The 115343-nt window shown below is 45.0% G+C and carries 107 protein-coding genes, 5 tRNA genes and 1 pseudogene (2 of these 113 running past the window's edge); 63 read left to right on the forward strand and 50 right to left on the reverse strand.

Features of this window, described 5'->3' with window-relative positions; genetic code table 11:
• The 9 genes from rnd to ACXAGP_RS06855 all read left to right on the forward strand — a co-directional run.
• Nucleotides 1–150, forward strand: partial view of a ribonuclease D gene (gene rnd, locus ACXAGP_RS06815; protein WP_475260378.1) — the final stretch only. It extends 978 nt beyond the left edge of the window; only the last 150 of its 1128 coding nucleotides appear in the window; the start codon falls outside the window, past its left edge; it ends in the stop codon at nucleotides 148–150.
• A gap of 40 nt (nucleotides 151–190) precedes the next feature.
• Nucleotides 191–475 (forward strand): YcgL domain-containing protein, encoded by a 285-nt coding sequence (locus ACXAGP_RS06820; protein ID WP_475260379.1) that lies wholly within the window; start codon nucleotides 191–193, stop codon nucleotides 473–475.
• Nucleotides 468–1451, forward strand: a complete 984-nt coding sequence (locus tag ACXAGP_RS06825; RefSeq protein ID WP_475260381.1) for a lytic murein transglycosylase — start codon at nucleotides 468–470, stop codon at nucleotides 1449–1451. The genes ACXAGP_RS06820 and ACXAGP_RS06825 overlap by 8 nt, the downstream gene beginning before the upstream one ends.
• Before the next feature lie 3 nt (nucleotides 1452–1454).
• Nucleotides 1455–2126, forward strand: coding sequence for a fumarylacetoacetate hydrolase family protein (locus ACXAGP_RS06830; protein WP_475260382.1), 672 nt, complete (start codon nucleotides 1455–1457; stop codon nucleotides 2124–2126).
• A complete protein-coding gene (locus tag ACXAGP_RS06835; protein ID WP_475260384.1) occupies nucleotides 2127–2618 on the forward strand; it encodes a YcgN family cysteine cluster protein in 492 nt (163 codons plus the stop codon). It abuts the gene before it with no gap.
• A gap of 461 nt (nucleotides 2619–3079) precedes the next feature.
• On the forward strand, nucleotides 3080–5722 hold the full coding sequence (locus tag ACXAGP_RS06840) for a TonB-dependent receptor plug domain-containing protein (protein WP_475260385.1): 2643 nt from the start codon (nucleotides 3080–3082) through the stop codon (nucleotides 5720–5722).
• Between the two features lie 138 nt (nucleotides 5723–5860).
• A complete protein-coding gene (locus ACXAGP_RS06845; RefSeq protein WP_475260386.1) occupies nucleotides 5861–6457 on the forward strand; it encodes an RNA polymerase sigma factor in 597 nt (198 codons plus the stop codon).
• A gap of 3 nt (nucleotides 6458–6460) precedes the next feature.
• Complete coding sequence (locus tag ACXAGP_RS06850) at nucleotides 6461–7534, forward strand: FecR family protein (protein WP_475260388.1); 1074 nt, start codon at nucleotides 6461–6463, stop codon at nucleotides 7532–7534.
• A 210-nt stretch (nucleotides 7535–7744) separates the two neighbouring features.
• Nucleotides 7745–10648 carry a TonB-dependent receptor domain-containing protein gene (locus ACXAGP_RS06855; protein WP_475260389.1) on the forward strand — a complete coding sequence of 968 codons (2904 nt, stop codon included), beginning with the start codon at nucleotides 7745–7747 and terminating at the stop codon, nucleotides 10646–10648.
• A 143-nt stretch (nucleotides 10649–10791) separates the two neighbouring features.
• Here the strand turns inward: ACXAGP_RS06855 and dsbB are convergent, their stop codons facing one another.
• Together dsbB and nhaB are read right to left on the reverse strand one after the other, a co-directional pair.
• Entirely contained in the window at nucleotides 10792–11307 is a 516-nt protein-coding gene (gene dsbB, locus ACXAGP_RS06860) for a disulfide bond formation protein DsbB (RefSeq protein ID WP_475260946.1), read from the reverse strand.
• A gap of 103 nt (nucleotides 11308–11410) precedes the next feature.
• Nucleotides 11411–12988 carry a sodium/proton antiporter NhaB gene (gene nhaB / locus ACXAGP_RS06865; RefSeq protein WP_475260390.1) on the reverse strand — a complete coding sequence of 526 codons (1578 nt, stop codon included), beginning with the start codon at nucleotides 12986–12988 and terminating at the stop codon, nucleotides 11411–11413.
• Nucleotides 12989–13407: 419 nt separating this feature from the next.
• Here nhaB and fadR point away from each other — a divergent pair, with 419 nt between their 5' ends.
• From fadR to ACXAGP_RS06880, 3 genes are all read left to right on the forward strand, one after another.
• Nucleotides 13408–14133, forward strand: coding sequence for a fatty acid metabolism transcriptional regulator FadR (gene fadR / locus ACXAGP_RS06870; RefSeq protein WP_475260391.1), 726 nt, complete (start codon nucleotides 13408–13410; stop codon nucleotides 14131–14133).
• Nucleotides 14134–14356: 223 nt separating this feature from the next.
• Nucleotides 14357–14710: a phasin-related domain-containing protein gene (locus tag ACXAGP_RS06875; RefSeq protein ID WP_475260393.1), complete on the forward strand. Its 354-nt coding sequence runs from the start codon at nucleotides 14357–14359 to the stop codon at nucleotides 14708–14710.
• Nucleotides 14711–14780: 70 nt separating this feature from the next.
• On the forward strand, nucleotides 14781–15329 hold the full coding sequence (locus ACXAGP_RS06880) for a hypothetical protein (protein WP_475260394.1): 549 nt from the start codon (nucleotides 14781–14783) through the stop codon (nucleotides 15327–15329).
• Between the two features lie 73 nt (nucleotides 15330–15402).
• Here the strand turns inward: ACXAGP_RS06880 and ACXAGP_RS06885 are convergent, their stop codons facing one another.
• From ACXAGP_RS06885 to ACXAGP_RS06900, 4 genes are all read right to left on the reverse strand, one after another.
• Nucleotides 15403–16509 carry a GGDEF domain-containing protein gene (locus ACXAGP_RS06885; protein WP_475260395.1) on the reverse strand — a complete coding sequence of 369 codons (1107 nt, stop codon included), beginning with the start codon at nucleotides 16507–16509 and terminating at the stop codon, nucleotides 15403–15405.
• A gap of 90 nt (nucleotides 16510–16599) precedes the next feature.
• Nucleotides 16600–17313 carry a substrate-binding periplasmic protein gene (locus tag ACXAGP_RS06890; protein ID WP_475260397.1) on the reverse strand — a complete coding sequence of 238 codons (714 nt, stop codon included), beginning with the start codon at nucleotides 17311–17313 and terminating at the stop codon, nucleotides 16600–16602.
• A gap of 285 nt (nucleotides 17314–17598) precedes the next feature.
• Nucleotides 17599–20775 carry an efflux RND transporter permease subunit gene (locus ACXAGP_RS06895; RefSeq protein ID WP_475260398.1) on the reverse strand — a complete coding sequence of 1059 codons (3177 nt, stop codon included), beginning with the start codon at nucleotides 20773–20775 and terminating at the stop codon, nucleotides 17599–17601.
• A 1-nt stretch (nucleotide 20776) separates the two neighbouring features.
• A complete protein-coding gene (locus ACXAGP_RS06900; RefSeq protein WP_475260400.1) occupies nucleotides 20777–22015 on the reverse strand; it encodes an efflux RND transporter periplasmic adaptor subunit in 1239 nt (412 codons plus the stop codon).
• Nucleotides 22016–22141: 126 nt separating this feature from the next.
• Between ACXAGP_RS06900 and ACXAGP_RS06905 the strand changes: the two genes are divergently transcribed.
• Nucleotides 22142–23095 carry a LysR family transcriptional regulator gene (locus ACXAGP_RS06905; RefSeq protein ID WP_475260402.1) on the forward strand — a complete coding sequence of 318 codons (954 nt, stop codon included), beginning with the start codon at nucleotides 22142–22144 and terminating at the stop codon, nucleotides 23093–23095.
• A gap of 4 nt (nucleotides 23096–23099) precedes the next feature.
• On the opposite strand, the gene ACXAGP_RS06910 is transcribed toward ACXAGP_RS06905, so the two are convergent.
• The gene (locus ACXAGP_RS06910) at nucleotides 23100–24578 is read right to left on the reverse strand and encodes a DUF3336 domain-containing protein (RefSeq protein ID WP_475260403.1); all 1479 of its coding nucleotides are present in this window, start codon (nucleotides 24576–24578) and stop codon (nucleotides 23100–23102) included.
• A gap of 295 nt (nucleotides 24579–24873) precedes the next feature.
• Between ACXAGP_RS06910 and ACXAGP_RS06915 the strand changes: the two genes are divergently transcribed.
• Nucleotides 24874–26058 (forward strand): DUF445 domain-containing protein, encoded by a 1185-nt coding sequence (locus ACXAGP_RS06915; protein WP_475260405.1) that lies wholly within the window; start codon nucleotides 24874–24876, stop codon nucleotides 26056–26058.
• Between the two features lie 14 nt (nucleotides 26059–26072).
• Here ACXAGP_RS06915 and ACXAGP_RS06920 read toward each other — a convergent pair whose 3' ends face one another.
• From ACXAGP_RS06920 to ACXAGP_RS06930, 3 genes are read right to left on the reverse strand one after another with little or no spacing between them, the layout of a single operon-like run.
• Nucleotides 26073–26681, reverse strand: coding sequence for an FAD-binding domain-containing protein (locus ACXAGP_RS06920; protein WP_475260947.1), 609 nt, complete (start codon nucleotides 26679–26681; stop codon nucleotides 26073–26075).
• Nucleotides 26682–26687: 6 nt separating this feature from the next.
• Entirely contained in the window at nucleotides 26688–27602 is a 915-nt protein-coding gene (locus tag ACXAGP_RS06925) for a deoxyribodipyrimidine photo-lyase (RefSeq protein WP_475260407.1), read from the reverse strand.
• Nucleotides 27590–28924 carry a DASH family cryptochrome gene (locus ACXAGP_RS06930; protein WP_475260408.1) on the reverse strand — a complete coding sequence of 445 codons (1335 nt, stop codon included), beginning with the start codon at nucleotides 28922–28924 and terminating at the stop codon, nucleotides 27590–27592. Before ACXAGP_RS06930 ends, ACXAGP_RS06925 begins: the two co-directional genes overlap by 13 nt.
• Nucleotides 28925–29064: 140 nt before the next feature.
• On the opposite strand from ACXAGP_RS06930, the gene ACXAGP_RS06935 reads away from it, so the two are divergent.
• The 5 genes from ACXAGP_RS06935 (at nucleotide 29065) to ACXAGP_RS06955 (ending at nucleotide 37126) form a co-directional block, all read left to right on the forward strand.
• Nucleotides 29065–30495 carry a cryptochrome/photolyase family protein gene (locus ACXAGP_RS06935; protein ID WP_475260409.1) on the forward strand — a complete coding sequence of 477 codons (1431 nt, stop codon included), beginning with the start codon at nucleotides 29065–29067 and terminating at the stop codon, nucleotides 30493–30495.
• An 11-nt stretch (nucleotides 30496–30506) separates the two neighbouring features.
• The gene (locus tag ACXAGP_RS06940; protein WP_475260410.1) at nucleotides 30507–32036 is read left to right on the forward strand and encodes a cryptochrome/photolyase family protein; all 1530 of its coding nucleotides are present in this window, start codon (nucleotides 30507–30509) and stop codon (nucleotides 32034–32036) included.
• A 29-nt stretch (nucleotides 32037–32065) separates the two neighbouring features.
• Nucleotides 32066–32233: a DUF2256 domain-containing protein gene (locus ACXAGP_RS06945; RefSeq protein ID WP_475260412.1), complete on the forward strand. Its 168-nt coding sequence runs from the start codon at nucleotides 32066–32068 to the stop codon at nucleotides 32231–32233.
• Between the two features lie 60 nt (nucleotides 32234–32293).
• The gene (locus tag ACXAGP_RS06950) at nucleotides 32294–33832 is read left to right on the forward strand and encodes a methyl-accepting chemotaxis protein (RefSeq protein ID WP_475260413.1); all 1539 of its coding nucleotides are present in this window, start codon (nucleotides 32294–32296) and stop codon (nucleotides 33830–33832) included.
• Nucleotides 33833–34033: 201 nt separating this feature from the next.
• Entirely contained in the window at nucleotides 34034–37126 is a 3093-nt protein-coding gene (locus ACXAGP_RS06955; protein ID WP_475260414.1) for an FG-GAP repeat domain-containing protein, read from the forward strand.
• Between the two features lie 58 nt (nucleotides 37127–37184).
• Here ACXAGP_RS06955 and ACXAGP_RS06960 read toward each other — a convergent pair whose 3' ends face one another.
• Entirely contained in the window at nucleotides 37185–37949 is a 765-nt protein-coding gene (locus ACXAGP_RS06960; RefSeq protein WP_475260415.1) for a ParA family protein, read from the reverse strand.
• Between the two features lie 219 nt (nucleotides 37950–38168).
• Between ACXAGP_RS06960 and ACXAGP_RS06965 the strand changes: the two genes are divergently transcribed.
• The 5 genes from ACXAGP_RS06965 (at nucleotide 38169) to ACXAGP_RS06985 (ending at nucleotide 41794) form a co-directional block, all read left to right on the forward strand.
• Nucleotides 38169–38798 carry a TetR/AcrR family transcriptional regulator gene (locus ACXAGP_RS06965; RefSeq protein ID WP_475260417.1) on the forward strand — a complete coding sequence of 210 codons (630 nt, stop codon included), beginning with the start codon at nucleotides 38169–38171 and terminating at the stop codon, nucleotides 38796–38798.
• A 110-nt stretch (nucleotides 38799–38908) separates the two neighbouring features.
• On the forward strand, nucleotides 38909–40405 hold the full coding sequence (locus ACXAGP_RS06970; RefSeq protein ID WP_475260419.1) for a wax ester/triacylglycerol synthase domain-containing protein: 1497 nt from the start codon (nucleotides 38909–38911) through the stop codon (nucleotides 40403–40405).
• A 293-nt stretch (nucleotides 40406–40698) separates the two neighbouring features.
• Entirely contained in the window at nucleotides 40699–40965 is a 267-nt protein-coding gene (locus tag ACXAGP_RS06975; protein ID WP_475260420.1) for a hypothetical protein, read from the forward strand.
• A gap of 212 nt (nucleotides 40966–41177) precedes the next feature.
• Nucleotides 41178–41600 (forward strand): hypothetical protein, encoded by a 423-nt coding sequence (locus tag ACXAGP_RS06980; RefSeq protein WP_475260421.1) that lies wholly within the window; start codon nucleotides 41178–41180, stop codon nucleotides 41598–41600.
• The gene (locus ACXAGP_RS06985; RefSeq protein WP_475260422.1) at nucleotides 41597–41794 is read left to right on the forward strand and encodes a helix-turn-helix transcriptional regulator; all 198 of its coding nucleotides are present in this window, start codon (nucleotides 41597–41599) and stop codon (nucleotides 41792–41794) included. Before ACXAGP_RS06980 ends, ACXAGP_RS06985 begins: the two co-directional genes overlap by 4 nt.
• Here ACXAGP_RS06985 and ACXAGP_RS06990 read toward each other — a convergent pair.
• From ACXAGP_RS06990 to ACXAGP_RS07000, 3 genes are all read right to left on the reverse strand, one after another.
• Nucleotides 41791–42699 (reverse strand): hypothetical protein, encoded by a 909-nt coding sequence (locus ACXAGP_RS06990; RefSeq protein ID WP_475260423.1) that lies wholly within the window; start codon nucleotides 42697–42699, stop codon nucleotides 41791–41793. The genes ACXAGP_RS06985 and ACXAGP_RS06990 overlap by 4 nt on opposite strands.
• A gap of 39 nt (nucleotides 42700–42738) precedes the next feature.
• On the reverse strand, nucleotides 42739–43167 hold the full coding sequence (locus tag ACXAGP_RS06995; protein ID WP_475260425.1) for a hypothetical protein: 429 nt from the start codon (nucleotides 43165–43167) through the stop codon (nucleotides 42739–42741).
• Between the two features lie 197 nt (nucleotides 43168–43364).
• Entirely contained in the window at nucleotides 43365–44087 is a 723-nt protein-coding gene (locus tag ACXAGP_RS07000; protein WP_475260426.1) for a hypothetical protein, read from the reverse strand.
• A 96-nt stretch (nucleotides 44088–44183) separates the two neighbouring features.
• Here ACXAGP_RS07000 and ACXAGP_RS07005 point away from each other — a divergent pair, with 96 nt between their 5' ends.
• From ACXAGP_RS07005 to ACXAGP_RS07025, 5 genes are all read left to right on the forward strand, one after another.
• Entirely contained in the window at nucleotides 44184–45737 is a 1554-nt protein-coding gene (locus ACXAGP_RS07005; protein ID WP_475260427.1) for a hydroxymethylglutaryl-CoA reductase, read from the forward strand.
• Between the two features lie 13 nt (nucleotides 45738–45750).
• Nucleotides 45751–46278 carry a GNAT family N-acetyltransferase gene (locus ACXAGP_RS07010; protein WP_475260428.1) on the forward strand — a complete coding sequence of 176 codons (528 nt, stop codon included), beginning with the start codon at nucleotides 45751–45753 and terminating at the stop codon, nucleotides 46276–46278.
• A 293-nt stretch (nucleotides 46279–46571) separates the two neighbouring features.
• Complete coding sequence (locus tag ACXAGP_RS07015; protein ID WP_475260430.1) at nucleotides 46572–47417, forward strand: M23 family metallopeptidase; 846 nt, start codon at nucleotides 46572–46574, stop codon at nucleotides 47415–47417.
• A gap of 43 nt (nucleotides 47418–47460) precedes the next feature.
• The gene (locus ACXAGP_RS07020; RefSeq protein ID WP_475260432.1) at nucleotides 47461–48798 is read left to right on the forward strand and encodes a M20/M25/M40 family metallo-hydrolase; all 1338 of its coding nucleotides are present in this window, start codon (nucleotides 47461–47463) and stop codon (nucleotides 48796–48798) included.
• A gap of 123 nt (nucleotides 48799–48921) precedes the next feature.
• Nucleotides 48922–49893 (forward strand): sulfotransferase, encoded by a 972-nt coding sequence (locus ACXAGP_RS07025; protein WP_475260433.1) that lies wholly within the window; start codon nucleotides 48922–48924, stop codon nucleotides 49891–49893.
• On the opposite strand, the gene ACXAGP_RS07030 is transcribed toward ACXAGP_RS07025, so the two are convergent.
• Both ACXAGP_RS07030 and ACXAGP_RS07035 read right to left on the reverse strand, forming a co-directional pair.
• Complete coding sequence (locus ACXAGP_RS07030) at nucleotides 49894–50727, reverse strand: MOSC domain-containing protein (protein WP_475260434.1); 834 nt, start codon at nucleotides 50725–50727, stop codon at nucleotides 49894–49896.
• 16 nt (nucleotides 50728–50743) lie between these two features.
• Nucleotides 50744–51685, reverse strand: coding sequence for a GlxA family transcriptional regulator (locus tag ACXAGP_RS07035; RefSeq protein WP_475260435.1), 942 nt, complete (start codon nucleotides 51683–51685; stop codon nucleotides 50744–50746).
• Nucleotides 51686–51885: 200 nt separating this feature from the next.
• On the opposite strand from ACXAGP_RS07035, the gene ACXAGP_RS07040 reads away from it, so the two are divergent.
• The 4 genes from ACXAGP_RS07040 to def all read left to right on the forward strand — a co-directional run bounded on the left by ACXAGP_RS07040 (nucleotide 51886) and on the right by def (nucleotide 57164).
• Nucleotides 51886–52815 carry a homoserine O-succinyltransferase gene (locus ACXAGP_RS07040; RefSeq protein ID WP_475260437.1) on the forward strand — a complete coding sequence of 310 codons (930 nt, stop codon included), beginning with the start codon at nucleotides 51886–51888 and terminating at the stop codon, nucleotides 52813–52815.
• 85 nt (nucleotides 52816–52900) lie between these two features.
• Nucleotides 52901–53953, forward strand: a complete 1053-nt coding sequence (locus tag ACXAGP_RS07045; protein WP_475260439.1) for a homocysteine S-methyltransferase family protein — start codon at nucleotides 52901–52903, stop codon at nucleotides 53951–53953.
• Between the two features lie 26 nt (nucleotides 53954–53979).
• Complete coding sequence (gene metH / locus ACXAGP_RS07050) at nucleotides 53980–56601, forward strand: methionine synthase (protein ID WP_475260441.1); 2622 nt, start codon at nucleotides 53980–53982, stop codon at nucleotides 56599–56601.
• Between the two features lie 17 nt (nucleotides 56602–56618).
• Nucleotides 56619–57164 carry a peptide deformylase gene (def, locus tag ACXAGP_RS07055; RefSeq protein WP_475260442.1) on the forward strand — a complete coding sequence of 182 codons (546 nt, stop codon included), beginning with the start codon at nucleotides 56619–56621 and terminating at the stop codon, nucleotides 57162–57164.
• 14 nt (nucleotides 57165–57178) lie between these two features.
• On the opposite strand, the gene ACXAGP_RS07060 is transcribed toward def, so the two are convergent.
• Nucleotides 57179–58342 carry a bile acid:sodium symporter family protein gene (locus ACXAGP_RS07060; protein WP_475260444.1) on the reverse strand — a complete coding sequence of 388 codons (1164 nt, stop codon included), beginning with the start codon at nucleotides 58340–58342 and terminating at the stop codon, nucleotides 57179–57181.
• Between ACXAGP_RS07060 and ACXAGP_RS07065 the strand changes: the two genes are divergently transcribed.
• The gene (locus ACXAGP_RS07065; protein WP_475260446.1) at nucleotides 58335–58835 is read left to right on the forward strand and encodes a WbuC family cupin fold metalloprotein; all 501 of its coding nucleotides are present in this window, start codon (nucleotides 58335–58337) and stop codon (nucleotides 58833–58835) included. The genes ACXAGP_RS07060 and ACXAGP_RS07065 overlap by 8 nt on opposite strands.
• Here ACXAGP_RS07065 and ctlX read toward each other — a convergent pair.
• The 5 genes from ctlX to ACXAGP_RS07090 all read right to left on the reverse strand — a co-directional run bounded on the left by ctlX (nucleotide 58832) and on the right by ACXAGP_RS07090 (nucleotide 63217).
• Nucleotides 58832–59755 (reverse strand): citrulline utilization hydrolase CtlX, encoded by a 924-nt coding sequence (gene ctlX, locus ACXAGP_RS07070; protein WP_475260447.1) that lies wholly within the window; start codon nucleotides 59753–59755, stop codon nucleotides 58832–58834. The two genes, ACXAGP_RS07065 and ctlX, sit on opposite strands and share 4 nt — an antisense overlap.
• Nucleotides 59756–59998: 243 nt before the next feature.
• Nucleotides 59999–60892: a methyl-accepting chemotaxis protein gene (locus ACXAGP_RS07075; protein ID WP_475260448.1), complete on the reverse strand. Its 894-nt coding sequence runs from the start codon at nucleotides 60890–60892 to the stop codon at nucleotides 59999–60001.
• Nucleotides 60893–61037: 145 nt separating this feature from the next.
• Nucleotides 61038–61448 (reverse strand): hypothetical protein, encoded by a 411-nt coding sequence (locus tag ACXAGP_RS07080; protein ID WP_475260449.1) that lies wholly within the window; start codon nucleotides 61446–61448, stop codon nucleotides 61038–61040.
• 79 nt (nucleotides 61449–61527) lie between these two features.
• Nucleotides 61528–62586, reverse strand: a complete 1059-nt coding sequence (locus ACXAGP_RS07085) for an acyltransferase family protein (RefSeq protein ID WP_475260450.1) — start codon at nucleotides 62584–62586, stop codon at nucleotides 61528–61530.
• Nucleotides 62587–62743: 157 nt separating this feature from the next.
• Nucleotides 62744–63217 (reverse strand): hypothetical protein, encoded by a 474-nt coding sequence (locus ACXAGP_RS07090; RefSeq protein WP_475260451.1) that lies wholly within the window; start codon nucleotides 63215–63217, stop codon nucleotides 62744–62746.
• Between ACXAGP_RS07090 and ACXAGP_RS07095 the strand changes: the two genes are divergently transcribed.
• Nucleotides 63180–63947, forward strand: a complete 768-nt coding sequence (locus tag ACXAGP_RS07095) for a BLUF domain-containing protein (RefSeq protein WP_475260452.1) — start codon at nucleotides 63180–63182, stop codon at nucleotides 63945–63947. The genes ACXAGP_RS07090 and ACXAGP_RS07095 overlap by 38 nt on opposite strands.
• A gap of 15 nt (nucleotides 63948–63962) precedes the next feature.
• Entirely contained in the window at nucleotides 63963–65660 is a 1698-nt protein-coding gene (locus ACXAGP_RS07100) for a methyl-accepting chemotaxis protein (RefSeq protein WP_475260453.1), read from the forward strand.
• 67 nt (nucleotides 65661–65727) lie between these two features.
• On the opposite strand, the gene ACXAGP_RS07105 is transcribed toward ACXAGP_RS07100, so the two are convergent.
• From ACXAGP_RS07105 to ACXAGP_RS07130, 6 genes are all read right to left on the reverse strand, one after another.
• Nucleotides 65728–66675, reverse strand: coding sequence for an SdiA-regulated/phytase-like domain-containing protein (locus ACXAGP_RS07105; protein ID WP_475260454.1), 948 nt, complete (start codon nucleotides 66673–66675; stop codon nucleotides 65728–65730).
• 145 nt (nucleotides 66676–66820) lie between these two features.
• Nucleotides 66821–66896 (reverse strand) — tRNA-Val (locus tag ACXAGP_RS07110).
• 63 nt (nucleotides 66897–66959) lie between these two features.
• Nucleotides 66960–67035: transfer RNA gene (locus ACXAGP_RS07115), tRNA-Val, on the reverse strand.
• A gap of 173 nt (nucleotides 67036–67208) precedes the next feature.
• Complete coding sequence (locus ACXAGP_RS07120; RefSeq protein ID WP_475260455.1) at nucleotides 67209–67526, reverse strand: AzlD domain-containing protein; 318 nt, start codon at nucleotides 67524–67526, stop codon at nucleotides 67209–67211.
• Nucleotides 67519–68283, reverse strand: a complete 765-nt coding sequence (locus tag ACXAGP_RS07125) for an AzlC family ABC transporter permease (RefSeq protein WP_475260457.1) — start codon at nucleotides 68281–68283, stop codon at nucleotides 67519–67521. The genes ACXAGP_RS07120 and ACXAGP_RS07125 overlap by 8 nt, the downstream gene beginning before the upstream one ends.
• A 93-nt stretch (nucleotides 68284–68376) precedes the next feature.
• A complete protein-coding gene (locus ACXAGP_RS07130) occupies nucleotides 68377–69234 on the reverse strand; it encodes an AraC family ligand binding domain-containing protein (RefSeq protein ID WP_475260458.1) in 858 nt (285 codons plus the stop codon).
• A gap of 151 nt (nucleotides 69235–69385) precedes the next feature.
• Here ACXAGP_RS07130 and gltX point away from each other — a divergent pair, with 151 nt between their 5' ends.
• From gltX to ACXAGP_RS07150, 4 genes are all read left to right on the forward strand, one after another.
• Nucleotides 69386–70795: a glutamate--tRNA ligase gene (gene gltX, locus ACXAGP_RS07135; protein ID WP_475260459.1), complete on the forward strand. Its 1410-nt coding sequence runs from the start codon at nucleotides 69386–69388 to the stop codon at nucleotides 70793–70795.
• A 124-nt stretch (nucleotides 70796–70919) separates the two neighbouring features.
• Nucleotides 70920–70995, forward strand: a tRNA-Ala gene (locus ACXAGP_RS07140).
• 11 nt (nucleotides 70996–71006) lie between these two features.
• A tRNA-Glu gene (locus tag ACXAGP_RS07145) sits at nucleotides 71007–71082 on the forward strand.
• 142 nt (nucleotides 71083–71224) lie between these two features.
• Nucleotides 71225–71300: transfer RNA gene (locus ACXAGP_RS07150), tRNA-Glu, on the forward strand.
• Between the two features lie 422 nt (nucleotides 71301–71722).
• On the opposite strand, the gene ACXAGP_RS07155 is transcribed toward ACXAGP_RS07150, so the two are convergent.
• Nucleotides 71723–72154 carry a hypothetical protein gene (locus ACXAGP_RS07155; protein ID WP_475260460.1) on the reverse strand — a complete coding sequence of 144 codons (432 nt, stop codon included), beginning with the start codon at nucleotides 72152–72154 and terminating at the stop codon, nucleotides 71723–71725.
• 223 nt (nucleotides 72155–72377) lie between these two features.
• Between ACXAGP_RS07155 and ACXAGP_RS07160 the strand changes: the two genes are divergently transcribed.
• From ACXAGP_RS07160 to ACXAGP_RS07170, 3 genes and pseudogenes are all read left to right on the forward strand, one after another.
• Nucleotides 72378–72758, forward strand: coding sequence for a VOC family protein (locus ACXAGP_RS07160; protein WP_475260461.1), 381 nt, complete (start codon nucleotides 72378–72380; stop codon nucleotides 72756–72758).
• A 107-nt stretch (nucleotides 72759–72865) separates the two neighbouring features.
• Nucleotides 72866–73864: pseudogene (locus ACXAGP_RS07165) on the forward strand (agmatine deiminase family protein).
• 59 nt (nucleotides 73865–73923) lie between these two features.
• Nucleotides 73924–74340: a hypothetical protein gene (locus tag ACXAGP_RS07170; protein WP_475260462.1), complete on the forward strand. Its 417-nt coding sequence runs from the start codon at nucleotides 73924–73926 to the stop codon at nucleotides 74338–74340.
• On the opposite strand, the gene ACXAGP_RS07175 is transcribed toward ACXAGP_RS07170, so the two are convergent.
• Nucleotides 74337–75557, reverse strand: coding sequence for a serine hydrolase domain-containing protein (locus ACXAGP_RS07175; RefSeq protein ID WP_475260463.1), 1221 nt, complete (start codon nucleotides 75555–75557; stop codon nucleotides 74337–74339). The genes ACXAGP_RS07170 and ACXAGP_RS07175 overlap by 4 nt on opposite strands.
• A gap of 168 nt (nucleotides 75558–75725) precedes the next feature.
• Here ACXAGP_RS07175 and ACXAGP_RS07180 point away from each other — a divergent pair, with 168 nt between their 5' ends.
• The 7 genes from ACXAGP_RS07180 to ACXAGP_RS07210 all read left to right on the forward strand — a co-directional run bounded on the left by ACXAGP_RS07180 (nucleotide 75726) and on the right by ACXAGP_RS07210 (nucleotide 79420).
• Nucleotides 75726–75986: a DUF5062 family protein gene (locus ACXAGP_RS07180; protein WP_338292166.1), complete on the forward strand. Its 261-nt coding sequence runs from the start codon at nucleotides 75726–75728 to the stop codon at nucleotides 75984–75986.
• Nucleotides 75987–75989: 3 nt separating this feature from the next.
• Nucleotides 75990–76481, forward strand: a complete 492-nt coding sequence (locus ACXAGP_RS07185; protein ID WP_475260465.1) for a LabA-like NYN domain-containing protein — start codon at nucleotides 75990–75992, stop codon at nucleotides 76479–76481.
• 102 nt (nucleotides 76482–76583) lie between these two features.
• Nucleotides 76584–77042: a pirin family protein gene (locus tag ACXAGP_RS07190; protein WP_475260466.1), complete on the forward strand. Its 459-nt coding sequence runs from the start codon at nucleotides 76584–76586 to the stop codon at nucleotides 77040–77042.
• A 51-nt stretch (nucleotides 77043–77093) separates the two neighbouring features.
• Nucleotides 77094–77435 (forward strand): pirin-like C-terminal cupin domain-containing protein, encoded by a 342-nt coding sequence (locus ACXAGP_RS07195; protein WP_475260468.1) that lies wholly within the window; start codon nucleotides 77094–77096, stop codon nucleotides 77433–77435.
• A 173-nt stretch (nucleotides 77436–77608) separates the two neighbouring features.
• On the forward strand, nucleotides 77609–78370 hold the full coding sequence (locus ACXAGP_RS07200; protein WP_475260469.1) for a hypothetical protein: 762 nt from the start codon (nucleotides 77609–77611) through the stop codon (nucleotides 78368–78370).
• A gap of 12 nt (nucleotides 78371–78382) precedes the next feature.
• Nucleotides 78383–78814: an alternative ribosome rescue aminoacyl-tRNA hydrolase ArfB gene (gene arfB / locus ACXAGP_RS07205; protein WP_475260471.1), complete on the forward strand. Its 432-nt coding sequence runs from the start codon at nucleotides 78383–78385 to the stop codon at nucleotides 78812–78814.
• Nucleotides 78815–78817: 3 nt separating this feature from the next.
• Nucleotides 78818–79420 (forward strand): hypothetical protein, encoded by a 603-nt coding sequence (locus ACXAGP_RS07210; RefSeq protein ID WP_475260472.1) that lies wholly within the window; start codon nucleotides 78818–78820, stop codon nucleotides 79418–79420.
• Nucleotides 79421–79450: 30 nt separating this feature from the next.
• Here the strand turns inward: ACXAGP_RS07210 and ACXAGP_RS07215 are convergent, their stop codons facing one another.
• Nucleotides 79451–79789 (reverse strand): hypothetical protein, encoded by a 339-nt coding sequence (locus tag ACXAGP_RS07215; protein WP_475260473.1) that lies wholly within the window; start codon nucleotides 79787–79789, stop codon nucleotides 79451–79453.
• A 114-nt stretch (nucleotides 79790–79903) separates the two neighbouring features.
• Between ACXAGP_RS07215 and ACXAGP_RS07220 the strand changes: the two genes are divergently transcribed.
• The 4 genes from ACXAGP_RS07220 to ACXAGP_RS07235 all read left to right on the forward strand — a co-directional run bounded on the left by ACXAGP_RS07220 (nucleotide 79904) and on the right by ACXAGP_RS07235 (nucleotide 84129).
• Nucleotides 79904–80086, forward strand: a complete 183-nt coding sequence (locus ACXAGP_RS07220; RefSeq protein WP_475260475.1) for a DUF1289 domain-containing protein — start codon at nucleotides 79904–79906, stop codon at nucleotides 80084–80086.
• Nucleotides 80087–80218: 132 nt separating this feature from the next.
• Nucleotides 80219–81172: a tRNA-dihydrouridine synthase gene (locus ACXAGP_RS07225; protein WP_475260948.1), complete on the forward strand. Its 954-nt coding sequence runs from the start codon at nucleotides 80219–80221 to the stop codon at nucleotides 81170–81172.
• A gap of 228 nt (nucleotides 81173–81400) precedes the next feature.
• The gene (locus tag ACXAGP_RS07230; RefSeq protein ID WP_475260476.1) at nucleotides 81401–82840 is read left to right on the forward strand and encodes an amidohydrolase; all 1440 of its coding nucleotides are present in this window, start codon (nucleotides 81401–81403) and stop codon (nucleotides 82838–82840) included.
• Nucleotides 82840–84129 carry an amidohydrolase family protein gene (locus tag ACXAGP_RS07235; protein WP_475260478.1) on the forward strand — a complete coding sequence of 430 codons (1290 nt, stop codon included), beginning with the start codon at nucleotides 82840–82842 and terminating at the stop codon, nucleotides 84127–84129. Before ACXAGP_RS07230 ends, ACXAGP_RS07235 begins: the two co-directional genes overlap by 1 nt.
• Before the next feature lie 152 nt (nucleotides 84130–84281).
• On the opposite strand, the gene ACXAGP_RS07240 is transcribed toward ACXAGP_RS07235, so the two are convergent.
• Both ACXAGP_RS07240 and ACXAGP_RS07245 read right to left on the reverse strand, forming a co-directional pair.
• Nucleotides 84282–84533 carry a hypothetical protein gene (locus ACXAGP_RS07240; protein ID WP_475260479.1) on the reverse strand — a complete coding sequence of 84 codons (252 nt, stop codon included), beginning with the start codon at nucleotides 84531–84533 and terminating at the stop codon, nucleotides 84282–84284.
• A gap of 118 nt (nucleotides 84534–84651) precedes the next feature.
• Nucleotides 84652–85275 (reverse strand): arylesterase, encoded by a 624-nt coding sequence (locus ACXAGP_RS07245; protein WP_475260480.1) that lies wholly within the window; start codon nucleotides 85273–85275, stop codon nucleotides 84652–84654.
• 22 nt (nucleotides 85276–85297) lie between these two features.
• Between ACXAGP_RS07245 and ACXAGP_RS07250 the strand changes: the two genes are divergently transcribed.
• A complete protein-coding gene (locus tag ACXAGP_RS07250) occupies nucleotides 85298–86014 on the forward strand; it encodes an ABC transporter ATP-binding protein (RefSeq protein ID WP_475260949.1) in 717 nt (238 codons plus the stop codon).
• 12 nt (nucleotides 86015–86026) lie between these two features.
• The gene (locus ACXAGP_RS07255; protein WP_475260481.1) at nucleotides 86027–88543 is read left to right on the forward strand and encodes an ABC transporter permease; all 2517 of its coding nucleotides are present in this window, start codon (nucleotides 86027–86029) and stop codon (nucleotides 88541–88543) included.
• A 133-nt stretch (nucleotides 88544–88676) separates the two neighbouring features.
• On the opposite strand, the gene ACXAGP_RS07260 is transcribed toward ACXAGP_RS07255, so the two are convergent.
• The 5 genes from ACXAGP_RS07260 to ppsR all read right to left on the reverse strand — a co-directional run bounded on the left by ACXAGP_RS07260 (nucleotide 88677) and on the right by ppsR (nucleotide 93016).
• Nucleotides 88677–89093, reverse strand: coding sequence for a hypothetical protein (locus ACXAGP_RS07260; protein ID WP_475260483.1), 417 nt, complete (start codon nucleotides 89091–89093; stop codon nucleotides 88677–88679).
• Nucleotides 89094–89214: 121 nt separating this feature from the next.
• Nucleotides 89215–90342, reverse strand: coding sequence for a helix-turn-helix domain-containing protein (locus ACXAGP_RS07265; RefSeq protein WP_475260485.1), 1128 nt, complete (start codon nucleotides 90340–90342; stop codon nucleotides 89215–89217).
• 145 nt (nucleotides 90343–90487) lie between these two features.
• Entirely contained in the window at nucleotides 90488–91273 is a 786-nt protein-coding gene (locus tag ACXAGP_RS07270) for a hypothetical protein (protein WP_475260486.1), read from the reverse strand.
• 215 nt (nucleotides 91274–91488) lie between these two features.
• Nucleotides 91489–92175, reverse strand: coding sequence for a DUF2461 domain-containing protein (locus tag ACXAGP_RS07275; protein WP_475260487.1), 687 nt, complete (start codon nucleotides 92173–92175; stop codon nucleotides 91489–91491).
• Between the two features lie 28 nt (nucleotides 92176–92203).
• Nucleotides 92204–93016 (reverse strand): posphoenolpyruvate synthetase regulatory kinase/phosphorylase PpsR, encoded by an 813-nt coding sequence (gene ppsR, locus ACXAGP_RS07280; protein ID WP_475260488.1) that lies wholly within the window; start codon nucleotides 93014–93016, stop codon nucleotides 92204–92206.
• A gap of 238 nt (nucleotides 93017–93254) precedes the next feature.
• On the opposite strand from ppsR, the gene ppsA reads away from it, so the two are divergent.
• On the forward strand, nucleotides 93255–95627 hold the full coding sequence (gene ppsA / locus ACXAGP_RS07285; RefSeq protein WP_475260489.1) for a phosphoenolpyruvate synthase: 2373 nt from the start codon (nucleotides 93255–93257) through the stop codon (nucleotides 95625–95627).
• 72 nt (nucleotides 95628–95699) lie between these two features.
• Here ppsA and ACXAGP_RS07290 read toward each other — a convergent pair whose 3' ends face one another.
• Nucleotides 95700–95924, reverse strand: coding sequence for a PGPGW domain-containing protein (locus ACXAGP_RS07290; RefSeq protein ID WP_475260490.1), 225 nt, complete (start codon nucleotides 95922–95924; stop codon nucleotides 95700–95702).
• A 178-nt stretch (nucleotides 95925–96102) separates the two neighbouring features.
• Here ACXAGP_RS07290 and ydiJ point away from each other — a divergent pair, with 178 nt between their 5' ends.
• Together ydiJ and ACXAGP_RS07300 are read left to right on the forward strand one after the other, a co-directional pair.
• Entirely contained in the window at nucleotides 96103–99114 is a 3012-nt protein-coding gene (gene ydiJ / locus ACXAGP_RS07295; RefSeq protein ID WP_475260491.1) for a D-2-hydroxyglutarate dehydrogenase YdiJ, read from the forward strand.
• A gap of 73 nt (nucleotides 99115–99187) precedes the next feature.
• Entirely contained in the window at nucleotides 99188–99475 is a 288-nt protein-coding gene (locus ACXAGP_RS07300) for a hypothetical protein (protein ID WP_475260492.1), read from the forward strand.
• Nucleotides 99476–99714: 239 nt separating this feature from the next.
• On the opposite strand, the gene ACXAGP_RS07305 is transcribed toward ACXAGP_RS07300, so the two are convergent.
• From ACXAGP_RS07305 to mnmA, 6 genes are all read right to left on the reverse strand, one after another.
• Nucleotides 99715–100176 carry a GNAT family N-acetyltransferase gene (locus tag ACXAGP_RS07305; RefSeq protein ID WP_338292186.1) on the reverse strand — a complete coding sequence of 154 codons (462 nt, stop codon included), beginning with the start codon at nucleotides 100174–100176 and terminating at the stop codon, nucleotides 99715–99717.
• Nucleotides 100177–100333: 157 nt separating this feature from the next.
• Complete coding sequence (locus tag ACXAGP_RS07310) at nucleotides 100334–101476, reverse strand: cupin domain-containing protein (protein ID WP_475260493.1); 1143 nt, start codon at nucleotides 101474–101476, stop codon at nucleotides 100334–100336.
• Nucleotides 101477–101492: 16 nt separating this feature from the next.
• Nucleotides 101493–102722, reverse strand: coding sequence for an adenylate/guanylate cyclase domain-containing protein (locus tag ACXAGP_RS07315; protein WP_475260494.1), 1230 nt, complete (start codon nucleotides 102720–102722; stop codon nucleotides 101493–101495).
• Between the two features lie 149 nt (nucleotides 102723–102871).
• Nucleotides 102872–104239 (reverse strand): adenylosuccinate lyase, encoded by a 1368-nt coding sequence (purB, locus tag ACXAGP_RS07320; RefSeq protein WP_475260495.1) that lies wholly within the window; start codon nucleotides 104237–104239, stop codon nucleotides 102872–102874.
• Nucleotides 104240–104254: 15 nt separating this feature from the next.
• Nucleotides 104255–104884 (reverse strand): high frequency lysogenization protein HflD, encoded by a 630-nt coding sequence (hflD, locus tag ACXAGP_RS07325; RefSeq protein ID WP_475260497.1) that lies wholly within the window; start codon nucleotides 104882–104884, stop codon nucleotides 104255–104257.
• Entirely contained in the window at nucleotides 104884–106035 is a 1152-nt protein-coding gene (gene mnmA, locus ACXAGP_RS07330) for a tRNA 2-thiouridine(34) synthase MnmA (RefSeq protein ID WP_475260498.1), read from the reverse strand. Before mnmA ends, hflD begins: the two co-directional genes overlap by 1 nt.
• Before the next feature lie 282 nt (nucleotides 106036–106317).
• Here mnmA and ACXAGP_RS07335 point away from each other — a divergent pair, with 282 nt between their 5' ends.
• Entirely contained in the window at nucleotides 106318–108120 is a 1803-nt protein-coding gene (locus tag ACXAGP_RS07335) for an Ig-like domain-containing protein (protein ID WP_475260499.1), read from the forward strand.
• A 115-nt stretch (nucleotides 108121–108235) separates the two neighbouring features.
• On the opposite strand, the gene ACXAGP_RS07340 is transcribed toward ACXAGP_RS07335, so the two are convergent.
• From ACXAGP_RS07340 to ACXAGP_RS07355, 4 genes are all read right to left on the reverse strand, one after another.
• Nucleotides 108236–108481, reverse strand: a complete 246-nt coding sequence (locus ACXAGP_RS07340; protein ID WP_475260500.1) for a hypothetical protein — start codon at nucleotides 108479–108481, stop codon at nucleotides 108236–108238.
• A 117-nt stretch (nucleotides 108482–108598) separates the two neighbouring features.
• Entirely contained in the window at nucleotides 108599–110071 is a 1473-nt protein-coding gene (locus tag ACXAGP_RS07345; protein ID WP_475260502.1) for a S41 family peptidase, read from the reverse strand.
• Between the two features lie 131 nt (nucleotides 110072–110202).
• The gene (locus ACXAGP_RS07350) at nucleotides 110203–110766 is read right to left on the reverse strand and encodes a hypothetical protein (RefSeq protein WP_475260503.1); all 564 of its coding nucleotides are present in this window, start codon (nucleotides 110764–110766) and stop codon (nucleotides 110203–110205) included.
• Between the two features lie 95 nt (nucleotides 110767–110861).
• A complete protein-coding gene (locus tag ACXAGP_RS07355) occupies nucleotides 110862–111464 on the reverse strand; it encodes a pseudouridine synthase (RefSeq protein WP_475260504.1) in 603 nt (200 codons plus the stop codon).
• A gap of 306 nt (nucleotides 111465–111770) precedes the next feature.
• Here ACXAGP_RS07355 and ACXAGP_RS07360 point away from each other — a divergent pair, with 306 nt between their 5' ends.
• Nucleotides 111771–113999, forward strand: coding sequence for an NADP-dependent isocitrate dehydrogenase (locus tag ACXAGP_RS07360; RefSeq protein ID WP_475260506.1), 2229 nt, complete (start codon nucleotides 111771–111773; stop codon nucleotides 113997–113999).
• Nucleotides 114000–114152: 153 nt separating this feature from the next.
• On the opposite strand, the gene cspD is transcribed toward ACXAGP_RS07360, so the two are convergent.
• Nucleotides 114153–114371 carry a cold shock domain-containing protein CspD gene (gene cspD, locus ACXAGP_RS07365; protein WP_229527792.1) on the reverse strand — a complete coding sequence of 73 codons (219 nt, stop codon included), beginning with the start codon at nucleotides 114369–114371 and terminating at the stop codon, nucleotides 114153–114155.
• 187 nt (nucleotides 114372–114558) lie between these two features.
• Here cspD and clpS point away from each other — a divergent pair, with 187 nt between their 5' ends.
• Together clpS and clpA are read left to right on the forward strand one after the other, a co-directional pair.
• Complete coding sequence (clpS, locus tag ACXAGP_RS07370) at nucleotides 114559–114879, forward strand: ATP-dependent Clp protease adapter ClpS (RefSeq protein WP_338292196.1); 321 nt, start codon at nucleotides 114559–114561, stop codon at nucleotides 114877–114879.
• A gap of 17 nt (nucleotides 114880–114896) precedes the next feature.
• Nucleotides 114897–115343: the 5' portion of an ATP-dependent Clp protease ATP-binding subunit ClpA gene (gene clpA / locus ACXAGP_RS07375; protein WP_475260507.1), read on the forward strand. Its footprint extends 1827 nt past the window's final position; only the first 447 of its 2274 coding nucleotides appear in the window; the start codon lies at nucleotides 114897–114899; its stop codon lies beyond the right edge, outside the window.

Here is a 115343-nt window from a genome sequence, read left to right on the forward strand (position 1 = left end):
GAAGTATTGGCTTCTAAAAAACAAATTAATCAGTTTCTGAAGTATTTATGGTTCGATACCGAAGAATGTAAACTGCAGGGTACTAAACCCGACCTGTGCTGTGGCTGGCGTTACGAGCTGCTGGCTGACGTACTGAGTGAATATCAATAATTTCTAAGAACCGTCGGAAATATAGTGAGTTGTTTAAACGATGCTTTGTGCAATATATAAAAGTAGTAAAAAAGCCGAAACATACCTGTATGTGGAAAAACGCGATGATTTTAGTCGGGTGCCAGAGCCATTATTAACCACGTTTGGTAAGCCGCAATTTGTCATGCTGTTTAATCTTGCGGGCGAAAAGCAACTGGTCAGAATAGGCAATGAGAAAGTTAAAAACGCTTTGACAGAACAAGGCTTTTATTTGCAGTTACCGCCCAAAACAGAGAGTTTGCTGGAACAGCATCGCGCCATACAAAAAGGAGTTGGTGATGCGTAAGGCCAATTGTAGGAGAATTCTAACTGCTTTGTTATTCCTGTCGTTTTTTAGTCAGGCGCAGGACAAGCCGTCTTTTGAGCAATATATCGCTGATTTTAAAACCGAAGCGTCTGAGCGCGGGTTTAATCGAAGCTTTTTAGATTCGGCCTTTAAAGACATCAAGTTTTATCAAAGAGCGGTGACGTCCGATAAAAACCAACCTGAATTTAAGCAAACTCTGGACACCTATCTCCCCAAACGCTTACCCGACTGGAAGGTGAAGCGCGCGATAGCGCTCTACAATGAACACGCTGAAGTGTTAAACAAAGTTGCTCAAAAGTACGGAGTGCAACCTCGGTTTATCGTCGCTCTGTGGGGCGTAGAGAGTAACTTTGGTAAGTTGACAGGTGGCTACCCAGTGCTTTCGGCGCTGGCTACACTGGCCTATGAAGGTCGCCGGGAAGCGCTATTTAGAAAGCAGCTTTATGCGGCACTGACTATTTTAAATGAAGGGCATATCACTAAGGCTGATTTTAAAGGCTCATGGGCTGGGGCGATGGGACAAAGCCAATTTATGCCGACATCTTTTCTGAATTACGCACAGGATTTTGATGGTGACGGTAAAAAAGACATCTGGACAAATCACGAGGATGTTTTTGCTTCTATTGCCAACTTTCTTGCAACGGAAGGCTGGGATGATTCTGCCACCTGGGGCCGACAGGTAAAATTACCCGAAAACTTTGATTACAAGCTGACTGGACTGGCCAGAGATAAAATGAAGTCACTTGCTGACTGGCAAAGCCTTGGGGTAAGACGAATGGACGGGCGGGATCTGCCAGAGCGTGAACTTCAGGCTTCTTTAATCATGCCCGACGATGAAAAAGGGCGGATATACCTTGTATACGATAATTTTCACACTTTGATGGGATGGAACCGCTCCACCTATTTTGGTGCTTCCGTGGGGCACTTATCAGATCGCATAAAATTGGGGCGCTAAACTATGTATCGTCATTTATTTGAACAGGGTGGTTATGCTGAACTACCAGCGGGGAAAATTGTTTGTGTGGGGCGAAACTACGCTGAACATATTGCAGAGCTGAATAACGAAACACCTGATGAACCTTTATTGTTTATGAAAGGCAGTAATGCCCTTGTGTCCTTTAGTGATACGCTATTTATTCCACCGAACGCATTGTGCCATAACGAGATAGAGTTGGCCTTTTTAATTGCTCAGCCACTCACTCGCGCCAGCGCAGAACAAGCTCATGCGGCTATCGCGGGAGTTGGGCTGGCACTTGATCTAACGCTTCGGGATAAACAGTCAGAATTGCGAGCTAAAGGACTACCTTGGGAGCGGGCCAAAGCGTTTGATGGTAGCTGTCCTGTAAGTGCTTTTATTCCTGCGGGGCAATTGGATTTACAGCGAGAACTGAACTTTACTTTTTGGGTCAATGATGAATTACGTCAGCAAGGGTGTTCGACACAAATGATTTGGTCATGGCCAGCCTTAATCGCTCATGTTTCAAATGTTTTTAGTCTTTGCCCCGGAGATGTTGTTTTAACGGGAACCCCTAAAGGTGTCGGTCCGTTAAATCACGGCGACAAGCTCAAAGCATCGTTAAACGACACATTATTTTGTACGGCGCAGGTGCAGCAGGAAGAGAGTCGCTAAATGAGCGCTTTTTGGGAAGAAAAATCACTGGCAGAGATGTCCCAGCAGGAATGGGAGGCCATTTGTGATGGTTGTGGCAAATGCTGCTTGCACAAGTTTATCGATGATGAAAACGCTGACGTGCCTGAAACCACAGATGTTATCGCAGAACACGAAACCGTTGAATTTACCAACGTGGTTTGTGATTACCTCAATACTAAAACCTGCTCCTGCACTCAATATGAGCAACGCACCGTTCTGGTTCCCGATTGTGTGCAGCTCACCAAAGAAAATTTAAAAGATATTTTTTATATGCCGCCTAGTTGCAGTTACCGTCGTTTGGAGGAGGGCAAAGGCTTACCTTCCTGGCATCCTCTGTTAAATCGCAATAAAAAAACGGCGATGCACAGAGCCGAAATGTCGGTGCGAGGGAAAACGGTGTTTGAGCATCAGGTAGACCCTGAAAAATACGAAGATTACATCGTTACCTGGCCACTAAATGACATTGATTAGTGACAATGCCAATTGCCATTAATAAAACTGTTCCCTACATAATAAGCGATGTTACCAGGTGCGAAATCAACATGAATGTCGATTGACAGCAGTTCTAATCTAAATACCTGAAAAATGTTACCAAAGATTGCGTTTGAGGGTTCTTCGTTGCATTTTAATAAAATGCAAGGTCACTCCTAAAGGAAGAGTGGGGTCATCCATAACCCCCATAACAAGCGTGTTTTAAGGTTGTTTTTAGTGTGTTCCATAGTGTCTAGACAAATCAAAATTACAGATCCTCCATCAAAAAAAATATATTTTTGTTTTTACTAAAAAGTGTTTGTTTTAGCGGGTTTATGTGGCTATAACTAGTCTGCTACTTGGTGTTTTTCCCGGTGGCAGGAAAATAAAATCGTGCAAATCAAAAACACACATGTGCCTTCACAAGGTGCATAAACACTTAGAAAATTTGGAACACAGCTATGAACAGTCAACTATCAAAACTAAGCAAATGCATTCGTTTTGTGACAATGTCTTCATTGGCAGCGTCAATCACTGCAGTGCCAGCAGTAATGGCACAAGAAGCAAGCGAAAACGCAGATAACGTAGAAAAAATCGCCGTTGTAGGTACGCGTTCAGCACCACGTTCAGTGGGCGAGTCAGCGGTACCAGTAGACATTATTTCTGAAGAAGAATTCCGCAATCAGGGCTCTACCGATATGGTATCCATGATGCAAGCGGCAGTGCCTTCTTTTAACGTAAACGAGCAGCCAATCAACGATGCGTCTACTTTGGTGCGTCCTGCGAACTTACGTGGTATGGCTTCGGACCATACATTAGTACTGATGAATGGTAAGCGTCGTCACCGCTCTTCTGTAATCACTTTCCTGGGCGGCGGTTTATCAGATGGTGCTCAAGGCCCGGATATCTCAGTAATTCCTTCAATTGCATTAAAGCAAGTTGAAGTTCTACGTGACGGTGCGGCTGCACAGTACGGTTCGGATGCGATTGCCGGGGTTATCAACTTTGCCTTAAAAGACGACTCTGAAGGCGGAAGTATGGAAGCGCGCTATGGCTCCTATTATGAGGGTGATGGTGACATGATGATGATTTCTGGTAACGTCGGTTTGCCGTTCACCAGTGATGGTTTCTTAAACCTGAGTTACGAATATCGCGAATCTGATGATACCTCTCGTAGTGTCCAGCGTGATGATGCGGCAGCACTCATTGCCGGTGGTAATACTAATGTTGCTAATCCAGCGCAAATTTGGGGTAACCCGGAAGTTAGTGGCGACATCAAGTTTGTATTCAATGGTGGCCTTGAGCTAAACAATACTGACTCCGCTTATTTCTTCGGTAACTACGCCGAGCGTGAAGTAGACGGTGGTTTCTACTTCCGTAATCCACACACTCGTGGTGGTGTTTATGACGGCGGTACCGATGCCGATGGTAATCAGCTTCTGTTAGTCGCAGATGTTACTGGTGACATGTCTGGTAACTGTCCGACAGATATCATCGTTGGTGCAAACGTGCTTGATAACCCACGTTATCAATCTGAAGTGGCTAACAACCCTGATTGTTTTGCTTTTAACGAATTGTTCCCAGGCGGTTTTACCCCGCGCTTCGGTGGTAAAATTCAAGACGCTTCAATTGTCGTGGGCACAAAAGGCGAGTTCGGTGATGAAATTAACTACGATATCAGCGCCTATGTTGGTATGAACGAAGTGGACTTCGCCATCCGCAACACGATTAACCCTTCATTGGGCCCAGATACCCCGACGTCCTTTAAACCAGGTCGTTACATCCAGTCAGAGCAAAGCTTTAACATCGATTTGAACAAGTCTTTCGACGTTGGATTAGAAGAGCCTCTGTTCTTAGCGGGTGGTATTGAATACCGCAATGAGTCTTATGAATCCATCGCAGGTGATGCTAAGTCTTATGAAGTTGGGCCTTATGCGGCACAAGGTTTCGGTATCGGCTCAAATGGTTTCCCTGGCTTAAACGCAAAATTCCAGGGTAAAGAAAGCCGTAACAGCGTGGCTTTATACCTGGATTCAGAAACCTATCTGACCGAAGATTTCATGGTTGGCGCGGCCATCCGTTTTGAAGACTTCTCTGATTTTGGTAACACCACTAAAGGTAAATTGTCAGCGCGCTGGCAGATGACTGAAGATTGGGCATTGCGTGGTGCAGTTGCCACAGGCTTTAAAGCACCTACCATTGGCCAAAGTAATGTACGTAACGTAACCACAGCATTTGCACCAGGTGGCTTGCAAGATCAGGCGACATTACCGCCAACTGATCCAATTGCGCAGCAAAAAGGCGCCACACCTCTAACGCCAGAAGAAAGCACCAGCTTTAGCTTTGGTTTAGTAGGACAGTTGGATAATGGTCTGTTTATTACTATGGATTATTACAACATTGAGCTGGAAGACCGTTTAACCACAACGTCTGCGTTGGCGTTATCCGATGCCGATATCGCAGCACTTGTAGCTAACGGCGTGACTGATGCCAGCAGCTTCAGCTCAGTTAAGTTCTTCACCAATGACTTTACCACTACGACACAAGGTGTTGACCTTGTCGCTAACTACACCATGGAAATGCTGGGTGGCGATACGGTGTTCTCATTGGCTTACAACTGGACGGAAACGGAAGTTGACTCAGTTAAAGCGACGAATGTAAATACTGGTGCGGTAAGAGAAATCAGCCCGGATCAGATTGACAACATCGCTGCTGATGAACGTGTGAACATTAATGCCGCGCGTATCGAGATGATCGAAGACAACTTGCCTGGTACTCGTTACAGCCTGACCGCTAACCACACAAATGGTGATTGGCGTGTAATGGCTCGTATGAACTACTTCGGCAGTATCTATGAGGATCACCTGGACTCAGGCGGTGACCTGGACATTTATTTAGGTTCAGAAATCACAGTTGATTTGGAATTGGGTTACACAGTGAACGATTCTTTAAGCTTTGTATTAGGCGCGAAGAATGCATTTGATGAGTACCCTGATGAGAATACTCAATGGGATACTGAAGTAGCAGGTGCACAATACCCTGTAACTTCACCTATTGGTATCAACGGTGGTTTCTACTATGTAAGAGCCATGTATAATTTCTAAAAAAGTGTTTTCCCTGACACTGATGTAAATGGGGGCTTATGCCCCCATTTTACCCAAGTAGTCACTTCTTATTGCCATACCGAGAAAATGCAAAGCAGCCCTCGTTATCGCAATAAGTGGTACGTGAAAAGAAGAGCAATGGCAAAAACGTCAAACATTACCCAGGTATACTTAAAATATCGCTCGCAGTTGCGGCGTGCGGTGAGTGGTATTGTCAGCTCAGAGGAAGTGGATGATATCGTCCAGGAAACCTGGTTAAAGAGTTACGAAGCCGAACTAAAACAAGAAATTCAGTTTGAAAAAACCTACATGTTAAAAACCGCAAGGAACCTTGCATTGAATCATGTGTCAAAAGCTGCTGAAAAATACAATCTTTCAATGGAAGAACTCGACGAGCAAGATGGCATATTTGCAGGAACACAGCTGGAAAAGCAAGTGGAAAGCAAAGAGCGTTTTTTGCATTTTTGTCGGGCAACTGATCACTTATCACCGGAAGTGAAACGGGTTTTTTTATTAAAGAAAGTCTATGAATTAAGTCAGCGGGAAATCGCTGAACATTTACAGATAAGCGAAAGCACGGTTGAGAAACACGTGGCCAAAGGGTTACATCTCTGCGCCAGGTATTTAGCTAACCATCAAACCGCCCAAGATGGTGGGCAACAAACAAAGTCTGGTAAGCGTCGAGTGACTGACTCCAAAACGTCACTGTCTGCATTTTTTGGGCGTGGTAAATAAGTTATGAATAATGTGACCCCACTTGTTTCCAAAGACAAGATTCAGGAACAAGCTTGTGAATGGATAAGCCGTATTGACAGAGGCTTGAGTGAGCAAGAACGGATTAAATTGACTCAATGGGCAGCGCAGAGTGCACAATATCAAACTGCATTGTTTGAGATGGCATCGCTTTGGGACGATTTGAGTGTCATGCACGAATTAAGTGGTTTGTTTCCACTGGCTGAGAAATTATCAGCGGAGCGTCACGGCAATGGTTATGGTGCTTATGCTAAAAAGCCTTGGTTTGCCACGGCAGCGAGTCTCTTTTTACTTTGTGCTCTCTTCTTAGTTTGGATGCAAGTAGACCCTTCTCATGTATCTCAACAGCAGCAATTACAGGCTAAGATGGTATATGTTACATCTGTGGGGGAGCAAAAAACCATTCCATTGTCCGACGGTTCGTTTGTGGCATTAAATACGAATAGCGCTATTGAAGTGCAGATGACGGACACATTGCGTCACATAGAAGTGACAAAAGGTGAAGCCCATTTTGAAGTGGCCTCTGATGCTGAGCGTCCTTTTGTGGTCTCTGCTGGCCAAAATAAGGTAACAGCAATTGGTACCGCGTTTAACGTGCAGCTACTGGAGGATAAACGTTTTGAGTTACTAGTGACTGAGGGCAAAGTACTGGTATCTGAAAAAAATCAATCCATGCCTGAAAATATTCAAAAACTTAAATCTGACGACTTTACGGCTTTGGGAACCATCATGGTTTCGGGAGATACAGCGGTGTTTGACGGACAGTTTGCACAGCCACTGATGCGTTTGTCGTTGGACCAGGTACAAAGGAATTTATCATGGCAGCAGGGAATGTTAGTTTTCCAGGGCGAAACGCTGGAAAATGCCATTAAAGAGATGAACCGTTACTCAGCGAATCAATTTGTATTGCGCGATGAAAGTATTAAATCTCGTCGTGTTGCTGGCTATTTTAAAGTAGGCGATACCGATGGTTTATTGCATGCATTGAAAAATAACTTTTCGATCGAATATGAAAAACAAGGCGATGCGATCTTTTTACAGGCTGCAGAAACACGGTAAAAAGTTGCGGTTGCTATTATAAATTAGCAAGCGTTTTCTAAGTTTTTTTGCTAATGTTCCAGCCACAAAAAAAGAAAAAAACTATCAGAATTGCTGGGATACGAGAAAGCACAAATGCAACTGGAAGGGGGAACGAGTTCACTGTCCGTTAGAGAATGGTGCTCAAGTGCTCTCCGTGGCTTTTTGTGTCTGTCCTTTATCTGTCTGAGCATGTGTTTTAGCGCTCTGGCCAGTGCCTCCGAAAAAATTCACTTCGATATTCCCGCGTTACCCGCAAATAAAGCGCTTACCGAATTCGCCTTGCAAGCAAACATTACTTTGCTATTTCCTTATGACCTGGCTGAGCAGGAAAGCTCAAATGCACTGCAGGGTGAGTACAGTATTGAGTTAGGCATTGTTAAATTGTTAGAAGGAACCGGCCTTTATCCCGTTACAGGAGATGACGGACAATTGAGCGTTCGCCCCATTCGGCATGTTGCAGCCAAATACACCACTGCAACACCGGTTAGAACGGAATATGATATCGAAGGCGATGAGCGTTCCAGTTATAAGATTGAATTACAGGAAACTTATATTGAGAAAATCGCAATTGTAGGAACCCGCACTACACCGCGCAATGCTATTGAGTCTTCTGTACCGCTAGATGTGATTTCCGCTGCAGACATGCGCAGACAGGGGAATACTGACATGCTATCGATGCTGTCAAAGCTGATCCCTTCATTTAATGTTAATGATCAACCCATCAACGACGCATCAACTCTCATCAGGCCAGCAAACTTGCGAGGAATGGCGTCTGACCATACATTGGTGCTGATCAATGGCAAGCGCCGCCATCGCTCTGCTGTGATCACATTTCTTGGTGGCGGTCTGTCTGACGGTGCACAAGGACCAGACATTGCAGCGATTCCCATTTCCGGTATCAAACAAGTTGGGGTACTGCGCGATGGGGCTTCGGCGCAGTATGGTTCGGATGCGATTGCGGGCGTGTTAAATTTTGCTTTAAAGGATGACGACGTTGGCGGAATGTTTGAAGCCCGAATAGCCCAGTACTATGAAAATGATGGGGAAGCGGTGCAACTGCTCGCCAATCGCGGCTTTAGTTTAGGAGATAACGGTTTTCTTAACTTGAGCGCAGAGTCTATTCACAAAGAGCCTACCAGTCGATCAGTGCAAAGAGATGATGCTGAATTGTTGGCAAATAATGGCTTACAAGTCAGAGACCCGGCACAAATTTGGGGCACGCCGAAAACTCATTATGATGCCAAGCTGATGGCAAATATGGGCTATGAGCTGACAACTGATCAGCAACTCTATGGTTTTTTGAACATGGCTCAGAGGAAAGTGGAAGGTGGTTTCTTCTATCGCAACCCACAAACTCGTGCAGGAGTGAACACCATTCCCATTTTTGACGGCATGTCAATTCCCGGTAACGATTTTAATGAATTCGTGATGCCTGCTGCATATCAGTGGATTGTACTGGATCTGACTCCAGAAGATGGGGTTGGCTGCCCTCAATTAACTTATCAGCATGACACATTGTTGCACCTGACCCCTGAATATCAGCAGGTATTTTCCGATCCCAACTGCTTTGCTTTTAACGAAGTTTATCCCGCGGGTTTCACTCCACAGTTTGGCGGTGTGGTAAAAGATGCCTTTGTGGTGGCAGGTATATCCGGCGAGTTTAACGGCGGCTGGGAATATGATGCTAGTTTGTCCTTGGGCTATTCCTCTGTTGACTACTTTTTGAATGACTCGCTTAATCCTTCATTGGGACCGGCGTCCCCTACGTCATTTCGGCCAGGGGGAGCGCGTCAAATTGAAAAGGGATTTAATTTTGATTTAAAGAAATCCCTTGATGTTGGTTTTTACGATGAAGTTAGCCTCGCCGCTGGGATTGAATGGCGTAGAGAAAATTACCAACAAGTGGCTGGAGATACGGCTTCCTGGATTACTGGTCCTTATGCGCTTACCGCGGAATCAAGACAAACCACCGGTTTAACGATTGGCTCAAACGGCTTTCCCGGATATCGACCCGAATCGGCAGGTGATTGGGGCAGAGGTAATTGGGCTACCTATATCGAATTGGAAAGTTGGGTGACGGAAAACTTGCTGTTAAACGGCTCTTTGCGTTTCGAAGATTACACAGATTTTGGTACAACGCTTGATGGGAAAGTGTCATTTTTAGCGCAAGCCAATAAGCATCTCGCATTACGTGGTTCAATCAACAGTGGCTTCAAAGCGCCAACTGTGGGGCAAAGTAATGTGATAAACGTTACCACCGCATTTTATGAGAATCAGCTACAAGATCAGGCCACTTTACCGCCCACACACCCGATTAGTATTCAGGTGGGAGCTACACCCCTGGAGCCTGAAGAATCCATTAATCTTAGTTTTGGTATTGTTGGCCAGATTGCAAAACAGTTTTATTTTACTGTTGATTATTTTCAGATTGATTTAAAGGATCGCATCAGCACCACTTCGGGCATTGCCTTAACCGATGCCGATTTAACTGAGTTGGTGGCACAAGGTATCTCCGATGCGGACCGATTTGCCTCCATCAAATATTTCACCAATGATTTCGACACTCAGACTCAGGGCATTGACTGGGTGATGAATTATGTGACCCAAATTAAAGGCGTGCAGACCCAGTTTTCATTTAACTATAACTGGACCAAAACCGCTGTTGAAAGGGTGTCACTGTATACTCGCAGAGATGTTAACGGCGAGCTAGTTACTGAATCTAATCTGACGCCGCAGCGTATCCGCATGATAGAACAAAATATTCCTCGCCATCGGGCTTCTTTGGCACTCAGCCAAACCTGGGATGACTTTGATTCTCTGCTCAGGTTTAACTATTACTCGGGATATTATGAAGATCACCTGGATGCCTCTTCAGGCTTTGATATTTACGCCGGCGAAGAAGTGACTATTGATATTGAGTTAGGATATCAGTTTGCACCTGACTGGTCTTTTATCCTTGGTGCAAATAACTTGTTGGATAACCGTCCAGACGACAACCCTTGGGCCGGAAGGGCGGGGGCGTTATACCCGTCAACTTCGCCTATGGGTATTAACGGCGGTTTATGGTACGCCCGCCTTTTACATCAATTCTAGGCTTCTAAAAATAAGCTTCCGCCGCAAAATTTTGGGGGATTAGGTCTTTGCTAGCTCGAGCTTATTGGCTTAATCGAAGGTTACCAAATAGCTATCTATACACGCATGCACCACAACAACAAATGGTTATGGTGTAGTTGCTTCTAAAAGCGTCTTTGAACTAGCAATCTTGGTACCAGCATGGCCACAAAAAGCAGACTGTAAATACCAAATAGAATGATCATCCATTGTGGCATTGAAAAGTGCAAAAACTGCCAGTCAATATTGCCACAGTCGCCTGTAGCCGCAAAAAAGGCGGGTATCCAATCGTGTAGAGGTAAAAACGAAGGAAAATTAGGGACTATCTCACAAGAGGCAAAAAACGGATTGGGGTCCATTTGAATGTCCACATGTTCAATTGCGATCAAAAGCCCCCATATGGATGACAATCCCCATAACATAAAAGCCAACAACCGGGTGCCAAAATGGTTGTAGAAAAACGGAATCAGACCGGCAAACAGGATCCCAAGCATAGCCGTGCGCTGGTAAATACACATGATACAAGGGGCAAGTCCCATACTATATTGGAAGAATAAGGCCGTAATCTCAAAGCCAAGGGCACTCAACCAAAGGGCACCCCAAGCACTTTTTTCATCAGGGAATTTGCTTAATAGTTCCAGCACTGTCTGTTCTCATTATTTTTTGCGAATTATAAACTGGTATGCATAAAAAAAGCACCTGCAATGAGGTGCTTTACGTAATAATTTGTGTCTTTAAGTTGGTCTAGTGTCCACCAACTTCTCCTAATGTACCACTGTGGTGATTAATCCAATGCATTTCGTAGAACCATTCAGTCATGTCATACAGATTAAAGTAAACAGCCAGTAATCCCACTATTGTCAGTACGATGGTGTAGGGCAGTGCCATGTACACCATTTTGCCGTAAGACAATCTCAATAGCGGAGCCAGCGCTGAAGTTAACAAAAACAGGAAGGCTGCTTGCCCATTTGGTGTCGCCACGCTGGGCAGGTTCGTACCAGTATTAATCGCCACCGCTAGCATGTCATATTGGTCACGTGTGATTTCACCAGCTTTCAACGCATTACCTACTTCAGTAATATAAACGGAGCCAACAAATACATTGTCACTCACCATGGATAACACTCCATTGGCCATGTAAAACACCAATAATTGTGTTTTACCTTCAAATGTAAGTACCCATTGGATTACCGGGATAAAGAGTTTTTGATCAATGATTACTGCAACTACGCCAAAGAATACGCAAAGCAGCGCAGTAAAAGGCAGCGCTTCTTCGAATGCGTGGCCAATTTGATGCTCTTCAATAACGCCGCAAAATGCGGTAGCGAGTACGATGATGGACAATCCGATTAAGCCTACAGCAGCCAGGTGCATACCCAAGCCAATAACCAACCAAATTGCGATGAGAGATTGAATAAACAGTTTGGCTCTGTCTTTATCAGTTCTTTGTTCGTCCAGGTGTTCGCTATAGTTTACCAGGATTTCTCTTACTGAAGCCGGAAGCTGAGCGCCATAACTGAACATTTTTGTTTTTTCTAGCACGGCAGTTGTAATTAATCCGGCGATAAATACAGGGATGGTAATCGGGCTCATGCGAATGAAAAATTCTATAAAGCCCCAGCTTGCCTGTTGTGCAATAATCAGGTTTTGTGGTTCGCCCACCATGGTCATCACTCCACCGAGCGCGGTGCCAATAGCTGCGTGCATCATCAGGTTACGCAAAAAGGCGCGAAAGCTTTCAAGGTCGTCTCGCGTGGGGTGGTGCAATACATCATCATCGGTATGGTCGTGATCGCTGTGGAAAGATTTGCCGGAAGCCACTTTGTGATAAATGGAATAAAAACCGGTAGCAACAGCAATAATGACAGCAACAACAGTCAAGGCATCGAGAAACGCCGAGAGTATCGCAGATGAAGCACAAAAGGCGATGGACAATGCAACTTTACTTTTAACCTTTATAACCAACTTGGTAAATACATGCAGTAGCAGGTCCTTCATAAAATAGATGCCTGCCACCATAAAAACCAAAAGTAGCAACACTTCGATATTGACAATGATTTCGTGGCGCATCATCTCAGGAGACGTCATGCCAATGGCGAGTGCCTCGATAAGTAACAAGCCTCCCGGCTGTAACGGGTAGCACTTAAGTGCCATGGCGAGAGTAAAAATAAACTCCATCACCAGGGCCCAGCCCGCGATGTAGGGATTTAGGGCAAAAAGAAAGGGGTTGATGATCAGAAACGCAATAATCGCCTTTTTGTACCAGCCAGGGGCATTCCCTAAGAAATTTTTGTATAAAGACCGGGATAGATTTTGGGTCATTGAAACCGTTCCTTTGTTGTTTCCGGAAAATTGTTCACTGTTTTAGAATGTGAGCCGCTAAAAAGCAAGGTCTAATCGCCCTACATTTGAGTTTAGTCATAAAAACGCTATTTTTTGCACAAACTACAACCTGTAAGCCTGTTACTTGCTGGAATTTTGTTAGACAAGTGAGCATTTAAAATCCGCTATAGGAGATATTAACTTTTGCTCTGGCTTTAATAAAAAACGCTTTGTGCAAATTGTTTATTGATTCACTCAGCATTCATTGTTAGCTTTAACATTGGAACTGGTATAACCTGTATGAGGAACCAGTTAAATTAATGCTTTCCGGTGAATTTAAGTAAAAAATGAGCATGACTGTTTTGCCCAAATACCGGAACAGACAGTAACGCCATAATAATAATTAGTGAGCGAGCTAAATGATTTATAAAGCGCAAAGCCCAGCGGGATTCGCAGAAGAATATATTGTAGAGTCCATCTGGAGTGGTCGATTCCCCCCTGGCACCATTTTACCTGCTGAACGTGAATTGTCTGAACTCATTGGAGTAACCCGCACGACATTGCGGGAGGTTTTACAGAGATTGGCACGGGATGGTTGGCTAACCATTCAGCATGGTAAACCCACCCGAGTTAATGATTTTTGGGAAACTTGTGGTCTTAATATTCTTGAAGCATTGGCGAGGCTTAACGAGGATGGTATTCCAAAACTCGTTGATGACCTGTTAGCTGCTCGCACCAATGTGAGCATGTTGTTTATTAGAGCTGCCATTAAGAATGCCAATGAAAAGGTAGTAGAACTGCTGGAGCCCGAGCTGGAAAAGTCTAGTGAGTGGTTAGCCGGTGATGGCCGAACTTTTGCTAACCTTGATTATCAGTTAACTCATGATCTTGCTTTGGCATCTGATAATAAAGTTTATGTCTTAATGATGAACGGCTTCAAAAATCTGTATTCCAGGATCGGTGGATTCTATTTTGAGCGCCTTAAGACCCGTGAGATTACACTGGGGTATTATCAGGAGCTTTTAAATCTTGCCAAAGACGGAAACTTTGATGGTGTTCCTGCCGTTGTGCGTCAATACGGTATCGATAGCGGTAAGTTATGGGCAGAAATCCGCAATGATTTACCCGCTGGACTGGTGGACTAAACCTGCAAAACTGCCTGAAACCCCACCTTGTTTTAGGCAGTACTTTCTAATTCTCTTCTTTAAATTCTCTCATATCAATTCTGAGCTGCAGTAAAACCGTTATAAAACAAATGTTTGTAAAATTTGTTGGGGTAAATCTGGGTTTAGTATGCGAATTCTAAAATATGTTCGTAAACTGTGCAGCATCAAATAACGAATCAACCACAAACTGAGGATTCAGAAAATGACTAAACTTGAAAACATTAAATCAAAAGTAAACGACGCTGAAGAATTTGCACGTAAAATCTGGTTAGCAGGTCTTGGTGCTTACGGTAAGAGCCTTGACGAAGTACAAAGCAACTTCGAAAAAATGAATACTGAAGCAACTAAAGTATTCGACGAGTTAGTAAACAAAGGTGAAGCTTTAGAAACTGAAGCAAAAGGCAAGTTCAAAGAAAAAGCAAACATCGAAGCGCGTGTTGCTGAAGTTCGCAAAAAGTTAGGTTTGGACAAGCAGTCTGACGAAGACAAAATTGCTGAGCTTTCTGCAAAAATCGACGCATTGACTGACGTTGTTGCTAAGCTGTCTGCTAAGTAATTAAATTTGTGATAGAGAGCCCGGCTCTCTATCACTCTGGTTTTGCTTACCCAATAGACGGGAGTGTTTCATGAGTACTGTAAAGAACGTAGAGAAGGCTGGCCGTCAGTTTTGGTTAGCAGGGTTAGGAGCGTGTTTGCTTGGTAAAGAATACGCAGTCAAAAAAATGGATGAACTGTTTGAAGGAACTAACTCACTGGTAAATGGTGTGCTTTCAAAAGGCGCAACAATGGAAGGTGAATTGAAAACCAAACTTCAATCTGGCTTTGCTCAAGACGAAAAGATTCTTGAGTTGCGCGAGAAGCTTGGTCTCAACAAAGAAAGCAAACAGGACAAAATTGCACGTTTGGCCGCAAAGGTTGACGCGTTAACTGAGATTGTTGCCACTCTCACAGTTAAAACTGAAGAGACAAAAGCCAAAACATCGGCTGCGTCTAAAACTCAGGAAGCGGCTGCACCTGCACCAAAACCGGCTGCTAAGCGTACCACGGCACGCAAGCCTCGCGCTGCTGCGTCTAAGACAACGTCTTCTGCTGCTGCACCTAAGCCTGCAGCACGTCGCACGACTACCAGAAAGACGACGTCTCAGACCAAACAGAGCAAAACAGATTCAGAGTAGTAGATTATCCATTTGCTCATTGTGGATAATTCCTGCAACCCTCCCATGTGGAGGGTTTTTTATTTTCTGCGATTTACGATGCCATTGTTGCGTCATAAATTACCACCTGGTTGCGGCCATGGTGTTTAGCACAATACAAAGCTTTGTCAGCCTGACAAATCGCTTCATCAATTGACACCTCGCTTGTAAGCATTGTAATTCCAAAGCTCATTGTTATCTGTTGCTCTGTTGGTAACATTGGAAACTTGTGTTGGCTCAACTTTGTTCGAATCAGGTTGCCAAGTATCTCAGCTTGCTCGAGTCCGGTTTCAGGTAAAACAAACAAAAATTCTTCTCCTCCCCAACGAGCTACCAGGTCCTGTTTTCGGATGGCATTTAAAATGAGTTGCGCCGTTTCAATTAATACTCTATCACCACAATCGTGGCCGTATTCGTCGTTAACTCGCTTAAACTTATCAATATCACAAAGCATTATGGCTAATAATTGGTGATGTCGTTCGGCCCTGGCGATTTCGCGAGCAAGATAATTTTGTAGATAACGCCGATTAGGTAATCCCGTAAGTTGGTCATGCAACGCCAGATAGTTGTTTTTTTGATTGAGCTCCTGAATGGTATTAAAGTTTTGTTGGCGGGTGTATTCATAGACAGCTGAAAACAAGATAGTAGTCACAAATGACAATACCAGACGCAGCTTATATTCAAAACTGTAGCTGGTGGCTAGCAATTGTTCATCGGGAAAAAACAGCAGCACGCACATGAAAATTACAAAAAGCCCCATTAATACTAAGCCATGTTGATGCCCGGCAAAGAATAGTGCCAGTGGCGGTAATATAAATATCCACAGTGGCCCGGTGTTGTCTATTCCACCGGTGATGATCAATATCGACATTAATATTGTTAATGAAATGATGAGCAGACAGGCTGGTATTATTTGGCTTTGGACCCTTTTTTCTGGAATCAAGGATGCTCTGGCTGCGATAAGTAAGATGCAAACACCCAAAATACACATACCCATCCAAAGACTGTGTTTATCTAATGCGTTAATGGCGAAACTCAAGGTAAGAACAACACCGAACAAGGTGAACAAATTGATCACGCAGATGCGGCGGTTAGCGTCCTCGTTCAAACGCTCCGAGCAACCTATCCTGAAAAGACCGGTGAGGTTTTTAACCCAATTCAAAGTGTAGTCTCTTAGTCGTAATTAAGTGGATTAGAACTAATTTCAATGAGTATGGTTCAGCACGCTGTTTTTCGCTAATTTGTTAACACTTTAGTGCCGTTGCCGGGTCTCTGGCCAGTCAGGAATACTGGCGTACTTCTGCAGTATTGATTGATATTGGTGTCCTTGTACTTGTCCCGATATTGACCAGATATGTTCAACTGTATCTGGGTATAATTGATAAAATTGATGAGAAAATACCAAAAAATAGGGTTTTTCCTGAACCGGTATTTCCAATCGCTTAATATTTTTGTTCATATATTTAAGCCCGTTGTATTGGTTGGTTACAACGGCAGAAACACGTCCTTTTTCCAGCATTTTAAATGCGTTTCCCACATGAGGATGTTCCAATAGACTTATCCCCATTCCATAAAGTTTGGAAGTGACAGAAGCTCCAATTTCCACTACTACGGGACGACCATCTAATTGACTGAAGGCCCTTCCGTCAAAGCCTGTTGATGCGTTTTTGTGAGTGAAAGCGTAATAGACATCGTATTTGAATCGTCTGGAGACGTCTATTTTATCGCCTCTTTTCGGATAAGCCCCATACTTTTCTCTCTCCGGTGAGTAACTGGCAACATTGAGAACGTCTACTAAGCCTGAGCCCAGTGAATGTAGGCAACGAGCGAAAGGTTGGCGTATCCAAACTATAGAGATATCCTGTGATTGTAGCACTTCATTCATTAACTCTACATTGATGCCCGGCAAAGGTTGATGCTCGTCACCAGGCTTTCGCCATAGGGGGAAGAGATTGGTATCCATCATGCATACTCGAAGTTCATGAGGGGACGAAGCAGCCAGAAGCGGTTTAACAAATAATAAGGGGCTTAGCCAAACCAGGACGGCTAGAAAGAGTTTGCTCTTGAAAAAAACGGTTTCTCCACTCATCTCGGGGAATGCCTCACAAGAATTCACGCTATCTTTTTAATTGTAGCAGCCAAATAATTAATGATGAGAAAATAGCCGGTATATTGCTCAGTGCGAATGGAACCACCTGCCGCCGTCGTTGAGGAGATTGTTGCTGACAACAGGGGTTCCGAAAAGTAGGAGTTAAGCTGCTTTTGCTAGCTGGTCTTGGGGGGCAGTGTCTAAATTGGCTTTTTCAGGCGATGGGCGACGTACAAGTTTATAGAACACCGGAGTGAGTATTAAACCAAACACCGTCACGCCTATCATGCCTGAAAATACCGCGACCCCCATAGCTTGACGCATTTCTGCCCCCGCTCCGGTGGAGAGCACCATGGGTAAAACACCCATAATAAAGGCAATGGATGTCATTAGAATGGGACGCAAGCGCAATCTACCCGCTTCTTTTATAGCCGCCATTGTGGACAAACCTTTGTCCTCCAACTCTTTAGCGAACTCCACAATCAAGATCGCGTTTTTAGTGGCCAGGCCCACCAAAACGATAAAACCAATCTGGGTAAAGATGTTGTTATCACCACCTGAAATAATGACACCTGTCATGGCCGACAAGAGCGTCATAGGCACAATCAAAATGATGGCCATTGGCAGACTAAAGCTTTCATATTGGGCAGCTAACACTAAAAATACCAACAATACTACGAGAGGGAATACTAACAATGCCGTATCGCCTGCCAAAATTTGCTGATAGGTTAAGTCCGTCCATTCGTAGTCCATACCCAGCGGCAATGTTTCCTGTAGAATTTGCTCGATTTTCGCTTGTGCTTGTCCCGAAGAATAACCCGGTGCTGGGGCACCATTGATTTCTGCGGATGTAAAGCCGTTATAGCGCATCACTCGGTCGGGCCCGGCACTTTGTGATACATTCACGAAAGAACCTAAAGGGATCATTTCACCATAAGCATTTCTGACTTTAATCTGACCAATTTGCTCCGGCTCCTGACGAAAGCTTTCATCGGCTTGCACGTTTACCTGGTAAGTGCGGCCAAACTGGTTGAAATCATTGACGTAAATAGAGCCCAGGTAGGCTTGCATAGTGGTGAATACCTCGTCGATATTAACCCCCTGGCTTTTCGCTTTTGTGCGATCTAAGTCCACATCCAGTTGCGGTACATTCACTTGATAACTGCTGAATACACCTGTGAGTTCCGGTGCTGCCCAAGCTTTTTGCATCACCTGCTGGGTCACTTTGTACAACTCTTCGTATCCCAAGTTCGCTCTATCTTCAACTTGCAGTTTAAAGCCACCAATAGTACCCAGTCCTTGTACTGGTGGTGGTGGGAAAATCGCGATAAAGGCTTCCTGAATGGCACCAAACTTTTGGTTTAGCGAGCCGGCGATAGCATGAGCAGACAGCTCGGGTGACTGGCGGTTTTCGAATTCGTCTAAAGTGACAAAGACAATACCGCTACTGGAGCTATTGGTAAAACCGTTAATATTCAGACCGGGAAAAGCAACAGCAGATACTACACCAGGGTGTTGTAGGGCAATGTCAGACATCTCTCGGATCACCGCCTCGGTGCGCTCCAATGATGACGCGTCTGGCAATTGTGCAAAAGATACCAGGTACATCTTGTCCTGTCCCGGCACATATCCTGTGGGGGTGTTTTCAAATTGTTGCCAGGTCAAACCCAACAAGCCAACGTAAAGCACCACAATGATGCCACTCATGCGGATGAGTTTACTGATGCCATTGGTGTAGGCTGTTGAGCCACGGTTGAAAAGGCGGTTAAAAGGGGCAAATACAAAGCGCTGTAGACCTTTATCCATTACCCGGGTTAACCAGTCTTTTGGGGCGGAGTGAGGTTTAAGTAATAACGCCGACAGGGCAGGGCTTAATGTTAAAGAGTTTATCGCTGAGATAATGGTAGAAATGGAAATGGTTAAGGCAAATTGCTTGTAAAACTGCCCGGTTAAGCCCGACATAAATGCTGTAGGGATGAAAACCGCCATCAAAACCAGTGTTGTGGCCACAATCGGTCCGGTCACTTCTTTCATGGCTTGTTTCGTTGCATCGACGGGCGATAAGCCCTCTTCAATGTTACGTTCAACGTTTTCCACCACGACGATAGCATCGTCCACAACAATACCAATTGCCAATACCAGGCCGAATAGCGACAGGGCATTTAGGGAAAACCCTAGCATTTGCATAATGGCAAAAGTACCCACTAATGAAACAGGCACTGCGGCGAGTGGAATGATGGAGGCGCGCCAGGTTTGCAGAAACAGCACCACCACTAAGACAACGAGTAACACTGCCTCTAATAGTGTGTTGACAACGGCTTTGATGGAGCCTCTTACAAATACAGTTGGGTCATAAACTATGCTGTAATCAACCCCTGCAGGAAATAGTTGCTTTAACTCAGCCATACGAGCCCGGACATCATCAGATATCTGGATAGCGTTAGAGCCAGGAGCCTGAAATATCGGTAGAGCTACTGCAGGCTTATTGTTCAATAGTGAACGCAATGAATAGCTGTTGGCGCCTAATTCAATGCGTGCCACATCACCCAAACGAGAAATCGCTCCATTGGCATCAGTTTTAATGATGATTTCGGCAAACTCTTGTTCGTTAGCTAAGCGACCTTTCATGTTGATCAACAATTGAAAGTCATTTTCACCCGTGGGCTGAGAGCCCAAGATACCGGCAGCAGCTTGCTGATTTTGCTCTCTGATGGCTGCCACAATATCGCTTGGATTCAGATTTAGCGCCGCCACTTTATCTGGGTCTAACCAGATGCGCATACTGAACTCACCAGCGCCAAAAAGTCGTACACTACCCACGCCGTCAATGCGTGCCAGTTCATCCTTAACTCGCAATCGCGCAAAGTTACTCAGGTACAGCATGTCGTATCTGTCATCGGGAGAGGTCAGGTGCACAACCATGGTTAAATCTGGCGATGACTTTTCGGTTACCACCCCTAAGCGCTGAACTTCTTGTGGCAATCTAGGTAGCGCGCGATCTACCCGGTTTTGCACAAGTGTCGTCGCTCGGTCTGGATCGGTGCCGATGGCGAATGTTACCGTCAGCGTCATGCGACCGTCAGAGGTAGCTTGAGAGGATAAATACAACATATCCTCAACGCCATTAATCTCTTGCTCTAATGGTGAGGCAACTGTTTCAGCTATTACTTTGGGGTTGGCACCAGGGTAATTTGCCGTTACTACCACTGTTGGTGGCACGACGTCTGGGTATTCCGTAATGGGCAGTTGCCAGACAGCCAAGGCACCAGCAATAAATATAAGTAGTGATAATACGCCACTAAAAATGGGGCGATGAATAAAAAATTGAGAAAAGTTCATATTAACCTCCCACTACTGCCGGGCTATTGGATTTTTGAGCCAGACTTGGGCGGTTGTAGTTTGCGTCTATAGCAGCCTGAATTTGAAGCAGCGCTTGTAATTGGGCTGATCCAGCCATAGAAATCATTTGTGGATTAACGGTGGTGCCGGGACGAACTCGTTGCAGGCCATTGACCACAATTTTTTCTCCGGCTTTTAAACCAGACTTAATGATCCTCAAGCCATTTAACTTTTCCCCCAAGGTGACTGCGCGGTATTGCACCTGATTGTTGTCATCCAGTACCAATACGAATTTGTTGCTTAAATCTGTACCTATGGCCTTGTCATCAATAAGAATACCGTCGTAGCTGGCACTACCTACTAATTTGATTCTGGCGAATAAGCCGGGAATGAATTGTCCGTCGTTGTCAAATACGGCGCGACCACGGATGGTGCCGCTGGTGGGATTGATTCGGTTATCGACAAAATCAATATAACCCTGGTGGGGATAGTCTTTATCAGATGCAAGGCCCATCAGTACGAGGTTTTCATGTTCACGAGAACTGGGACGACTGCCTTCACGGGCTAGTTTTACATAGTGCAAATAGGTCTGTTCATCCGCCTCAAAATAAGCATACACTTTATCGGTAGATACCAGATTGGTGAGTACAGACTGCCCGGCAGTAACATAGTTACCTTTGGTAAAATCGGCGCGGGAAACACGTCCAGCAATCGGTGCTGCCACACGGGTATAACTCAGATTTAAGCGGGCCAATTCAAGCGCGGCTGCAACGGATTGTACTCTTGCTTTTGCCTGTTTTAGCTGTGCCCTGCGGCTGTCAGCGAGTTCCTGCGAGATGGCATTTTTCACTAACAGGTTTTCAGCACGCTGCGCCTCAGAAATGGCCAATTCATGCTGAGCTTCCGCGTTCATCAAGTCGGCTTCGAGGCGACGTACTTCTGCTTTAAAAGGTTTGTTGTCGATAAAGAATAACGGATCACCCACATTAACCACGTCACCTTCTTCAAAAGCGACAATATCGATATAGCCTGAGACCCGCGGTCTTAATTCGACACTTTGTGGCGCCTCCAGTCGACCGGTAAATTCATCCCACTCGGTGAGACGTTGCTCAATTACCTGTGCTACAGAGACTTGTGGAGCCGGTGGGGTAGTATTTTCTTGTGCATGGGTACCGCATGCACTTATCACTAAAGCGCTTAAAGCGAGCAGGGAACTTCTTAAACTATTTTTCACTGACATGATAATGCTCCTCAACATTGGTATTCAGACGAGAGGCATTATGCGGGCTTGCAATAAATAAAAATAATTATATGATTGTATGAGATACATCATTTTAAATGATGTTTAACTTGCAGGAAGATGAATATGCGCAATCAAGAACTCAATTTATTAATGGTATTTGACGCTATCATGACCGAAGGTTCCATCACGCGAGCCGCAGAGCGACTCTCTATGACACAGCCGGCGGTGTCCAATGCCGTTTCTCGCATGCGTCATGTTTGGAAAGATGAGTTATTTATTAAAGAAGGTCGCTCAATTCATCCCACGTTATATGCCCGCAATTTGTGGGCCCAAATTCGAGAGCCTCTGCAGGAATTGAGCAGTGCGGTGGCTCCGGAGAGTTTTGACCCTGCGACGTCTAAGCGTACTTTCAGATTGGCAGTGGCGGATGCTGTGGTTGATATTGTCTGGTTGCCACTGCGCAAGATCATTGAACAAGAAGCCCCCGGCATCAATATTCACGCAATCCCTTATACCATCATCAATGGTGAACAAGTGTTGATTGACGCGGAAGTGGATCTGGTGATCGGTGCGAATAATATTGAAGATCCCTCCGTAATAAGATCAGAGTATCTGTATACACCGAAGTATGTGTGCATTATGCGTCCGGGTCATCCCTTGGCAAAAGCGAACTTAAGCCTGGAAGAATTCGCAGAGGCGGAACATTTATTGGTTTCGCTATCAGGCGATATTACGGGGTATACCGATCAGGTTTTGGCCCAACACGGTCTTAAGCGGCGCATTGCTATGACGGTGAATCACTTTTCTGCGGTCGCCGATCTCATTGCAGAAAGTGATTTAATTTCGGTAGTGCCACCGACCACGCTTGAAAAAGCGATTTTCAGTGGCAAATTGGCTGTCACTAAACCACCGGTAGAAATACAGGGGGCGCAACTTTGCAGCCACTGGCATAAACGTCAGGAAAAAGATGGGGGATTATGCTGGTTGCGCAAACATGTGAGCAGCATGATCAAAGATCATGCTGAACGCCATTTTGAAGAGCTGAAAAAGCGCTTTTGCGGGGCAAAAGCGGCTTAGGGTATTAACCCGCTTTAACCAGGCGCAACCCTGATTGCCCTGAGAGTAACTGCTGCTCGCGCTTTTTGAGCAACTTGTTGTACTTTCTGAAAGCCTTGCTGATTTGTGTATTACGTCGGATGTTATCCATTTGTGGCCAGGTAGCACGCTCGGCACTGTCAATTAGATCCTGAATCGCACCACGTGTAGGATTGGAAAATATTTTGGAAATATTGCGCACGCTGCGCTGTGGAAGAATATTGATGTCGCCCACATACTGCTGTTCCACAATTGAGCGGACCTTGTGAATACCCAATTTTAGCGCGCGATTGTCAATGGCATTTTCAACCAAATCAAAAGCATAGATACTGTTCATTTTTGCCAGATTAAACAAATGACGTTTAGTGATAGAGGCAAAATCATGCACGTGCTTTTTATTACGCGACAAAAAGGGCACGGCAATCGGGTTGGTTTGGCTCACGATGCTATGATTCACACCATACAATCTGGCCAGTCGCTGAAATGGCATATCGGCCATAATGGAGCCATCGCAGAATTTTCGATTGGGAATGTAGGGCACTATTTGGCCGCTGGCATTCTTGGCTCTCAGTTGTACTGGTGAGTACACCATAGGGATGGCGGTAGAAGCTCTCACCGCCATAGTGATAATAGCGTTAGGAGAGGTTTTCTGGTTTAACAACCTAGAATACTGATGCAAATCGGCCGGTGACACTGTAATAGTGATCTTGCGGCCAGTCTTTTTAAAGGCCTCTTCAAACGTCATATCACCGAAAAGTTCAATTAAGGCATTTTCAAGGTTGGTGCTGTCTAATAACCCGTCTTTACCAAATCCTTGCCACACCGACCATTGTCGAAATCGTTCGTAGATAGACTCTGCAGTGAGTACATCTTTTAGTTCGTCATCGGTTCTTGTTCCTACAAGGCCAGTTATGATGGAACCGGCACTGGCACCGCTAATGATATTGGGCATTAAATCTTCTTCAACCAGCGCCTTAACTACGCCACAGTGGAAAAAGCCCAAGCCTGCGCCGCCACTTAGCATGAGGCAGGATTTGCCGTAGGCGTAATAGGTTTCTTCAAAGAATGAGAGTTTTTCGTAAAAGTCGATATCGTTTTCATCGGCATGGTAAATCATGCTCAAGGCTTCGCACACCTCATCCATAAACTCCTGGATGAGGTTTTTTGTACCGATTTTGCAGTAGTTATTCAGCTCCGGGTTGGAAATGTTTCCCAAGTTGCCGTGGATCCCCTCGTGTAGAATGGACATCAATCCAGCGGGGTCCCCGTGTAATCGAGCGAATTTCAGGCGCTCCACGCGCTTGCGGATAAGTCGATAATCATAACCCCTGTCACGGTCTTTCTCCTTCCACTCATCTGCACCAGACAAGGCATCGTGAGCTTCACAGGCTTCGCGATACTCTTGATAGGATGAAGCGTTGTTTATAGCTTCTTCAATTTTTCCCAGGGTCAGTGGTCTTTGCATAGTCTCGATCTACAACTTCGATAATGACACAATATAAACCGATCGAATTAGAATTGGCTACCAAATCCTGAAATTTAGCCGAAAATCCGTGAACGTGTATCAAACTTCGGTTAAAATCGGGTAAGTTTGTTAACCCTTATCGATTGCTTTTTGAACTTCTATATCTCAATACGGCAAATTTTGGTTTTTAGATTGACCATTCTAATCCCAGTGGTTAGCCTGTCTTTCAATTTCGAATAAAAATAATAGTTAACAGTCACACAAACTTATGATGGAACTCGTCCAGGAACACTACATGCTGCTGCTGATACCGATGATCAGCGCCGTTGTTGGATGGTTTACTAATTTCCTCGCCGTTAAAATGATGTTTTACCCCATCGAATTTATTGGCATTAAACCAATTTTTGGTTGGCAGGGCCTGATCCCAATGAAACGTCGCGAAATGGCGGAAATTGAGGTGGAGCTGGTGCTGGGGAAGTTGCTCAGCGTGCAAGAAATTGCAGGCCGTCTTGATGCCGATGAAATCAGTAAAAATATCCATCGCCGACTTAAACAAGTTATTCGCAAGGTCGTCAACGATGTAATGCAAGAAGCCGCTCCAACGGCTTGGGCAAGTTTACCTGCACAGGGTAAAAATTTGGTTTATGCCCGCATTGAAATGGACATTCCTAATGTAGTGCGCAAAATTATTAGCGACTTCAAGCACAATGTTTCTGAGATTTTGGATATTAAAGAGCTTGTTGTTACTCAACTTGTCAATAATCCTAAACTCATCAACGAAATCTTTCTGAGTGCTGGCGCCAAAGAGTTTCCCTTTATCGAAAAGTCAGGCCTTTACTTTGGCTTCCTGTTGGGTATTCCCACTATGATAACCTGGTACTACTATCCGGTTTGGTGGGTGCTACCTTTAGGCGGGCTGATTGTGGGGTATCTCACCAATTGGATCGCCATCAAGATTATTTTTGAGCCTAAAAATCCCATTAAAGTTGGGCCCTTTACCTTTCAGGGCATGTTTTTAAAACGCCAGGAAGAAGTCGCACGAGTTTATGCGGAAATCGTCGATAAGAAGGTGATGAATTCAGAGAATATCACCGATATCGTGTTACATGGCTCAGGCTCCGATAATCTATTGGAATTAATTGAGTTGCACGTCAATGACGCTATAGAGCGTTATGTGTCTATCACTCAACCTTATTTTGCTTTGGGTGTAGGGTCGAAAAATTACTACCGCATGAAACAGTTGGCCGCCCAACGTTTATTTGAAAATACCGGTAAATATATGCTTTATGCCTACGAATACGCCCACGGCGCTTTGCGAATCGGAGACGATTTGTGTGAAAAAATGCAAGCGTTGTCTCCCGAAGAGTTTGAAGGGGTACTGCGACCCGCCTATCAGGCCGATGAATGGAAGCTTATTGTTACCGGTGCCGTACTAGGCATGGCGGCAGGTTTCTTTCAGATCTATTTTATCTTTAATTAAATCTGATTTTGCAACTAGCCACGTTTGTATTTGTGGCGGGTGGAGGGCACGGTGTGTCTTGCCAGTATGCGTTTACCTTCTTGTTTTACATCATCCCGTTTGCGAAAACTCCAATGTTTCTGCTGGGCTTGCTTATAACTCTCTTCTGGTAGAACTATGGGTAACGGATAGGTTTTACCTGGTTCAAAGTCAAACATTTGGGCTTCGATTGGAGAGATTTGCCATGGGGTGTGGATTAAAGGCGCATCGAGTACCCGTAATTCTGGTACCCACTTTTTGATAAATTCACCGTCGGGATCATGTTCTTGCCCCTGTTTAACAGGGTTATAAATACGGATCATATTGGCACCCGTTACGCCCGCCTGCATCTGAAACTGGGGGTAATGAATGCCGGGTTCAAAATCCAGAAATAATCTGCCAAGATGGCTAACACCACTACGCCAATCAATGTCCAAATGGTGCACCAGATAACTCACCAGCATAGCGCGCATGCGAAAATTGATGTAACCCGTTTGCTGTAAACAGCGCATACAGGCGTCTACTAACGGGATGCCGGTATTACCTGTTTGCCAGGCTCGCTGTTTTACTTTGCTCTGCGGTGAGTCGTCGTATTGAAAATGCAGATAGGCTTAGTTAACCGGGCGAGCTTCCATGGCGCACTCAGATTCAAACTTCTGGATAAAATGGCAATGCCAATGCAGGCGGGAAACGAATGCCACTAGCGCACGACGCCAGCCTTTTTTATCCCAATGTTTTAAGGTGAATTGATAAACCTGACGCAAACTTATATTTCCCCAGGCCAAATAGGGGGAGAGGCGAGAGCAGGCCCGGCGTGATGCGTCTGGTTTGGAAATTGACCGCGTGTAATTTTTACCTCGCTCCTTAAAGAAGTCGTGTAGCGTATACCAGGCGCGCATTTCCCCGCCCGGTTGGAAAGTTTCCGGGGTTGCCAACCAACTTTCGGGGGGGACAAATGTCGGGATTTCTGCTCGTTCTTTGTTAATCCAGTTGACGTCTTCAAGCACCACATCTGCTGTGGCGCTACGCATGGTTTTTTGCCAGTGCTTGTCCCAATGTTCTCTGTTGCTTAACCCTCGTATTACGGCACTGCAGGGTGTTTCCTGCCAAAAAATATCATTTTTCTCGCACCAGGCTGCCACTTCCCGGTCGCGTTTGAAGGTATTTGCCAGCCCAATTTCCTGTTGGCTGAAAAGATTGAAATTTTTAAATTGATTTTTAAAAAGTGACAGTAGTTGAAGAAAATCTCCTGACGTAACTAATAACGGAGTGGCAATTGGCGCTAGTTGTTGTTCGATATCTTGCAATGATTGCCAGACAAAGCGCCAATGTCGAATGTCCAGATGGGGGTCTTGTTGCAGGATATCTTCAACCACATAAAGTAGTAGGATCGGGTGTCCGTTTTGATGTGCAAGATACAGCGGTTCATGGTCTCGCAAGCGCAGGTCGCGCTTAAGCCAGACTATATTGATAGGCTCTGGAGTCAGTTTTGCGGGTGCGTTATCGGGCATTGTTAACAAGGCCAATCCACCATATCCGTAGAGTCAATTTTGGATGCAGTCATTTGCTCTATTTCCTGTTGGGTTAGCCAGGCTTTGACAAAGGCACCATCAGGGTCATACTGCTTCGCTTGTTTTTCCAGATCAAAGCGACGGTGGCCTCTCGGATCTGCACCGACGCCAGCCAGGTATTGCCAGTTACCCCAGTTTACTGCGACATCAAAATCCACGAGCTGTTGTTCGAACCACGCAGCACCATAGCGCCAGTCGAGATTGAGCTCGTGTACCAGGCAACTAGCGACCAGTTGCCTCGCTCTGTTTGACATGTAGCCTGTACTGTTGAGTTGTCGCATGGAGGCGTTGACTATGGGCCAGGGTGTATTGCCAGTGCGCCACTTTTCATAACGCTCTGGCCAAAAAGAGGTGAGGGGAGAGGTGTCTTTAACCCCGGAAAACTGGAAAATACGAGCCCCGTATTTGTACAAATACCATTGAAAATACTCCCGCCATAGCAACTCGAAATAGAGCCACCAGGTAGACTCATTTGCTTGTATATCTCTTTCGAAGTGCTTTATATGATGGTAAACCTCTTTGGCTGAGATGTTACCATTGGCCAGCCAAGGGGAAAGTTTGGAAGAATCATCAAAAGCCAACATGCCATTTCGGGTTTGTTTGTAACTGAGTAATTTTTGGCTTTGGTAGCTGTAATAGTGTAAACGTTTTTTGGCCTCTACAGCTCCACCTTTAAATAATTTGGGTATTGTGTTGTCAGCGCTGATAGAGGTAAAACTATTACAAGCGCTTTGTGGTGGTGAAGGCAACCAATCGGGTGCCTTTAACGGCGCATCAATACTCAGTGCCTCCACTTTTTTGCGAAAGGGCGTGAAGTGTTTAGGCAACTCATGAACTTCAAAGGGTAAGTCAAATTGATTGAACAACGTGTCCGTGTTTTCTTGCAAAATGGTCAGATGTGGGGCCGCTTCTCTCACTTTATTTAGTTGTTGCTTTTCATGAGTGCCGGGACACTCAGAGCAAGCCAGGTAAGATATTCTGTGCTGTTTAATGAGTTTTGTTATTTCAACTTCTGCGGCGCCTGCAACTATCAGCAAGTGAGAGCCGAGTTTTTGCAGTTCGGTTTGCAACCAAGCCAGAGACTGTTGCAAAAAATGTTGTCGATGTTTGCCCAGAGGTTTGGCCATGAACTGTCTGGCTTCAAACCAGTGAGGCTCAAATACAAACACGCAAAGCAAATTATCAACTTCGCGACTAATGCGATGCAGTGCCAGATTATCTGACACCCGCAGATCATGCCTGAACCAGAATAAACCATTGCGGATATTAGTTTTCATATAGCTTATTACCTGGCTCACACGCGAACAGATCATCTGGCAATGTTGAGTGATTAAAATGACAGCACATGAGCGTGGATTACTGATCTCATCAATAGGGACTTCGTAATGACCTTTATAGAAATCAAAAAAGATTAGCCATGGTTACGATTTATTGGATGCGCAATGATTTGCGCCTTACCGACAACCCAGCGTTGTGCTTTGCAGCAGAACAAGGTTCTGTGCTGTCAATTTACATTCATGATACGCATGTGGAAAAAGCCTCAGGTGCTGCAACCAGACGCTGGTTGCACGATTCATTGCGCTCTGTTGATGATGCTCTAAAAGGCAATTTGAAGGTATTTAAAGGCGAACCACTGGAAGTATTAAACAAGCTTGTCGCAGATCTAAAGCCAGACGCCGTCGTATGGAACAGAGGATATGAACCTGAAACAATAGCACGGGACACTAAAATCAAGTCAGGTTTGCAAGAGCAAGGTCTGAAGGTAAAAAGTTTTAATGCGGGACATTTATGGGCGCCCACAGATATCCTTAAAAAAGACGGAACACCTTATAAAGTCTTCACGCCCTATTATCGCAAAGGTTGTTTAGCTGCTTCTGCCCCCAGATTCCCCTTGGAAAGGCCCGCTAAAATTGACTTTGTTGAGACTGCGATATCCGACACGGTAGACATTGAAGACCTGAATTTTATTCCCAAGATTAACTGGGACGAGCAGATGATGCGTCACTGGAGTCCCGGAGAGCAGGGCGCTAAAGACAGGCTGCAAACATTTTTGGATGGTCCTTTATTCAACTACAAAGAAGAGCGCAATATTCCTGCTGTTGCAGCAACGTCCAGATTATCACCGCATTTACATTTTGGCGAAATCTCTCCTAATCAAGTCTGGTATGCAGTGTTAGATAAATGTGAGCAACAGGGGGTATCGCTTGAGCACCCCGATGTGGATTGTTACCTTTCAGAGCTGGGCTGGCGGGAATTTTCTACATATTTACTGTATCACTTTTCAGATATGGTAACGGAAAACTTTAATGCGAAGTTCAACAAGTTTGCCTGGCGTTCTGATAATAAGCAACTGCAAGCCTGGCAAAAAGGTAAAACCGGGGTCCCAATCGTAGATGCTGGATTGCGGGAGCTTTGGGCTACTGGCTACATGCACAATCGGGTACGTATGATCGTCGGCTCTTTTCTGGTTAAGAATCTTTTGCTGGATTGGCGGGAGGGCGAGGCATGGTTTTGGGACTGCCTGGTGGATGCCGACCTTGCCAGTAACGTCGCCAGTTGGCAATGGGTCGCCGGTTCTGGCGCGGATGCGGCGCCCTATTTCCGCATTTTTAATCCCGTGACTCAAGGGGAAAAGTTTGATCCACAAGGGGAATACGTCAAAACCTGGTGTCCTGAGCTCAAAAAAGTGCCTGCGAAACTCATTCACAAACCTTGGGAAGCTAAAACGGATATTTTGCGCGCATGTGGGGTGGTGTTAGGCAGTGATTATCCCGAACCGCTGGTGGATCTTAAAGCTTCGAGGCAGCGCGCTTTAGATGCCTTTGCAGAACTAAAAAATGTTTCTTAGAGCCCGCTGACATGAGCAAACAAATGTGCCTGATTTTGGGCGACCAATTAAGCCATAACCTTTCCAGTCTTGCCTGCTTAGACAAGGAAAACGGGGTGGTGCTAATGGCCGAAGTAAAAAACGAAGCCACCTATGTGAAACACCACAAGAAGAAGATTGCCTTCATATTCTCTGCTATGCGCCACTTTGCTTATGAATTAAGTGCCCAAGGCTATAAGGTTTTGTATCGCAAGTATGACGATCCGAAAAATAAAGGTAGCCTCTTTGAAGAAGTGAAAAACCTTTGCAGTAAAGACAGTTACTCAGAGGTTTTTATCACTCAGCCAGGTGAATATCGATTGCTCAGTGACATGCAAACCTGGCAGAAAAAACTGGAAACTAGCGTTACATTACTTCCCGATGATCGCTTTCTCGCCGAAACTGAATTTTTCAACGCATGGGCCAAAGGCAAAAAGCAGCTGCGCATGGAATTTTTTTATCGCGAAATGCGTAAAAAGTACAACATCCTGATGGAGAGCGGCCAGCCAGTTGGGGGCAAATGGAATTACGATGCGCAAAACCGTAAAAAACTCCCAAAAGAGATCCCGGTTCCCGCACAGGATACTTTTGAACCGGATGAGATCACAGAACAGGTAGTCGCTCTGGTTGCCGAGCATTTTGATGATCATTTTGGCGATTTGGAGCCATTTCAGTTTGCGGTAACCCGAGAGCAAGCCTGTCACGTACTGGACAATTTCATCGAGCAGCGTCTCCCTGAATTTGGTACCTATCAAGATGCCATGAAGCAAGGCGAGGACTGGTTGTTCCACAGCCATATCAGTTTCTACTTAAATGTTGGCCTGTTGTCACCGATGGAAGCCATTGAAGCGGCTGAGCATGCATGGCGTATAGGCGCGACTCCGCTTAATGCTGTGGAGGGTTTTATCCGACAGGTGTTGGGATGGCGTGAATACGTGAGGGGGTTGTATTGGTATTTGATGCCAGAATACAAAGATAAAAACTTTCTCGCTGCTACCCGCGCATTGCCGGAATTTTATTGGAGTGGTGAGACGAAAATGAACTGCATGGCGGAATGTGTGCGCACTACAAAGCAAAACGCTTATGCCCATCATATTCAGCGCCTGATGGTACTGGGAAACTTTGCTTTACTGGCCGGTTTGCATCCCGATGAAGTGAGTGAGTGGTACTTGCTGGTTTATGCCGATGCTTTTGAATGGGTGGAACTACCCAATGTAACAGGGATGATTTTATTCGCCGATGGTGGCACCCTGGCCAGCAAACCCTATGCAGCTAGTGGCAGTTATATCAACAAGATGTCTGATTATTGCAAAGATTGCCACTACAAGGTGCAACAGAAACTAGGTGAACAGGCTTGCCCCTTCAATTATATGTATTGGAATTTCCTGATAGAGAATCAAGACAGTTTTGCTAAAAATCCGCGAATGTCGATGATATACAGTACCTTAGGCAAGAAAAGCGACAGCGAAAAGCGAGATATTCAGCAACATGCTCATCAGTTTTTTCAGGACATTGGGATTTGATATTTAGTGATGTGCTTTGACCTGTATCAATGAAAAAAACTCACCTTCCCTCTAAGATATGCCCGGTTTGCCAGCGACCATTTGTGTGGCGCAAAAAATGGGAATGTTGTTGGCATGATGTAAAATACTGTTCCAAACGATGTTATAGCAAACGCAAACAGCTGGAAAAAAATAAGCATTTTTCATCGCCGCGGTAATTTTGTTACTATTGCAAATTGGTGTTATTGGATTCCGGGTAGTTTAGAAAAGGAAGTGTTATGAATCGAAGAAATCAGCAAGTTGTTGATAGTGAGGTTACCTTCTCAGAGCAGGAGGAATTAGTTTCCACCACTGATGAACGCGGCATAATTACCTACGCAAATGACGTTTTTTGTAGAGTTGCAGGTTATGAACCTTCGGAGCTGGTGGGTAAAAACCACAACATTGTACGTCATCCAGACATGCCTAAAGCGGCATTCGCTGATATGTGGGAGCGGCTCAAGCAAGGTAAGGCATGGCGTGGCGCGGTAAAAAACCGCTGTAAAGATGGACGCTATTATTGGGTAGATGCGTTTGTAACACCGATTTATGACAACGGCAAACGCGTGGGTTACCAGTCTGTGCGCAGAAAACTCAAGCCTGAATTTCGACAACGTGCCGAAGGTTTATATCGCAAAGTGAATTCCGGCCAGAGCCTTACCTCTCCATTAGCGGTGATAACTCGATATAAATTGCCCTTATTTGTCTTACTTTCATTATTACTTTTATGGTTGGGCAGCCAGGCATATTGGGCCACGTTTTTATTGCCTTTATTGGCACTCGGCTTGTTTTATCCTGAAGTCATTGCACAAGGCAACTTTAACAAAAAATTACAAAGTGATTACGACAGTGTGTCTCGATTGGTCTACACCGATTCAGGTGAAAACAGTTCTGCACTATTTCACATTCAAATGTTACAAGCCAAGGTGGCCACTATCCTTGGTCGGGTAAGCGACAGCACCCACTCTCTCGATGAGGGAGCAAAAAACCTCAAGTTGACAGCCCATTCCGCTAAAGAAGGGGTTGAGAAACAAACTCACGAATTGCACCAGGTGTCCACTGCCATTGAAGAGATGGTAGCTACTATTAATGAAGTTGCGCAAAACACCATTGAAACCCGTTCCCGCGTAGAATCCGCCCATGATTATTGTCAGCAGGCAACCAGTGCTATGAACCACACTATGGATGAGGTTTCAGCCCTGGCTGATGAAGTGGCAAAGTCGGCCGGATCAGCAGGTGAACTGGCGCAAGAAGCAGAGAAAATTGGTGGAGTGATGCAGGAAATTCAAGGCATTGCCGACCAAACCAATTTATTGGCACTGAATGCAGCCATAGAAGCGGCAAGAGCTGGTGAACATGGCCGTGGTTTCTCTGTGGTAGCGGATGAAGTTCGGGCCTTGTCCAGCCGTACTCACTCTGCGACTGAGCAGATTCAGGCGTCTATCAGCGAGATTCAAAATACCCTGCTTAATTGGGCATCCACTATGGAAACCGGCAAACAGGCCGCTGATTCTTGCGTAGTAGAAACAAAACAAACGCAAGACATTGTATTTAAAGTTTACGATGCCATTACCGCCATTTCAGATTTAGCTATCCAGATTTCTACAGCCGCTGAGCAGCAAAGCAGCGTTTCGCAAGAAATAAGCCGCAACATCGTGAATATTAATGAAGCCTCAATGCAAAACCTGGAGCAGGCCGAGCTGGTAGAAGTGGAATCTGAAGCGCTTGACGAACGAGCTAAGAAGTTAGCCAGCCTCGGATTGTCGTTTGGTAATTAGTGGGGATTTATCTGCATATTCAGACCTTTCTAATTAATTGCTGCGCAGAAAATACGGATATTTAGCGCAGTCAATTGCCAATTCTCAGCATTGATGCCAATGTTAGTTTTATTCCTTTATTCTCGTTAATCACTAAAGCGTGTTGAACTTTGCTGTAAAATTACACTGAAAAGAACAACAGGCTCTAGATGTGAGGCATTGATGCAAAAAACTAATAACCTCATTGGCGTCATCTTATTCGCCAGCCTATCAGCGAGTAGTGCTTTAGCAGCCACCGACTATGATTACGATGGTGATGGCAAAGCGGACATCGCTGTACGTCGGGCATCGACCTTTTATTGGTACATCCAAAATTCCGGGGACGACAATTTTAATTCGGAAGCACTAGACGGTATACAGCGAATTCAGTTTGGCAAACAAGCCACTGATATTCCCGTACCTGCTGACTATGATGGTGATGGTATTACCGACATTGCCGTACGTCGGCCATCCACCTATACCTGGTATGTAAGAAATTCTTCCGGAAGCAATTACAATTCAAGCGCTGAAGATGGAATACAACGGGTGGTTTTCGGTAAGCATGAAGGAGATATACCTGTGCCTGCGGATTACGATGGCGATAATATCGCTGACTTTGCGGTGCGGCGTGCTTCTAATTATACCTGGTATATTCTCAATTCCAGCGGTAGTAACTTTAACTCCGACAATGGCGATGGCATTCAGCGTATCGTATTTGGGAAAAACAGCGACGACATTCCGGTACGCGGAGACTTTAATGGGGATGGCATTGATGATATCGCGGTGCGTAGACCCTCAAATTTTACCTGGTATATTCGCAACTCCAATGGCGACAATTACAATTCTGATGCAGAAGATGGCATCCAAAGAATCATCCTAGGTAAAAATGTTAACGATATTCCAGTACCCGCGGACTATGATGGTGATGGTATAACCGATGTTGCCGTACGCAGGCCATCTACATTTACCTGGTATATCCGCCAGTCCAGTGACGGTGAGATTGTTTCTTACGTGTTTGGCAAGAACGAAGATGATATTCCCGTTCCAGCAGATTATGACGGAGATGGAAAAGCAGATATCGCAGTAAGACGCGACTCTAATCAAATCTTTTATGTACTAAATAGTTCTGATGGGGAAATCCAGCGCATCAACTTTGGTCTGCAATCGGATGACATACCTGTCAATGCTCCCTTGCCCGAGGTGATAGACAAGCTCGATGTAATTAGTGGTGATGGCGACGATACTAATACAGCACCTGTGGCTGATGCCGGAATAGATTTCAGTATTAGTCTTGGCCTGGATCCTATCGTTTTAGATGGCAGTGGTAGCTATGACCCGGATGGTGATGAACTGACTTACCTCTGGTCTGTTTTGTCCCAACCAGAGGGAAGTGCAATTGCTTTGAGCGATGAGACAAGTGTCATGCCGGATTTGTTGCCGGACCTGGCTGGAGAGTATCAATTTGGGCTGGTGGTTAGCGATGGGGAATTATCATCCTCTCAAGATACGGTTACTTTGACCGTAGAGTCCACAAGTACTAGTGTTGATGCTGACTTCTACACGCCTGCGCCGATCGTGGATATTCTGGGTAACAATCGCTCTGTGTCTTGGGTGAGTATTTCAGAACAAGCCAGTGACTTGATGCGCTTTACCTTTGGCCCTGCAAGTAGTGATGATGTGTTTATCATCAACGATGATAATAATGTCGTCAGTAACAGTTTGGGGGTTACTTCCTCTTTGGCTGCAGCAACTTCCAGTAGCGATGAAATACTGTTGCGCTCTATGTTCAAGCTTATTGCCGTGGAAAACGACACCTATCGAATCGTGTCTACTAAACATAGTAACTATGTTCTGGATAAGGATGATGATTCCGATAATCTTATTTTGCGGGACTATCGCAGCGGATCTCGGGATGATGACACTGCAGGCTATCTGGCATTTACTCTCACAGGGACATCGCCACTCACCATCGAAGCCACTTATCGATATACCTATGACAGTGACAGCGAAGGTTTTGTCGCGGACGCTGAATGGGTGGCGCAAAACCTGGTTTACCAGGACGAAGCCTTACAGCTCAGCGTCGAACAAAGTTCTGAATTTTACCTCTATGAGCCACCGATTGATTTTGATATTCCATTTGACCTCAATCCTGAGCAAGTGGAACGAGTCAGTAATCCGGAAGTAACGCCGTTTACCAAAGATGGCGACTTGAGTGATTTGCAACAACAAATAGCGGCTGCATACGCGGACCAGGTTGCAACTCAAGGTAATGATGAAGATACGGCGGCTGCCGCGCTTGCCATGCTAAATGACATTCTGGAGACGCTTGAGGCCGAAGGCGCAAGTCTGAGATATCCCATTGAATTTTACACTGCCGCAAGGGAAGGGTTGCTGAGTCGGGTTTACGAGTCTTCAGACTCCACCGATGGTGTGTTGGGTACCCATACAGTGCCTTTTGTTTATTATACAAATGAATCCGATGACGACGGTATCCATCATCCATTTATGGTAATAGCGAGTTATGGGTTGCCAGACAGTTTAACGCTGCTTTGGGATGTTCCTAAGCCTCCGGGAGATGGCACAACCGACAGCTATGAAACACAAAACGTGACACGCAGTCTGCACAAAGAGCTGTTTCTGATTAAAATCCCTTTAAGAGACTACGGGGAAGTCGAAAGCCTCACTGAAAATGACATGGAAAACGATCTGGCCAGCGATGTTGGCTCTGAGGATTTGACTCATCATACCTATGCTTCCATCTCTTCAACAGGGGTTGCCATTGATGGTGTGCTGATTTATCCCTCTTACAATAACAGTCTGCATATTTCGCAAAATGAAGCGGAACTGTCTGCTCACGGCATGCATTCGGGCAGGGGCCTTGGGGCTCACTATCACGCCGATGCGTTCAGTGCTTATGCCAAGGGGTTGAACATGTACAATGTGGAGGATTACGCAGGGCGCAGTCATCCTCCCATTATTTCTTTTGGCTTTGATGGTGTTGCCGGGTATGGCATTTATCTTGATGGTGATACCACTAGCGACGGTGTTGATGTGGCATTGGACGAATATGGTGGGCATGAGCATGATGATTATGGTTATCACTATCACTCGTATGCTATTGATGCGGTAAGCGACAAGGAGCAAGTTTCTTACAAAGCCCATCAGCTGCCACCATTTGGTGCCTGGTCAGGTCGTATCAACGATATACCGGATTTTTGGGATGGCACGGCTCCCAATGTGGTAGGTGGTCGCAGCAAATGGTTAGGAAACGAATAGCCTGAATTAGAAATTGGGGGTAACGAAACGGCAACGTTTACCCCTATTTCTTCTGGATTTAAGCTTCAATTGCCTCGTAAACATCTACAATAGACTGGGTCAGTTTGTGCTTCGGAGCATAGTGAATAAGTGGCTTTTGCACCTGATGTGATTCCCGCATTTTCACTGATTGCGCTATGTACTTAGGGATCACCGGATAATCTTGTGCTATCAGGTCATCGATGATCTTCCCGGGGAGTTTGGCATTGGTCATATACTGGTTAGCGATGATGCCTTCAATTTTGAGATCTTCGTTGTGATCCTCAATAATTTCGGCAATCTGGTTTTGCACACTTAATAATCCCTGGATGGCAAAATCATCACAATCAATTGGTATCAACACCGAATCTGCACCAATTAGTGCCGACAAGCTGTAAAAATTCAACGCTGGCGGTGTATCAATAAATATCCTGTCAAATTCTTTGCTTAGTTTTTGCAAAGCTTCTCGCAATTTATAGATCTTATGACGGCTGTCTAGCTCACTTTCGATATCGGCCAGGTTAGGGGAACCGGGAATAATGTACAAATTTTCGTATTGCGTTTCCTGGCAATATTCAATAGGGGGCTTTTTACGCAGATGAAAGGTAATAGTTTGATCAAACAATTCAAAAATACTGTCTTGCTTTTCAGCGTTTTCCTTTTGCAAATAGCGGCTGGCGTTACATTGGGTGTCTAAATCTAACACCAATGTTTTTAGTCCTTTGGTGGCTGAAATTGCCGCTAAGTTGACCGTCAGGCTGGATTTTCCCACGCCCCCTTTTTTATTAAACAAGACTCTGATCATGTTATTTCCCGTTGCTTACTTTCGGTCGTTTAATTGCTTGTCTAGAATTAATTGAGATAACTCATTGATTCCATTGATACTCGCCATAGCAAACAAAAGGTTGCTGAAGGTGAAACAGGCGAGCTAGTATCAGTAACAAGTCCGACCATTGCGTAATTTACGGAACCTGATGCAAAAGCGCAATGGATTACTAAAACAAAACACGGCGACAGGTAAAACATGAAAACAGCAGAGCGAATACTTCTGACAGCATTGGAGCTGTTTAATGACAGTGGTGAGAACAATGTCAGCTGCGTTGATATTGCCCTTGAGTTGGATATCAGTCCGGGTAATCTTTACTATCACTACAAAGGCAAGGAGGTCATGGTGATTGCGCTCTTTGAGATGTACAAGGAGCGCATGGATAAAATATTAGCTTCGCCAAAAGATGTTGACCTTAAAATTGAAGAGTTCTTCTATTTTCTGGTGATGGTTTTGCAAAGTAGCCACATGTTTCGCTTTTTATATCATAATCCTGCTGATTTAATGGCCAAATATCCCACTATTGGCAGAGGCTTCAAGCGTCTGATACAAAGCCAGGAAAAAAGCTTCAATCTGTTACTCAGCCGCTATGTTGGCCAGGGCAATATGCAACTCAATGCTAGTCAGCAGCATCATTTGGTGCGTCTCATTTCAATGGCGTTTACCCAGGCAACTAATTACTATTTACTAAAAGGTGAGGACATTGAAAGTGAACACTACATCTATGAGTGTCTTGGTGATGTGCTCTTTGCATTGACGCCTTACATGAATATTGATGAATCTCAAATTACTTCGCTTTATGCCATGATTGAACGTGAAGAATTTTGAGTAATGGTTACAATGGAAATGAATTAAAGACTCCGTCACAAAAAATCACTACGGCGGAAGTGAACACACAAAAAATACAGCGCTTACAGCAAGTGAGCAGGGACAATAAGATGAGCACAAGTATTCCTTTTCTGGATAAAACCTTCTGGATTACAGAATCGGAGGATAATCCCAAACACGTTGCCAGTTTACAACTGTTGGAAATGCCCGATGATGCTCCAGACGACTACCTGGATAAACTGGTAGAAAAACTGCGTAGTTACAACAAAGCCGTTGCACCTTTTAATTATCGCGTTAAGTCAATTGGTCCTTACCCTATTAAATTTGCACCATTGGAAGAGCTGGACATGGAATACCATGTTAAAGTCATCGAAGTGGATGACGTCTCCGACAAGCACATGCTGCATCAGCTTGTGGCCAGGCTGCACGAGCCCCGACTTGAGCGAGATAAGCCGCTATGGCAGTACACGGTAATCAAAGGCAAATCGGGAAAACAGTTTGCAATGTACGCTAAAATTCATCACATGTACGGCGATGGCGCTACGATGGTGAAATGGTTTCAGGCGGGCTATCTACCCGATCCACAACTAGGTGAATTTACACCTGTTTGGGCGGTAGAGCGTAAACGCAGACCGAGACCGAAAAAAAATCCATTTGTGGCCTTCTTTAAAGGTATATGGGAGTTTTTGATTGCGTTTAAAGATATCCTTATCATTCTGGTGCGATTGTTAATGAAGATCTTGCGGGTTAATCCCACTTATATGCCCATTCCCTTCTCTGGTACCAAAACCATGCTTACCGGACAGGTGAAACGAGGCCGCACAGTCGCAACAGTTGATATGGACTTTTCGCGCGTTCAGACCGTTGGCAAAAGGCTTCGAGCTACGGTAAATGAAGTGCTGTTATGTTGCTTTGATATTGGGGTTCACCAGTTTCTAACTGATCATGGACACACCTTTGAAAAGGCACTTTATACCAATATGCCAATTAACTTGCGTAAACCCGGCGAACAAACCGGGGGCAATAAAATAGCGATAGTGCCGGTGAAATTGGCTCATGGTAAACACGATCCGATTTTGCGGCTGCGTCAGATCATTGAGAATCATCGAGTGGTGAAATTGGCTGCTAAGCGAGCTCATTCTGGTGCTTTCAGTTATTACACTGTGCTTATTCAGACCTTCGCCCTGTTATTTGAAGTATTGCGCATGTCATCACTGGTAAAGCCCATTGCCAACATTTTGATTTCCAACGTGCCCGGGCCAGCAGAAACGCGCTATTTTGGCGATGCAAAACTGTTAGCTGTTTACCCGATTTCCACCATCGTGCCTGGTGGCGGGGTTAATATAACTTTGTTGACCTATAACAACACGGCAAATGTTGGCATTGTCTGTTGTGATACCAATATCAAAAGCCTGGAAAGCATGGCATTGTATTTTAATGATGCTTTTGAGTTACTGGAGAAAGCCATCGACGACCCAACGCTCACCATTGATGATATTGGTGAACGCGTGGTGGATACACCAGTGACCCTTGTTGATGATGACCCCTATAAACATGATGATCACGACCATCATGCACACCCCGAACAACTGGAAAAATCCGCTTAGTAGTAATCACAACAGGCGATATAAAAAGATAAGGCTGCCTCCTGTAGAGGCAGCCTTTTTTTTCACCCAGACAGCAACACGTTTAATGACATAGATGAAATAACGAATTTTTACGTTCAATTATCCTGTGTTTTTGACACCTTATCGCTTCATCGCCGAAAAACACAAACTGGTGGTATTTTGCACGATTTTTTCGGTCATTCACTTTATGCTTTACCCATATCGAGAGCGAAGTGGCTTAACAAAATGTTGCTCTCAAATAGATTTTCAATTAATTCAGATGGGATAAAGTTATGAAAACATTAGTGCAAAAATCAGGTTCATTAGTTTTGGCAACAGTATTGGCTGTGGCTTCTTTAAGCGCTTCGGCTAACGTCACCCTGGACAACGTTACCGATTATTATTTGTACGAGACATTGGTACAGAGCGAGTTTGATTTAGACAACAAACTGGTGAGCCTGGTCGATGCTACCTCAGAATCCAGTTTAAAAGAGCAATCATTATTAATAGCGCAAGAGATAGCTGAGGAAACCATGACTAATCAACAAGTTGCGGAGTAAGCATTGCTCGCTATCACTCGGGTGATGAACCCCGCATCACCTGAGTCACTTTTCTTGTTAAAATATTTTTAATTCCACTTCCTTCCTTAAATACCTCACTATATGTACCTAATATTTGTCAAAAAGTAACGTTTACTTGACATCGCATGGAATGCTGGTTATTGTGACTGTAAGTAAAGTTTGTTTTACTTTATGTAATGGGAGTTATACATATGCAACATGCCACCTCGCAATCAAACAATCTTGAACATCGTACTCGTGTCAACAATAAGCAGCTTTTTATCTGGACATCCATGTGGTTATTAACCACTGCATTAATGGCTTTTGGTCCGAAGTTAATGTGGGACTTTGATAAAACGTTCACTCTAATCGCCGCAGCATCAAATTTACTCGCAGGTGTTAAAATGCTGTTAGTTAATAAAGCTTTCCTGAATGGACTGGATGAATTGCAACGTAAGATTCACTTCAATGCTATGGCTATTTCACTTGGGATTACCATGATAGCTGGCACCTTATACGGCTTATTACAGCCTGCAGGTCTTATCGATTTTGCGCCTAATCCATCCAATCTGTTATTTGTAATGGGAATAAGCTACCTGGTGGCTATCGCAGTTAATAACAAGGTTTACTCGTGAAAAACCGTCTAAAAGTATTGAGAGCCGAGAGGGACTGGACGCAGGCGGATCTGGCAGAGGCGTTGGATGTTTCTCGTCAAACAGTGAATGCCATAGAGAAGGGCAAGTTTGATCCCAGTTTACCTTTGGCGTTTAAAGTGGCTCGCTTATTTGAGTTGCCTATTGAATCTATTTTCTTTGATGAGCAAAGCTAGTTAGCCGTTTTAATTGTGGTTTTGATACCGAAGTCAGAAGGTTGCAGCCATAACCGTGGGTCATCGGTGTCAGCATTCGTGGGTAAAAAAGGATTTTGAATGTTCAATATACGGGTGTCGAAGGAATGCTGCAGCGGAAATATGTCGCGTGTGAGCTCATGCTCCTGCATCAGCTTTCGTATGGCGCCTGTTTGTGCTAAGTGTCGCAAACTGCTTTCAAGCAAAGAGGCTAGTTGAGTGTTTTCCTTACGGGTATAAAAATAGACGGCGAAGGGGTAGTGCAACAGTATTGATTCGAAGCTGATTAAATCTGGATAAAGGTCCTTGCGCAATTGTAGCTCTTTGCGATGGTCATGAATGCCTCTGGGAAAGTAATCACACCTTCCAGCTGCTAACATTTTAAACAAATCCTCGTAAAATACCGAACTGGTTACTCGTAAACCTGCGTGATTCAATATCTTGGTATCCGGCCAATAGCGTCCCTGGCAGGCCACTAGCTTGCGTAATTGTTTGGTGTCTTGCAGTGCAGAAAAGAGAGGGACATCTTTTTTGTGGATGATGAACTTTCTGAAACCAATCAGCCCCATGGTTGTGGGTACAGGAATGGCGGTCAAATCGTTTTCAAGGTCTTTGTCCGCCCCCAACCAATACAAATCAACATTGTTGTGCTTCACTATCTCGGCTATTACTTGCTGTTCACTGACAAAAGGAACTTGCTGTAACCTAAAGCGCTTCTCCGTGATTTGCTCAAACGCCATTTTCAATAATGATTGGTGATAGTCGTGTGATATGTCCAATTCTGAGCGAGCTTCAGGAACCCGAATTACTACAGATGAAGGTGGCTCAGCGCTTAACTGAGTAATAAAGAAAAGTGAAAGGAAAAAGCATAAGAAAATACTGCGCATGCAGGCAGTATAGCTCAAGGCCAGATAAATGGTGCTCGGTTAGTCGAATGAAACCGTTACCGAAATGGTATCGCGATAAGTACCTGCTCGCTCAAAACCATTTACCTGCGGTTTAATTTTGATTACTCGGCCTTTATCTTTACCAGCGGTGCCACTACCTGTGCGTTGTGTAACAGTTTGGGGTGCTGTCAATGACAGGTTGCTTGCGGTGTTGGCTACGGTAAACAAGTAAGGGATGCTATCGCCATTTTCATTGACTAAAACACCATTATTAAGAGAGCTGTAAGTCGCTTGCGCGTTACTTTGTCCGGTATTACACCAGATAAATACATTATTGGTTTTTTGTGCGGTATTAGAAGATAGATCTAAATTCATCGAACGAGATTTAACATTGTTACGCACCTTGCACATAGGCTCAATATCGCCCGCTAAATCCAGTGAAATGGTATTATCACTGTTTGCTGACATAGCGCCGTAACATGTGGATAGCAAAGCTAGCCACACAATGACTGTTAAACTGATTTTCCCCAAGAATGTTTGCATGTCTATTTTTATTTAGCACGCCATAAAAATGACGTTTTTTCTACTTATTTATAATCTGCTCTGATTAAGCAGAAAAGATGCCAACATTTTAAAACGGGGGATTCAAAATGGACTGAGAGGTTTTAGTGGCGAAAGATGAATTGTAGCATGCCATCTTTGACTATCACGGCCTTGCCAAATTCGGCAAACAGTCGCTCTTCAAAATTCTGTTCATCAAGGTAGTAATTCAACTCGGCGTCGTCGCTGAGTCGCTTTACTACTTTTTCCAGGTCGGGCTTGTGATAATCGAGAATCTTTTGTTTGTTGTTGAGCATATACAAAGATAAGTACTGTTTGGCATCTTTATAAATTCCTCGGCTCAATACATTTAAGGTGGTTTTTACCGTCACGCCAAAGACGGAACGTATAGGTTCGGGTACCAGACTATTCATCAGTTGCCGGGTATCTTTCAACAATGAATACTCATCTTGAATGAGGTTCATTTTCGCAACCTTGATGTCGGTTAAAAAGATTTGTTTGTTTTCCCGGTTATAAGCTGGCCAGGCGACACCTTCGATATCCACATGAGCGCGATAGATGGGGTTCGCCATTGAATCAATATTAAGGGCACAAAACAGATGGATAACAAAATGATCCGCCAGTGGCGGCATATTGATTTTTGCTGTTTGGATTATTACTTCACCTTTTGCTCCGGGCACGGGAATATTAAAGGTCTCTGGTAGATTTTCACCAAGCAGCGCATTGATCTCTTCCGCGCTCATGGTGACAGATTTTACTCGACCAAGTTTGATCATCCAGCGGATAAGCCACTGTTTGATTGATGTTTTATCTAATTTAAGTGCCATGAATGACTGTGTTACTGTAGGGTAAAATAATTGTGTTCAACATGCTGACTTGTTGTCTAAAGTTATAACAATACTGTTTATTTGCCAGGGGAAAATATGTTTATACCCAGTATCTTACTAAAACAATTATACACGCGTGGCAGTTTAACTTCATCGAAAGAAGGTATTAGTTTCAAACTTAAGAATCGCCTAAAAGATGCCACAGTAAAAACCATCCAAGAAGTAAAACTCGATGGTCGCTCGGTTCCCATTCAGGATATCAGTCTGGAAATGTCCGACGGTCAATTGGTATCGGCACAAAATCTTAACGGCGATAATCCCCTGGAGTTTCCACTGCGCAGTATCATAGAGCTTCAATTGGCGGGTATAAAGGGGCTGTCTGAAGATGTTAAGCACAATATAGTTATCGGCTTTGAAGTGGCCCCATTCGGTAAGCTTAAACTGGAAGTGGAGGATGTCTTATCGAAAGGCAACGATGCCGACACAGGTATCCCACGAATAGAAGAAAATGATTATAGCCGGGAAGCTGCTGAGACTCGACAGAGTTATATGGAAACCTTTTCAGGCCAAAAATTTGAGCATATCAAGCAGTATTCATTTGAGCCACAGGAGTTGCAGGGCAACATCGAAAACTTTACTGGTGTGGCTCAGGTCCCTCTAGGACTGGCAGGCCCTATCACTATTAACGGTGAACATGCGCAAGGAGACTTTATTGTGCCTATGGCTACCACAGAGGGTACCTTGGTGGCATCCTATAATCGCGGCATTAAATTGATGAATGCTTGTGGCGGTGTTAAATGCACTGTGCTGGATGATGCTATGCAACGCGCTCCGGTGTTTGTTTTTCAGGATGCTCGTGGCGCGCGAGATTTTGTGGATTGGATTGAGGAAAACATTGCCACCATAAAACAGCAGGCTGAGGCTACTTCACATATTGCTAAATTAACCTATATCGATCACTTTCTATCTAATAAATTTGCCTTCTTGCGATTCAATTTTAAAACCGGTGATGCCGCCGGGCAAAACATGGTGGGCAGGGCAACTTTTGCGGCTTGTGGTTGGATTTTGGATTCCTATAAACAACACAAAATCACCGACTTTTATCTGGAATCGAATTTCGCAACGGACAAAAAAGCCTCTCAGATCAATATTATGCGCACTCGAGGAAAACGGGTGGTGGCGGAAATTCGCCTCAAGAAAGAACAGTTATTGCAGATCATGCGGGTAGATCCATTGCAACTTGATTACCATCATCGGGTTTCATCTATCGGCTCATTTCTGTCTGGTGTGAACAATACCGGATTGCATTCGCCCAATGGTATCACTGCTATGTTTATTGCCACGGGACAAGATGTGGCCAACGTCGCAGAATCATCGGCCGCGATTTTTTACTCTGAATTAGACGACGATGGTGATCTTTATTTATCTATCACCATCCCATCTCTCATTGTTGCCACCTATGGTGGGGGAACGGGTTTTGGGACCCAAAAAGAGTGTTTACAAATGATGGATTGTTATGGCGAAAACCGGGTTTACAAATTTGCCGAAATCGTTGCAGGTGTGGTGATGGCCGGGGAAATCTCGCTGGCGGCGGCCATATCCTCGTCTGATTGGGTATCTTCTCACGAAAAACACGGTCGTAATCGCTAAATAGAAGACAGTTATGTTAGAAACCCAAAGACTTATTTTAAGGCAGTGGCAGCCGGAGGATTTGCCCCAGTTTATTGCGATGAATGCAGACCCTGAGGTCATGCGATTCTTCCCTGGTATCCTGTCAGGGCAAGAGTCGATTTTGTTATTTGAAAAAGTCCTAAGCCTTATTGAACAACAAGGGTGGGGTTGGTGGGCTCTTGAATTAAAGGAGACGGGGGAATTTATCGGGGCCACAGGGCTTATGCGGGTATGCTTTGAAGAGTGGTTCACACCCGCAACAGAGATTGGCTGGCGCATTGCCAGGCAACATTGGCGCAGAGGCTATGCTACAGAGGCGGCTAATGAGGCGTTAAGGTTCGCAAAACACAGGCTTGCTTTGCGCAACATCGTCAGCTTCACAACCGTTAACAATACCCCATCTATTGGGGTTATGGAAAAGCTAGGCATGCAACGAGCTTTGCCGGATTTTGAACATCCTCGGGTTCCAGCAGAAACGGGTCTGCGAAAACATGTTTTGTACCAAAAGCAATTAGGCTGAAGCGAATAAGGTGTCCTCATTTTAAATTAGTCGCTAATTACTCAAAAAGAGAAACAGCTCTCAAAATATGACTAAAAAACAAACAGGATGTGGTCGATAATATAGTTACTGTCGATGACAGTTCCATATGTGTGTTCCTTTAAGGTGTTCTTCCTGGACCGCTTCTAACGAAGCGGTTTTTTTATTTACATTTAATATTTTGTGGCTGTGGCCGTTACGTTGTTAATATCCACATTGAAATAAAATATGTTAATCCACGGTTCTTGTCATTATCAGGTTGTGAATTCGATAGTATGAAACTATTCAATCTCTTGCCAATCTTAGCCTTATTCGTGCTTATGTCTGCCAATGCAGAAGATAAATCCTGGTGCAGTGACAACTGGGTATGCGCCGGCACGGAAAAAATCAGACTCGATGAATTTGGCTATTGGGTGGAAAATAAAAAGCCGTTTCCGGTGACGATTACCTTGTACGTTAAAGCAGAAAATCTGAAATCCTTAGATCATGACGGGCAAGGGTACTGGGAGATAACGACGGTTCTTCCAGGAAAAGAGAAGCGCCGCGTTCTGCATTTGAAGCGAATTGTCAATGGTAAGCCAACCCGGGATAGCTACGAATTTGACTGGATACCGGGCAGTATGTATGCACAACATGATGATAATTATCGCTATCAACTTCCCTTTGCCAAAGAAGCCGATTACAGAGTGGTACAGGGCTATGGCGGTGGCTATAGTCATCGTGGCGCTTCCCGTTATGCGCTGGATTTTGCCATGCCAATTGGTACACCAGTACATGCCGCAAGAGAAGGTGTGGTAATCGATATTCAGGAAAGTCACTGGCGCGGTGGTGCGTCACGGCGCTTTGCCAAATACGCCAATTTTATCGTGGTATTACATGAAGATGGCACCACAGGAGAATACTATCACCTTAAAAAGGACGGGGTGATTGTCTCGCCAGGGGATGAGGTACAGGCTGGTGATTTAATTGGTTATTCCGGCAATACCGGATTTTCCTCGCTACCGCATTTACACTTTGCTGTGTATAAAGCGCGTAGTCGTGGCCAGTATCAATCCCTTCCGGTGCAGTTTCAAAAAGCGCCCAATACCTATCAGCGAAGAGGGCTGGGAATAACCGATTGATTAATTTTTTGCATTACGCCGTGAAAATGTCAGACTTTGTTTAATGCAATTATTTTCAAGGGCTGTCGTGACTAAACTCAATTTCATCTTTTTTTGTGCTCTCTTTTTTGTCTTTAGCAATAGCATCGCACTGGCAAACGCCAATACCGAAGCTAAGATCCTAAGTCTCATTGAGTCTTATCAGCCCAAAGCCCGACAATTGCTACGTGAGTCTGTTGCTATTAATAGCGGCACTATGAATTTTGATGGTGTGAAACAGGTGGCTGAGCATTTAAAGGCGGCCTATAAAGAGGCGGGCATCGAAACAGAATGGTTACCCGGAGATGAATTTGGCAGAGCAGGTCATTTGACGACGCAAATTGGTACTCGGGGCGTCAAGTTCGTATTAATTGGTCATCTTGATACGGTATTTGCCAAGGAGAGCGAATTTCAAGCGTACCAAGAGGTGGACGAATTTCATCACAAAGGACCGGGCATCACTGACATGAAAGGTGGCAATATCATCATGTTGCACATACTCAAAGCCTTGAAAGAAAGTGGGGCATTGCAAAATATGCAGGTTAAAGTGATTTTAACCGGCGATGAAGAAAAAAGTGGAAAGCCGCTCAGTGTCGCCAGAGCCGCATTAATTGATGCAGCAAAATGGGCGGATATTGCAATCGGTTTTGAGGATGGAGATAGCGACCCGCGCACTGCCGTTATTGCCAGACGCGGAGCAATAAGCTGGACACTTAATGTAACAGGTCGGCCCGCACATTCATCGCAAATATTCAGAGAAGGCTATGGTGATGGAGCCATCTATGAAGCCGCGCGTATACTAAATACTTTTCGAGAACGACTTGCTTCTTTACCTAACCTCACCTTCAATCCCGGTTTGATTGTGGGGGGAACAGAAAGCCACATTGGTGAAGATGCCAACGCCACTGCATTTGGCAAAGCCAATGTGATCGCGCAGACCGTGCAGGTAAAAGGGGATTTGAGAGCCTTGAGTCCTGAGCAACTATCCTTGGCTAAATCGACGATGTTGGCCATCAGTCAGCAGAATCTTGCCCATACCACTGCGGAACTGGTTTTTGATGAAGGTTATCCGCCCCTGGCGCCCACCGAAGGAAACAAAAAGTTATTGGCGCTGTTCAATCAAATCAGCCAGGAACTCGGGTACGGCGCTGTTGAGGCGGTAAACCCCAGAAATGCCGGCGCAGCTGACATTTCCTTTACCTCTGGTCATGTGCAAATGGCTATTGACGGCCTTGGGCTAATGGGCGATGGCGGACACACCATTCACGAAACCGCCGATATGCGTACCTTCGAGCAGAATATGAAACGCGCTGCATTGTTGATGTATCGGGTTGCCAACAGTGCCAATCTAATTAAACCTTAACGGTTTGAACCCTTTCTTTAAATGAAGAAAAATGAAGCCTGCTGAATGCAGGCTCTTCTCCACATTCTCTGCTAATTTGTATGCAAAATTCACTTAATCTGTATTGATTTGTGGAATGGTGTCGTGAATAGAGCGGCAATTGATGAAGACGTTGGTTTGTATGGGGCATCTAAAATGTCTAAGGTGTTGGCGCAGAGTGAGCATTACCAACACCTGGTGATTTGTGGTTTGCCCAAGTGCGGTACTACCTTACCGCTTACGCTATTTGATAGTCACTCGGAGCTTTGTGTCTTTCCAGAAGAACTGCGTTTTATGGACTCTGGTTGTCAAAATATGCAAAACCCTGATGCTCTGGTGAAGTTGTTGCACAACCACAATACTCGTCAGCTGCAAGCTGATGTTGCCTGGCTGGATGATTATCGCGAACATCTGGGGACGGGCTACGGATTGCGTGATTACTCGAACCTGGAGTTCAAAACTTTTTCTGCAACACTGGATGAAGCTTTTCAGGTGGCACAAACCCCTTTGCAACGCTATTTTGCTTGCTTTCATGCGTTAGAAACCGCTCGTGGCAGGCAAAAAGCACTGCTGAAAGATAAGCCTGTATTGGTGTCTAAGTCGCCTAATAACGAGCTATTTATGTATAGCTGGGAACGTATGCTCCAGAATAAGGTGAAGTTTTTATGGTGTGTACGCAACCCTTTTGAGCATTATCTCAGCATTGTGAATACGTCGAACAAAGTGGGCAAAAATCCTATGAGCGTTGAGCAGTATTGCTTATGGGTAAAAGGGCGCAATGATTTGTTGCCTGCGGAAAACGATAGTTTATTTATATTGCGCTATGAAGACCTGATTGAAAACACCGAAGCGACGGTCCGGGCAATGGCAGACTTTGCTGGTATCGGGTTTCAGCAAAGTCTGGTGCATCCCACTAAGAATGGCACACCCTGGTCTGGCAATTCATCCAGAGGCATTATCCGTCAAGGCATTTATGCAAATCCAGCCAGAGCAAGGGAGCAACTTTCTGCCGATACAATCAAAACTATTGAGACAGAATTGGTCGCTATGCTATCCCGATTCGACTACTGCTTATAATCATCCACTCATTTCGATTGTTAGCACATCATTAATGGCCAACTTTCCGGTTTCTTTGTTGGGCAAATGTGCGTGCTGTCCAAAGTAGGGCAGGGCTTTTTCACCTACCGGGTATTTCTCCATCAGGGTTTGCAAGGGTTGACCCGGGGTAGCCACAATCCCCTTTTTCTGATCAATTGAGGTCATAGGACAGCGCTGGCAAGCGCCTATCATGGCAAAGTTGAGTTGTTCAGAACGCAAACTCTTCCATTGATACTCTTGCCATGCTGAGGTACCCGATAACAGGATATTGGCTCTGAAGCGGTCCATCGGCATCGGCGCAGGTAGCTGCTTGTTTAAGTCCTCTAATGATGATTCACAGGTGATGAGAAAAGGACAGGCATCCGCCAGCTTTAAACTGGATTCTTGTTGGCTTAAATATTTAGTACCCACCGGTCTTTCCGAGGCGTTGTTAAATTTTACCAGGCGTAACTTTGCACCGCGAAACTCCCCCAATACTTTGGTGAGCCAATTGCTCACTTCAGGTGATTCCTCAAAGCCGGATACGGTATCTTTCCAGATCTGCCACTGTTGAGCGGTAGATTGAGGTGTGCCTTCAACTTTAATTTCACCAAATTCAGGATGACTCAATGCCAATTTACCCTCATTGTATTGAGTTTGTATGGTGGCCATCGCCGGGATTTGACGTTGCGTGACAAACTTGCCGCTGCCATCAACAATCATCCATTGACGGTCGCCTTCCAGTCCCACTGGCGTAACCATACTCTCCTTTAAACTAACGCCTGCGAGTGATTTCACAGGATAAATAAACAAACCCGATATGATAGCCTGCATAAGATCCCTCATTGTGTTAACTAAAATTTTGTCGCCACGCGCTTGGTTCGATACCAAACTTTCTTTTGAATGCGCGCCTGAAACTGTCGGCTGAGGCATAACCTACCTGAAATGCCACAGATTTAATACTACTGCTGGAACGACTCAGAAAAATTTTCGCTTGTTCTAAGCGGATATGCTCCAACCAATGTCTTGCACTCATATTGTGATGTTGTTTTACCAGCCGATTGAAGTGGCGTTCACTGAGGCCCTGGCTGTCAGCAAAATCCGATACAGTGAGTGTTTTGTTTATATTATCCAGCAACCATTGATAGGCTTTATTGAGCCGATTGTTGTCAGTACTTTGGAATTTGAGCGGATCGGAAAACTGACTCTGATTACCGGAGCGTTTTAGGTAGGTTACCAGGTACTGGGCTGCAGAAGCTGCCACCTGAACTCCGTGATCCAGTTCAATAACATGTAACGCCAGGTCTATCCCGCTGAGTACCCCCGCGGAGGAGAAAAAGTTGTCATTCTGCACAAACAAACTGTCAGCACGTACCTTCAGCTGAGGGTACAGTCGTTGCAACTGCTCTGCGTAATCCCAATGGGTGGTGACTGTCATGCCATTTAATTGCGGGAAGTCAGCCACCAAAAACACCCCTGTGCAAACACAGATAATCCGCGCTGTTTGGGAAAACTGCTGCACAAGCCAGGGTTTAATTAATTCCTGTATTTCCGGGGTTCTAGCGCCAGTGCCGCCGGGGATCACCAAAGTATCAAAGCGTGGAGCCTCTTCAAGCAGGTAGTCACAGTGAATGGCAATACCACTCTCACTGACAACTTGCCGGGAGGGGCTCACGACACAGGTCTCGTAAGCGAAGGCATCTTGTTGTTTTATCAACGCAAAAGACTCAAGTGGACCTACTAAGTCAAGCATCTGAATACCGTCGTAGGCAACAAAACCGATTCGGTGCATTTGTATAACAACTCCCTTGGGCTGCAGCTTTGCCAATAAAATACAATAAATTAAAACGTCTTATTAGACATTGATGCGACAAATTCAGACATTATCATTTGGACGTCCAGATGTTTAGACGTAAAGATGTTGACAAAAAAACAGTTTAAGGCACAATGCCTGAACGTTTATTTTTGTATCATTTGAGGTTGATAAATCTAATGCCCATTCGAGTTCCCGCTGAATTGCCTGCCCAAGCTGTTTTAGACAAAGAGAATATCTTTGTGATGGATAGTGAGCGTGCTGCCATGCAGGATATTCGTCCGTTAGAAGTGGGTATTCTCAATCTCATGCCCAATAAAATTCAAACCGAAACGCAGCTGTGTCGTTTGTTGTCAAACACACCACTGCAAATCAATGTCGATTTGATTCGCATTGATAGCCATGTCTCAAAGCACACTCCGGAAGCCCACATGGACGCCTTTTATCACAACTTTGATGATATTGCCCACAAGCGCTATGACGGCTTGATTATTACCGGAGCACCAGTGGCTTTAGTGGCTTATGAGGAGATTTCATATTGGCATAAAATCACTACAGTGATGGATTGGGCTCGACGTCATGTGCAGTCGACACTGTACCTTTGCTGGGCGGCTCATGCGGCGATGTATCATTTTCACGGTATTAATCGTCAGGTGCGGGAAGACAAGTTATTTGGTGTTTTTGAGCACCAGGTAAACAAGCCATTGGACGAGCTGGTTCGAGGCTTTGACGGTCGATTTTATGCACCTCATTCTCGTTATGGTTATATTCCAGTTGAGCAATATGAATCGATAGCCGGATTGGATGTGTTAGCCAGTTCTGAGCAAACTGGTGCTTATATTGTGGCCTCAAAAGACAAACGTCAGGTGTTTCTCACCGGCCATCCGGAATACGAGTTGCACACTTTAAACGACGAATATAAACGGGATATTAATGCAGGTCTTGAAACTGCAATTCCAGTCAATTATTTTGCTGAACCTGACAATCCAAAATCTGAACCGATTATGAGCTGGCGCAGTCATGGTACATTGTTATACACCAATTGGTTGAATTACTATGTGTATCAGGTAACGCCGTACGATCTAAACGATATAAGCAGCAGAGTTTGAGCTGTCGACACATATTAAAGTTTATTGTACCTGCAAATTGACCAACGTCTGATTACAAACAAATAATCGAATTAATGAGTTTCTTATGAGCGATAAAACGCAACAAATTCTGACATTACTGAAAGAGCGCATTCTAATACTGGACGGTGCCATGGGGACCATGATCCAGCGGCACAAATTGGAAGAACAGGATTATCGCGGTGAGCGCTTTGCAGATTGGCCTTCGGACCTAAAAGGCAATAATGATCTATTGGTGTTAACGCAGCCAGAACTGATCCGCAAAATTCACGGACAGTACCTGGAAGCCGGGGCAGATATTCTGGAAACTAATACCTTCAACGCCACCAGCATCTCCATGGCGGATTACAATATGGAATCCCTGGTCACCGAAATCAATGTGGAAGCGGCACGATTAGCTCGTCAGGCAGCGGACGAATACACTGCAAAAACGCCAGATAAACCTCGATTTGTAGCCGGTGTCCTTGGGCCAACAAACAGAACGGCCTCGATTTCTCCAGACGTGAACGATCCGGGTTATCGCAATATTAGTTTCGACCAGCTGGTTACTGCCTATAAAGAAGCCACTCATGGTCTGATTAAAGGCGGCTCCGATTTTATTTTGATTGAAACTATCTTTGATACCCTGAACGCCAAAGCGGCAGCATTCGCAGTGGATGAGGTATTTGAGGAGCTGGGTTATAAGTTGCCGGTAATGATCTCAGGTACCATTACCGACGCTTCCGGCAGGACGCTATCAGGACAAACCGCCGAGGCGTTTTATTATTCACTGCGACACATACAGCCGGTGTCGTTTGGTCTTAATTGTGCGCTTGGTCCCGATTTATTGCGTCAATACGTGAAAGAAATCTCCGATGTTGCCGATTGCCATATTTCCGCGCACCCCAATGCTGGATTACCCAATGAATTTGGTGAATATGACATGGAAGGGCCTGAGATGGCATCCCACATCAAGGAGTGGGCCCAGTCAGGTCTGGTGAATATTGTGGGTGGCTGTTGTGGCTCCTCTCCGGAGCACATTCGCTCTATTGCACAAGCCGTGGCTGACATCGCACCACGAAACTTGCCAGATAACGACGTAAAAATGCGTTTGTCCGGGCTTGAACCCTTTATCCATTAAGACGTACGCGAAGAGAGACAGAGAATATGAATCAAGCATCATCAACATTTGTCAACATTGGCGAGCGAACTAATGTCACGGGATCGGCGCGTTTTAAGCGATTAATCCTGGAAGGTGATTACGAAACCGCACTGGATGTTGCAAGACAACAGGTAGAGAGCGGGGCACAGGTTATCGACATCAACATGGATGAAGCCATGTTGGATTCAGAGGCGGCGATGCAGCGCTTCCTCAACTTGATTGCATCTGAGCCAGATATCGCGCGTGTGCCTATCATGATCGACTCCTCAAAATGGTCAGTCATAGAAACGGGCTTAAAGTGTGTACAAGGTAAAGCCATTGTTAACTCCATCAGTCTGAAAGAAGGCGAAGCACCATTTCTGGAGCAGGCCAAAAAAATAAAGCGCTATGGCGCCGCTACGGTGGTAATGGCCTTCGATGAAGTCGGGCAGGCAGATACCGAGGAGCGCAAATTTGAAATTTGTGAGCGCTCCTACAAGCTGTTAACGGAGAAAGTGGGCTTTCCACCAGAAGACATTATCTTTGATCCCAATATCTTTGCGGTTGCGACGGGGATTGAAGAGCACAATAACTACGCAGTAGATTTTATAGAGGCCACCAGACGGATAAAACAAAATCTGCCCCATGCCCATGTTTCGGGCGGTCTATCCAATATTTCCTTCTCTTTTCGCGGTAACAACCCCGTGCGCGAAGCAATGCATTCGGTGTTCTTGTATCACGCCATAAAAGCGGGTATGGACATGGCGATTGTTAACGCCGGACAATTGGAAGTTTATGACGAGATCCCAGACGAGCTGCGCGAAGCGGTGGAGGATGTCATCTTGAATCGTCACCCGGATGCTACGGAGACTCTGGTTAATCTGGCACCCAAATACAATGGTGATGGTAAAGAAGCGGTAAAAGAAGATTTGAGCTGGCGGGAACAGCCAGTGAACAAGCGACTCGAACATGCGCTGGTAAAAGGTATTACTGATTACATCGTTGAAGATACCGAAGAGGCACGACTGAATGCCGAGCGGCCGCTACACGTTATCGAAGGGCCGCTAATGGACGGCATGAACGTGGTAGGTGACTTGTTTGGCGAAGGTAAGATGTTTTTGCCTCAGGTGGTGAAATCAGCACGCGTTATGAAAAAAGCCGTTGCGCACCTAGAGCCCTTTATTGAGGCCGAAAAAGAAGAAGGCTCCACCAATGGTAAAATCCTGTTGGCCACGGTTAAAGGGGATGTACACGATATCGGCAAAAATATTGTGGGCGTCGTTTTGCAATGTAATAACTACGACATCATCGATCTCGGGGTGATGGTGCCCTGTGCCACTATTTTGCAAGAAGCTAAAAACCACAATGTCGATATTATTGGCTTGTCTGGGCTCATTACCCCGTCATTAGATGAAATGGTATTTGTCGCCAAAGAGATGGAGCGACTGGGATTTGATATACCCCTGTTGATAGGTGGGGCGACTACTTCAAAAGCGCACACCGCGGTTAAAATTGAACAAAACTATAGCCATCCTGTGGCCTATGTGTCCAACGCTTCAAGAGCGGTGGGGGTATGCCAGAAGCTATTATCGGCAACCCACAAAGCCGACTATGTGGCGCAATTGCAAAAAGAATACGATACCGTTAGAGAGCAGCACGCCCGCAAGAAACCGCGCTCCAAGCCTGTCTCTTTGCAGCAAGCTCGGGATAATAAGGTCTCCATCGATTGGCAAAACTATCAGCCGCCAGTACCTGTTAAGCTGGGGGTTGAAAGCGTACAAGCGGATATTGCTACACTGCGTGAATACATCGACTGGACGCCATTTTTCATGACCTGGTCATTAGCAGGTAAATATCCCCGTATATTGCAAGACGAAGTAGTGGGGCAAGAAGCACAAAAATTGTTTAGTGACGCTAATGCCTTGCTCGATGAGGTACAGGCTTCTGGCAGTTTGACGGCTAAAGGCGTTTATGGGCTATTTCCGGCAAACTCGCTAGATGACGATATACAAATTTTTACTGATGAATCTCGTGATTCACTGTTGGCCACAAGTTGTCACTTACGTCAGCAAACGGACAAGGGTAATAATCCCAATTATTGTTTGAGTGATTTTGTAGCACCTAAGGATTCCGCTGTAGCGGATTATGTTGGCGCATTTGCGGTAACCGCGGGTATCGGAGAAGAACAGCTGGCCAACGCCTATAAAGAAGCAGGGGATGATTACAACGCCATTATGATCCAGGCCATCGCTGACCGACTTGCCGAAGCATTTGCTGAGTACCTGCATCAACAGGTGCGAAAAATACATTGGGGCTTTGCTCCTGATGAGGCACTGGACAATGACGCTTTGATCCGTGAAAAATATCAAGGCATTCGTCCAGCACCGGGTTATGCCGCCTGTCCTGAACACACTGAAAAACAAGTGATTTGGGATTTGTTAAACGCCGAGCAAAATACCGGTATGAAGCTTACCGAAAGCTACGCCATGTGGCCCGGTGCATCGGTGTCGGGCTGGTATTTTTCTCATCCTGATGCTCGCTATTTTGCCGTAGCTCAGATACAGCAAGATCAGTTGCAAGATTACGCTCAGCGCAAGGACATGAGTGTTGAAGAAGCAGAGCGCTGGTTAGCGCCTAATCTCTCTTAACGTTTTGGAGTGATGAAATGAGTGAATTTGAAAACTATCCAGATGCGCTGCACATAGCAAAACTCGGCGAGCCGGTATTAAGAAAGGCGGCTGTGCCCGTACATCATTTTGATGAATCACTGCAAAACTTTGTGACTCGTTTGCAAACTAAAATGAATGACGCTGGTGGGGTCGGCATTGCTGCACCGCAAGTGTTCTGTGCCCGACAAATTATGATCATCGCTTCAAAACCCAACAAACGCTATCCGGACGCGCCGGACATGGAGCCGTTGGTGGTGATAAATCCCCGTATTATCGCTAAATCGAAAGATGAGATTGTGGATTGGGAGGGCTGTTTAAGCATCCCCGGTATTCGGGGCCAGGTTCCACGAGCTGACTGGGTGGAAGTGTTCTTTCAAAATACCGATGGCGAAGTGCAACGTCGTCGATTTGATGGTTTTTTAGCGCGCATCTTTTTACATGAATACGATCACCTGATTGGGCGTGCCTGGATAGACTCTGTGCAAGATAACCGCAATATCATCAGCGAGGATGTGTATTTAAATCAGGTTGCTGCAGCCTGAGCAAAAATATAAGGCTATCTTGTTTGGGACTTATTGCGCCAAAAGGTAGCTAATGTTGAGCCTGTAATATTTTGTACTGGACTGAAAAAGGCGGGCGCCAGTCCCATGCTGGCGATTTTATTCATGGCTAGCGCTATACCAGAGGCCAGTCCAGAATTTTGCATACCTACTTCAAAAGCAATACTTCGGGCGTCTTGTTCATTCAACTTGAGGAGTTTTGCAGCACCGTAGCCCAATACGAAACCCAGTAGATTGTGTAACAGCACGATAAGTATCAACACCATGCCGATATTCATTATCGCCGTCTGACCTGCAGCCACAATGATGGCAATAATAACCACAATTCCCACCATCGATACCAGTGGCATTATGCGATTGATAATCGCTACTTTATGGCGTACCAGACGGTTAACCAGCAAACCTGCTACCACCGGCAAAATAACAATTTTAAGCATACTGAAAAACATGGCGAGTGCGTCAATCTCTACCAGTTCATCAGCTAAAAGTTGCATCAAAAGGGGGGTTATAAATGGCGCTATCAAGGTGGCTATGGCGGTTAAGGTCAGTGAGAGGGCAACATTGGCTTTAGCCATAAAAGCCATAACGTTAGAGGCGAGCCCACTGGGGGAACAACCTACAAGAATAATACCTGCTGCGATTTCCGCTGGTAAGTTCGACAAATAGGCCAACAGAAAGCCCACCAATGGCATTAAGGTGAATTGACAAATCAGCCCTACTAAAACCGCTTTTGGCATGGCAATTATCCGCGCAAAATCACCGAGGCTGATGGTACAACCCATGCCAAACATAATGACCATAAGCAGCGGGATTATCAGGTTTTTTGCTTCAAAACTGCCCCACTGTAAAGTACTTTCTGGAAACAATAGTCCCAATGCGAATGCCACGAAAATCCATAAAGTAAAAACACTGTCTCGCAGTTTTTCAATTTGATGCAGTGCCAGACTCAGCAGGATCAGTCCCGCCAAAACGGCAGAAAAAGCTGAATCTGGTGCGGCCATTTCAAATCCAAAAATGGCAGCCATAATGAAACTGGCGATAGCTGCAAATAGAAAGTTTTTCGAGGTTTTGGGGATTTTCACTAAATAGTTTTTGTAATTGCCAGATTGAAACTCTAATCTAGCAGAACCAGATTGTGAGAAAAAGCCTAACATGGACATTAAACTGTTTAACAATCAGATGTTTGCAAATCTTGACGACAGCGCGAAAAACAGCGTTCGCAGGCGCAGCAATTGTAATATTCATGAGGATTATCAGGCCTCAGTACAGCGCCTGTTCATCACGCTTTATCCTGACTCTTACGTGCGCCCACACAAACACGTTCAGTCAGATAAATGGGAGTTCTTCCTGATGATTTCAGGAGAGATCGCGTTTTTACTATTCGATGATTCGGGCACATGCACACATCGCTATCATCTCAGTGCAACAGGGGAGACCAAAGGCTTGGAGATCCCCTCAGGCGTATGGCATGCAGCCATTCCCCTGGAACAGCCTGCGACGTTTTTTGAAGTCAAACAGGGGCCGTATGTGGCAATGGACGACAAAGGCTTTGCTCCTTGGGCACCGCAAGAGGGAGATAGTTCGGTCCCCGCTTTCCTGGCAAAACTAAAACACATTCAACCCGGCGAATCAGTGATTGAGCCTCAATCTTAGCGTCTCGATAGATGCACTCCCGCAAGCATACAGCGTACGGAGCCGCCTGCTAGCTCTAACATCGAGACGTCTAAGGGAAGTAAACTCACGCTTTGTTCAAGTTGTTGGATTTGCTTGTGAGACAGCGCATTAAAAGCGGTTTGGGAAATTGCTAGTACCCGACCTTGATTGCCTTGCAGCTCAAGTGCGTTACCGCAAAACTGGTTGACCTGGATTTCGCTTAACGAGATAACCTGTCGACCGCTGTCTTCAAAGCGCGCAATTATCTCCTGACGTCTGGCTGCGTCCGTCATCATATCGAATCCTGCCATGACAAATTCGGTACCGATGCACATCAATACATTGGTGTGATAAATCGCAGAACCTGCACTGTCGGATGCAGCAAACACCATAGGCTCAAAATTAAAATGTGAGCAAAATCGCTCCAGCGCGATAGAGTCTGTTCGATTAGATTGTGCCGCATAGGCCACTCGTTCCAGGTGATCCAGTACCATGGCACCGGTGCCTTCAAGGAATATATTGTCATATTCCAGGCCAGAGTAATCCACTACGTCTTGCACCCGGTATTCAGACTTCAGCATTTCAATTATGTCTTGCCGACGTTCTTTACGCCGGTTTGGCGCGAACATAGGATAGATGGCAATATGGCCCCCTGCATGAGTAGAAAACCAATTATTTGGAAATACAGAATCAGGTGTCTCGGTGCCTTCATCCTCAAACAGGTGTACTCGAATTCCATGTGCCTTTAATTGTTCAGCCACTTGTGTCACTTGCTGAACAGCCACCTGATTTACTTGCTCGGGCGGGATATCGATATGCACTTGCTGAAATTTGTTGTCTGCCACCGTTTGCGGGTTAGGGGAGAACTTGTGGGGCCTTACCATGATCACTGCCGATGGTGCTTGTGGATTCATAGCCATGGTTTTACTCCGAGTAGGCTGAGTATCTAATTGGTCTTAGCTTACTACTGATACAGTATTGAGTTAAATGCTAAAAGTTTGCAAATTTTGATTGTTGTTTTGTTATTTTGATAGGTTGTGTTGTACAAAATGTTAATAGCAGATGAATTAAAAAGGAAATAGTAGATGTTAAAACGCCAGTCAATCGGTCACTAATGTATTATCCGACAAACTGGCATTGATATTTATGTCTGTAATTGGACTCTATCTAAAATACGACATCAAGCTTTGACTGAGTTTAATGTTCTCGCCAGAGCCTTCGATTGCAGAGCGCGTATCTTCAAGGACACTATTCATCTTATTTTTGATGGCATCCGAATCGCGCATTTGTGTTTCCATTTCCGATAATGTCTCACGCATTGAGTCGACATTTAGTGAAGCTTTATCACTTAACATGCGTAACTGACTTTGCGTATCAGTAGCGGTTTTGGCGCAACCTTCAATCACATCATTTACTTCTTGCTGCTTGCTGATGATGTTGGAAGATATATCAATGATCTTTTTCATTTCGTGCTCAATTAGTTGAGCGCTTTCGCTGGAGGTGTTGGCCAGGCTGCGCACTTCATCAGCAACAACCGCAAATCCTCTTCCGTGTTCACCGGCTCGAGCTGCCTCAATAGCGGCATTTAGTGCCAATAAATTGGTTTGGTCAGCGATACCTTTAATTGAAGCGAGGAATTGATCGATTTTTTTACTGGATTCTTCAAGACTACCCAGCATTTCAGAAAACTGCTTGAGGCTCTCCATAGAAGTCATAATGTTGGTAGTCAACGAATCGAGTTGGCTGGAACATTCCTCACTAATCTGCGAGTTTTGACAAGCATTGGCCTCAGTGGACTCCATTCTTCCCTGAATGACGGCCGCGTGCTCTATAAAGTCGCTGACCATCTCACAACTCTTGTGAATATCATTGAGTCTGTGTTTTGAAGCATCATTGACTCGTGTGGCATTGTCGCTCAGTTTTTTGGCAGTCTGAGCCGCATCGCTCTGCATTAACTGGTCTAGTTTTTCAGCTTTTTGAGTTAGCTGTTCGAGTTCTTTTGCATTAATTGCGACCATTCCTTCGGCAAGAGTTTCCTGCTTTAAAAAACCAAACATAAAGTGTCCTTAAAAACGGTTGTAATCTGTCATTACAGTGAGGCTTTATTTTTTACATTCTCGTGTCTGTGACTTAAAGATAACAGGCACTTACTCTAGATTAGTTCAAGATGCAGAGTTTTGTCACTAAAAATAAAGCACATGGCTATTTGCTGAACGCGTTTTTAATATCGCTGGTGTGTGCGATGATGGATTTTCCCGTTAGTTGAGATTCTTTGTATAGGGCAAAGACGGCCAAAAACAGGAACATGAAGAAAATGACGTCGGCAATAAGGATCACAAATGATATTTCTGGCACGTTATTATCGAAGATAAGTTTTCCGAGTGCGCCCGGAATTAATATCAACATGGATATATTGAGCATCCTTAAGCCTCGGCAAAGAAAGCGGGCTCTGTTGCTGAATAAGGTGTAGCTCTCCAGATTCTCCATATCCACACCTGGTGTTTTAGCTAACTCGGTCAGTGCCATACGCACATTACCCAAACGCATGGTTGTAGAAAGAATCAATAGCGCGATCCCGGGTGTCATTATTGAAGTAAAGTATTCGAATTCCATCGCGTGTCTCAATAGGATGAATAAAAAGCAGTTTATGAAATGCATTTATAGCATAGAACGGCGAATTCAGCTTTTTGTCTCAACTGCCAATCAACATGCGAGAGTATTTTCCTGTAAAGCGCTTAACTAAAGAAGCTACTAAAACACTTACCAATACCGCTAGAAACAAGTTTAGCAAACCAAGTGAAAAGATAACCCAGGTACTGCGATATTCTGTGAGAACGGTTGATAAAGAAAGTATGTATGGCCACATCACCAATACATGCAAAAAGTATATGGAGAAGGAGTAGGTGGCGAGCGTCATTAACCATGAAGGCAGCGACGTTTTCTTTTTTGCCAGATAATGCGTTAGCAGCAGAAAAAATCCGGTTTTTTGCAGGTAAATCGCGGTTTGGATGAGGGAGTAAAAGCCCTGTGCCTGATACTGCCAATGAAATAGCAAATGGATAAGCAGACTACAAAACAGCGTAATGACAGTTATGTGTGCCAGATAACGAGCCGCCCATCTTTGCACATCACTATAATACTCGCCCATTAGCATTCCCAGTTGATACGCACCCAAAAAGTACACGAAGGATTGAATTTTGAGAAAATCCGGGAAAGGGCTGCGAGAAATGAACAATGGCAGTAACGCAATAACCACAGACATCCAGAGATACTTTTTCTGAATTCGCCACAACAATGGCGTAGCAGCAAAAAGTACCAACAATACCGGGATATACCAAAAGTGAATCATGGCCTGCCCGTAATAAAGGTTCGACAGGAAGTTCAAGGTAAATTGCGCCAGCAGTGGCCAGTCTTCAGGTTTATTGACCGGAAAAAACTGCCAGTTGAGAAGGGTGATCAGCAAGGTCAATACAATATAGGGTAATAAGACATTTAACAGTTTACCTTTATAGAAAGCGTGCCAGGTTTTGTTTGCCAGCACCCGGCTGAACAATACTCCAGAAATAATAGCAAAATACAGTGTTGAGCCATGAAACAGGGTTTCCATGATGTGGAATAGCGCGGTTAATTCTGCAGAGTCCAATGTACCAGTCCAGAAGATGGGAAAAGACCAGGCATGCGCTGCCACTATGGCGATAATAGCTAGTCCACGAAAGGCGTGAATATGGGGGATATAGTTAGTATTGTTCAAAGCGGTACTTTTAGAAAAAGCGAGTAAAGTAGTTATATCGGCTTTTGCATTATGATGCACCGTGCTGCATACGTATGTTATGCAAAATTGATTAGTGTTTAATGCTCTTTGAAGTGAAATAGGACCCGGAAAGCCCTGTCTTAGGCAAAGGGGGTTTCTATAGAGGTACCAAAATAGCCACGCCAAATACGGTTGCAGTATCGCTATCAATAAAGTCGAGCGCTAAAGTCGGTGCGATAATGATATTATCCATGGCGTATTCGTAAGTTGCACTAATTCTCCAAAGATCTTTGTCTTTTGGCTTGTAGCCCCGAATTTGTTCTTCTCCGAAGCCCACTCCGAAACGCCATTCGTCGGATGGATGGTAAAATATTGAACCTACTAATACATTTACTCCGTCGCCATCATGTCCTTCTATTGTTCGCTCCCAGACCGCGCCAAATCCGAATTGTTTGCTAAATTTATATTCATACTCAATGCCAAAGGTAAAATCAGTCTCCCCGTCAAAGTTAGTGCCCCCGAGGAAAATACCGGGGTAATGCTTGGCGTCTCCAGCTGCAAACGCTGAGGATGCTAAAAAGGACAGCAGAGTTATGGCAACTGCTTTAATAATCCTGACTTTGAGTTTCAACTTTGCGTCTTCAAATTGCTGTTCTCTTTTACAGACGGGCAAAGAAAAACGCTTTATTCAAACCGCTACAAGCAAATTTAGACTAAAGTTCTATGTCTCGGTTATGCCGTTCAAATCCCTATTGAGCTTGTCATTAGACTTTAGTCTAGAAAGCGCTATTACTAATTGCGCACTATTAATCTCAGTGCTAGCTTTTTTATCACGCAAGAAAAGAAAATTGCGTTTTCAGGCACACACAGGCAGGCAGTTTTCAATACCTATGAATATGATCGAACTTTGTTATGTGAGTAGTGCGAATGATCGTTATTCGGATGAAACTCTATTGAGTTTGCTGAGAAAGGCCAGAGCTCACAACGCCAGTGAAAAAATCTCAGGACTGCTTCTGTACGATGGCATAGGGACATTTATTCAAGCCCTAGAAGGTGAAGAATCTGCCGTCAAAAATCTTTTCGCAAAAATAAAGCGTGATGAAATGCATAAGCGCGTCAACGTATTGGGTATCAAAAACATTACTTCACGTAGCTTTTCAGATTGGCACATGGGATTTCGCTTTATTGATAACCAGCATATGTCGCCACAAGAATTAGCCAAAATTGAGGGCTTTTCCCAATTTCTGGAGTGTTCTGATGAGGAAAAAATCGCACAGGCAAATGATGGGTTTGCGTTAAAAATGTTGAATTACTTTCGAAAGGTTGCCCTGGAAGAGAAGCTAACCTTGCAAGATATCTAACCAGGGGCAATGTTGATGCTGAAACTTTTAAAAATATCGCAAAAGGTATATCTACAGGGAATAGTCCAACTCTCGATAATCCTCTTAATAGGTGTTGTTTCCATATTTCAAATGGCCAAATTGGGCTCGGAAATCATGGAGATAGCAGAAGAAGACATTCCGCTGACACGATTGATCACTCACGCCACTGAATACCAATTGGAGCAGGCAATATACCTGGAGAGAGTTTTTTTCAAAGCTGCATTGACTAATCAAGGTTATGCAGGCGCAGAAGCAGAGCTGCAAAAAAACATTAAAAAAGTAGAAGAGTACCAGTCCAAAACAGAAAGCAAGTTGGCAGAGGCTGCAACCTTTACTGAAAATGCACTCAAATTACTGCATTCTGAGCAAGCGATAATAAAATATCGAAAAGTTCTCACTATGCTCAATCAGGCTAAGACGGATTTTGCAATGCTAAAAGCAGAATCTCAAAAAGTAATCCAACTGGCTCAATCTGGTCGCATGGACGAAATGATTAGCCAGGCAAAAATAGTAGAACAAAGCGCTGACAAGATAGATAACGAAGTTATTGCTTTGTTAGATGAAATACAGAGCTTTACTCAAGACTCAGCATTGCAAGCTGAAGCCGACGAGCAATTCGCCATTAAATTTATCATTGGTATTTTTATTGTTGGAACAATAGTCTCCATGACTTTGCCTTTTGTTATAAGCCGCTCAATTGTTGTTCCGGTAAATAACCTTTTGGCCCGTATCAGAGAAGTATCTGAGGGCGATGGCGATTTACGACTTCGCCTGGATGAGAGTGCCAGAGATGAAACCGGCGATGTTGCGCGCGCATTCAACCGATTTATGGAGTTGTTAAACAAAGTTATCAAAGGTGTCGCGATACAGGCTGACGAGTTGGGCCGTTCAGCGGAAGAAGGGCTACGTGTTATGGAAAAGACACAGGCCAATGTTGAGACACAGCATCGAGAAACCGAGATGGTGGCTACTGCCGTTGAAGAAATGAGCGCCAATACACAAGAAGTTGCCAGGAGTACAAATGAAGCCAGTGAAGTGGCTGAAACGGTACGAGAGAAAGTAAAGTCCGGCCAGCAAACCGCGAAAGATACACAGGTGATTATCGAACAGCTGGCACATCAGGTTCAGGATGCATCAGATGTTATCGCAAGTCTGGTGGCCGAAACCGATAATATAGGTTTAGTAACGGATACCATTCAAAGCATCGCTGAACAGACTAACTTATTGGCGTTAAATGCTGCCATTGAAGCTGCCAGAGCAGGCGAGAGTGGTCGCGGGTTTGCGGTGGTGGCAGATGAAGTACGCTCACTGGCGCAGCGAACAAGAGAGTCAACGGTAAACATTCAGGAATTAGTTCAGAGGCTACAAGCGGAATCCGCTAATGCAGTTGAAAGTATGGCCAAAGGTAAAGGTAGTACCGAAATCTGCCTGGAAAAAGGGGAGCAAACGGCAAAGGCTTTTGAAGATGCCGCAAATGCTGTGAACCAGATTTCAGATTTGAACACCCAGGTCGCGGCAGCTTCCGAGCAGCAAGCCCAGGTTGCACAAGAAGTGAATCAAACTTTGATGAACATTACGCAGATTGCAGAAGAAACGGCCCTCGGCGCCCGTCAAACAACTGCTGCCAATGAAAATATTGCGAAACGATTGATAGACTTACACACCAATATAAATATTTTTCAAACGAACTAACAACAAATAATTGCTAGTCTTTTGTGAGTTGCCTGGACTCGATTCGAGAGTAGGGAGTTTGACGATTCTAATGGCTTAACAGTCGCCAAACTCCCCCAAGGTCCTCATCTTCTGAACCATAGCTTAGTCTGGCTTTGGGGAAAGACTCGGGTGCTTGAGCTAAGGCTTCAATTTTTAACCCTGCCACATTCCAGTGTTGCTGCTTTGCATCGCTAACGATGAGTTTGCCTTGTTCAAATTCGAGTTTTCCCAGCGCATAAATAACGGAATTAAAAGGGCCCATGTCACTGTCATCTTGAGTAGCAGAGGCCCAGATGATGTTATTCTCCAGATATAGGTCTGAAATGCTGTGACCGGGCATACTATCACTTAATAGCGTTCTGCCATTGGCAACGTGTTTGAACTCTGATTCGGGTAACCAGATGAGCTGGTTCGTGGCCAGGTTGAGCATACCTTGTAGCAGGTAGCCATCAGGGATTGTAGCGGTGCCACCGCGTTCACCTATTAAAATGTGAAGTTGGTTAGCGTTTTTCACGCACAGCATGCCTTCGTAATTGCTACCTTGGGTGGTTTCATCACTACCCATTAAAATGGGCAGCTTAAAAACGTGTTTAACGGTTGCCTTGTGTCCGACGATTTCCAGCCAAAATATTCGGCCAAATTTACCCTTCCAGGTCCCTGACTCAGATACTAAATACTGATTTTCGGAGTCGGGTATCTTACAGGCAGATTCCAGATCACTGGCGGCACCCTGTGGATGACCCCAATCTTTGATATCGACAGGAGAGAACTTGGGAGATTGCCCTTTTTTTATTTGCAGTGTTCCCAGCCTTGTGCCCGGCTTGTGATTTTTAGTATCAACAACAACAAGGTATTGGTTGTTTCCCATATAGGCCATGCCACTGAAACCAACGTTGCCAGAGGCCATCACTTCGAAACTGAAGATTAGCATCACCAGTGAGAGGAGTATTTTTGGAGATAAAAAAGGGAACAGGGTTTTGTGAGAAATCGTCATTTCAAAATAATTATATAAGTATCTTGAATAACTATAGACCAAGATGAATCGATACTGCTATTTATGCGCACAATTACACATTGTTTAATAAGGATAAGCGTAGTGTTTTAATTGGACTGGAATGGATGTAGATAAATCGACTATGTGGTGGGCGCTACTGGACTTGAACCAGTGACCCTCGCCTTGTAAGGGCGATGCTCTCCCAACTGAGCTAAGCGCCCACATAGTCTTGTGGTATTTTTAAGTTTGAAAACGTATTCAAAAAACGAATTTGCTTCGAAATTTGGTGGGCGCTACTGGACTTGAACCAGTGACCCTCGCCTTGTAAGGGCGATGCTCTCCCAACTGAGCTAAGCGCCCGCTTTCAAACTTTGCTTACCGTCTCCCCGGTAAGTGGAGCGCCATTATAGGGATGCGCTAAAAACTGTCAACACTATTTCATAAAAAAGTTGTTCAATTGCTCAATTTATCGGCTTGAGTGGCTTTGCTCGATTAAGCATTGAGCAAATGGCTTGAAAGTTATACAAAATCGTTTAAATCAAAAACCATTTACACAGCGCGAATACAAACATGCCCGATGCAATGGTCAATAACATGCTGCTTTGTATTCTCGCCAAGACAAATGCCGTTAACGTTGCCCATAAATAGGGGTTTTCCCCGGAGAGGTTTAACTCTCCTTTTTGAAAAAAAGCGCTTTGCACGATAATAACGCTCAAAACCGCCACCGGGACAAATTGCAAACATTCTTGAAAAACAACAGGTAATCGAATTCGCTCTGACAAGGCAAGTGGCAAGTAACGTGGTATAAAAGTCACAATTGCCATCGCAGCTATTAGCAGAATATCAGTCATTGATACTTACCTCATTTAATATTTCGCCATCGTTCTTTTGAAAACGGTTGCTGAACACACCAACCGCAATTGCAAAAAAGGTCGAAAACAACAGTCCTGTTTGATAGGGCCAATCAATGGTGAAAACCGCACTGATCCCGGCGGCAATCATACATAGCCAATGGCTTGTGGTTTTTAGTGATGCCACCACAATACCGGTGAATGCCACAACCATGGCCACATCAAGACCATAATGTTGTAGTTGCGGAAACTGGGCTCCAACGGCAAAACCCAGGGCACTCCATACTATCCAGTTTATATACATCAACAGAGCAGACCCTGCGTAGAACCATCCAATGTGGGTGGTGTTTTTGGTGGTTTGGTTGACTACCACGGCAAAGGTTTCATCAGTAAGAGAGAACCCCAATGTCAGTTTTTGCCAGAAATTACAGGATTTAAAATAAGGCATTAGTGTCATTGCGTATAGCGTATGTCGCAGGTTCACCAGAAAAACGGTGAAGATGATGATGGGATGCTGCGCCCCGATAGCCATTAAGTTAAGGGCGATGAATTGTGAAGCCCCGGCAAATACGAACATGGAGATGGTAATGACTGTCCAAAAACTCATGTTTAAGGCTTCGCCTAGTGCTCCGTATACGATGGCAAAGGGCAGTGCTGCTAAAACCAGTGGCAGGCTTACCAAGGAACCTTGTGCAAATGTTTGCAATTTGGAGCTGGTTGCTGGCTCTTGAGCTTTTAATGAATCGTTGTATTCCATACTGCTGTTCCAATTTCCTGGTGCGAAAGCTTAGTTTGTGAGAGTTATCTTACAGGGAAGGGGAGCTTCCTACTTGTACAAAATTGACCTGGATTAACTCAAACGTGAAATCGATGTGTTTTCACGCCAGGCCTTTTGGAACCTTCCCGGTGTTGTTCCCCACATGCGTAAAAAGTGCCTGTTAAAGTGGCTTTGATCATTAAATCCCACCGCGATACCCGATTCAGTGGCACTTAATCCCGACTTTAATAGCTCCGTGGCTTTTAAAAGACGTTGCTGGTTTTGCCAAGCGTGAGGCGGCAATCCCATGGTTTTCTGGAAAGAGCGGATCAGATAATAGGGATTGAGTCCGGTTATGGTTGACAAGGTTTCAGTGGAAATAGATTCTGCCAGGTTCGCCATAATGTACTCGCAAACTTGCCGCGCTGACTTCTTATCGGAATAGGCATGGATTGGGTTGATCACACCTGATGCGTGTTTTGCAATCAACTCGCTAATGACATGATAGTAACTGGTTTGCACTTCGAGACAATTGTCGCTGGCGGCAGCTATATTGAAAAAATGCCTGAATTGCTGCGCCAGTGATCGGTCAGAAACCACGGGGTCTTTAAATAAGGGCAGGGCGCCTTTATTGCTAAAATTGCCCAGTACATTACTTAACATGCTATCTATCGGATAAATCGCTTTGTATTGCCAGCCACAGTCTGTGGCCGTTTGACCATCGTGGATTTGGTCGGCATTAACCAAAATAATGCAGTTTTCACTGGCGATGTGGTTTCCGCCGCTGCGATAAAAGCGCTGGGCGCCTTGCTCAATCACACCAATGCAGTAGCCTTCATGGGCATGGCGAGAGAAGCACTGTTTTTTAAAGCGGGCACTCAATAGCGGCAGATTATCGAGTTCTTTGACGAATCGATAGTTGGCTTGCTCTTTAGAGGATGTTTGAGCCACAGTGTTTCTCGCGTTGATAAAGGTTAAACAAGCATGCAACAAATCCTGATTCACGAATAGTACAAAATTGACTATTACAGACGCCATTCTTTTTATAACAATTCACTGTTAAAATGCGCGCACTTTTTTTAATCATCGAATTAGGACAGACATGACAGTAGCTACGCGCTTTGCGCCCAGTCCCACCGGATACTTGCACGTTGGCGGTGCCAGAACCGCTTTGTACTCTTGGTTATACACCAAAAACAAGGGTGGTAAATTCGTCTTACGTATTGAAGACACTGATATTGAACGCTCTACTCAAGAAGCGATAGACGCGATTCTTGAGGGGATGCAATGGCTGGGGTTGGATTGGGATGATGGCCCCTATTACCAAACCAAACGCTTTGACCGCTATAAAGAGCTAATTCAACAACTGCTGGATGAAGGCAAAGCCTATAAGTGTTTTATGCCGGCAGCGGAGTTAGACAAAATTCGCGAAGAACAAATGGCCAAAGGCGAAAAACCACGCTATCCGGGTACGTGGCGAGACCGTACTGATCATCCGGAAGGGCAGCCTTTTGTTATTCGCTTTAAGAATCCACTGGAAGGCAAAGTCGTTATTAATGATCACATTCGCGGTACGATTGAAATCGCCAACAGTGAATTGGACGATTTGATTATTCAGCGCAGTGATGGCACACCTACTTATAATTTTTGTGTGGTAGTGGATGACTGGGATATGGGGATCACTCATGTGGTGCGCGGTGAGGACCATATCAACAATACGCCACGTCAGATTAACATCCTGGAAGCTTTGGGGGCGCCTGTACCGGAATATGCCCACGTTTCTATGATACTGGGTGACGATGGTAAGAAGCTGTCTAAGCGCCATGGTGCCGTAAGTGTTATGCAATACCGCGATGACGGTTACTTGCCACAAGCACTATTAAATTATTTGGTCAGATTGGGTTGGTCTCATGGCGATCAGGAAATCTTCAGCCGTGAAGAGATGATTGAATTGTTTAATCTGGATGCCATCTCGCCCTCAGCCTCTGCGTTTAATACCGACAAGCTGATCTGGTTGAATCAGCACTATATGAAGTCGTTGCCGGCATCAGAGGTGGCTGAGCATCTAAAATGGCACTTTGAACAACTCAACGTAGACGTAAAAAATGGACCATCGCTGGAAGCGGTTATCGCGATTCAGGCGGAAAGGGTAAAAACTCTAAAAGAGTTGGCTGAGATTAGTCAGTATTTCTATCAGGAGTACGAAGAGTTTGACGCTGGTGCAGCGAAAAAGCATTTGCGTCCAGTTGCCAAAGAAGCATTACAGCTAGTGGCCAATAAGTTAGCAGCGGTAGAAGAGTGGGAGCCAGAAAATATTCAAGCGGCTATTAATGGCACTGCTGAAGAATTAGGCGTCGGTATGGGCAAAGTGGGCATGCCATTGCGCGTTGCTGTGACCGGCTCTGGAAATTCGCCATCGCTAGATGTGACTTTAAACCTGTTAAAAAAGCAGCAAATTGCACAACGAATCGACAAAGCGCTGAAATTTATAGCAGACAGAGAAAATAACTAAAAATATCTTAAAAAAAGGTTTGACATAAAATCGTCACATCTCTATCATGCGCCCCGCTGTCACGGAATGACAGACCAGCACAAAGGAGTGACCGCAATAGTTACCTGAAAGTAAAGATTGCAACGGGGCCATAGCTCAGCTGGGAGAGCGCTTGCATGGCATGCAAGAGGTCGGCGGTTCGATCCCGCCTGGCTCCACCAAAGTCCTAAGTGTCCCCTTCGTCTAGAGGCCTAGGACACCGCCCTTTCACGGCGGTAACAGGGGTTCGAATCCCCTAGGGGACGCCACTTCCTTTTTGGAGTGTGGACGTCAGAAGTGAAGAGCACTAGGCCGCTCATCATTCACTTTTGAAATGGCGCTAACCATTAAAACTGGCTTACTGGTGGTTACCTAGGCAGGTACCAGTAAAAAGATTTGTGGCAGTTTACTGTCCCCTTCGTCTAGAGGCCTAGGACACCGCCCTTTCACGGCGGTAACAGGGGTTCGAATCCCCTAGGGGACGCCAAATAAAAAAGCCCGACCATTTATGGTCGGGTTTTTTTTTATTTGCATTCTTAGGGATTACGAAGCCGAAGGGTTCGACCAGATTGCCGGGAGCAATTTATGTCCTACGTCCATGTAGGCCACTTGCTTCGCAAGCCAGCCTTCGGCTGTTCCGATTTGTTCCTACAAATCTTGGTGGAACGCGCTTTAGCGCGGCCGCGAAACGGCGGCAGATTTTTGCTCCTGCAAAATCTGCATTCTCTACATCCATGTAGATCGAATACAGGACGTATTCCGTAATCCCCTGCACAGTCAATTAGGCCTTGATGGATTTTTAATAATGAACTCACTTATGGTTGGGCTTTTTTGTTTGTGGTTTCAAGGGATTACACTGTAGGTCGAGATTTATCTCGACAACCATTCTTGAAACAACCTGATAATTCTCTATTTATTAAATCCTTTGGAATGTAGCCAAGCCATCGCTTCGCTCCTTTCAGAAAAGAAAGCGTGTTCAATGTCTTCGGCGTTTTTAAAAATGTAGTTCTCAATCGCCCACTGTTGTACAGCTGGTTGATCTTCCCGCAGCAAATAAGCAACCGCTTCCAAATGATTGTTAACATTCCATTGATGCATTTCTTTGATACGTTCAGCAAAGGCAGGGCCAGGGATCTCCCATGCTCGTATGTCAGCAAACATAGCCCAGTTTCCCGCAAAGGAGCACCTGACCGTATTTTTGTAATCGGTGAGAAACTCTTGCCATTGCACATTGTTTGGACGTCCTTTATAGGAAATTTCCAGAATGTCATCGCTTTGTGTAAATTGATATTCAGGCATGCTGGTTGTGATAGAAATTGAATAAACACCAATATAACTCATAGCAATGGCTTCACAAAGACTGTGAACGACTTGCAGTATTTAAAGGGGTATTGGTTTGTCTGAGAGTTGATTTTTAAGCTGTCGATACTTCCGTTGCAAAAACAGAGCAATTCGACGAAGAATTATCAATCACCACAGTTGTCCGGCTTAAACTGAACCTGTACTTTCCTTTGGCTTAAATAATCAACTACACTCAATTCATCTCCACAAAGGGAAAAATATTATGGCGAGTAATCCTGTCGGTTGGTTTGAAATCTATGTAGATGATATGCAGCGAGCAAAAACCTTCTATGAGAAGGTGCTGCAGGTTAATTTGGAGCTTCTGGGAGATCCAAGCAACGAAAGTTTCGAAATGCAGGCGTTTCCCTCAGATATGGGGCAATATGGTTGCTCAGGCGCACTGGTGCACTGTGAGGGCTTTCCTGCAGGCAACAATAGCACCTTGGTTTATTTTGCCTGCGAGGATTGTGCGGTTGAAGAATCTAGAGTAGTCGAAGCTGGAGGTAAGGTTCAGCGCAATAAAATGTCCATTGGTGATTATGGTTTTATTTCTTTGGCCTTTGATACCGAGGGTAATATGTTCGGTTTGCATTCACAAAATTGATCATGAGCTCAAGGCGAAACTTTTTAAAACAATTGCTGGTGATGAGCACACTTTCCGGTTTTTCAACAACGCCTCACGCTACTAAAGCGGATTCGAAAAAATGGTTCATGCCCGATGAGTCTCATCCCCATGAGCGCACCTGGATGGCATTTGGTGCCAGCAAAAAAATTTGGGGCAGCGAGTTGCTACCCAGAGTGCAACGAGACCTGGCACTTATTGCCAATACCATTGTGAATTTTGAACCCGTATCGATGCTGGTGCGGGCCGTGGAAGTTCGCAAAGCAAGGCAGTTACTGGATCCCAAAGTAGACATTATTAGCTGTGAGCTGGATGATTTGTGGATCCGCGATACCGGCCCTGTTTTTGTACTCAACGAACAGCAGGAAAAAGTGGCTATTGATTTTAATTTTAATGGCTGGGGCAACAAACAAATCCACCGTGCAGATGCTAAAGTCGCTGAATTTGTGATTAATCAATTGGGTGTCACAGGTTTACCTACCACGCTAGTGTAGGAAGGTGGTTGCATTGAAGTGGATGGTCTGGGTACGGCAATTATGACGGAAAGCTGCACCCTAAATGCCAATCGCAATCCCGGTATATCCAAATCCCGTTTTGAAGATTTAATCGCACCGATATTAGGGGTTGAGAAAGTCATTTGGTTACCGGGAATTCGCGGTATGGATATCACCGATGGCCATACCGACTTTTATGCCCGATTTGCTAAACCCGGAGTCGTGCTGGCGGGATATGAGCCTGATGAGTCTCACTATGATCATCAGGTTACCCAACGTCATCTGGAAATTTTAAAAGGCAGCACCGACGTAAAAGGGAAAAAACTTCAGGTGACTACGTTGGAAGCACCAACAAACATTCGTCCTCGTTGGTTGGGTGATGAGTTTGCCTCGGGTTACATCGGTTACTACGTTTGTAACAACGCGGTCATCATGCAAAGTTTTGGTGATGAAAGGACGGACGCCGCGGCAAATTCAGTGCTGCAGTCGGTTTATCCCGGGCGCACTGTGATTATGCTCAATGTTGATGGTATCGCAGCCGGTGGCGGTAGTATTCACTGTGCCACCCAACAAGAGCCAGCGCTGGTAACTTGAGTCGGTAAGCGGTATTCTTGCAGCGTGAATTCCATTCTCGTCAGGCAAGGAACTAAACCGTGCAATATTACTCATTTATCGCCGCTTCAGATGCAGACTTAATGTGCCTGAATGAGGCGCAGGCCCGTTCTGACATCCAGTTTACTGTGGGATTGAACTCATTAGGGGAATTGAGCACGCTGGTTAGTTTAATGGGGTCAGGACTCTCCCTTAATCTTGCTGTGAATATCGAGGGGGTTAAGGAAATTTGGGGAGTCGCAGAGCCTTTGGCGGGTACTCAAAATGAAGAACTTGCTATGCTTTATGACAAGTGGATTTCAGCCTCTGCAAGACCAGATAGCAAAAACGAGCAAGCTTGGTTTCAGCAATTTTTACAATTCGTTCCGCAGTTTAACCAAGCCCAGAACCCGTTAATCATACTTGAGCCTAAGCTGGTCAACCCTGAGTTAGCCATTAACTCAGCTGGGATTTGTTAATTCTTTAGTTCGGGCTCTTCAAACCCGCCATCAGAGGGGACTGGCCATTTTCGAGTTTGAGCTATGGCGTTGCGAATTTCCTGATGCACAAAGTGCCCATTTGTACCGTTTGTTAAAATGACAACCCCGCGACCTGTTTCTGGGTGTCCTTCAATCCAGGCGCGATAACTGTTATTCGCACCACCATGATGAAACACAAAACTGTCGCCTTCGCCATTGATGCGAGGTCCTAAACCATGCCAACTGTTTTGTTCACGACTCAACATATCTTTGGTTAATGCTTGAGATAAAAAACCGTTTTCAGATTGATAGCTGTTGTTAATGGCGACAACCAATTTAGCGAGATCAGAAGCACTGGTCCAAAGGCCTGAAGCGGCCATCTCTGGCATTGCCTCATAGCCTCTGGGCAGGGCAACTGGTTTGCCATTGTCATTATGAGCAAATGCTACGTTGCTAATTGATTCGGGGAGTGAATTTTCAAAAGTACTCCTGCTCATCTCAAGTGGTCTAAACAATTTGTCTTTTGCCAGTGACACATAATTGGTCTTGGTGATCGTACTTGCTACAAGTTGACTGACGGTGATGCCACCACCAGAGTAGTCCATGGTGCTACCCGGTGAGAATCTGACTCGAACAGCACGGTGTCTGGCAGGGGCTTTGCCATTCAACGTATCCAGCACATCTGGCAGAGCTTCGCCGGGTAGAAAGTCAGGAAATCCGTGTACATTGAACCCCGCCGTATGGGAAAGGATATGGCGCAGCGTTACGGGTTGTTTGCGGGTGTATCTTGAATCCGGTACTTTCCAGCTGTTGAGGTAGCTATTGACATCGGCATCAAGCTTTAGCGTTCCTTCATCAACTAATTTTAAAAGCAGGGTAGCATTGGCAACCTTGCTCACTGAACCAACCGAAAACAAGGTGTTTTCATTTACCGGAGAGGCCGATAGAGCGGACTTATGCCCATAGCCTTTAGCATAAACAACCTGATTGTTTTCGATAATGGCCAGTGCAACTCCGGGGACATTATGAGCTTGTAATCGTTCAGCAATGCTCCAGGTTTGTGGGTGCTCTTTACCCCATTCATAGCGATTAATCAGCGCTTGCTCAAAGCTCGCCAGGTTTTTGGAGGGGGAAACATAATCAGGAGCTTGCTGTGCGGCTGGAGCCCCGGAAAACATTAACAGCACTGAGGTTGCAAGTAGTATGGATTTATTCATTGTTGAAAAGCATTGCCGTTGCGGTATTTCAATAGCTTATCTCCAATGTGTTTTTTTCCTGACCTTTAAAGTGTTACAAAGCGTTGGCATTGATTTTAAGAAGAATGTGGGCTGGCATCCAATTTGAAAATACTCTACTGTGACAATAACCAACGAAAGAGAACGGTGATGAAGAAAGTAAAGAACGAAAAAGAACTGTTGAAAAAAGCCGTTGTAGTGGGGGAGACCTATGCCAAAAAGCGTGGTTATAACACTTTCACCAACACAACGTCTGCAGATGAAAAAATAGAAGCCATTTACCGCTTATTAGTGAACGACAAGCTCATTATTCCGCTTGCAGAAGACAAGGAGAATGGCCTTAATATGAAACATCGTTTGGTGATGTGGATCGCCAATCAGTTACCCAAAGATCACCCATTGCTGAATTAACCTATGACAGAACGGATCGGGATTTTTGTGGATGTGCAAAACATCTATTACACCACCAGGCAGGTATTTCATCAGCACTTTGACTACAACGAGCTTTGGCGTCTTATTGCAACTGATAAGGATGTGGCGGTTGCGAATGCTTATGCAATAGCCAGTCATCAGGATAAACAAAAGCAATTTCACAACATTCTTCGAGGGATTGGCTTCAAGGTTAAACTCAAACCCTTTATAACTCGTGCTGACGGCTCGGCAAAAGGCGATTGGGATGTGGGCATTACTATTGATGTGATGGAAACTGCAAAACAGTGCGATAGGGTTTTCCTGCTTACAGGAGATGGAGATTTTGAACTGTTGGTGAGAAAGCTTCAGGAAGACTTTAACGTTCCGGTTACTGTTGTCTCTGTCGCTAAACTGACCGCCAATAACCTCATCGAGTGTGCAGATAGCCACATTGCGATAGAGCAACCGTTGTTGATACAAAAGAAGAAGTATTAGTTGCCCCAACACTGAATAAATCTGTACTGTAAAGTTCGCTGCTATCTAAAACTAAATTTGCCTGCTAAGGTTTCTATCATAGTGAGCAACAGTTGAATCATCATGGCATTTATCATTAACTCCGCACGCAAGGATTTAGGCGGCTTTTCCGTCTCGCGTATCATCCCCAACATCAATCAGCGTTCAGTTGGGCCTTTTGTTTTTGTGGATCACATGGGACCCGCTGAGTTTCCTGCAGGGAAGGGCATTAATGTACGCCCGCACCCTCATATTGGCTTGGCGACCATTAGTTACTTGATGGAAGGTAGTATGTTGCACAGGGATAGTTTAGGCAGTATACAGGAAATACACCCCGGCGATGTGAACTGGATGACTGCGGGAAAAGGCATTGTGCACTCAGAGCGAGAAACCATTGAAACACGAGGTAAAGACCATGTTCTGAATGGATTGCAGTGTTGGGTGGCACTACCGGAAGAAAAAACCGACATGGAGCCCAGTTTTTTGCACATTAACCGCGCTGAGTTGCCTTATATTCACCGGGAAAAATTATTAATGCGGTAAATCGCGGGTGAAGCCTATAACTACACTTCACCAGTTAAAACCTATTCCTCTATGTTTTACCTTGATGCGATAACAGAAGCGGGCGCTGTTGTGGAAAGACCTTGCGGAGTATCTGAAACGGCTTGCTATGTCATTTCTGGCTCTGTAAAAATTGGTGAAGATAGCTTCAGCGCTGGCCAATTTGTGATGCTTGAGGACGAGCAATCTATTGAGACTATTGATAATAGCCGCTATTTTCTTTTAGGTGGCAAAAAGCTGCAGAAGCAACCTATTCTGCGCTGGAATTTCCTGGCTTATTCCGAAGATAAAATCAAAGAAGCTGAGTTGCGCTGGAAAGAGGGGCGATTCCCATCAATTCCCGGCGATGATGTTGAGTTTATTCCGTTACCGTAAGACATATTTGAGAAAGGTGTTGTTCAAACCAGGGCAAAAAAGCCCTGGTTTTGTTTTAACCATTTACTGGCGTTTCGATACAGGCTTGCTATTATCTTGCTATCAGCTAAATGCTTTTAGCGTGTAATGAAAACCACCCTTTGGATTCAAGCAATACGTGCCCAATGCGATAAATGAATAAGCCTTCTCATAAAAACCTTTGGATTATCTGTTTTTGCCTGATGTTGACGGTTGTCAACTATGTTCATGCTGAAACTGTAATTAAAGTTGCTTTGGCACAGCTCCCTGATGTTGAAAAGCACCCCAAAGAAAGATTGCTGGTGGAACTTCTCGAAGCGATAGATAAGCGGTCTGTAAACATAAGCATAGAAATACTGGAGATGCCGTTTGCCCGGACTTTTGTGGAGCTAGCTCGTGGCCAGGTAGACGCACAATTGCCTGTAATGTATGACCCAATCGATGCATTGGGAGCAACTGATTATTTGAAGCAATTTGGTATTAAGCTGGACGACTTTGCCTATACTGATGAGAATTTGTTTAAGACCCATTTTGTTATTGTTTCCAGAGAGGATGTAGAGATCACACCTGAAAGTGCCTTAGAATTTGAAGTCGCGACAGATGTGTCCCATGTCGCGTTTTTTAAACATCAGTTTCAGGGAACTCACAGTATGAAAGCTACGATCGCTATGGTTCAGAGAGGAGTGCTTGATGGTTATCTATTTGATAGCAATAAAGTGAGTCAGGTAGTGCGTGAGCTGGATTTTGTTGATCATCGCTTAAATTCTTATGCTTTTTATGACGTTCGATTCATGGTTCGCAATGATGAAAACGGGACAAAAGTAAAACAATTGCTGGATCAGGCCATCTTCGGATTAAAACAGTCTGGTGAGTTTGACCAGGTGATGCATGACCTGATCAGTGAGCACGGCTATTAATCCAGACAGGCCATGGACGAATCTAATTTAATCAAAATTTCCAATACGGTTTACATCAACCTTAATGAACTTGAGTTTTCAGCTATCAGGGCGCAAGGTAGTGGTGGTCAGAACGTTAATAAAGTATCTAGCGCAATTCATTTGCGCTTTGATATTAATGCTTCTGGTTTGCCGGAAAGGTTGAAGCAGACACTATTGAATAGCAGGGATAGTCGCATCACCAGTGATGGGGTGTTGATTATCAAAGCTCAGCAATTTCGCACTCAGGAGAAAAATAAAGCTGACGCGATAGAACGCCTCGCGGAATTAGTTCAAAAGGCCAATATTATTCCCAAGACGCGTAAAGCCACTAAGCCCACAAAAGCTTCACAAAGGCGCAGAGTAGACGCGAAAAAACAAGCTGGTAAAAACAAGCTATTAAGAAAAAAAATAACGGATTATTAACCCATGCGATTGCATTTAAACTTTGAAACAGTGGCGTCGGTGTGCGCCATCATCACCTCAGTCATTGCCCTCTTTGTGGCTTGGGATCAGTCGGTGGTTATGAGAGCACAGCAGCACGCCAGTGTTTGGCCTATTGTTATTTCGGATGCCACCATCAGTCAGAATGAGACGCAAAACTACATTGAGTTTAATGTCAGTAATGTTGGTGTTGGACCGGCAATCATTCGCGATTCGAAACTGTATTTTAATGACAAACTTGTGGAGCATTTTAGTACTTTTCAGGAGCAGGTGTTTGTGGGCAGTCAAAAAGAATCACTGTCGGGCATGTTTGCCAGTTTTAATGGCGTTCTTGGGGCTGGAGAGAGCAAAACGGCGCTAAAACTTTGGTGGTCACGTAACGAAGTCAGTGATGCTGATTTTGTAGCAATGGTGGAGCAGTTTGTGGCCTCAGATAGCCAGTTTGCCATTGAACAATGTTATTGCTCGGTTTTCGAACGCTGTTTTATATCAACAAATGAAGAGGCGCTTGGGCCGAAGGAAGTGTCCTCTTGTCAAGTTGGTAAAGATGAGCCAGTGGATGTGATAAAGGCAACAATGCAACAATAAAACAGGCAGTGATGAATAACGACAATATTTTCAGGAAGTGTATTTGTGTTTTAATCGCTCTATATCCTGCAAAATGAGTCTGAATTCCTGACCCACAGGAGTCAGAAACCAGGCGGCACCTGGACCACCTTGAGAGGTATTATTGAGCCGCTGCACAATGGCAAATTTTATCATTTTGTCCAGGCTGGCCTGTAATTCATCTTCTGGCAGGTGGTTCAAGGAGCGTTTGATTTTGTCCCGGGTATTTTCTCCCTCATGCAACAAGGTCATGATGGGCAGTATATGGGGTGAGCCAATACAATCTTTCACCAATTCGATAAAGGCGTGGTCGTCTAATGTTTGGCTTTGATGGTTGGTTAAACTTTCCACCTGCGGATAGATTCCATAAAAAGCGATAGTTAAAATATAGTGCAACCAGCAGCAGACGCCAAAGTTGTTGTTAAAACGCGACGAGCCAGATAGATGAATAACCCGGAATCGACATTGACAGAACCCGTTGATAGCCCATGCATACGCCAGTGTTGTCTGGATGAGCAGGATATTTGTGTGGGCTGTAAACGCTCTATTCAGGAAATACTTGAATGGTCACAAGCAAGCAATTTGCGCAAGTTGGAAATACTGGATAATTGTTGCAACAGAGCCATTCGTGATGAGAAAGGAAACTGATAGCTGTTCAGAATCTGTTCGTTACCTGCTATTATCCGCGCCCTTAAAAAGCAATCGTCTTCAGTTTTAGTGCAATCAAATAGCGAATCCACACACAATCAATCCGCCATCGGAAATGTTTACCTGGCACCCATGGAAGGTGTCGTAGACCATTTGATGCGGGACATGCTGACTCAAATCGGTGGCTTTGATCTGTGTGTCACTGAATTTGTGCGCATAGTCGATGCCTTGTTACCTGAAAAAGTCTTCGTGAGAACTTGTCCTGAGCTGAATAACAATGGCTTAACACCTGCAGGTACGCCTGTTCGGGTGCAATTGTTAGGGCAAAACCCTGAAGCTTTAGCGGCAAACGCAGTGCGTGCTATTGAGTTGGGGTCTCACGGTATTGATCTCAATTTTGGCTGCCCGGCCAAAACGGTTAATAAAAGTCGTGGTGGAGCGGTGTTATTAAAGGACACCGAAGCCCTTTATCACATTTTAAGCGCCGTTCGCTCAGCCGTTCCTCAGCCTCATATTGTCAGTGCCAAGATGCGTTTAGGCTTTGATGATAAAGCATTAGCTATCGATAATGCATTAGCATTGCAAGAGGGCGGGGCCGATGTGTTGGTGGTACACGCTCGCACTAAAAAAGAAGGTTATAATCCGCCGGCTTATTGGGATTGGATTGCACGTATTAAAGAGCACATTAAAATTCCTGTGGTGGCTAACGGGGAAATATGGAATCACAGCGATGCGCAGGCTTGTGCAGCACAATCCGGCTGTACAGATCTGATGATTGGACGCGGAGCACTGGCTCATCCGAAACTGGCACGGGTTATCAAACAAAACGAAGCTGACATGTCTTGGCGGGAAATGCTGCAGCTGCTGATCCAATACAGTGGCTACGAACTCTATGGTACTAAAGGTAAATACTATCCCAATCGGGTTAAACAATGGTTGCGTTATCTACAAATTCACTTCCCTGAAGCACAAGAAATGTTTAAAACCGTTAGAGGCTTGCAGTCTTCTGATGAAATTGTGCGCCATCTCACTTCTATACAAGGGGAAATCCAGAAAAACACACCTTGTACCCCTGCTTTAATGTAAATAAATACTGATCTGATTTGTTATTTTGTGCGTTCAGGTTGTATCTTTAAACCTGACATTCTGTTTGATGCAGTGCACCCCTTGTACTTTATCCAACAGCTTTCTATGAAGCCCTCTAAAATGGGCGTTTCAGGTTTGAGATTTGGTAAGTGCGCTGCGGACGATTGCGTTGTGCATCCGCGCCAAAACAAATCAATGAAAATTAAAACAAACACAAGAAGAGCATCTATGACTAAACCCAACACCGAGCGACTCTTCGGTGGCAGTTTCAAGCACCTTTCAGTGCTGGCGCTGTCAGTTAGTCTGGCATGTAATGCCTGGGCTGATGATCACGAAGAGAAATCTGAAGAACAATCCCCTTACGTCGAAATTAATACAAATCCTTTCCCAAGCACTTACAAGCCTGCCGACAGTGGCACGGTTTTGATCACTAACGTGACCTTGTTGGATGGTGTCGGCGGACGTATGGACAATGCCTCTGTACTCATTGAAAACGGCGATATTAAGCAAGTGGGTAATAGTATTTCCGCTTCTGAGGCAACTGTTATCGATGGTAGCGGCAAATGGCTAACACCAGGTATCATTGATAACCACAGCCACTTGGGGGTGTATCCGACACCCGACGTAGACTCTCATGCTGATGGCAATGAGATGACTAAACCTGTCACCGCCGAAGTTTGGGCTGAGCACTCAGTTTGGCCGCAAGATCCGGGTTTTTCAGCAGCATTGGCGGGTGGCGTTACGACCCTGCAAATTTTGCCCGGTTCCGCGAACCTGGTAGGTGGACGTGCTGTAACACTTAAAAACGTGCCTAATCGCACCGTTCAGGATATGAAGTTCCCGGATGCCCCCTATGGTATGAAAATGGCCTGTGGTGAAAATCCCAAGCGGGTTTATGGTGGCAAAGGTGGCCCGATGACGCGTATGGGCAATGTAGCCGGTTACCGCAAAGAATGGATAGCGGCTACAGAATACAAGGAGAAATGGGATAAATACAAAGCTGAATACGCTGAGGGTAAAAACCCAACTGCTCCGGGGCGAGACTTAAAATTAGAGACCTTAATGGGCGTACTCAACGGTGAAATCCTGGTGCACATGCATTGTTATCGCGCTGATGAGATGGCGGTAATGATGGATGTGATGAAAGAGTTTGATTACCAGATCACCAGCTTCCATCACGCGGTAGAGGGCTACAAAATTGCTGACCTGCTGGCTGAAAATAATGTTTGTGCCTCCATGTGGGCCGACTGGTGGGGTTTCAAAATGGAAGCCTACGATGGCATTCTGGAGAACATTCCCATGGTAGCGAATGCGGGTGGGTGTGCCATCGTGCATTCAGATTCTGATTTAGGAATACAGCGTCTTAATCAGGAAGCGGCTAAAGCGTTGAGTGATGGTCAAAAAGCCGGTCTTAACTTCACTAAAGCGCAAGCTTGGGAATGGTTATCTGCCAATCCTGCGCGTTCTTTGGGGGTGTTCGACCAAACTGGTTCCATTGAACCTGGCAAAGACGCTGATGTCGTGCTTTGGAGTGGTGACCCGTTCTCCACCTATAGTCACGCCGAGCAGGTATACATTGACGGTGTAAAAGTCTATGAAAAAGGCAACGATGCCCTGTGGCCGGTCACGGATTTTGAGTTAGATCAGCCTGGTGAGGGAGAACTATAATGAAAAAATTAAACAAAATCGCTTTAGCTCTCGCAACCGCAGCCAGTTTTTCTGTGCCACAAGTGTGGGCCGACAACATTGCCATCGTAGGAGGCACGGCTTTTACCATGGGTGAGCAGGGCAAAGTAGAAAATGCCACTATCTTGATTGAAGGTGACGTGATCAAGTCGGTGAAATCAGGTGGCAGTGTGCCTTCGGGATACAAAACTATCGATGCCAACGGCAAATGGGTTACACCAGGTATTATAGGTGCTTACACCTCACTGGGTTTAGTGGAAGTGGAGTATTCAGCCGGGATATCTGATTACACGGCTAAGCTCGAAGACAGCGGATATTTAGGCACGCAAATCGAGACAAAATACGCAGTTAACCCTGATTCCAGTTTGATGAATCTGACTCGTATAGAGGGAGTGACCAGTGCTATCAGCGTTATGGCCGATACGGATACCTTGTTTCAAGGGCAGGGCGCGTTTATTAGCCTGGGAGACAAAGTAAACCCCATTGTCAAAGGCAATGCCGTCATGACCTTAGACCTTACCGGTTCGAAAGTAGATGACAGTGTCGGTTCTCGGGCTGTGCTTTGGCCTAAACTGGTTTCTGTGCTAAACGAAGCCGCCAGTCTGAAAGGCAAAACCTTGCGTAAAAAAGACGACTGGGATGGTGACTTGTCAAAAACCGAGGTTAACGCACTTGTTCCGGTTATGAAAGGCGATATGCCGCTGCTCATTACCGTAAATCGCACAATTGATATCCGTCATGTGGTGCACTTGAAACAAAAATTCAAAGATTTGAGTATTGTGCTGGTGCAGGCCACTGAAGCCTGGCGCGTTGCTGACGAGCTCGCTGCTCACGATATCGCTGTACTGCTTAAGCCAGAATCCAATCTTCCCTACGACTTTGATGAGTTAGGGGCCACCTTATCCAATGCCGCAAGACTTGACGCTGCAGGGGTTAAAGTGGTTATTGGCATGGACACTCACAATGCGCGTTTGGTACTACAACACGCCGGTAATGCAGTGGCTCATGGCTTACCATGGGAGAAAGGTTTGGCATCTATTACCTCGGTTGCTGCTGAAGTACTGGGTGTTTCAGCAAGCCATGGAAGCATGGAAAAAGGTAAGAGTGCCGATGTGGTTATCTGGTCTGGCGATCCGCTGGAGGTTATGAGTTACGCTGAAACCGTAGTGATTGACGGAGAAGAGATACCCATGACATCTCGTCCTTCTAAATTGCGGGATCGCTACTTAAAAATGCAAAGCGATAAAGCTTATCGCTATGTAAAACCATAACTTGAAAGAAGGCCTGTGAGAGTAGGCTTCTTGCAGCCATTGCGTAACATAGTTTATGGGGTGGCTTATACTAAAAAGGCCCGACATTATATGCCGGGCCTTTTTTAATCCTGTTGATTGTTATCGGGAGTAGCTACCAAACCCGCTAAGCATCAGACACTAATATCAACATTACCACCAACACGCTGTCCAGGCTCGGCCGGTCGACCACCTGCCTGCGCCTGTTCTGTTGTTTGCGCATTAGCTTGCTGAGATTCGTTGCTCTGCTGAGTATCTTCCTGACGCTCTGCACGCAGTGCCGCTTGCGCTTCTCGACGTTGCTCAACTTCAGCTTGGTTTTGAACTTCAGTTTGCTGAATGCTCGCCTGAAATGAAGCGGGCGAGCCACCGGAAATTGCACCCATATCGTTACCTCTGTTTCTCAAACACTACCTATTAGAACTACTATAGCTCAAAAAAAGTTCAATTTCCTGAAAAAATACTCAAGTTACTTCTTAGTTGGTCGATATAGTAGGTTAGCCGTCAATTTGAGGTAAACACAAGTGGCGCTAACCTTTCAGCCATCCAAGCCGCCAGAATCGGTTGCGCTTCGGCATTGGGGTGTAAACCATCACGCTGCATCAACTCGGGTTTGAGGGCGATATCTTCCAGGAAAAAGCTAATCATGGGCACGTCATATTGTTCGCTCAATTGGGTGTAAGCCTCTGTAAACATGCGGGTATATCTTGGGCCGTAATTAGTGGGAATACGCATTTCCTGTAAAATCACGACAATGCCTTGTTGCTTAGCTATTTGAATAATATCCGCCAAATTTTGTTTCATTTTGTTAACCGGGTAACCGCGTAAACCATCATTCGCACCCAGTTCAAGGTAAAGATGGGTGGGAGAGTGCTGTTCCAATAGCCGACCAAAGCGTTGTAAACCCCCGTCAGAAGTTTCACCACTGATAGCCGCGTTAACGATTTCAATGCCTTTGTCTTGCCAGGATTTTTGTAACAAAGCTACCCAACCTTGCTCTTGTTTCAGGTTGTAGGCTGCACTTAAGCTATCCCCCAGCACTAATAACTTTAACTCGCGGGCTTGCAAGTGATCTGAAAAGACCCATAACGGTATAAGCAATAGTAGAATTTTGAGACGAAATAACACGATGAATAATGCTCCTGAATTTATGATTTCTACCCGAAATATCACCAAAAAAGTAACTACGTCGGAAGGGCCGTTGCAGATCCTTCAACCAATCAGCTTTGATGTCAAGGCGGGTGAGACTATTGCCATTGTGGGAGCGTCCGGCTCCGGTAAATCGACTTTATTGGGTTTGTTGGCTGGTTTAGATGAGGTTAGTACTGGAGAAATTTACCTGGATGGTGCGGCTTTACACGAGCTAGACGAGGAGCGGCGCGCACGTTTACGCGGTGAAAAGGTGGGCTTCATCTTTCAGTCTTTTATGTTGGTACAAAGCTTAACGGCGCTGGAAAATATTATGTTACCGGCTGAGATCGCCGGCCTGGACAATCCTGCTCAACTGGCTAATGAGCTGTTAGAGAAAGTAGGGCTTAGCCATCGAGGTAATCATTTTCCCAATCAGCTTTCCGGAGGAGAGCAACAGCGGGTGGCCATCGCCCGTGCCTTTATCACCCAACCCAAGATATTGTTTGCCGATGAGCCAACCGGGAACCTGGACGCCGCTAATGGTGAACGGGTAGAAAAGTTGTTATTTGAGCTTAATGAATCGGCACATACGACATTGGTACTGGTAACCCATGACAGTGAATTGGCTGATAAATGCGAACGACAGCTGTTAATGCACGCCGGTGAGCTGACAGAAAACGGCAAAAACGAGCCTGTCAAACCGGCTGGTGATAAACCGCAGCTCAAAGCGATCTAGAGGGAGTCAGCTATGTGGTTTAATCTTGCCTGGCGATTATTTCGCCATGAAATGCGTCGCGGTGAACTCACCATCATTCTGGCGGCAATCGTGCTTTCTGTCGCTGCGGTTATGTCGCTATCTTTATTCAGCGAGCGTCTGCAGACCGCCTTGGTGGAAAGAAGCTCGCAATTTATTGCCGCTGACAGAGTTGTGGGTGGCCGAAATCCACTACCGCAAGAGTGGCGTCAGAAAGCCATTGAGTTAGAACTGAATACGGCACAAACAACCTACTTGCAATCCATGGTATTTGCTAACGACACCATGACGTTAGCGGACATCCGAGCGGTAAATGAAAACTATCCTTTAAAGGGGGATATTAAGGTAACGGATGTCCCATTTGGTTTGGGTGAAATCATTAAGGATGTACCAGGAAAAGGTGAAACCTGGGTTGAGTCTCAAGTTTTCCAAACGTTAGGATTGTCTATCGGTGACGTATTGGAGGTGGGGGACAAGCCTTTCACCATCACCAGAGTGCTATCCGAGGTGCCTGATGCGGGTTTTTCCATCTTCAATAGCAACCCTAAAGTGATGATCCTGCAAGAGGAACTTGAGGGTACCGGGATATTAGGTGAAGGCAGTCGCGCCTGGTACGATTTATATCTAACCGGTGATTCTGATGCCTTGAGTGACTATGCCGACTGGTTGTTACCGCTGATGGATAGCGATTTGCACTACACCCGCTCCATTGAAGATGACGACTCTTGGGTGGGAAGTCGCGTTAAACGGGCAGAACAATATTTTCTTCTTGCCAGTTTGCTAGCGATAGTCCTGGCATCAGTGGCCATTGCGGTGGCTGCGCAGCGTTATTCGCAGCGTCATTACGATCCGGTCGCTATCATGAAAACTTTGGGTGCCAGTCGTAAAATGGTGCAACAGGTATTTTTACTGCAAATAATCTTCATTACTGTGTTGGGCATTATTATCGGCGGTGCACTGGGCTATGGTATTCAGGCGGCGGTTGCCTCAGCCATCCAAGAGCGCGTCGCTGTCTCCCTGCAAAGCTGGTATTGGGGACCGGTGTGGATTGCCATATTTACCGGTGTGGTGTGCGCTTTGTTGTTCTCCTTGTACCCTTTGCTCAAGCTGTTTTCAGTACCTCCGTTGCGGGTATTACGCAAAGACTTAGGGGCCAATATGAGCTCTCGAGTTATACAGTTTTTAGCGGCGGGCGGCGCTATCTTTGCGCTAATGTGGGCTTACAGTCAGAACCTTAAGATTTCAGCGATTCTGTTCGTTTCCGGTATCGTTCTAGTGGCAGCGTTATTAGTGGTGACTTATGGTTTGATTTGGCTGGGACGGCGCCTGGGCAAAGGGCGCATGGGTGCCTGGCAATTGGCGTGGGCACGAATTCAGCGACGTTCTATGGACAACAGCGTGCAGCTTATCAGTTTTTCTGTGACCATCATGCTACTCCTGGTGGTGTTGGTAATGCGCAACGACATGATCCAACAATGGCGAGATCAACTCCCGGAAGGCACGCCCAATTACTTTATGGCGAATATTACCGAAGCACAAAAGCCTGTGATGGAAGCGCACTTTGCCGAACGCAGTGTGCAAACCGAAACCTTTTATCCGGTGGTGCGAGCCCGTTTTGTGGCGGTAAATGGAGAGCGAGTCAATACCCAAATCACTAAAGAAGACGAAGAAACCGAGGCGCAATCTAACCGCCGCGATGCCTTTGGTCGGGAAGCTAACCTCACCTGGAGCAATCAGCTACAGTACCAGAATACAATTGTGGCAGGAGAGTGGTTTGGTGAGTACCAAGAGGGGCAACCCTACGGCATGTCGGTTGAAGCCAGAACGGCGGAGCGCATGGATTTAAACATGGGTGATGTGGTGACCTTCAATATCGGTAGCGAAGTGGTGGAAGTCACCATTACCAGTATTCGTGAGGTTAACTGGCAAACCATGCAGCCAAATTTCTTTTTTGTATTGCAGCCAGAGGCAATGGAAAACTTCCGGCCTACTTACATCACCAGTTTTAATTTGGATACTGAACGTAAAGATGAGATTGGACAGCTGATGGCGCCATTCTCAACCGTAACCTTGTTCGATGTGGATGCCCGCATCAACCAATTGCGAGAAATCGTTGACCAGGTGTCCTTGGCGGTGGAGTTCATTCTGGTACTGGTGCTAATTGCCGGAGCTTTGGTATTGATAGCGCAAGTGCAAGCCAGTATGGACGAGCGACAACAGGAACTGGCTATTCTAAGGACATTGGGGGCTAAAGGATTGTTGATACGCGCCAGTGTGGTATTGGAATTCATCATCATTGGTGTAGTAGCCGGAGTCATGGCTGCTTTGGCAAATGAACTCACACTGTATTTGTTGCAATCACAAATCTTTGAAATGAAAGGCTCATTGCATTATGAATACTGGGTAATTGCCCCGGTAGTGGGTGCTGCCGTTGTGGGTATTTTGGGGGCAATCAGCTGTTGGCGATTATTGTCACTTAATACCAGTCAGCTGTTGCGCAACATGGTTTAGTCTTGTTTACGTGAACTGTAATACCCGCGCTGGCCAGCTGTCAGCCCGGGTGTTACCTCACTTCAGTTAGGCGGACTTTAGTGAATGCCACATCAGAAAAACAATTGGAATTGAGAATAATTGCTCTGTATTTCTAACCTGCATTCAGAAAATCAGCCAGCGCTTGAGGTTCGTAGTCAAAACCAAACTCCGAACATTTCTGCTGCACCAGCTTCAGGTCTGTGGTTTGAAATACATTGAGTCCATCCGGACTAATATGCTCCTTAGATATCTGCATCGATAGGGCTTGTGGGTCGCCATAATGAAATTCCAGTTTATAACCCAGTGTTATGGCTTTTAGGTCATTGTCAGCAATTATCTTTAGTGCCTGAGGTGTGCCCAACTGCCACTGACGTAAATCAACAAATCCCGCAAAGTTTGCCTGCCAACGCGAAAGATACTCATCTATCTTTCCTACATAGCGAGTGGCGACTTGTTCACTCCATGCGCCCGATGGCCGTATCATCAGCAGTTGTTTGTTCTCTTCGATTTGGAATGAACCTTTACGCACTTGGGGCCTTCGCTATTTCCTCTATCCGTCTACTATTCTATGATTTACGTGAACACAGGACAATGAATAATCTGTGCTTATGTCGTTATACAAGACGGGTTTTTGTCGCTATTAAAAGCAATTACTGAGCGTTTCTGAATGCGCTTGGTGTGAGCCCTGTTGATTTTTTAAATGCCGTATTGAATGTGGATTTTGAGTTAAATCCCACTTCATAAGCAATTTGAGTCACTTGTTTCTCCGTATCAGACAGCAGTAGTTTGGCAGCTTCAATTCGGTAGCCATTGACGAAGTGAAAGAAATTGGTGTTGATGAATTGCGAAAGTGTTTCTGAAATATGATTTTCACTCACCGATATCGCTTCAGATAGTTTCTTGAGGGATAAGTCTTCTTCCATAAATAATTGCTCATGCAACATCACGCTCTTAAGTGCCATAGCAATCTCTTGCATTTTTTCAGGTTGCAGTTGCGGTTTTCTATTGGCTTTATTGCTTGCCTTCCCTTTTTCTGTCTCGCTCAGTACCGGTTGTCTCACCGCGTAGTGCGCAAAAAACAACAGGATCACTGCTTCGATAAGGGGGATAACAATCCCTGAACCTGTCCATTTATAACCAAAAAAGCTGAGAGTATATTCTGTGGCAAACAACAACCATGCAGCCCCCCAGAGTAATAACACTACTTTGAACCAATCCATTGAACGCTTTTCGATGGAAGAATAGCGTTCCATTAACTGCAATCGATGTTGAGCATGCAGGCGAATGGTTAGCCAGAAATAGGCACCAGTGAACAAAACAAATACCAACATAGTGGCTATGCACGTGTAGATTGCAATCTTCCATAGTGCCGGGTCTCGAGTTGCCGGGTCTGCTAATGCCAGCTTTTCTTCAGATGTAATACCAAACAGGAACGGTAGCATAATTAATATCACTACCAGCGGTCCGGAAAGTGCAAAAAAATAGGTTTTAACGGGAGGTTTTTTATCTGGCGACATAGTGGCAAAGGCGTACAGATAAAGTGCAGGGCCAAGCAACATGCGAACCGGAAACTGTAAACCTGCCAGTGCCGGAGCATACTGATAGAAGCCAGAGTAGATATAGAGTTCACCCAGGATATGAACAAGTAAAAAGGTTAACAGTGCTTGTAGGTAAACAGTTTGGCGTTTTCTGACTTTGTTGGTGTTTTCCAATAGCGCAAACAAAACAATGCCCAACATGCAGGAATAGATCACCGTGGGCGCGACACTAACAGCCATAATTACTTTACCAATTCTAATTAACGGCGAAATGGTAATATTCGCTGGTTAAAAAGTAAAAGTGATTAGCGAGCAAAATAGGGATTTAAAAGGGCAAACATGACTGATTTGATTAAATGTTGCCCGTTAGCCCGGTAAGGAATATTTACACGCTACTCTCACCCAAAAATGCTTCTTTGAGTATTCTCAAACGTTGATCAAATACCTGTTTTCTCACCTTAAAATCTGGATCATGTACCCGGCTATTGAGCAGTTTCGATGCGAGTTTTTCGTCATCGCCAAATTGCACTACAAAATAGACGGAAAAGTCCCTTATCCACACGTCGGGATGATGTTGTGCTGCCCAGCTGAACATTTCCAATGTCTCTTGTCCTTGTCCCGGCATCCAAGCCAAGGTATAGGGGATGTAATTATTGGTTTGCTCTTTTGCTGAAACTATTAACGCCTCAAACAAGGCATTTTGAACCTCTGATAATGAGGGTTCAATTTCTTCGTAAAACTTAATGCGCTTTTCCCTGAAGTCACTGGTCTCATCATGCGTTAATCTAATGTTTAAATCAGCAAATGCCAGTGCTATGCGAATTCGCACTCTCTTATCTGGGTGGGTAAATAGAGCCAATAATTGATTTGAAGCGTTATCGCTTTGCAAAAGCTCTAAGACATAGCTTTTAACGGGCTCTATGTTAGTGGTCATATTTTCTGAACTATGTTCATTAAATATGGCTGTATGAGCAGTCGATGAGGATATACCTGATTCGGGCGCTCTATTTTTTATCCTTTGAGAATGCTCTTCGATAAAGACCGGAGGAGGGCTGAATACAATAGGACTGGCGTTCAAACCCGCCAATGAATAAACCAGAAAAGCAGCAATAACCGTTAACATCACAAAACATGAGATTACAATCTTCTTAATTTTTGAGTCCAAAGTCATGGCATTTTTCCTTGATTGTGCTTTTGAATTTTTGGAGAAAAATTTCTCCAATACCCAAAGCTAATACCTTGCTTCAGAAAAATACTGATTTAATTGTGATGTTTTGCTGAATTCGTTGTGATTAGCGTCATGGCCTGTTATGACTCGGATATCTGTGCCCTCCATATAATCGGACATTGTTGCTAAATCTCCGAGCCATACCGGCTTGTTGTTTGTCAAAAACGCAACCTTAATGCTTCACACAAAAACCGCATAAATGGTTGAGTGGTTCCAAGCAGTCTGGCAACTCTTTCAGGTAAATTGGAATCCAAAATAAAGCTTTCAGGCAATTCTGCCACAGCAATAAAGTCTTTGCGTTTTATCTCTTCAATCAAAGGCAAGTCTTTGTCATACCCTTTGGGGGGACGAGTCAGCTTGTTCCCTTGCAATTCGAAGTGCTGCAACATGGGCTGGTGATTAATGGCATCTTCATAGGGGCCAGGCTTGGCCACCATTAAGTCGCGAATGTTTTTAAGGGCATCGGAAGCGGGAGCCCAAGCGCCAGCGGCTAAAAATACCTGTCCTGGTTCGATATGCAGATAAAAGCCCGGCGCGTGAACGTCCTTTCCAATCTCATGACGAAACTGAATACCGACATTGGTTTTGTATGGGGATTTATCCTTTGAAAAGCGCACATCGCGGTAAACCCGCATTAGTGATCCCCCCACCTTTTTGGGCACGGCTTCGTAATGAGGAGATAACAGTTTTATCCAGCTTTCCATCTCCGTAATGAAGGCCAGTGCGGGTGAGCGTACCGAGTCTTCGTATTCTTGTTTGTGATCGTTAAACCAGTCTTTATTATTATTCGCTTTAAGTTTTTCTAGAAACTGAAAGATGGAAGGCTCAAAGTTTTGGAAACTCATTGGGGCTTACTCCGTTAAAGGCCTGATTTTAGTATTTGTGTCTTGATAGACCGGTAATTGACAGTATTTTTGCGGAGATTTCCTCGATAGAAAAGTGAGTACTGTTTAAAAACGGAATTTTTTCTTTTCGATACAGGTTTTCTACTTCACGTATTTCCATTCGACATTGCTGCATTGAGGCGTATTTGCTATTGGCCTTGCGCTCTGAACGTATTTGATGCAGACGTTCAGGAGAAATGGTTAAACCAAATAATTTATTTTTGTAGGGGCGAAGAGCAGAAGGTAGTTTTAAAATGTCGCCCATGTCGTCTTCCGTAAAAGGATAATTAGCGGCTTTGATGCCGTATTGTAGTGCCAGGTATAAGCTGGTGGGGGTTTTACCGGAACGAGATACTCCCACTAATACAATGTCGGCTTTTCCGTACTCTTTTAAATTAGTACCGTCATCATTGGCCAGCGCATAGTTCACGGCATCAATACGGATATCGTAGGTTTTTTCGTGAATACTATGGGTGCGATGCTTTTCCGGTTTAGACGGCACTCCCAAGGTTTTTTCCAGTGGCGCAATATATTGATCGAGAAAGTTATAGTGAATGCCTTCTGATGTGGAAATTATCTCCCTGACTTCCTTGTTTACGATGGTGTAAAACACCAAGGGCCTTTCTCCAGTTCGTTGAAAAATTTCGGAAATTTTACGTACGGTGTCATGGGCTTCTTGTTCAGTTTCAACAAAAGGCACTGTGACATGATCGAACTGGATGGGGAACAAAGACAGTAAAGCATGGCCGAAAACCTCAGAAGTAATGGCCGTGCCGTCAGAAATGTAAAAAGCAGTACGCATAGGGTCAAATTCCAGAATGTAGTAATATTATTACGAAATCAAATAAGATTTTATTTTTTATAACTAAAGCTCTACAATGCCCGTCCCATAAGGGCAGCGGTAACATTTGGTCGGTCATATTTCAGCGTTAAACGGCGAAATTTGCAAATAATGACAAGCAAACCTCAAGCTCGAATTAATTCAAAAATTGGTCTAGTTTTTTATTATTTTAGTTAATTGTTAATCGGGAGAGTCGGTAGTGCAAGATTACATTCTTTGGTATGAAGAATTAGGTATGAATGATGTGGGGCGTGTCGGTGGTAAAAACGCCTCTCTGGGAGAGATGATCTCCAATCTTGCCAATGCTGGCGTTCAGGTACCCGGTGGCTTTGCCACAACGGCGTTTGCCTTCAATGAATTTCTTGAGCAGAGCGGGTTGAATGATCGCATTCACGACACTTTGGATGCCTTAGATGTCGATGATGTTGATGCATTGGCCAAAACCGGGGCGGAAATTCGTCAATGGATTATCGATACACCCTTCCAGCCTGTATTAGAAGAGGCAATTAAAACGGCATTTGATAAAATTCAGTCGGCTTTTGAATCGGACGCATCCTTTGCCGTGCGTTCTTCTGCCACGGCAGAAGACATGCCTGACGCGTCATTCGCAGGCCAGCAAGAAACCTTTTTGAATGTTAAAGGCTACGATAATGTGTTGGTGGCTATAAAACACGTTTTTGCATCGCTGTTCAACGACCGCGCTATTTCTTATCGAGTTCACCAAGGTTATGACCATAAAGGTGTTGCTTTGTCTGCGGGTATTCAGCGCATGGTGCGCAGTGACCAAGCGTCTTCGGGCGTTATGTTCAGTATCGATACTGAGTCTGGTTTCGAAAACGTCGTGTTTATCACTTCCTCATACGGCTTAGGTGAAATGGTCGTACAAGGCGCTGTTAACCCCGATGAGTTCTACGTACACAAAGAGCTATTGGGCAAAGGCTATCCATCGGTGCTGCGCCGCAATTTGGGTAGCAAGCTAACCAAGATGATTTACTCTTCTGATACGGAACACGGCAAACAGGTTGAAATCGTTGACGTAGCTGAACAAGACAGCAAACAGTTTTCATTAACCGATGAAGAAGTGATGGAGCTTGCTAAACAAGCTCTGATCATCGAGCAGCACTATCAACGTCCGATGGACATAGAATGGGCCAAAGACGGACTAGACGGTAAATTATACATTGTTCAGGCGCGTCCAGAGACCGTGCGCAGTCGAGAAGACTCACAAACCATTGAGCGCTTCCAGCTCAAAGGCAATGCCAATATCTTGTGTGAAGGCCGCGCAATTGGTCACAAAATCGGTGCCGGTACGGCCAAAGTGTTGGGCTCTATTGAAGAAATGAATCAGATCCAGCAAGGGGACGTTTTGGTAACAGACATGACCGACCCTGACTGGGAACCCATAATGAAAAAAGCCTCTGCGATTGTAACTAATCGCGGTGGACGTACTTGCCACGCAGCGATTATTGCCCGTGAGCTGGGTATTCCTGCGGTGGTTGGTTGTGGTAATGCCACAGACTCTATCAGCGATGGCGACAAGGTAACCGTTTCTTGCGCTGAAGGGGATACCGGCTATATCTACGGCGATGAGTTGGAATTTGACGTGCAGACCTCTCGCATCGATCAGATGCCGGAAGCACCAATGAAAGTCATGATGAACGTCGGCAATCCGGATCGGGCCTTCGACTTCGCGCGCTTACCCAATCACGGTGTGGGTTTAGCGCGTCTTGAATTCATCATCAATCGCATGATTGGCATCCATCCTAAGGCGTTATTGAACTTTGATAGCCAAACTGAAGAGTTAAAAGCGGAAATCACAGACATGATTTCCGGCTATGCTTCTCCTACTGAGTTCTACATTGAGCGTTTGGTGGAAGGTATTGCCACAATTGCTGGTGCGTTTTATCCGCAAAAAGTCATTGTTCGCATGTCTGACTTCAAATCCAATGAGTACTTCAACCTGGTGGGCGGTCATCAATACGAACCCGATGAGGAAAATCCAATGCTGGGTTTCCGCGGTGCCAGCCGTTATGTGTCTGAAGACTTCCGTGATTGCTTTGCGCTGGAGTGTGAAGCCATCAAGCGGGTGCGCAATAAGATGGGACTCACCAATGTTGAAATCATGATCCCATTTGTTCGTACCCTGGAAGAAGGACAGCAAGTTATTGACTTGTTGGCCGAGCAAGGTTTGCCTAAAGGTGATAATGGCTTGCGCGTGATCATGATGTGTGAATTGCCTTCAAACGCACTGCTGGCGGACCAGTTCCTGGAAATTTTCGATGGTTTCTCCATCGGCTCTAACGATATGACTCAGTTGACGCTGGGTCTGGATAGAGACTCAGGCTTGATTGCTCACTTATTTGATGAGCGTGACCCGGCGGTTAAAGCTATGCTAGGTATGGCCATTAAAGCGGCTAAAGCAAAAGGTAAGTACGTAGGGATCTGTGGCCAAGGGCCTTCGGATCATGAAGATCTGGCAGCCTGGCTGGTAGAGCAGGGCATTGATAGTGTTTCACTTAACCCTGATACGGTAGTTGAAACCTGGTTGTATGTAGCCGAACATCTCAACTAAGTTGATTGTCCGAAAATAAAAAAGGAGCTGAATAGCTCCTTTTTTGTAGGTTTGACGCAAGTTAAAATATTATTACCGGGAATAGCGACGCTTGCTTACGGCTGCATCGAGTTTTCTGGCGCCCCAAGCCATCATCCTTTGGCTTTTCTTCAACCATTTCCTGGCCAGAGGAAAATCAAAACTGAGCATAAATAATCCGGCTACCAGAAACAGTATTGAACCTGGCAAAATGGCGAAAACGATACCGATAAAAACGCCAATCACTCCTAGCGTAACTCTGGTGGGTTTATTGAACATAACAGCACTCCCCCTGGGATTTTGATTAAACTATAACGCTTTGTCTTAATTGGCCCAAATTTGCTCTGTTACAAAAGGTGTCGATTGATCGAACAATGCGATATAACGGTATAAAAACAGCAGTAAATCATTATAATCAGCGCATCTAAATTTTGCGCAACTCAATACGCTGGAGCCTATGTTACCCCTCGTCGACAGTCAGCAATCCATCCTTCAGGAATATCAGGAATTTTTAGCTCAACTTAAACCTGCCGGTTACAAAGGGGATATTGAAACCCAATATTCTTCTCGTCTGGCTGTTGCCACGGACAATTCCATTTATCAGCGCTTACCTCAGGCTGTTTTGCATCCTCGCAGTACTGAAGATTTGCAGGTTATTGGCTCCCTTGCTGCCAAACACACTCAAGTTAAGTTTTCCCCCCGTGGTGGTGGCACAGGTACCAATGGACAGAGTCTGACTCAGGGGATCGTGGTGGACTTGTCCCGTCACATGAATAAGGTATTGGAAGTTAATGCTGAAGAGGGTTGGGTTAGAGTGCAAACCGGGGTGGTAAAAGACCAGCTCAATGATGCGCTAAGACCTCATGGTTTCTTCTTTGCGCCAGATTTATCCACCAGTAATCGCGCCACCATAGGTGGCATGATCAACACCGATGCGTCCGGCCAAGGATCGCTGGTGTATGGTAAAACCAGTGATCATGTTTTGGGACTGACTTCTGTGCTTATTGATGGCACTGTCCTTGAAACAACTCCTGTGGCTGCTAATGAGTCTCAGTCCACCCGTTACCAATCCATTATTGAACAGCTCAAAGCCAGCTGTATCGATAAACGCGAACAAATTCTGGCTAAATTTCCTCGCTTAAACCGTTTTCTTACGGGCTATGACCTTGAGCACGCGGTTTCTGAAGACTTGGCCACCATTGATGTGAGTCGCATTCTAGCCGGCTCCGAGGGGTCGCTAGCTTTCATTACTGAAGCCAAATTAAATGTAACGCCCATTCCAAAAAACAAAGTACTAATCAATATTAAGTATGACTCTTTCGAATCAGCACTGCGTCACGCGCCTTCAATGGTGGCGGCTCAGGCCACATCGGTAGAAACTGTTGACAGTAAGGTGCTAAATCTGGCGAAAGCCGATATCGTCTGGCATTCGGTAAGTGATTTGATCAGTGACGTTCCGGGTAAAACCATCGATGGCTTGAATATCGTCGAATACAATGACGATTCGCGTGAAGATATAGAGAACAAAATAGCAGGTTTAAAAGCCATGCTAGATACCCAGATAAAAAACAGCGAAGCGGGTGTTATTGGTTATCAGATCACAGAAGACCTTTCCGCGATTGGCAAAATTTACGGCATGCGCAAAAAAGCCGTAGGTTTATTAGGTAAAGCTAAAGGGTGGGAAAAACCCATTGCATTTGCCGAAGATACCGCGGTACCACCGGAAAATCTTGCTGATTTTATTATGGAGTTTCGCGCACTGTTAGATGCCAAAAATTTGCACTATGGCATGTTTGGCCATGTGGATGCCGGCGTGTTACACGTGCGCCCCGCATTGGATATGTGCGATCCGAAACAAGCTGAAACCATGCAGCAAATTTCTGATGAAGTTGTAGCGCTGGTGGCTAAATACGGTGGCTTGATGTGGGGTGAACACGGCAAAGGTTATCGCAGTGAATATGGCCCGGCGTTTTTCGGTGAGGAATTGTTTACTGAATTGAGGAAAATCAAGACGGTTTTCGATCCCCACAATCAAATGAATCCTGGGAAAATCTGTACGCCTCTGCAATCGGATGAATCTTTGGTTAAGGTGTCTGATGTTAAGCGAGGCGATTTTGACCGACAGATAGCCATCGAAGTGCGAGATAGCTTTGCGCCAGCCTTAAGTTGTAACGGTAATGGCTTGTGCTTTAATTATGATTCTAAAAGCCCTATGTGTCCTTCATCCAAGGTTACGCGGGATCGCCGGCACTCGCCAAAAGGACGTGCCGGCATGCTCAGAGAGTGGTTGCGTTTGTTGAGTGAGCAGGGCAGTGATGTTGCGCAATTAGAGAGTGCGCAGCGACAACCGTTTTTTACCCGGTTGAAAAACTCCTTCTCGATTCAGCGGGAGACAGACTTCTCAGAAGAAGTCTTTGACGTCATGGATCATTGCCTGGCATGTAAGGCCTGTACCAATCAGTGTCCGGTGAATGTCGATGTCCCCACCTTCAGAGCGCGCTTTTTATCTATCTATTATCAACGCTACAATCGTCCGTTAAAAGACTTGTTGGTGGCGAACATTGAGAAAATGGCGCCATTGATGGCGAAATTTCCGACACTCCCCAACTTCTTTTTGAGACAGAGCTGGTTTAACCGCTTGTTGAAAAAGACGGTAGGCTATGTCGATTCCCCTGTGTTATCCGTGCCCACACTTGCACAGCGTATGCAAAAAGACGGACGACAAACATTCGACCTGGCACAATTGCAAAGCTTATCTGACGCTCAAAGACAGAAAACTGTACTTATTGTGCAAGACCCTTTTACCAGTTATTACGAAGCCCAGGTTGTACAAGATCTGGCTTCACTTGCCAGCCAACTTGGGTACACGCCAATATTGGTGCCATTCAAGCCCAATGGTAAGCCGCAACATGTCAAAGGTTTCCTGGATACGTTTGCTGCGACAGCTAAAGATACGGCAGGGTTTCTGAACCAACTGCAGCAACTGAACATTCCTATGGTGGGTATCGATCCGTCTCTGGTACTTTGTTATCGGGATGAATACAAAACAGTGTTAGGCGATAGCCGCGGTGATTTTCAAGTGTTATTGGTACATGAATGGCTGCAAAAAATTGCTGAAAAGCCCCAAATCAGTAAAGCCAAAGAGTACGTCCTTTTTGGTCATTGCACCGAGAAAACCATGTTGGCACAAAGTGAAAAACACTGGCAGGATATTTTTGCTGAATTCGGTCTGACACTAAACGTGGAATCGGTGGGTTGCTGTGGTATGGCGGGCACCTTTGGACACGAGGCGAAACATCTGGATGAATCCTTAAAATTGTTTGAGATGAGTTGGGCCATGCCCTTGACTAAATATCAGCCATCTCAAGTACTGGCGACAGGGTATTCATGTCGTAGTCAGGTGGCTCGAATCAAGCAGTTCAAACCAAGACATCCATTGCAGGCGTTATTAGAGCAATTACGCCATTAAACGATTATTCGTGGGAACTTTTCCAGGCGGAGGAGTTCCTACAGATGATAACAACAATAAAAGGATGTTAATAGTGACCAAAACTATAATTGCGCTTAGCCTGATTTCGCTTATCTCCGCTTGTAATGTAACTCAGGCCCCACCGTACGAAGCAGATAAAGCAGTAGAAGATCGCGACAATTATTCTGGCACCAAAGGCATGGTGCAGTACGGTAAAGATCAGAATTATCTGGCCAAAAAAGAACTGTCAGACAAGTGTGAAAGTGCTCGCATTGATTTGGCTGTCGCCATTAATGAAGGTGATGAAAAACAAGTCAAAGCACAAGAAGACATCATTCAGCGCAATTGTGTGACGCAGTAGTGAGTGAAAGGTTTTCTATTAGTCGGATAAATACTTGTTCCGGTATTTTTCGTTTGCAAGGTGAGCTGCTAAATAACGCAAACGAGCCTTATATTCACTATTTAAGTGCTGAGTTTATGGGATCTGATGGATGGCAGGCGTTAGATTTGCGATCACATCAAGCAATAGTGCTCCTCAAATCAATCCAACATCAGGTTTTGACACACTTGGCAGCACAATCAAGCAACCATTAAAAACAATTAATGGGTTAGTTCAACCCTTGACCAGGAAAAATCGCTTACCGGGCAACTCATTTTTTGCCGCGGAATACCACAATCCATAAAGACTGAACCAATCGGGTGAAATCCTTGTGATTCAAAGTGGTTTACACCGTCAAGTTCACACTGTACGTATACGTCGTCGAGGTCTTTCTCTTTGGCAATTTGCAGCAGTGCAGTGTAAAGCACATTGTATATTTCTTCGCCGCGATGGTGAGAGATGACTGCAATTCGGCCAATTTCACCCTCGGGAGTAATGCGACCAGTTGCGATGTCTGAGCCATCAGAGTCGATTATCAGTACGTGCTCCGACAATGGATCCTGCTCGTCAAATTCTGACTGGCGTGGGATTCGCCACTCACAAACAAAAACTCTATCTCGTAAGCGCTTGAGTCGTCGTTTGGAATGACGCCAGTTCACTGTTTCAATAGTGAATGCGTTCATAACTTGTTGTGTCTGTTTAATACCATTCGGTATAGGTTATTTTGCCCGGTTAGTTATTTTTGTTATTACCAGACTTACTATCTAAGGCCTATTTGTAACACGAATGAATAAAAAATCAATATGGATGCATAAATACGCGTATTCAATTTGGTGCTTTTTATTCAGATTGTACAATCCATAAGCCCTTATTGATCAGTGTAGACAAGTTGTGAATAAATTGTGAACTGTTTTTGAAATTATTTTTCGATTTTGGTCGCCAAATGGTTGAATTGAGTAATAAATGCACCTCTTCTTGATCAGAAACAGGATATGCATACTCATTACTGTTGATAAATACTTTTAACAGCTGACTGTCGGGGGCTATCGCATAGCTGAGAGTATGAACACCCAGACATTTTTCAAATGCATAACCCTGCTCAATCCAATTTTGGACTTCTATTTCTGAAACATCTGTTTCAGGTTCTTCTGGTAGACACTTAGGCGCATCGGACAAGTGACAGCCCAGCCAGCTACTAAATTGCTCTGAGTGCAGCATCTGACTTATTTGCTCGCGAAATTTCTCAATTTCTTCCGGGCTAATTTCACTGCTATGGGAGCGGGTTTGAAGTTCAGGATCGGTATAGCGCTGCCCTTGATAGTCATTGTCCATCAGATAGTCGCAAAAGCTATTTAGAAGCTCTGTTTGAGTTGATGCGCGAAAGCCCACTGAATAATTCAGGCAATCTTCCAAAGCAACACCATTGTGAGGGTGACCGGGAGGAATATAAACGATATCACCAGGATACAGGACTTCATCCAGTACCGGTTCAAACTCTGTGATTTGTCTTAACTTCGGGTGTGGACTAATTTCTTGATAGTCTCCTGGCAAGCCCACTTGCCAGCGCCTGCTGCCTTTGCCCTGAATAATAAAAACATCATATTGATCCAGGTGTGGGCCGACACCTGCACCTGCAACAGAAAAACTCACCATTAAATCGTCGCGGCGCCAGCCGGGAATAAAATCAAATTCATCCAGAAGATCCTGAGCGGCACGCAGATAGTTTTCTACGCCTTGTACCAGTAGGGTCCATTGTCCCTGACATAAGGGAGTGAAGTCTTCAAAAGGACCGCAAGTATTAAGCCATTGATTTTCATTAAAAGAAATTATGCGACTGTCTACTTCCTCTTCCATAGCCAGACCAGCTAGCTCATGTTCATCCAGAATATCTGTAGTGAGGTCGAAGGCGTTGCGAATAATTGTGGGTTTCTTTTGCCAGTATTCTGTCAAAAAAGATGCGGGGGTAATTTTTAGTTGTTTCATATACGTGAGGTCGTTTTCACACCGAGTAGGGTTCTCTGAGCCAATAGACATTTTGCGGTCCCATGCCTTTAACTTCAATAGTATCGTGATAATCGAATATCAATTCGCCTTTTACCTCGTTGTATGTGGCCTCGGTTACCTGAATTTTCCCTGCTGCACCCTGGCTTTCCATTCGGGAAGCCAGATTCACCGACTCGCCCCAGAGATCATAGCTAAACTTGTGAATACCTATCACGCCCGCCACCACAGGACCACTGTTGATACCAATGCGCAAGCCCGCATTCAGATTATGTTCTCTGGTCCAGAGGATGAACTCCTCTTGCATCCTGATGGCACATTGACAAGTGGACAGTGCATGACGGTGGTAACTGGAAGGAACACCAGAAACTGCCATGTATTGATCGCCAATGGTTTTGATTTTTTCTAGTTTGAATCTCTTTGCCAGCTTATCAAAGCGGGAAAATAACTGGTTGAGCACATTAACCAGTTCGTTTGCGGGCAACTCCCGGGTTAATTGCGTGAAGCCTTCAATGTCAGCAAACAGGATAGTGACATTTTCAAAATAGTCGGCGATGGGCTTTTCCTGCTTATCCAGCCGTTGCGCGATTTGCTTGGGCAAAATGTTGAGTAGTAGGGCTTCGGTTTTGAATTGTTCTTTGCGGATGCGATACCAACTCGCTCGAAGGGAGGTATAAATAAAATAACCCACTAAAAAGCAGCTTATTGCAAAACTGAGAATATCACTTTTGGCAATGATGGCGGTGGTGAGGTTTTTATCTGTAGCAAAATGGCGAGAAACCAGTGCTGATTCCCAAAACATAAACGCCAGTAAAAACCACAACATCATGTAAATGATTTCTCGTGGTTTAAGGTCGAAATGCAGAAAAGGTATAGCAAACAAGGCGATTAAGAAAAAGTAATGGATGGGCGTTTCAAAGCCATAGTTAAATGAAGTTAAACCGATGTAACTGGAATAAATTAAGATGAGTACCAGCCTTGCCGTGCAATAGCGATTGGCTCTGTTTAGCTGGGGCACTAGTGAAAATAAAGCTATGTGAATTAAAATAAGCACAACTTGATTAAAGGATTCAGCACTGGCAAAAAACACATGCATCGGAAGCTGCAAGATCAGCATGGCGCTGGCCACTAGGGTTAATATGTTGGATATACGAATAGACTGGTATTGTTCCGCTTGAAACGGCTTAACACCGGAAAAAATGAGTTGCCGAAATAGATGATTAAACACGTCGTTCCATCGAAAGTGATTGATGGCTGCAGTGTATTGTGAATGGTAAGAATGGAGTGTTAAAAATCGGGACTAAAAGTGTCAGTTTTGGGACTGACACTTTTAGTGAATGCTGTTCACCAAGCCTTACTGCTCGGTTAATTAGCCTATCAGCGTTGAGCCGTTAGCTCTTTAGCCATACCGATGTAGTTGGCTGGCGTCATAGCTTTTAGAGCGATTTTGGCTTCGTCAGGAAGCGCCAGACCATCGATAAACTCAGCAATGATCTGTTGGTTCACCTTCTTACCGCGAGTCAGCTCTTTCAGTTTTTCATAGGGCTTTTCGATTCCGTAACGGCGCATTACCGTTTGAATTGGCTCGGCCAACAATTCCCAGTTGTCATTCAGTTCATCTAACAAGCTCTGCTCGTTAACTTGTAACTTGCTGATACCTTTTAATGTGGCTTGATAGGCGATAAGGGCGTAGCCCACACCCACACCCAAGTTGCGCAATACCGTAGAGTCAGTCAGGTCTCGTTGCCAGCGGCTCACTGGTAGTTTAGTCGCCAAGTGGGCGAATACCGCATTGGCCAGACCCAGGTTACCTTCCGAGTTTTCAAAATCGATAGGGTTAACTTTATGAGGCATGGTAGAAGAGCCGATTTCGCCAGCAATGGTTTTTTGCTTGAAATGACCCAGCGCAATGTAACCCCAGACATCTCTGTCAAAATCCAGAATGATGGTATTGAAGCGCGCAATGGCATCAAACAGCTCGGCGATATAATCGTGTGGCTCAATTTGGGTGGTGTAAGGATTCCAGGTAACTCCTAAGCTGGTGACAAACTTTTCAGAGAAGTCATGCCAGTCGATATCCGGGTAGGCTGACAAGTGAGCATTGTAGTTACCTACAGCACCGTTAATTTTGCCCAGCAGTTCAACTGCTTCAATTTGTTTCACCTGTCTGGCCAAACGGGCCTTTACGTTTGCCATCTCTTTACCCATGGTGGTGGGCGAAGCGGGTTGACCGTGAGTTCTGGCCATCATAGGCACATTCAGGTATTCGCCAGCCAGATCATCAATGGCTGAAACCAACTTGTTGCACCAGGGCAGAATCACTTCGTCGCGAGCGGCGCGAAGCATCAGGGCGTGCGACAGGTTATTGATGTCTTCTGAAGTACAAGCAAAGTGAATGAATTCATTGACGCTATTCAGCGCATCATTGCTCTGTACTTTCTCTTTTAAGAAGTACTCTACCGCTTTTACATCGTGGTTAGTGGTGCGCTCAATGTCTTTAATGCGCTGCGCATCATCCTCATTAAAGTCTGCAACGATACTATCCAGTAGGCTATTCGCCGCGTCATCAAACTGAGGAACCTCAACAATGGCAGGATGATTCGATAATGCCTGAAGCCAGCGAACTTCCACTTCCACACGATACTTCAAAAGACCGTATTCACTGAAGATTGAGCGTAGTTCTGTGGTTTTATTACCATATCGACCATCAACAGGTGAGATGGCAGTTAAAGCAGACAGTTCCATTAAGGTGTCCCCGTTTTAAAAAGTTTGATTGATAGTTTTAAGTGTATTTTCTGCAGAATTCAGAATTTTGTTGCGCTGAAAGATAATGTTTCGGCGCTTTCCACCCAGCTGTCGCCACAGCACCGCTGAGCGAATGCCCGCCAGCAACAGCGCTCTGACTTTGTCTTGCACCGATTGCTGCTTCAGTGCAGCTGGATCGCCAGCCACCTGGATTTTATGAGTGAGTGGACTGATGTTATCTTTGTAAATGCTGGCCAGGTTTGACACCATCTGACCTTCAAATAACGACATCATGCTGGTCTGACGCTTGATATTGTCGATGCGTTGGCCAATCTCAGCTAGCTTACCATCACTGCCGCTTAACTTGCGTTCCAGAGTCAGCAAGCTTGCTACGTAGCGTGTTATTTCTTGATCTTTACCGGCTTTGTCGCTCAGCTGTGACACCATAACTTCAAACCCGAATTTCAGATTCTTCAACGCGCCATAGACATCCAGTGTTGAATCCGGGTCCGTTTTTACGATTGAGCTTAGTGTCGCTTCATAAGCGTCGTCGGAGTAGGGCTTACCTCGGGCAATAGCTTTTACCAGATACGCGGCCTGGCAAACGCCAGCCAATGCCAATTGGGCTTCGTCAAATCTATTCATTAACGTATATAGCTCTCGATAATACCGCCGCCTAAACAAACTTCATTGGCGTAGAATACCGCTGATTGACCTGGGGTGACGGCTTTTTGTGGTTGGTCAAAAATGACCTGACACTGGCCATTTTCCGCCATGCTGATTTGGCAATCAATATCCTGTTGGCGATAACGGGTTTTAACTGTGCAACGAAGTGTTTCACCTGGTGCTACAGGTGCTTTACGCGCTACCCAGTCCAGTTGCTTGGCAATTAAACCGTCAGAAAACAGGCGAGGGTGGTTGGCGCCCTGACCAACGATAAGAATGTTGTTGGCCACGTCTTTATCCACCACATACCAAGGCTCGTCACCGTGATTTTTAGTGCCGCCAATGTGCAAGCCTTTGCGTTGGCCCAAGGTGTGATACATCAAGCCGTCGTGCTCGCCAATATCTTCGCCTTCGGCGGTTTTAATAACCCCCGGTTGCGCCGGCAAAAACTTGCTCAAAAAGTCTTTGAATTTACGCTCACCGATAAAACAAATACCGGTGCTGTCTTTTTTGTCGTGGGTGATCAATCCTTGCTCTTTGGCAATCTCGCGTACCACTGACTTTTCAATATGTCCGATGGGGAATAGAGTTTGTGCCACGTGATCACTGCCCAAAGTGTAGAGAAAGTAGCTTTGGTCTTTATTGTCGTCCAGGCCTCGCAGCATCTGCCAGCCATCATCCGCTTTACGACGTTGCACATAGTGGCCGGTGGCGATGTAATCGGCACCCAGCTCTTCGGCAGCAAATTCAAGGAAGGCCTTAAATTTGATTTCCTTGTTACACATAATATCGGGATTCGGAGTGCGGCCCGCTTTGTATTCCGCCAGGAAATACTCAAATACATTGTCCCAATATTCGGCGGCAAAGTTGATGGTGTGTAGTTCAATGCCTAGTCTATCCGCTACCTGCTGCGCATCTTGCAGGTCTTCTGCGGCGGCACAATATTCGTCGTTGTCGTCTTCTTCCCAGTTTTTCATAAACAAACCTTCCACCTGGAAGCCTTGTTCTTTCAATAAATAAGCGGAAACAGAAGAATCCACACCACCAGACATACCCACAATAACTTTGGTTTGTTCTGGGGTGATTTCTTCACCATATTGGCTGATTGCCTTGGGATCAAAATTCGACATCACGACTTGGTTTGTACCTCAATAAATTCGGGCCTTGTAGAATGGGGCGCGATTCTATCAAATTAAAGAGGGAGATTCATTCCAAAAGCGTCTAAAACAGAACAAAATTTTGAATCAGATTAGTTGTGCATCTGGCGTGCATTTTTGTATGGAATGGAGATGAAAAAAAGTTTACCCTTGTCCAGCTTAAAATCAGTGTAATGTGAAGTAATTACACTAATGCTTTTAGTATTAATACCTTTTCTGGTTTCCCTCTAGAACCCGGAAAACAAGGATGTTTACATGAAAAAACTACTATCCGGTATCCTGCTGCTGTGCCTTTTACAAGCCTGTAATTCGAATGAGCCTGAAGCACAGAATCCACTGATTTTTTCCGAAACTAATCCCAGCATATTTATTGATAATATTGGATTTGTTAATGATGTTTCTGGTGGTTCTGGCTCAGGCGCATTGAGTTGGTCGTCTTCTGATACTGATATCGCTACTGTGGATAGCATGAGTGGGGTGGTTACACCAAAAGACAACGGCTCTGTTGTCATTACTGTAACCAAAGAGGCTGATGAGAATTTTTTGCCGGTAACTGCATCATATCAATTAACAATCGAAAAATATCAGCGGGAGGCGATTGCTTTTCGCGTTGCAGAATTGCTGCTACCTGTAACAGGGCCTACAGTTGAAAACCCAATACTGGGAATACCAGAGGATGGTCTGGATACCTTAAATGTCGAATTCAGCTCTAGTGATACAGAGGTTGCTGAGGTTGGTGTTGAGAGCGGTGAAGTCACCATCGTCTCAAAAGGTGATACCGTCATTTCTGCTTTCATTCCAGAGAGTCATTTATTTTACCAAACAACAATCAGTTATGACTTATCAGTTAGAGCATTCATTGAGAATGTTCAGGTGGATATGAGTCAGGATTGGGTAAGAGTTAATTGGGAAACCATTGATACGCCAGTAGCCTTAATCCTTGCAAACAGCGCAAATTGCAGCCAGGCTGCCATAACAACCTGTGTCAACGCCGTTTCTACGTCCCTAAATGCTGACTCTCCTCAATCTTTGAGTTTTTCGAATTATGATATAGATGCGGAGCTATTCATCACCATAGAAACCGACAGCTATAGCTCAACTGCGATGTTGGTGGAAAAACAAGAACCCCCCTTTAAACAGCGAAAAGGCGGAAGGTTTGTTAACTTTAACAATGAACTCTTATTCATAGGCGGCTTTCAAGACGACACGCATTTGACAGATGGACTTGGCTTTCAATGGTTTAATGATGTGTGGTCCAGCGCCGATGGCGTCAACTGGACATTAAAGACTGCCAACGCTGCTTTTACACCAAGAAGTAATTTCCAATTAGTCGCATATCAAGGGCACTTGTACCTGATAGGGGGTGAGGAAGGTTTTGGTAACGGAGGTGGGTTTTATTACAAAGCGGATGTCTGGCGCTCCTCTGATGGCATCAATTGGGAATTACTCAATGGTTTCGCGCCTTTTTATGGTGGAACTACAGGGGAAGCTATTGTCTTTAATGACAAGATATTTGTTATAGGAGGTGGCGCTTTTTACCGCTCAGCTATCTTGTACAGTAGCACTGATGGCGTTAGTTGGACTATTGAAAATGATTCGCCGCCTTTTGACAATATTGAGGAGCATGAGTTATTTGTTTGGAATGAAAAACTCTTTTTGATTGGCGGCTTCAGCTCTCCTGGCAGCGACAACCCCAATAAAAGCATTTACTCTACTGCTGACGGAAAATCATGGCAGAAAGAGGGACAATTGCCGGAAAACCTCACCTTTTTAAAAACGACAGTAGTGCCATATGGCGACGAATTACTGATGATTGGTGGTGTCAGAGCGATTCTTTGGGGCGCTCACAACAGCGTCTATCGCTCAACTGATGGGGTTGATTGGTCACTGGTAACTTCAGACGCCATTGTCGATCTTGGGTACGACCATGAGGTGTTCAAACTCAACGATAAGTTATCCATCTATGCTTTTGAGGAACAGACACTACCTTGGTTTTCTGACGATGGTGCGCAGTGGTATTTAAACAGTCACTTAAGCATTACTTGGCAGCTAAAATAGCAGAAAGTCGGTACCTTAGCCGCAGGCTCTACTTCATCAGGCGTACAGGGCATCTAAATGATGTTCCTGTCTAATTTTGTCTGAACCAGAAATTGCGCAGAACAAATTATAGGTGTTAAGGCCAGTGCCTTTCAATAGCGGCCTGGGCCTGTGCTAATTCGATCCCAGTATATTTGTGATAAAGTTTGATAGCTTTTTTCTTATCCTCTTTGGCAATTGCGTCTGCAAAATTTTCAGGAAGTGCGTCCAGTAGCTCTTTTTTGAAATCAAAATCGATACCCAAATGCTGAATAATGGCTCGAAGCATGAATTGCATCTCCAATAGATCTTGGCCCTTCTCATGGCTTTTATTGAAAAACATGATTTTCGTCCTCTCGTCGGTCAATTTTCGTGTTGAAACTTTATCAGCCAATAAACAACATTAGTAGACGGTTGGAGTGACCTCAATTAATGATGCCTTGCTCGCTTTTATCATCCCTCACAAGGATAAAACACGATTTAAATTGGCGATTTTTATCTGCTGGTAGTTTGCTTGATTGACACTAAGTGCCACATCAAGCACTGAATCATCGCCCTCCAATAGCTGACCTTGCTTGTCTACAGTTCTGGAAATGGGTATGCGATAGGAAACCAATAATACGCCTTTATCTTTCGGCACGGCTTGGTCTTCGCCAAGTGTGATTTGATTAATTTTTCCTTGATCAGACAAAAAGAGATAACCATGTAGCCGCGCATAAGCGCCGTCTGTGGCGGGTGGTTGGCCGTATACCTTAGCGCCAGCGTATTGCTTCAATCTCCAGACGAAATCGTCGCAAGAGCTAACACAATTTTGATCGGTTATTAGTTTCAATTGGGAATAGGAGATCGGATACTGTGCCGACTTAATTAGTGCTATTTTACACATGTCGGAGGCGCGACAAAAATCCCCTCTGGCAGGCAAGAAGTTCAGAGCATTTTCCTCACTTAAAGTTAAACTTTTATACCAATTTTCCGCTTTTTTACTGTAATAAAATGCATTTTCTCTGATGTCAGGAATCTGCAAATATTGGAGGTTTTTATATTGAACTCTATTGTCGTAAAAACCGCTTTTGGTTAACGCTGCGAGCCACGGCGTAACTTCACTGCCTCCGCCGTTGCCTTGCAGGTCTATCACCAGTTCTTTTAGAGGCTCCTCATTGAGTAATGATTTTATCTGATTAATATCACTGCACATCCCTTCACTATGAGGATTTACGCAGTAGATATCAGAGTAGGCTGCCCCCCATTTGCCAAAACGTTGGATTTTAATCACATTTTTTTCAGGTAAGACAAAGAGACAAACCTGCTGGCTTTCATAACTCAAGTATTTGTTTAATTGCGGATAGGTGTTTGAGCAGTCGTTGAAGTTTTGTTTTGAGGGAATAGCTGAGTTGATTTGCATTGCGATTGCTTGACTACCATCAGTAAACTTTATTGCAATTTTTTCCCTGTATTCCTCGAAGAAATAACCAACACCGACATAACGCACGAATCTGGCAAGGCAGCCTTGTTTGTGAGCATCGTTACAATAAAAATTATAAAATTGGTCAAATAAATCTTGGACTGCAAAGCCTGCAATAGATTGGACACTTTTCTTTGAATCAACAGCGAAAAAGTCTACCTCTGGCCACGTGTAACCCATTTTGTACTTTGGCCATCGATTCTTTTTGGTTACATGAGTGCTGATAGCGTCCTGCACTAATACAAATGAGTGACGGTTGATAATGCCAAAGTGCACATGGCTCAAAGCCTGGTAAAATTCATTCCAATTTTTTGCTTTTACAATGTTTTGTGAGCTTGCTGTTCGGAACGTTGCCCAATCTACGTCGCGGGTTTTATTTCTCACTTCATAAGTCATGGCATCAATTTCTTCAATACCGTCAAACAGTTTTTGGGCTATCTCTTGTCGAAGAGATTCATTTGGGAATTCCATGCTGAGTTCAGCTTGAGCATTTATTGCTAAACATACAAACAAAGTTAGCATCAGCCTTATCATTCCATGGATTTCCTTTTTTGGTTTGGGGTGATGTGAATCTTTTATCCCTTAAATCCTAAACCATTATTTCATGGAATATTATCAGCGCAGGCCAGGTACATTGCAGCCTTTATAGCAATATCAGATTTGGGGATTGGTACCGATATACCGGATGAACCAATGGGGGTAACGGTAATTTGATTAGTATTATTGCTCATTAACGCATCGAGAATTTGTGTGACTTCGTCGGCTTTGAGTAGGGTTGAAGTCCACGGGGGAGCTGTATTGAACGGACTAATTGGCTTACCGTTAAAGCTTACATCGACAAAATGTTCGCTATCTGATTTTGAGTTTCTGTTCCTGAATCTGACAGTTATATTTAAAAGGTGGGTTTTGGTCGGGATTCCGATATGGTCTGGTGCGTTGTGATAATCAGACTCGGAACCCCAAAAACCAAACTGAAAACTAATCGAAACATTATCAGTCTCGTTAAACTCAGTGGTTATATCGTTGCCAAGCCAACAAAGACTTTCTCTGTCGTTGTAGTAGGAATCCCAGGTGTTCTCGTCGCTAATGGTTCTCCCAACTCCTGAACTGAATGCAAACCCTGAATAAACAGTGACGAAGAGCATTACTAGCTTGCTTACAGACATACACAGACCATATCTATATTTGGTAAGAAAAAGTTACATCAGGAACGATTATATGTCCATATACATTCACGCCATCCATGGTGATTAAACAATACCTACAAAGAAACTTCCTGATATTTGCCATTCTCAATCCCATCAATGGTCCAGTTACCAACGCGATAGCGGATCAGGCGCAAGGTGGGGGAGCCCACATGAGCCGTCATGCGGCGTACCTGTCGGTTGCGACCTTCGGTAATGGTAATGCTCAACCAGCTGGTAGGTATGGATTGTCGCTCTCTGATGGGCGGATTGCGTGGCCAGATGTCTGGCTCATCCATTAACATCACTTTGGCTGGTGCGGTCATTCCATCTTTTAATTCCACGCCGTCGCATAACGCTTTTATACTTCCCTCATCGGGAATGCCTTCCACTTGTGCCCAGTAGGTTTTCGAGGTTTTGTGTTTTGGGGAGGCTAGTTTATTTTGCAGCTTGCCATTATTGGTGAGCACCAACAGGCCCTCACTGTCTCTGTCTAATCTTCCGGCGGCATACACATCAGGCACCGGGATATAGTCCTTCAATGTTTGGCGGTTGTCACCGTCAGTAAATTGCGACAACACATCAAAAGGTTTATTGAACAAAATAACGCGGGTTTGCTCCGGTGTTTTGGATTTTTTGTTGATGGCGGATTTGTGACGAGTGGGTTTGTGGCGTTTCATCTGCTGGCAAATTAATAAAAATTTAAGTTTTCCGCTTAATTATAGGGCTTACGCGGTTGTAATTACACAATTTAGCCGTATATCATCTTGCACGACATTCAGAGTGGGTTGACCTTTGCGGTAATGAGCAGCAAAAGTCAGCAGACTTTGAGGCATAAACCACGAGATAAACTGGCCTTCTGGCTAATTTCATCTATGTTTATGTTCTGGATTTTCCCTGATCGTATTTTTGTCAGTTGAGTTAAGTTTTTAACTGAACTGCGTTCGACTAATTTTCGGTTTTTACCGACAGTATCGAGGTTTAACATGGCATCTAAGTCAAAGATTATCTATACCAAAACGGACGAGGCCCCCGCGCTCGCCACTTATTCTCTGCTTCCCATAATTCGTTCTTTCGCTGGTGCGGCAGATATCGATGTGGAGTTGAGTGACATTTCATTGGCGGGTCGCATATTGGCTAACTTCCCTGATTACCTGTCTGAAGAGCAACGTGTACCCGATGCGTTGGCTGAACTGGGTGATCTGACTCAAGAGCCAGATACCAACATCATTAAATTGCCAAATATCAGTGCTTCAATCCCGCAATTACGCGCAGCCATCAAAGAGTTGAACGAAAAGGGCTATGCCGTTCCGGAATTCCCGGAAGAGCCAAAAGACGAAAAAGAAGCTGACATCAAAGCGCGTTACTCAAAAGTATTGGGCTCAGCGGTAAACCCGGTATTGCGTGAAGGTAACTCTGACCGCCGCGCGCCTAAAGCGGTTAAAAACTATGCCCGCAAGCATCCGCATTCCATGGGTGCATGGAGTCAGGCTTCTCGCTCTCACGTTGCCCACATGCGTGGCGGTGATTTTTACTCCAGTGAAAAATCCACCACCATTCAAAAAGAAGGCCACGTGCGCATTGAGTTCACCGACAAAAACGGTGAAGTAACCGTATTAAAACCGCGTATCGACCTTGAAAAAGGTGAAGTAATCGACGGTATGTTTATGAGCAAAAACGCACTGTGCAAATTCTTCGAAGAGCAAATCGAAGACGCACGTGAAACTGGCGTATTGTTCTCCTTGCACGTAAAAGCCACCATGATGAAGGTGTCTCACCCCATCGTATTCGGCCACTGTGTAAAAGTATTCTACAAAGACTTGTTCGAAAAACACGGTAAACTGTTTGAAGAGCTTGGCGTGAATCCAAACAACGGTTTGGGCAGCGTTTACGATAAGATTGCAGGATTGCCTGAATCTCAGCGTTCAGAAATTCAGGCTGATATCAACGCCTGTTACCGCACCCGTCCTGCCATGGCGATGGTAAATTCAGACAAGGGTATTTCCAACCTGCACGTACCAAGTGACGTTATCGTTGATGCTTCTATGCCTGCCATGATCCGTAACTCTGGCCAAATGTGGGGACCAGACGGACAAGCGGCTGATACCAAAGCAGTAATTCCAGAAAGTACTTATGCAACTATTTATCAGGAAGTGATTAACTTCTGTAAAACCCACGGTGCTTTCGATCCTACCACTATGGGTAGCGTACCAAACGTAGGTTTGATGGCGAAAAAAGCTGAAGAGTACGGTTCGCACGACAAGACTTTTGAAATGTTTGCCGATGGTACTATGCGTATTATCGATCAAGACGACAACGTTCTGATCGAGCATGAAGTGGAAGAAGGCGATATCTGGCGTATGTGCCAGACTAAAGATGAGCCAATTCGCGATTGGGTGAAACTGGCTGTAACCCGCTCTCGCCAGTCTGATACACCAGCAATCTTCTGGTTAGATGACGAACGCGCTCACGATTCTCAACTTATCCTGAAAGTGAATGAGTACCTGAAAGACCACGACATCGAAGGTCTGGATATTACCATTCGCTCTCCTGTTCGCGCCATTCGTTACAGCATGGAGCGCGCTATTCGCGGTCTGGATACCATTTCTGTAACCGGTAACGTACTGCGTGATTACCTGACGGATTTGTTCCCGATTCTTGAGCTGGGTACCAGTGCCAAGATGTTGTCTATCGTACCTCTGATGGCCGGCGGTGGTCTGTTTGAAACGGGCGCGGGTGGTTCTGCACCTAAGCATATTCAGCAGTTTATCGAGGAAGGTCACTTGCGTTGGGATTCTTTAGGTGAATTCCTGGCACTAGCTGTATCGTTGGAAGACCTGGCCATCAAGAATGACAACAAAAAGGCGCAATTGCTGGCAAATGCCCTTGACGCCGCAACTGAGAAGTTGTTGAACAATGGCAAGTCTCCACTGCGCAAAGCGGGTCAGCTGGACAACCGTGGCAGCCACTTCTACCTGGCCAAATACTGGGCTGAAGAGCTGGCAGCGCAAAGTGACGATGCTGAATTAGCGGGTAAGTTTGCTCCATTGGCAAAGGTATTGGCTGAAAGCGAAGATAAAATCGTTGCAGAAATCGATGCCACTCAGTCTAAAGAAACCGACATTGGCGGTTACTATATGATGGACGACGCAAAAACCTCGAAAGCAATGTGCCCAAGCGACACATTGAACCAAGCGTTAGCGGCTTATCAGTAAGCGCAACCTCAAATAAAAACAAAGCCCGGTGAACTATAAGTTCACCGGGCTTTTTTTATTCTGAGATAATTGGCTTGTTAAGCTTAATGAGTAGCACAAACACAAAAAGCGAATACTGTGATTCGCTTAGTGACTTAACTTGTTTAAGCGATGTTATCTTTCGGCTTCTAGCTCGAAGGTGATGTTCTCAGCATGAAGGCCTTTGGGACCATTCTCTACTTCGAAATTCACTTCTTGTCCGGCTTTGAGTGTGCGATAACCGTCCATCTGAATGGTGGAGTAGTGTGCAAAAATATCTTCGCCGCCACCGTCTGGTACGATGAAACCAAAACCTTTTGCATTATTGAACCATTTAACTTTACCAACAGCCATACTTCTGATTCCTAAGTTTTCCTTGAACTGAACTTTTATTGCCCCCACTATCTATTATGTGATGTGGGATGTTTTTATTATTTGTAACAAACTGTAGATTTTTTGACCTGAGTGTGTCAAGCCCAAATTCACATTAAATTAATCCAAACGTTAAACCTATTCGATTGTTAGAGTCTATTCTATAGTTATGAGTAAGCAGGACATTATTAATTCAGGTCACGAGAAACAACTGGAAGCGGTGAAAAAGAAGGTTCAGCCGCCCCCGATGTTTAAGGTGATGCTGAACAACGATGATTACACACCGATGGACTTTGTGGTGGAAGTCCTGATGCAATTTTTTAATCTGGATGCTGAAAAAGCTAATCAGATTATGTTGACCGTGCACTACAGAGGTAAAGCAGTGTGCGGAATTTACACCGCTGATGTCGCCGAAACTAAAGTGATGCAAGTCAATCAGTATGCGCGTAAGCACCAGCACCCATTGCTATGTTCAATGGAACAGGCGTAGTTGTATAAGGGGAATGTATGTTAAATAAAGATCTAGAACGAACCCTGAATGAAGCGTTTATCTTTGCCAGAGAGCATAAACACGAGTTTATGACGGTAGAGCACTTGCTACTGGCACTGCTGGATAACCCTTCAGCGAAAGAGGCTCTCAATGCCTGTGGCGCCGACATTGAAGCTATTCGAGCTGAACTCACTACCTTTGTAAAAGAAACCACGCCTATTATTCTCGATGAGGAAGGTGTTGAGAGAGAAACTCAGCCCACACTGGGTTTCCAAAGAGTTTTACAGCGGGCCGTTTTTCACGTGCAATCTTCCGGTAAAGAAGAAGTCACAGGGGCCAATGTTCTGGTGGCGATATTCAGCGAGCAAGAATCCCAGGCGGTGTATATCCTGAAAAAAGCCGATGTCACCCGCCTTGATGTGGTTAACTTTATTTCTCATGGCATTAGCCGCAACGAAGATGAA

It is taken from the genome of Planctobacterium sp. AWM4_229 (assembly GCF_056160305.1).

What these genes read in the sequence shown, in the direction of transcription:
- ACXAGP_RS06820 (WP_475260379.1), top strand. Translation starts at nt 191, where the DNA reads ATGCTTTGTGCAATATATAAAAGTAGTAAAAAAGCCGAAACATACCTG.
- ACXAGP_RS06825 (WP_475260381.1), top strand. Translation starts at nt 468, where the DNA reads ATGCGTAAGGCCAATTGTAGGAGAATTCTAACTGCTTTGTTATTCCTG.
- ACXAGP_RS06830 (WP_475260382.1), top strand. Translation starts at nt 1,455, where the DNA reads ATGTATCGTCATTTATTTGAACAGGGTGGTTATGCTGAACTACCAGCG.
- ACXAGP_RS06835 (WP_475260384.1), top strand. Translation starts at nt 2,127, where the DNA reads ATGAGCGCTTTTTGGGAAGAAAAATCACTGGCAGAGATGTCCCAGCAG.
- ACXAGP_RS06840 (WP_475260385.1), top strand. Translation starts at nt 3,080, where the DNA reads ATGAACAGTCAACTATCAAAACTAAGCAAATGCATTCGTTTTGTGACA.
- ACXAGP_RS06845 (WP_475260386.1), top strand. Translation starts at nt 5,861, where the DNA reads ATGGCAAAAACGTCAAACATTACCCAGGTATACTTAAAATATCGCTCG.
- ACXAGP_RS06850 (WP_475260388.1), top strand. Translation starts at nt 6,461, where the DNA reads ATGAATAATGTGACCCCACTTGTTTCCAAAGACAAGATTCAGGAACAA.
- ACXAGP_RS06855 (WP_475260389.1), top strand. Translation starts at nt 7,745, where the DNA reads ATGTGTTTTAGCGCTCTGGCCAGTGCCTCCGAAAAAATTCACTTCGAT.
- nhaB (WP_475260390.1), bottom strand. Translation starts at nt 12,988, where the DNA reads ATGACCCAAAATCTATCCCGGTCTTTATACAAAAATTTCTTAGGGAAT.
- fadR (WP_475260391.1), top strand. Translation starts at nt 13,408, where the DNA reads ATGATTTATAAAGCGCAAAGCCCAGCGGGATTCGCAGAAGAATATATT.
- ACXAGP_RS06875 (WP_475260393.1), top strand. Translation starts at nt 14,357, where the DNA reads ATGACTAAACTTGAAAACATTAAATCAAAAGTAAACGACGCTGAAGAA.
- ACXAGP_RS06880 (WP_475260394.1), top strand. Translation starts at nt 14,781, where the DNA reads ATGAGTACTGTAAAGAACGTAGAGAAGGCTGGCCGTCAGTTTTGGTTA.
- ACXAGP_RS06890 (WP_475260397.1), bottom strand. Translation starts at nt 17,313, where the DNA reads ATGATGGATACCAATCTCTTCCCCCTATGGCGAAAGCCTGGTGACGAG.
- ACXAGP_RS06895 (WP_475260398.1), bottom strand. Translation starts at nt 20,775, where the DNA reads ATGAACTTTTCTCAATTTTTTATTCATCGCCCCATTTTTAGTGGCGTA.
- ACXAGP_RS06900 (WP_475260400.1), bottom strand. Translation starts at nt 22,015, where the DNA reads ATGTCAGTGAAAAATAGTTTAAGAAGTTCCCTGCTCGCTTTAAGCGCT.
- ACXAGP_RS06905 (WP_475260402.1), top strand. Translation starts at nt 22,142, where the DNA reads ATGCGCAATCAAGAACTCAATTTATTAATGGTATTTGACGCTATCATG.
- ACXAGP_RS06910 (WP_475260403.1), bottom strand. Translation starts at nt 24,578, where the DNA reads ATGCAAAGACCACTGACCCTGGGAAAAATTGAAGAAGCTATAAACAAC.
- ACXAGP_RS06915 (WP_475260405.1), top strand. Translation starts at nt 24,874, where the DNA reads ATGCTGCTGCTGATACCGATGATCAGCGCCGTTGTTGGATGGTTTACT.
- ACXAGP_RS06930 (WP_475260408.1), bottom strand. Translation starts at nt 28,924, where the DNA reads ATGAAAACTAATATCCGCAATGGTTTATTCTGGTTCAGGCATGATCTG.
- ACXAGP_RS06935 (WP_475260409.1), top strand. Translation starts at nt 29,065, where the DNA reads ATGGTTACGATTTATTGGATGCGCAATGATTTGCGCCTTACCGACAAC.
- ACXAGP_RS06940 (WP_475260410.1), top strand. Translation starts at nt 30,507, where the DNA reads ATGAGCAAACAAATGTGCCTGATTTTGGGCGACCAATTAAGCCATAAC.
- ACXAGP_RS06945 (WP_475260412.1), top strand. Translation starts at nt 32,066, where the DNA reads ATGAAAAAAACTCACCTTCCCTCTAAGATATGCCCGGTTTGCCAGCGA.
- ACXAGP_RS06950 (WP_475260413.1), top strand. Translation starts at nt 32,294, where the DNA reads ATGAATCGAAGAAATCAGCAAGTTGTTGATAGTGAGGTTACCTTCTCA.
- ACXAGP_RS06955 (WP_475260414.1), top strand. Translation starts at nt 34,034, where the DNA reads ATGCAAAAAACTAATAACCTCATTGGCGTCATCTTATTCGCCAGCCTA.
- ACXAGP_RS06960 (WP_475260415.1), bottom strand. Translation starts at nt 37,949, where the DNA reads ATGATCAGAGTCTTGTTTAATAAAAAAGGGGGCGTGGGAAAATCCAGC.
- ACXAGP_RS06965 (WP_475260417.1), top strand. Translation starts at nt 38,169, where the DNA reads ATGAAAACAGCAGAGCGAATACTTCTGACAGCATTGGAGCTGTTTAAT.
- ACXAGP_RS06970 (WP_475260419.1), top strand. Translation starts at nt 38,909, where the DNA reads ATGAGCACAAGTATTCCTTTTCTGGATAAAACCTTCTGGATTACAGAA.
- ACXAGP_RS06975 (WP_475260420.1), top strand. Translation starts at nt 40,699, where the DNA reads ATGAAAACATTAGTGCAAAAATCAGGTTCATTAGTTTTGGCAACAGTA.
- ACXAGP_RS06980 (WP_475260421.1), top strand. Translation starts at nt 41,178, where the DNA reads ATGCAACATGCCACCTCGCAATCAAACAATCTTGAACATCGTACTCGT.
- ACXAGP_RS06990 (WP_475260423.1), bottom strand. Translation starts at nt 42,699, where the DNA reads ATGCGCAGTATTTTCTTATGCTTTTTCCTTTCACTTTTCTTTATTACT.
- ACXAGP_RS06995 (WP_475260425.1), bottom strand. Translation starts at nt 43,167, where the DNA reads ATGTCAGCAAACAGTGATAATACCATTTCACTGGATTTAGCGGGCGAT.
- ACXAGP_RS07000 (WP_475260426.1), bottom strand. Translation starts at nt 44,087, where the DNA reads ATGGCACTTAAATTAGATAAAACATCAATCAAACAGTGGCTTATCCGC.
- ACXAGP_RS07005 (WP_475260427.1), top strand. Translation starts at nt 44,184, where the DNA reads ATGTTTATACCCAGTATCTTACTAAAACAATTATACACGCGTGGCAGT.
- ACXAGP_RS07010 (WP_475260428.1), top strand. Translation starts at nt 45,751, where the DNA reads ATGTTAGAAACCCAAAGACTTATTTTAAGGCAGTGGCAGCCGGAGGAT.
- ACXAGP_RS07015 (WP_475260430.1), top strand. Translation starts at nt 46,572, where the DNA reads ATGAAACTATTCAATCTCTTGCCAATCTTAGCCTTATTCGTGCTTATG.
- ACXAGP_RS07020 (WP_475260432.1), top strand. Translation starts at nt 47,461, where the DNA reads ATGCAATTATTTTCAAGGGCTGTCGTGACTAAACTCAATTTCATCTTT.
- ACXAGP_RS07030 (WP_475260434.1), bottom strand. Translation starts at nt 50,727, where the DNA reads ATGCAGGCTATCATATCGGGTTTGTTTATTTATCCTGTGAAATCACTC.
- ACXAGP_RS07035 (WP_475260435.1), bottom strand. Translation starts at nt 51,685, where the DNA reads ATGCACCGAATCGGTTTTGTTGCCTACGACGGTATTCAGATGCTTGAC.
- ACXAGP_RS07040 (WP_475260437.1), top strand. Translation starts at nt 51,886, where the DNA reads ATGCCCATTCGAGTTCCCGCTGAATTGCCTGCCCAAGCTGTTTTAGAC.
- ACXAGP_RS07045 (WP_475260439.1), top strand. Translation starts at nt 52,901, where the DNA reads ATGAGCGATAAAACGCAACAAATTCTGACATTACTGAAAGAGCGCATT.
- metH (WP_475260441.1), top strand. Translation starts at nt 53,980, where the DNA reads ATGAATCAAGCATCATCAACATTTGTCAACATTGGCGAGCGAACTAAT.
- def (WP_475260442.1), top strand. Translation starts at nt 56,619, where the DNA reads ATGAGTGAATTTGAAAACTATCCAGATGCGCTGCACATAGCAAAACTC.
- ACXAGP_RS07065 (WP_475260446.1), top strand. Translation starts at nt 58,335, where the DNA reads ATGGACATTAAACTGTTTAACAATCAGATGTTTGCAAATCTTGACGAC.
- ACXAGP_RS07060 (WP_475260444.1), bottom strand. Translation starts at nt 58,342, where the DNA reads ATGTCCATGTTAGGCTTTTTCTCACAATCTGGTTCTGCTAGATTAGAG.
- ctlX (WP_475260447.1), bottom strand. Translation starts at nt 59,755, where the DNA reads ATGGCTATGAATCCACAAGCACCATCGGCAGTGATCATGGTAAGGCCC.
- ACXAGP_RS07075 (WP_475260448.1), bottom strand. Translation starts at nt 60,892, where the DNA reads ATGTTTGGTTTTTTAAAGCAGGAAACTCTTGCCGAAGGAATGGTCGCA.
- ACXAGP_RS07080 (WP_475260449.1), bottom strand. Translation starts at nt 61,448, where the DNA reads ATGGAATTCGAATACTTTACTTCAATAATGACACCCGGGATCGCGCTA.
- ACXAGP_RS07095 (WP_475260452.1), top strand. Translation starts at nt 63,180, where the DNA reads ATGGCAACTGCTTTAATAATCCTGACTTTGAGTTTCAACTTTGCGTCT.
- ACXAGP_RS07100 (WP_475260453.1), top strand. Translation starts at nt 63,963, where the DNA reads ATGCTGAAACTTTTAAAAATATCGCAAAAGGTATATCTACAGGGAATA.
- ACXAGP_RS07105 (WP_475260454.1), bottom strand. Translation starts at nt 66,675, where the DNA reads ATGACGATTTCTCACAAAACCCTGTTCCCTTTTTTATCTCCAAAAATA.
- ACXAGP_RS07120 (WP_475260455.1), bottom strand. Translation starts at nt 67,526, where the DNA reads ATGACTGATATTCTGCTAATAGCTGCGATGGCAATTGTGACTTTTATA.
- ACXAGP_RS07125 (WP_475260457.1), bottom strand. Translation starts at nt 68,283, where the DNA reads ATGGAATACAACGATTCATTAAAAGCTCAAGAGCCAGCAACCAGCTCC.
- gltX (WP_475260459.1), top strand. Translation starts at nt 69,386, where the DNA reads ATGACAGTAGCTACGCGCTTTGCGCCCAGTCCCACCGGATACTTGCAC.
- ACXAGP_RS07155 (WP_475260460.1), bottom strand. Translation starts at nt 72,154, where the DNA reads ATGAGTTATATTGGTGTTTATTCAATTTCTATCACAACCAGCATGCCT.
- ACXAGP_RS07160 (WP_475260461.1), top strand. Translation starts at nt 72,378, where the DNA reads ATGGCGAGTAATCCTGTCGGTTGGTTTGAAATCTATGTAGATGATATG.
- ACXAGP_RS07175 (WP_475260463.1), bottom strand. Translation starts at nt 75,557, where the DNA reads ATGAATAAATCCATACTACTTGCAACCTCAGTGCTGTTAATGTTTTCC.
- ACXAGP_RS07180 (WP_338292166.1), top strand. Translation starts at nt 75,726, where the DNA reads ATGAAGAAAGTAAAGAACGAAAAAGAACTGTTGAAAAAAGCCGTTGTA.
- ACXAGP_RS07185 (WP_475260465.1), top strand. Translation starts at nt 75,990, where the DNA reads ATGACAGAACGGATCGGGATTTTTGTGGATGTGCAAAACATCTATTAC.
- ACXAGP_RS07190 (WP_475260466.1), top strand. Translation starts at nt 76,584, where the DNA reads ATGGCATTTATCATTAACTCCGCACGCAAGGATTTAGGCGGCTTTTCC.
- ACXAGP_RS07195 (WP_475260468.1), top strand. Translation starts at nt 77,094, where the DNA reads ATGTTTTACCTTGATGCGATAACAGAAGCGGGCGCTGTTGTGGAAAGA.
- ACXAGP_RS07200 (WP_475260469.1), top strand. Translation starts at nt 77,609, where the DNA reads ATGAATAAGCCTTCTCATAAAAACCTTTGGATTATCTGTTTTTGCCTG.
- arfB (WP_475260471.1), top strand. Translation starts at nt 78,383, where the DNA reads ATGGACGAATCTAATTTAATCAAAATTTCCAATACGGTTTACATCAAC.
- ACXAGP_RS07210 (WP_475260472.1), top strand. Translation starts at nt 78,818, where the DNA reads ATGCGATTGCATTTAAACTTTGAAACAGTGGCGTCGGTGTGCGCCATC.
- ACXAGP_RS07225 (WP_475260948.1), top strand. Translation starts at nt 80,219, where the DNA reads ATGGAAGGTGTCGTAGACCATTTGATGCGGGACATGCTGACTCAAATC.
- ACXAGP_RS07230 (WP_475260476.1), top strand. Translation starts at nt 81,401, where the DNA reads ATGACTAAACCCAACACCGAGCGACTCTTCGGTGGCAGTTTCAAGCAC.
- ACXAGP_RS07235 (WP_475260478.1), top strand. Translation starts at nt 82,840, where the DNA reads ATGAAAAAATTAAACAAAATCGCTTTAGCTCTCGCAACCGCAGCCAGT.
- ACXAGP_RS07240 (WP_475260479.1), bottom strand. Translation starts at nt 84,533, where the DNA reads ATGGGTGCAATTTCCGGTGGCTCGCCCGCTTCATTTCAGGCGAGCATT.
- ACXAGP_RS07250 (WP_475260949.1), top strand. Translation starts at nt 85,298, where the DNA reads ATGATTTCTACCCGAAATATCACCAAAAAAGTAACTACGTCGGAAGGG.
- ACXAGP_RS07255 (WP_475260481.1), top strand. Translation starts at nt 86,027, where the DNA reads ATGTGGTTTAATCTTGCCTGGCGATTATTTCGCCATGAAATGCGTCGC.
- ACXAGP_RS07265 (WP_475260485.1), bottom strand. Translation starts at nt 90,342, where the DNA reads ATGGCTGTTAGTGTCGCGCCCACGGTGATCTATTCCTGCATGTTGGGC.
- ACXAGP_RS07270 (WP_475260486.1), bottom strand. Translation starts at nt 91,273, where the DNA reads ATGACTTTGGACTCAAAAATTAAGAAGATTGTAATCTCATGTTTTGTG.
- ACXAGP_RS07275 (WP_475260487.1), bottom strand. Translation starts at nt 92,175, where the DNA reads ATGAGTTTCCAAAACTTTGAGCCTTCCATCTTTCAGTTTCTAGAAAAA.
- ppsR (WP_475260488.1), bottom strand. Translation starts at nt 93,016, where the DNA reads ATGCGTACTGCTTTTTACATTTCTGACGGCACGGCCATTACTTCTGAG.
- ACXAGP_RS07290 (WP_475260490.1), bottom strand. Translation starts at nt 95,924, where the DNA reads ATGTTCAATAAACCCACCAGAGTTACGCTAGGAGTGATTGGCGTTTTT.
- ydiJ (WP_475260491.1), top strand. Translation starts at nt 96,103, where the DNA reads ATGTTACCCCTCGTCGACAGTCAGCAATCCATCCTTCAGGAATATCAG.
- ACXAGP_RS07305 (WP_338292186.1), bottom strand. Translation starts at nt 100,176, where the DNA reads ATGAACGCATTCACTATTGAAACAGTGAACTGGCGTCATTCCAAACGA.
- ACXAGP_RS07310 (WP_475260493.1), bottom strand. Translation starts at nt 101,476, where the DNA reads ATGAAACAACTAAAAATTACCCCCGCATCTTTTTTGACAGAATACTGG.
- purB (WP_475260495.1), bottom strand. Translation starts at nt 104,239, where the DNA reads ATGGAACTGTCTGCTTTAACTGCCATCTCACCTGTTGATGGTCGATAT.
- hflD (WP_475260497.1), bottom strand. Translation starts at nt 104,884, where the DNA reads ATGAATAGATTTGACGAAGCCCAATTGGCATTGGCTGGCGTTTGCCAG.
- mnmA (WP_475260498.1), bottom strand. Translation starts at nt 106,035, where the DNA reads ATGTCGAATTTTGATCCCAAGGCAATCAGCCAATATGGTGAAGAAATC.
- ACXAGP_RS07335 (WP_475260499.1), top strand. Translation starts at nt 106,318, where the DNA reads ATGAAAAAACTACTATCCGGTATCCTGCTGCTGTGCCTTTTACAAGCC.
- ACXAGP_RS07340 (WP_475260500.1), bottom strand. Translation starts at nt 108,481, where the DNA reads ATGTTTTTCAATAAAAGCCATGAGAAGGGCCAAGATCTATTGGAGATG.
- ACXAGP_RS07345 (WP_475260502.1), bottom strand. Translation starts at nt 110,071, where the DNA reads ATGGAATTCCCAAATGAATCTCTTCGACAAGAGATAGCCCAAAAACTG.
- ACXAGP_RS07350 (WP_475260503.1), bottom strand. Translation starts at nt 110,766, where the DNA reads ATGTCTGTAAGCAAGCTAGTAATGCTCTTCGTCACTGTTTATTCAGGG.
- ACXAGP_RS07355 (WP_475260504.1), bottom strand. Translation starts at nt 111,464, where the DNA reads ATGAAACGCCACAAACCCACTCGTCACAAATCCGCCATCAACAAAAAA.
- ACXAGP_RS07360 (WP_475260506.1), top strand. Translation starts at nt 111,771, where the DNA reads ATGGCATCTAAGTCAAAGATTATCTATACCAAAACGGACGAGGCCCCC.
- cspD (WP_229527792.1), bottom strand. Translation starts at nt 114,371, where the DNA reads ATGGCTGTTGGTAAAGTTAAATGGTTCAATAATGCAAAAGGTTTTGGT.
- clpS (WP_338292196.1), top strand. Translation starts at nt 114,559, where the DNA reads ATGAGTAAGCAGGACATTATTAATTCAGGTCACGAGAAACAACTGGAA.